This is a genomic window from Microbulbifer salipaludis, from assembly GCF_017303155.1.
Taxonomy (GTDB): domain Bacteria; phylum Pseudomonadota; class Gammaproteobacteria; order Pseudomonadales; family Cellvibrionaceae; genus Microbulbifer; species Microbulbifer salipaludis.
Map to the genome: position 1 here is coordinate 1,153,427 of NZ_JAEKJR010000002.1, position 115,343 is coordinate 1,268,769.

Annotated in this window: 94 protein-coding genes (1 of these 94 cut by a window edge); 65 read left to right on the forward strand and 29 right to left on the reverse strand. The window is 60.5% G+C overall.

Going from position 1 to position 115,343, the window contains the following annotated elements:
- Positions 1-454, reverse strand: the start of a protein-coding gene (locus JF535_RS10550) for a 2-dehydro-3-deoxygalactonokinase (protein ID WP_207001886.1). Its footprint begins 539 nt before the window's first position; only the first 454 of its 993 coding nucleotides appear in the window; its start codon is at positions 452-454; its stop codon lies off the left edge, out of view.
- Complete coding sequence (locus JF535_RS10555) at positions 454-2,184, reverse strand: IlvD/Edd family dehydratase (RefSeq protein ID WP_207001887.1); 1,731 nt, start codon at positions 2,182-2,184, stop codon at positions 454-456. The genes JF535_RS10550 and JF535_RS10555 overlap by 1 nt, the downstream gene beginning before the upstream one ends.
- Before the next feature lie 158 nt (positions 2,185-2,342).
- Between JF535_RS10555 and JF535_RS10560 the strand changes: the two genes are divergently transcribed.
- The gene (locus JF535_RS10560) at positions 2,343-3,050 is read left to right on the forward strand and encodes a FadR/GntR family transcriptional regulator (protein WP_207001888.1); all 708 of its coding nucleotides are present in this window, start codon (positions 2,343-2,345) and stop codon (positions 3,048-3,050) included.
- A 10-nt stretch (positions 3,051-3,060) separates the two neighbouring features.
- On the opposite strand, the gene gcvA is transcribed toward JF535_RS10560, so the two are convergent.
- Positions 3,061-3,966, reverse strand: coding sequence for a transcriptional regulator GcvA (gene gcvA, locus JF535_RS10565; RefSeq protein ID WP_207001889.1), 906 nt, complete (start codon positions 3,964-3,966; stop codon positions 3,061-3,063).
- Between the two features lie 133 nt (positions 3,967-4,099).
- Between gcvA and JF535_RS10570 the strand changes: the two genes are divergently transcribed.
- Positions 4,100-6,193 carry a tetratricopeptide repeat-containing sulfotransferase family protein gene (locus JF535_RS10570; protein WP_207001890.1) on the forward strand — a complete coding sequence of 698 codons (2,094 nt, stop codon included), beginning with the start codon at positions 4,100-4,102 and terminating at the stop codon, positions 6,191-6,193.
- On the opposite strand, the gene JF535_RS10575 is transcribed toward JF535_RS10570, so the two are convergent.
- From JF535_RS10575 to JF535_RS10585, 3 genes are all read right to left on the reverse strand, one after another.
- Positions 6,187-7,107 carry a hypothetical protein gene (locus JF535_RS10575; protein ID WP_340674163.1) on the reverse strand — a complete coding sequence of 307 codons (921 nt, stop codon included), beginning with the start codon at positions 7,105-7,107 and terminating at the stop codon, positions 6,187-6,189. The genes JF535_RS10570 and JF535_RS10575 overlap by 7 nt on opposite strands.
- Before the next feature lies 1 nt (position 7,108).
- A complete protein-coding gene (locus JF535_RS10580; RefSeq protein WP_207001892.1) occupies positions 7,109-10,279 on the reverse strand; it encodes a glycoside hydrolase family 2 TIM barrel-domain containing protein in 3,171 nt (1,056 codons plus the stop codon).
- 132 nt (positions 10,280-10,411) lie between these two features.
- On the reverse strand, positions 10,412-12,808 hold the full coding sequence (locus tag JF535_RS10585; protein ID WP_207001894.1) for a TonB-dependent receptor: 2,397 nt from the start codon (positions 12,806-12,808) through the stop codon (positions 10,412-10,414).
- A gap of 206 nt (positions 12,809-13,014) precedes the next feature.
- Here JF535_RS10585 and JF535_RS10590 point away from each other — a divergent pair, with 206 nt between their 5' ends.
- From JF535_RS10590 to JF535_RS10640, 11 genes are all read left to right on the forward strand, one after another.
- Positions 13,015-13,602, forward strand: a complete 588-nt coding sequence (locus JF535_RS10590) for an aspartyl/asparaginyl beta-hydroxylase domain-containing protein (RefSeq protein ID WP_207001896.1) — start codon at positions 13,015-13,017, stop codon at positions 13,600-13,602.
- 207 nt (positions 13,603-13,809) lie between these two features.
- Entirely contained in the window at positions 13,810-15,360 is a 1,551-nt protein-coding gene (locus tag JF535_RS10595; RefSeq protein ID WP_207001898.1) for an SGNH/GDSL hydrolase family protein, read from the forward strand.
- Between the two features lie 82 nt (positions 15,361-15,442).
- Positions 15,443-16,249 carry an SDR family NAD(P)-dependent oxidoreductase gene (locus tag JF535_RS10600; protein ID WP_207001900.1) on the forward strand — a complete coding sequence of 269 codons (807 nt, stop codon included), beginning with the start codon at positions 15,443-15,445 and terminating at the stop codon, positions 16,247-16,249.
- Positions 16,246-17,154 (forward strand): SMP-30/gluconolactonase/LRE family protein, encoded by a 909-nt coding sequence (locus JF535_RS10605; RefSeq protein WP_207001902.1) that lies wholly within the window; start codon positions 16,246-16,248, stop codon positions 17,152-17,154. The genes JF535_RS10600 and JF535_RS10605 overlap by 4 nt, the downstream gene beginning before the upstream one ends.
- 159 nt (positions 17,155-17,313) lie before the next feature.
- On the forward strand, positions 17,314-19,332 hold the full coding sequence (locus JF535_RS10610; RefSeq protein WP_242523790.1) for a tetratricopeptide repeat-containing sulfotransferase family protein: 2,019 nt from the start codon (positions 17,314-17,316) through the stop codon (positions 19,330-19,332).
- Between the two features lie 157 nt (positions 19,333-19,489).
- Entirely contained in the window at positions 19,490-21,910 is a 2,421-nt protein-coding gene (locus JF535_RS10615) for a TonB-dependent receptor (RefSeq protein ID WP_207001904.1), read from the forward strand.
- A 27-nt stretch (positions 21,911-21,937) separates the two neighbouring features.
- Positions 21,938-22,783, forward strand: a complete 846-nt coding sequence (locus JF535_RS10620; protein WP_207001906.1) for an SDR family oxidoreductase — start codon at positions 21,938-21,940, stop codon at positions 22,781-22,783.
- Positions 22,764-23,750 carry an NADPH:quinone reductase gene (locus JF535_RS10625; RefSeq protein WP_207001909.1) on the forward strand — a complete coding sequence of 329 codons (987 nt, stop codon included), beginning with the start codon at positions 22,764-22,766 and terminating at the stop codon, positions 23,748-23,750. The genes JF535_RS10620 and JF535_RS10625 overlap by 20 nt, the downstream gene beginning before the upstream one ends.
- Positions 23,747-25,399: a carboxylesterase/lipase family protein gene (locus JF535_RS10630; RefSeq protein ID WP_207001911.1), complete on the forward strand. Its 1,653-nt coding sequence runs from the start codon at positions 23,747-23,749 to the stop codon at positions 25,397-25,399. The genes JF535_RS10625 and JF535_RS10630 overlap by 4 nt, the downstream gene beginning before the upstream one ends.
- A 28-nt stretch (positions 25,400-25,427) precedes the next feature.
- Positions 25,428-27,008 carry a BCCT family transporter gene (locus JF535_RS10635; RefSeq protein ID WP_242523791.1) on the forward strand — a complete coding sequence of 527 codons (1,581 nt, stop codon included), beginning with the start codon at positions 25,428-25,430 and terminating at the stop codon, positions 27,006-27,008.
- A 146-nt stretch (positions 27,009-27,154) separates the two neighbouring features.
- Positions 27,155-28,162, forward strand: coding sequence for a nuclear transport factor 2 family protein (locus tag JF535_RS10640; protein WP_207001915.1), 1,008 nt, complete (start codon positions 27,155-27,157; stop codon positions 28,160-28,162).
- Between the two features lie 74 nt (positions 28,163-28,236).
- Here JF535_RS10640 and JF535_RS10645 read toward each other — a convergent pair whose 3' ends face one another.
- The gene (locus JF535_RS10645) at positions 28,237-29,250 is read right to left on the reverse strand and encodes an ester cyclase (RefSeq protein ID WP_207001917.1); all 1,014 of its coding nucleotides are present in this window, start codon (positions 29,248-29,250) and stop codon (positions 28,237-28,239) included.
- 112 nt (positions 29,251-29,362) lie between these two features.
- On the opposite strand from JF535_RS10645, the gene JF535_RS10650 reads away from it, so the two are divergent.
- Positions 29,363-30,286 carry an alpha/beta hydrolase family protein gene (locus tag JF535_RS10650; RefSeq protein WP_207001919.1) on the forward strand — a complete coding sequence of 308 codons (924 nt, stop codon included), beginning with the start codon at positions 29,363-29,365 and terminating at the stop codon, positions 30,284-30,286.
- Between the two features lie 50 nt (positions 30,287-30,336).
- Here JF535_RS10650 and JF535_RS10655 read toward each other — a convergent pair whose 3' ends face one another.
- Positions 30,337-31,095: an SDR family NAD(P)-dependent oxidoreductase gene (locus JF535_RS10655; protein WP_207001922.1), complete on the reverse strand. Its 759-nt coding sequence runs from the start codon at positions 31,093-31,095 to the stop codon at positions 30,337-30,339.
- The gene (locus JF535_RS10660; protein ID WP_207001924.1) at positions 31,092-32,594 is read right to left on the reverse strand and encodes an alpha/beta hydrolase family protein; all 1,503 of its coding nucleotides are present in this window, start codon (positions 32,592-32,594) and stop codon (positions 31,092-31,094) included. The genes JF535_RS10655 and JF535_RS10660 overlap by 4 nt, the downstream gene beginning before the upstream one ends.
- A gap of 285 nt (positions 32,595-32,879) precedes the next feature.
- Between JF535_RS10660 and hisD the strand changes: the two genes are divergently transcribed.
- Genes hisD through JF535_RS10680 form a run of 4 tightly spaced genes read left to right on the forward strand, consistent with a single transcriptional unit; the run spans position 32,880 to position 36,736 of the window.
- Entirely contained in the window at positions 32,880-34,169 is a 1,290-nt protein-coding gene (gene hisD / locus JF535_RS10665) for a histidinol dehydrogenase (protein WP_242523792.1), read from the forward strand.
- A 40-nt stretch (positions 34,170-34,209) separates the two neighbouring features.
- On the forward strand, positions 34,210-35,193 hold the full coding sequence (locus tag JF535_RS10670; protein WP_207001926.1) for a substrate-binding domain-containing protein: 984 nt from the start codon (positions 34,210-34,212) through the stop codon (positions 35,191-35,193).
- 26 nt (positions 35,194-35,219) lie between these two features.
- On the forward strand, positions 35,220-35,978 hold the full coding sequence (locus JF535_RS10675; protein WP_207001928.1) for an alpha/beta fold hydrolase: 759 nt from the start codon (positions 35,220-35,222) through the stop codon (positions 35,976-35,978).
- Complete coding sequence (locus JF535_RS10680) at positions 35,975-36,736, forward strand: aldolase/citrate lyase family protein (RefSeq protein ID WP_207001930.1); 762 nt, start codon at positions 35,975-35,977, stop codon at positions 36,734-36,736. Before JF535_RS10675 ends, JF535_RS10680 begins: the two co-directional genes overlap by 4 nt.
- Here the strand turns inward: JF535_RS10680 and JF535_RS10685 are convergent.
- A complete protein-coding gene (locus JF535_RS10685; protein ID WP_207001932.1) occupies positions 36,726-37,616 on the reverse strand; it encodes an amidohydrolase family protein in 891 nt (296 codons plus the stop codon). The genes JF535_RS10680 and JF535_RS10685 overlap by 11 nt on opposite strands.
- A gap of 154 nt (positions 37,617-37,770) precedes the next feature.
- On the opposite strand from JF535_RS10685, the gene JF535_RS10690 reads away from it, so the two are divergent.
- From JF535_RS10690 to JF535_RS10715, 6 genes are all read left to right on the forward strand, one after another.
- Positions 37,771-38,820: a cupin domain-containing protein gene (locus tag JF535_RS10690; RefSeq protein WP_207001934.1), complete on the forward strand. Its 1,050-nt coding sequence runs from the start codon at positions 37,771-37,773 to the stop codon at positions 38,818-38,820.
- Positions 38,821-38,847: 27 nt separating this feature from the next.
- A complete protein-coding gene (locus tag JF535_RS10695; RefSeq protein WP_242523794.1) occupies positions 38,848-39,843 on the forward strand; it encodes an ester cyclase in 996 nt (331 codons plus the stop codon).
- Positions 39,836-41,446 carry a sodium:solute symporter family protein gene (locus JF535_RS10700; RefSeq protein WP_207001936.1) on the forward strand — a complete coding sequence of 537 codons (1,611 nt, stop codon included), beginning with the start codon at positions 39,836-39,838 and terminating at the stop codon, positions 41,444-41,446. The genes JF535_RS10695 and JF535_RS10700 overlap by 8 nt, the downstream gene beginning before the upstream one ends.
- 59 nt (positions 41,447-41,505) lie before the next feature.
- Positions 41,506-42,564, forward strand: a complete 1,059-nt coding sequence (locus JF535_RS10705; protein ID WP_207001938.1) for an ester cyclase — start codon at positions 41,506-41,508, stop codon at positions 42,562-42,564.
- A gap of 266 nt (positions 42,565-42,830) precedes the next feature.
- Entirely contained in the window at positions 42,831-45,317 is a 2,487-nt protein-coding gene (locus JF535_RS10710) for a TonB-dependent receptor (protein WP_207001940.1), read from the forward strand.
- Positions 45,318-45,434: 117 nt separating this feature from the next.
- Positions 45,435-47,300: a tetratricopeptide repeat-containing sulfotransferase family protein gene (locus tag JF535_RS10715; protein WP_207001942.1), complete on the forward strand. Its 1,866-nt coding sequence runs from the start codon at positions 45,435-45,437 to the stop codon at positions 47,298-47,300.
- 29 nt (positions 47,301-47,329) lie between these two features.
- Here the strand turns inward: JF535_RS10715 and JF535_RS10720 are convergent, their stop codons facing one another.
- On the reverse strand, positions 47,330-49,288 hold the full coding sequence (locus JF535_RS10720; RefSeq protein WP_207001945.1) for a tetratricopeptide repeat-containing sulfotransferase family protein: 1,959 nt from the start codon (positions 49,286-49,288) through the stop codon (positions 47,330-47,332).
- A 289-nt stretch (positions 49,289-49,577) separates the two neighbouring features.
- Between JF535_RS10720 and JF535_RS10725 the strand changes: the two genes are divergently transcribed.
- Together JF535_RS10725 and JF535_RS10730 are read left to right on the forward strand one after the other, a co-directional pair.
- Entirely contained in the window at positions 49,578-51,872 is a 2,295-nt protein-coding gene (locus JF535_RS10725) for a TonB-dependent receptor (protein WP_207001947.1), read from the forward strand.
- Positions 51,873-52,139: 267 nt separating this feature from the next.
- Entirely contained in the window at positions 52,140-52,397 is a 258-nt protein-coding gene (locus tag JF535_RS10730; RefSeq protein WP_207001948.1) for a cupin domain-containing protein, read from the forward strand.
- An 85-nt stretch (positions 52,398-52,482) separates the two neighbouring features.
- Here JF535_RS10730 and JF535_RS10735 read toward each other — a convergent pair whose 3' ends face one another.
- The 4 genes from JF535_RS10735 to JF535_RS10750 are packed head-to-tail and all read right to left on the reverse strand — an operon-like array spanning position 52,483 to position 55,404.
- Positions 52,483-53,130, reverse strand: a complete 648-nt coding sequence (locus JF535_RS10735; RefSeq protein WP_207001950.1) for an SOS response-associated peptidase family protein — start codon at positions 53,128-53,130, stop codon at positions 52,483-52,485.
- A 21-nt stretch (positions 53,131-53,151) separates the two neighbouring features.
- A complete protein-coding gene (locus tag JF535_RS10740; protein ID WP_207001952.1) occupies positions 53,152-53,646 on the reverse strand; it encodes a GNAT family N-acetyltransferase in 495 nt (164 codons plus the stop codon).
- A gap of 54 nt (positions 53,647-53,700) precedes the next feature.
- On the reverse strand, positions 53,701-54,483 hold the full coding sequence (locus JF535_RS10745) for a pseudouridine synthase (RefSeq protein ID WP_207001954.1): 783 nt from the start codon (positions 54,481-54,483) through the stop codon (positions 53,701-53,703).
- A 51-nt stretch (positions 54,484-54,534) separates the two neighbouring features.
- Positions 54,535-55,404 (reverse strand): LysR family transcriptional regulator, encoded by an 870-nt coding sequence (locus tag JF535_RS10750; protein ID WP_207001956.1) that lies wholly within the window; start codon positions 55,402-55,404, stop codon positions 54,535-54,537.
- Between the two features lie 93 nt (positions 55,405-55,497).
- Between JF535_RS10750 and glyA the strand changes: the two genes are divergently transcribed.
- From glyA to gcvP, 5 genes are read left to right on the forward strand one after another with little or no spacing between them, the layout of a single operon-like run.
- Positions 55,498-56,793, forward strand: coding sequence for a serine hydroxymethyltransferase (gene glyA, locus JF535_RS10755; protein ID WP_207001957.1), 1,296 nt, complete (start codon positions 55,498-55,500; stop codon positions 56,791-56,793).
- A gap of 2 nt (positions 56,794-56,795) precedes the next feature.
- Positions 56,796-58,196 (forward strand): L-serine ammonia-lyase, encoded by a 1,401-nt coding sequence (locus tag JF535_RS10760; protein ID WP_207001959.1) that lies wholly within the window; start codon positions 56,796-56,798, stop codon positions 58,194-58,196.
- 13 nt (positions 58,197-58,209) lie between these two features.
- On the forward strand, positions 58,210-59,325 hold the full coding sequence (gene gcvT / locus JF535_RS10765; protein ID WP_207001961.1) for a glycine cleavage system aminomethyltransferase GcvT: 1,116 nt from the start codon (positions 58,210-58,212) through the stop codon (positions 59,323-59,325).
- A gap of 30 nt (positions 59,326-59,355) precedes the next feature.
- Positions 59,356-59,730 (forward strand): glycine cleavage system protein GcvH, encoded by a 375-nt coding sequence (gcvH, locus tag JF535_RS10770; protein ID WP_066964953.1) that lies wholly within the window; start codon positions 59,356-59,358, stop codon positions 59,728-59,730.
- Positions 59,731-59,754: 24 nt separating this feature from the next.
- Positions 59,755-62,649, forward strand: a complete 2,895-nt coding sequence (gcvP, locus tag JF535_RS10775) for an aminomethyl-transferring glycine dehydrogenase (protein WP_207001964.1) — start codon at positions 59,755-59,757, stop codon at positions 62,647-62,649.
- Positions 62,650-62,705: 56 nt separating this feature from the next.
- Here the strand turns inward: gcvP and ppnN are convergent, their stop codons facing one another.
- Both ppnN and JF535_RS10785 read right to left on the reverse strand, forming a co-directional pair.
- Positions 62,706-64,079: a nucleotide 5'-monophosphate nucleosidase PpnN gene (gene ppnN, locus JF535_RS10780; RefSeq protein ID WP_207001966.1), complete on the reverse strand. Its 1,374-nt coding sequence runs from the start codon at positions 64,077-64,079 to the stop codon at positions 62,706-62,708.
- Positions 64,080-64,270: 191 nt separating this feature from the next.
- Complete coding sequence (locus JF535_RS10785) at positions 64,271-64,684, reverse strand: YchJ family protein (RefSeq protein WP_207001968.1); 414 nt, start codon at positions 64,682-64,684, stop codon at positions 64,271-64,273.
- Between the two features lie 160 nt (positions 64,685-64,844).
- Between JF535_RS10785 and JF535_RS10790 the strand changes: the two genes are divergently transcribed.
- From JF535_RS10790 to JF535_RS10805, 4 genes are all read left to right on the forward strand, one after another.
- Positions 64,845-65,156: a hypothetical protein gene (locus JF535_RS10790; RefSeq protein ID WP_153039213.1), complete on the forward strand. Its 312-nt coding sequence runs from the start codon at positions 64,845-64,847 to the stop codon at positions 65,154-65,156.
- Between the two features lie 280 nt (positions 65,157-65,436).
- Positions 65,437-66,879, forward strand: coding sequence for an amidohydrolase family protein (locus JF535_RS10795; RefSeq protein WP_340674164.1), 1,443 nt, complete (start codon positions 65,437-65,439; stop codon positions 66,877-66,879).
- Positions 66,879-68,165 (forward strand): amidohydrolase family protein, encoded by a 1,287-nt coding sequence (locus JF535_RS10800; RefSeq protein ID WP_207001970.1) that lies wholly within the window; start codon positions 66,879-66,881, stop codon positions 68,163-68,165. The genes JF535_RS10795 and JF535_RS10800 overlap by 1 nt, the downstream gene beginning before the upstream one ends.
- Positions 68,166-68,196: 31 nt before the next feature.
- Positions 68,197-68,589, forward strand: a complete 393-nt coding sequence (locus tag JF535_RS10805) for an MAPEG family protein (RefSeq protein ID WP_242523795.1) — start codon at positions 68,197-68,199, stop codon at positions 68,587-68,589.
- Between the two features lie 137 nt (positions 68,590-68,726).
- Here JF535_RS10805 and JF535_RS10810 read toward each other — a convergent pair whose 3' ends face one another.
- Together JF535_RS10810 and JF535_RS10815 are read right to left on the reverse strand one after the other, a co-directional pair.
- A complete protein-coding gene (locus tag JF535_RS10810; protein WP_207001972.1) occupies positions 68,727-69,023 on the reverse strand; it encodes a YebG family protein in 297 nt (98 codons plus the stop codon).
- A 137-nt stretch (positions 69,024-69,160) separates the two neighbouring features.
- Complete coding sequence (locus JF535_RS10815) at positions 69,161-69,835, reverse strand: DUF924 family protein (protein WP_207001974.1); 675 nt, start codon at positions 69,833-69,835, stop codon at positions 69,161-69,163.
- A gap of 344 nt (positions 69,836-70,179) precedes the next feature.
- Between JF535_RS10815 and JF535_RS10820 the strand changes: the two genes are divergently transcribed.
- The 3 genes from JF535_RS10820 to JF535_RS10830 are packed head-to-tail and all read left to right on the forward strand — an operon-like array spanning position 70,180 to position 71,977.
- On the forward strand, positions 70,180-71,004 hold the full coding sequence (locus tag JF535_RS10820) for a DUF6249 domain-containing protein (RefSeq protein WP_340674165.1): 825 nt from the start codon (positions 70,180-70,182) through the stop codon (positions 71,002-71,004).
- A 12-nt stretch (positions 71,005-71,016) separates the two neighbouring features.
- Complete coding sequence (locus JF535_RS10825) at positions 71,017-71,571, forward strand: sigma-70 family RNA polymerase sigma factor (protein WP_207001976.1); 555 nt, start codon at positions 71,017-71,019, stop codon at positions 71,569-71,571.
- 40 nt (positions 71,572-71,611) lie between these two features.
- Positions 71,612-71,977: a hypothetical protein gene (locus JF535_RS10830; protein ID WP_207001978.1), complete on the forward strand. Its 366-nt coding sequence runs from the start codon at positions 71,612-71,614 to the stop codon at positions 71,975-71,977.
- A 119-nt stretch (positions 71,978-72,096) separates the two neighbouring features.
- On the opposite strand, the gene JF535_RS10835 is transcribed toward JF535_RS10830, so the two are convergent.
- Positions 72,097-72,594 carry an LEA/WHy family protein gene (locus tag JF535_RS10835; protein ID WP_207001979.1) on the reverse strand — a complete coding sequence of 166 codons (498 nt, stop codon included), beginning with the start codon at positions 72,592-72,594 and terminating at the stop codon, positions 72,097-72,099.
- A gap of 276 nt (positions 72,595-72,870) precedes the next feature.
- Here JF535_RS10835 and JF535_RS16955 point away from each other — a divergent pair, with 276 nt between their 5' ends.
- Together JF535_RS16955 and JF535_RS10845 are read left to right on the forward strand one after the other, a co-directional pair.
- Positions 72,871-73,794, forward strand: a complete 924-nt coding sequence (locus JF535_RS16955; RefSeq protein WP_207001980.1) for a 2OG-Fe(II) oxygenase — start codon at positions 72,871-72,873, stop codon at positions 73,792-73,794.
- On the forward strand, positions 73,787-74,785 hold the full coding sequence (locus JF535_RS10845) for a mechanosensitive ion channel family protein (RefSeq protein WP_207001982.1): 999 nt from the start codon (positions 73,787-73,789) through the stop codon (positions 74,783-74,785). The genes JF535_RS16955 and JF535_RS10845 overlap by 8 nt, the downstream gene beginning before the upstream one ends.
- Positions 74,786-74,808: 23 nt before the next feature.
- Here the strand turns inward: JF535_RS10845 and maiA are convergent, their stop codons facing one another.
- Positions 74,809-75,444: a maleylacetoacetate isomerase gene (maiA, locus tag JF535_RS10850; protein WP_207001984.1), complete on the reverse strand. Its 636-nt coding sequence runs from the start codon at positions 75,442-75,444 to the stop codon at positions 74,809-74,811.
- A gap of 339 nt (positions 75,445-75,783) precedes the next feature.
- On the opposite strand from maiA, the gene JF535_RS10855 reads away from it, so the two are divergent.
- The 5 genes from JF535_RS10855 (at position 75,784) to JF535_RS10875 (ending at position 82,397) form a co-directional block, all read left to right on the forward strand.
- Entirely contained in the window at positions 75,784-76,305 is a 522-nt protein-coding gene (locus JF535_RS10855) for a MarR family winged helix-turn-helix transcriptional regulator (protein ID WP_207001986.1), read from the forward strand.
- Between the two features lie 98 nt (positions 76,306-76,403).
- Positions 76,404-77,603, forward strand: coding sequence for an amino acid aminotransferase (locus JF535_RS10860; RefSeq protein ID WP_207001988.1), 1,200 nt, complete (start codon positions 76,404-76,406; stop codon positions 77,601-77,603).
- A gap of 117 nt (positions 77,604-77,720) precedes the next feature.
- Positions 77,721-79,154 carry a class II 3-deoxy-7-phosphoheptulonate synthase gene (locus tag JF535_RS10865; protein WP_242523796.1) on the forward strand — a complete coding sequence of 478 codons (1,434 nt, stop codon included), beginning with the start codon at positions 77,721-77,723 and terminating at the stop codon, positions 79,152-79,154.
- 46 nt (positions 79,155-79,200) lie between these two features.
- A complete protein-coding gene (locus tag JF535_RS10870; RefSeq protein ID WP_207001990.1) occupies positions 79,201-79,881 on the forward strand; it encodes a glutathione S-transferase family protein in 681 nt (226 codons plus the stop codon).
- 299 nt (positions 79,882-80,180) lie between these two features.
- Positions 80,181-82,397, forward strand: a complete 2,217-nt coding sequence (locus JF535_RS10875) for a M3 family metallopeptidase (protein WP_207001992.1) — start codon at positions 80,181-80,183, stop codon at positions 82,395-82,397.
- Positions 82,398-82,516: 119 nt separating this feature from the next.
- Here JF535_RS10875 and JF535_RS10880 read toward each other — a convergent pair whose 3' ends face one another.
- Complete coding sequence (locus tag JF535_RS10880) at positions 82,517-84,169, reverse strand: amidohydrolase (protein WP_207001994.1); 1,653 nt, start codon at positions 84,167-84,169, stop codon at positions 82,517-82,519.
- A 165-nt stretch (positions 84,170-84,334) separates the two neighbouring features.
- On the opposite strand from JF535_RS10880, the gene JF535_RS10885 reads away from it, so the two are divergent.
- Positions 84,335-84,541 (forward strand): DUF2905 domain-containing protein, encoded by a 207-nt coding sequence (locus JF535_RS10885; protein WP_207001996.1) that lies wholly within the window; start codon positions 84,335-84,337, stop codon positions 84,539-84,541.
- A gap of 6 nt (positions 84,542-84,547) precedes the next feature.
- On the opposite strand, the gene JF535_RS10890 is transcribed toward JF535_RS10885, so the two are convergent.
- Entirely contained in the window at positions 84,548-85,030 is a 483-nt protein-coding gene (locus JF535_RS10890) for an Lrp/AsnC family transcriptional regulator (protein ID WP_066964901.1), read from the reverse strand.
- Between the two features lie 416 nt (positions 85,031-85,446).
- Here JF535_RS10890 and JF535_RS10895 point away from each other — a divergent pair, with 416 nt between their 5' ends.
- On the forward strand, positions 85,447-88,971 hold the full coding sequence (locus tag JF535_RS10895) for an indolepyruvate ferredoxin oxidoreductase family protein (RefSeq protein WP_207001998.1): 3,525 nt from the start codon (positions 85,447-85,449) through the stop codon (positions 88,969-88,971).
- Between the two features lie 134 nt (positions 88,972-89,105).
- Here JF535_RS10895 and JF535_RS10900 read toward each other — a convergent pair whose 3' ends face one another.
- Both JF535_RS10900 and JF535_RS10905 read right to left on the reverse strand, forming a co-directional pair.
- On the reverse strand, positions 89,106-89,837 hold the full coding sequence (locus tag JF535_RS10900) for a ChrR family anti-sigma-E factor (RefSeq protein WP_207002000.1): 732 nt from the start codon (positions 89,835-89,837) through the stop codon (positions 89,106-89,108).
- Between the two features lie 6 nt (positions 89,838-89,843).
- Positions 89,844-90,464, reverse strand: a complete 621-nt coding sequence (locus JF535_RS10905; protein WP_207002002.1) for a sigma-70 family RNA polymerase sigma factor — start codon at positions 90,462-90,464, stop codon at positions 89,844-89,846.
- A gap of 247 nt (positions 90,465-90,711) precedes the next feature.
- On the opposite strand from JF535_RS10905, the gene JF535_RS10910 reads away from it, so the two are divergent.
- The 8 genes from JF535_RS10910 to JF535_RS10945 all read left to right on the forward strand — a co-directional run bounded on the left by JF535_RS10910 (position 90,712) and on the right by JF535_RS10945 (position 97,436).
- Positions 90,712-91,164 (forward strand): nuclear transport factor 2 family protein, encoded by a 453-nt coding sequence (locus JF535_RS10910; RefSeq protein WP_207002004.1) that lies wholly within the window; start codon positions 90,712-90,714, stop codon positions 91,162-91,164.
- A 53-nt stretch (positions 91,165-91,217) separates the two neighbouring features.
- Positions 91,218-92,009 (forward strand): SDR family NAD(P)-dependent oxidoreductase, encoded by a 792-nt coding sequence (locus JF535_RS10915; RefSeq protein WP_207002006.1) that lies wholly within the window; start codon positions 91,218-91,220, stop codon positions 92,007-92,009.
- Positions 92,006-93,286 (forward strand): NAD(P)/FAD-dependent oxidoreductase, encoded by a 1,281-nt coding sequence (locus tag JF535_RS10920; RefSeq protein ID WP_207002007.1) that lies wholly within the window; start codon positions 92,006-92,008, stop codon positions 93,284-93,286. The genes JF535_RS10915 and JF535_RS10920 overlap by 4 nt, the downstream gene beginning before the upstream one ends.
- Positions 93,286-94,044 carry a DUF1365 domain-containing protein gene (locus JF535_RS10925; RefSeq protein ID WP_207003741.1) on the forward strand — a complete coding sequence of 253 codons (759 nt, stop codon included), beginning with the start codon at positions 93,286-93,288 and terminating at the stop codon, positions 94,042-94,044. Before JF535_RS10920 ends, JF535_RS10925 begins: the two co-directional genes overlap by 1 nt.
- A 59-nt stretch (positions 94,045-94,103) precedes the next feature.
- Complete coding sequence (locus JF535_RS10930; RefSeq protein WP_207002009.1) at positions 94,104-95,507, forward strand: SAM-dependent methyltransferase; 1,404 nt, start codon at positions 94,104-94,106, stop codon at positions 95,505-95,507.
- 13 nt (positions 95,508-95,520) lie between these two features.
- Positions 95,521-96,120: a DUF2878 family protein gene (locus JF535_RS10935; RefSeq protein ID WP_207002011.1), complete on the forward strand. Its 600-nt coding sequence runs from the start codon at positions 95,521-95,523 to the stop codon at positions 96,118-96,120.
- 15 nt (positions 96,121-96,135) lie between these two features.
- Positions 96,136-96,897 (forward strand): hypothetical protein, encoded by a 762-nt coding sequence (locus tag JF535_RS10940; RefSeq protein WP_207002013.1) that lies wholly within the window; start codon positions 96,136-96,138, stop codon positions 96,895-96,897.
- A 143-nt stretch (positions 96,898-97,040) separates the two neighbouring features.
- The gene (locus JF535_RS10945; protein WP_207002015.1) at positions 97,041-97,436 is read left to right on the forward strand and encodes a glycine zipper family protein; all 396 of its coding nucleotides are present in this window, start codon (positions 97,041-97,043) and stop codon (positions 97,434-97,436) included.
- 142 nt (positions 97,437-97,578) lie between these two features.
- Here the strand turns inward: JF535_RS10945 and putA are convergent, their stop codons facing one another.
- A complete protein-coding gene (putA, locus tag JF535_RS10950; protein WP_207002017.1) occupies positions 97,579-100,740 on the reverse strand; it encodes a bifunctional proline dehydrogenase/L-glutamate gamma-semialdehyde dehydrogenase PutA in 3,162 nt (1,053 codons plus the stop codon).
- Positions 100,741-100,879: 139 nt separating this feature from the next.
- Here putA and JF535_RS10955 point away from each other — a divergent pair, with 139 nt between their 5' ends.
- The 5 genes from JF535_RS10955 (at position 100,880) to JF535_RS10975 (ending at position 104,841) form a co-directional block, all read left to right on the forward strand.
- Entirely contained in the window at positions 100,880-101,383 is a 504-nt protein-coding gene (locus tag JF535_RS10955; protein WP_066964850.1) for an Lrp/AsnC ligand binding domain-containing protein, read from the forward strand.
- A 48-nt stretch (positions 101,384-101,431) separates the two neighbouring features.
- A complete protein-coding gene (locus JF535_RS10960) occupies positions 101,432-102,373 on the forward strand; it encodes a DMT family transporter (RefSeq protein ID WP_340674166.1) in 942 nt (313 codons plus the stop codon).
- Between the two features lie 99 nt (positions 102,374-102,472).
- Positions 102,473-103,630 (forward strand): acyl-CoA dehydrogenase family protein, encoded by a 1,158-nt coding sequence (locus JF535_RS10965; protein WP_207002019.1) that lies wholly within the window; start codon positions 102,473-102,475, stop codon positions 103,628-103,630.
- 118 nt (positions 103,631-103,748) lie between these two features.
- Positions 103,749-104,495 (forward strand): AzlC family ABC transporter permease, encoded by a 747-nt coding sequence (locus JF535_RS10970; RefSeq protein WP_242523797.1) that lies wholly within the window; start codon positions 103,749-103,751, stop codon positions 104,493-104,495.
- Positions 104,488-104,841, forward strand: a complete 354-nt coding sequence (locus JF535_RS10975) for an AzlD domain-containing protein (RefSeq protein ID WP_207002023.1) — start codon at positions 104,488-104,490, stop codon at positions 104,839-104,841. The genes JF535_RS10970 and JF535_RS10975 overlap by 8 nt, the downstream gene beginning before the upstream one ends.
- On the opposite strand, the gene greB is transcribed toward JF535_RS10975, so the two are convergent.
- Complete coding sequence (gene greB, locus JF535_RS10980) at positions 104,833-105,345, reverse strand: transcription elongation factor GreB (RefSeq protein ID WP_207002025.1); 513 nt, start codon at positions 105,343-105,345, stop codon at positions 104,833-104,835. The genes JF535_RS10975 and greB overlap by 9 nt on opposite strands.
- Positions 105,345-107,324, reverse strand: coding sequence for a S9 family peptidase (locus JF535_RS10985; RefSeq protein ID WP_242523798.1), 1,980 nt, complete (start codon positions 107,322-107,324; stop codon positions 105,345-105,347). The genes greB and JF535_RS10985 overlap by 1 nt, the downstream gene beginning before the upstream one ends.
- Before the next feature lie 255 nt (positions 107,325-107,579).
- On the opposite strand from JF535_RS10985, the gene JF535_RS10990 reads away from it, so the two are divergent.
- On the forward strand, positions 107,580-109,076 hold the full coding sequence (locus JF535_RS10990) for an alanine/glycine:cation symporter family protein (RefSeq protein ID WP_207002028.1): 1,497 nt from the start codon (positions 107,580-107,582) through the stop codon (positions 109,074-109,076).
- A gap of 227 nt (positions 109,077-109,303) precedes the next feature.
- Positions 109,304-111,898, forward strand: coding sequence for a hypothetical protein (locus tag JF535_RS10995; protein ID WP_207002029.1), 2,595 nt, complete (start codon positions 109,304-109,306; stop codon positions 111,896-111,898).
- 93 nt (positions 111,899-111,991) lie between these two features.
- Here JF535_RS10995 and yciH read toward each other — a convergent pair whose 3' ends face one another.
- Complete coding sequence (gene yciH, locus JF535_RS11000) at positions 111,992-112,315, reverse strand: stress response translation initiation inhibitor YciH (protein ID WP_207002031.1); 324 nt, start codon at positions 112,313-112,315, stop codon at positions 111,992-111,994.
- Positions 112,316-112,504: 189 nt separating this feature from the next.
- On the opposite strand from yciH, the gene JF535_RS11005 reads away from it, so the two are divergent.
- From JF535_RS11005 to JF535_RS11015, 3 genes are all read left to right on the forward strand, one after another.
- Positions 112,505-113,338 carry an ion transporter gene (locus JF535_RS11005; RefSeq protein ID WP_207002033.1) on the forward strand — a complete coding sequence of 278 codons (834 nt, stop codon included), beginning with the start codon at positions 112,505-112,507 and terminating at the stop codon, positions 113,336-113,338.
- Between the two features lie 117 nt (positions 113,339-113,455).
- Complete coding sequence (locus JF535_RS11010) at positions 113,456-114,601, forward strand: serine hydrolase domain-containing protein (RefSeq protein ID WP_207002035.1); 1,146 nt, start codon at positions 113,456-113,458, stop codon at positions 114,599-114,601.
- Positions 114,602-114,616: 15 nt separating this feature from the next.
- Positions 114,617-114,847, forward strand: coding sequence for a SlyX family protein (locus JF535_RS11015; protein WP_207002037.1), 231 nt, complete (start codon positions 114,617-114,619; stop codon positions 114,845-114,847).
- The last annotated feature ends 496 nt before the right edge of the window (positions 114,848-115,343 follow it).

Sequence of the window (115,343 nt, forward strand, 5' to 3'; positions counted from 1 at the left end):
TACTAGCCAGCCAGCCGACTACCTGGGTTTCCTCGCCCCGCATAAAATCGGGGCCGCCGGCGCTATTCTGGCAGCGCAGGCCCGGCACAATCGTGGCCTGGAGCCCATCGCTATCGATGGTGTGTAATGCGCGGGCCAGCGCATCCGGCGTCGCCGGACAGGCAAGATACGGCACTTCCACCCAGCCGATGCCAGAACCCACCATACCGGAGAGGATCAGCGGCAACGCCGCCACGCTACCGAATTGCGCCTTGATCACCGTATGCAGGTAGGGTGCGAACTGTTCTTTCGCCAGCGTTGATGCGCCGCTCTCGGACTGAAAGCTTGCGAGTATTTCGCTGCTGGCCGACACCGCCATCATGCGAAAGCTGCTGGTGCCCCAATCCACTGCCAGTGCAATCGCCTGACAGGGTGTGGCTGTAGAATTTGTATCGATCACCGAAAGTGCCCCCATCAATGGGACTCCCGGCTGACTTCGTCGCCGGAGCCGCCTGTCAGGAAGTTAAGGTCCGCGCCGCGATCAGCCTGCAACACCGTGTCGACGTACAGTTTGGCGTATCCGCGCTGGTAGGGTGACTCCGCGCGCTGCTGTTGCCAGCGGGCCAAGCGTTGCTGCAGCTCCTGGTCGCTGATGAGCAGCTCCAGGCTGCGCGCCTCGCCATCGAACGCAATCTCATCGCCATTTTGCACAACGGCCAGCGGGCCGCCGGCGTCGGCCTCGGGGGCAACATGCAGGATGACACTGCCGAACGCGGTGCCGCTCATGCGGGCATCGCTGATGCGCAGCATGTCGCGCACGCCCCGTTCCAGTAGCTTGCGCGGAAGCGCCATGTTACCCACCTCCGGCATGCCGGGGTAGCCCTTGGGGCCGCAGCCTTTCAACACCAGGATGCTGTGTTCATCGACCTCCAGGGCCGGATCGTCGATACGCGCGTGGTAGTCCTCGATCGATTCGAATACCACCGCGCGCCCGCGGTGCTTGAGCAGTTCTGGCGAGGCGGCGTTTGGCTTGATGATGGCACCTTGTGGGCAAAGGTTGCCACGCAGGACCCAGATGCCGGAGTTATCCTGTACCGGGTTATCCGGATTGCGAATGACGTCATCGTTGTAGCACTCGGCAGTCTCCAGACGCGTGCCGAGCGTGTCGCCGGTCACAGTCATCGCCTCCAGGTGCAGGTGGCTGGCCATTTTTTTCATTACCGCCGGCAGGCCACCCGCGTAGTGGTAGTCCTCCATCAGAAATTTACCGGAGGGCATCAAGTTGACCAGCAGGGGGATGTCGCGGCTGAAGGTATCGAAATCGTCCAGCGAAAGCGGAACCTCCAGGCGGCCGGCAAGTGCGAGTAGGTGCATGACCGTGTTGGTTGATCCCCCCAGCGCCGCATTGACCTTGATGGCATTGATCAGTGCGTCGCGGTTCACAATATCCTTGATACGGATATTATCCTCGACAAGCCGCACGATCTCGCGGCCAGTCATATGTGCCATAGCCTGGCGCCGTGCGTCCACGGCGGGAATCGAGCCGTTATAGGGGAGGCAGAGACCGAGTGCTTCCACCAGGTTGGAAACGGTAGAAGCCGTGCCCATGGTCATGCAAACACCGCGTGATCGAGACATGCCGCTCTCCGCGGCAATGAAGTCGTCCATGGGCATGCGGCCAGCGCGAACGTCTTCGGAAAATTTCCACACGTCGGTGCCGGAGCCGATGTCGCGGCCACGGAATTTGCCGTTGAGCATCGGGCCTGAGGACACCACGATGGTGGGCAGGTTGACGCTCGCAGCGCCCATCAGCTGGCCGGGTGTGGTTTTGTCGCAGCCGCCTAGCAGGACTACGCCGTCAATCGGGTTGCCGCGGATCGACTCCTCCACGTCCATCGACAGCAGGTTGCGAAACAGCATCGCCGTTGGGCGCATCTGGGTTTCGCCGAGGCTGGTGACGGGGAACTCCAGTGGCAGGCCTCCGGCTTCCCAGATGCCGCGCTTGACGTATTCGGCGAGCTCGCGCAGGCCAGAATTACAGGGTGTGATTTCGGACCAGGTATTACATATCCCGATCACCGGGCGGCCGTCGAAACAGTGGTCCGGGTAACCCTGGGCTTTCATCCACGAGCGGTGGATGAAGCCATCTTTATCCAGTTTCCCGTAGCTCAACTGGCTGCGGCGCTTATTCTTGTTGCTCGCCATATGCATCGCCTGCAAAAATTTATTTATATGATAAATAGGAATAATCTGCATGGCAAGCGATGGGGAGGGCGGCGGAACTGCCGGATGGGTGCGCAGCCCATTGGCGTGAGGCAAGGGGGCCGTTAGAATCACATTATTCTGATAAATATGGCGAAACTATGATCAAGGCAGCAGGGCGTAACCTGACCCACCAACTGGCCCACGACCTGGGTAATGCCATTTTGCAGGGCAAGTTTGCGAGTGATGCTTTTCCCTCGGAGGCTGAGCTGTCCGAGCGATTTGGCGTCAGCCGCAGCGCCACTCGTGAAGCGGTAAAGATGCTGACGGCCAAAGGCATCCTGTCCTCGCGCCCGCGCCAGGGGATCCGCATCATGCCGGAGAGTCACTGGAACCTGTTTGATACCGACGTGCTGGACTGGATCTTGCGCAGTAAGCCGGGCCTGGATGTGTTGCGGGATTTTGTGCAGATGCGCGCGGCGATTGAACCCGAGGCGGCGGCGCTCGCGGCGCTGCGCTCAGATTCCGGGGGTATTGCTGAAATCGAAGCCGCTCTTGAGCGCATGCAGGCGGCAGAGCTTGGGCAGGATGATGTGCTCGACTCCGATATCGCGTTTCACGGTGCGATTCTCAAGGCCAGCGGCAACCGGTTTTTTATCCAGTTGCAGCCATTCAGTGCAACGGCCCTGCGGGTCAGTATTCGCCATACCAACCGCTTTAAGGGGGTCAATGCGGCTGACACTGCATCACACGCCCGGGTGTTGAGCGCGATCAAACGCGGCAAGGATCAGCAGGCGCGCAAACTGATGCGCGGATTGATCGATGAGGCGCTGCAGCTGATTGAAGGCGAAATGCACGCAGCGTCTTAGTAGTGGCCTGTCAGTCGGCGATATCCCGATCCCTGTCGATAGCCGACTGCAGCCAGTCGCGGAATTTCTGGATCTTGGGTTGCTGTGCCTTGTCCTTGCGTGTGACGAAATACCAGTGGTTGGGGTTATCTACCCGATGTGCCGGGAAGGGTTCTACCAGAAGTCCGGCGGACAGCTCCCGCGAGACAAAAGGTTGCATCGCAAGGGCCACGCCTACGCCCTGCAGGGCCGCACTGAGCGCGTGGTCGTAACTGTCGAATTGCAGTCCAGCGGCTGGCTGCACGCCTTGCACACCGTTGCCTTCGAGCCACGTACTCCAGTCGGCTTCTGAGGGGTAGACCTGCAGAATCGGCGCCTGTGTGAGATCTTCCGGCTTTTCCAGTTGGTGCTGCGCCAGGATGCGCGGGCTGCACACAGGAAATAGCTGATTGGAAAACAGGTGCAGGTGGTCCAGATTGTTGCCGCCGGATCGGCCCACGCGAATACAGGCGTCCACCTCCTCGTGATCGAAGTCCACGTCGCTCTGCGACATGGTGAGCCGTACACTGACATCCGGATGGGTACGTTGGAAGTCGGACAGGCGCGGGATCATCCAGCGGATCGCGAAGGTACTGTAGAGTTGCAGTGTCAGTACTTTGGGTCGCTTGGGCGCAAGCAGGGATTCGGTGCCCTCGGAAATTTTTTCGAAGGCTTCGCGCAAAACCGGGTAGTACTGTCGTCCGCTTTTTGTCAGCGACACGGATCGCGCTTTGCGGACAAACAGCTCCAGGTCGAGGTAACGCTCGAGTAGCTTGACCTGATGGCTGATTGCCGAGTGGGAAACGCAAAGCTCATCGGCGGCATCGCGGAAGGAGCAGTGTCGCGCGGCCGCCTCGAAGCTGCGCAGCGCATTCAAGGGTGGAATTTTTTTGGCCATATCATCGCTATGGTTGAATTTTTATCATTTATTTGGGGCCGATTCGAGTTTGCCAGCAGGCCTTTGGGCGTGTCAATATTTTTGCTGAACCCTTACAAATTAAGGCTCGGCAGCGACCAGCTGCCGATGGCTGATGAGCGATGACAGGCGCTTGCTGGATATCCCCGCATCCAGCGAACACAAACGAGAGTTGAAGGATATGGACCAGCTGCTGACAGCGGAAAGGCCGCGCGATAGTTTTGCCAAGGCCACCCACGCACTGAAGGCCAACCGTCCAAAAGAGGCCGAGACGATTTGTCGCAGCCTGCTCCAGCGCCATCCTGGCCACTTGCCCCATTTGCAACTGCTCGCGCACAGCCTGTCGCGACAGCAGCGCTTCGACGAAGCAGAATCCATACTGGCCAAAGCGCTTGAGCTGGACCCTAATCTGCCATCCCTTCACGACGAACTCGGCAGTCTGCAGGCACAGCGCCAGCGCTATGTCGACGCGGTGGCGGCTTTTGACCGCGCGATTGAGCTCGACCCGAACAATCCGCGTACCCATCAAAAACGGGCCAAGGCGCTGCACCTGCTGGGGCGCGACGATGAAGCGGAGGAGGCCTTTGACCAGTTCCTGCGCGGTGATCCCTTGGCTGCCCAAATTGCCGAGGGCGCGCGATTGTGGCGGGAAGGGAAACTTGATGACGCGGAGCCGTTGTTGCGCAAAGCTTTGCGCCAGGCACCGGACAATGTTGATGCAATGCGTTTTCTGGCACTGGTGCTACAGGACAGTGGCAAAAATCTGCTGGATGCCGAGGCGCTGTTGCGCAACGCCATTCAGAGGGCCCCCGACTTCCTGCCGGCACTGCAAAACCTCGGTGCCCTGCTGCTGGAGCGACAGCACTGGGAGGCCGCCGGCGAGATTTTTGCGCGCATTCTTGAGCTCGACGAGCGCAATGCCCTGGCATGGGCCTCACTTGGTCATGCCTGTACCCGGCGCGGCGAAGCGGAGGAGGGGCTGGCGCACTACACCAGGGCGATCGAGTGCAATCCGCAAAGCGCCGGTGCGCATATGTCCCGTGGACACCTGCTAAAAACCCTTGGCCGGCAGGAAGAGGCGCTGGCGGCTTACCGGGAGTCCATCAGGCTTAATCCATCGCTGGGTGAAGTCTACTGGAGCATGGCAAACCTGAAAGTCTTCCAGTTTAGTGATGAAGAAGTGGCTGCGATGCTCGAGCAGCTCGATAGCGACGACCTGGGGGAGGTGGCGCGTGTGCACTTTCACTTCGCCCTCGGCAAGGCGTTTGAGGATGTGCGCGATTACGATCGCGCGTGGCAACACTACCATGCGGGAAACCAGCTCCAGCGCCAGCAGGTTGAGTATGATCCGGTCGAGTACCAGGTGATGCTGGATGATATCCGCGAGCAATTTTCCCCGGAGTTTGTCCAGCGTCATCGCGGTGGCGGATCGACACACGAGGACCCTATTTTTATTGTGGGCCTGCCGCGCACCGGGTCGACGCTGATCGAGCAAATCCTGGCAAGCCATTCACAGGTTGAGGGCACCGAAGAGTTGCCGAATATTGCGACGTTAGCCGCATCTACGGCGAAGTATCGCCGCGACAACGCGGTTTTCCCTCGCACCCTGGCGGATTTTGACGAGCGTGATTTTGAGCACTACGCACGCAAATACCTCGCCGAGGTCAAGCACCTGAGGGTAATGGGGCGGCCATATTTTATCGACAAGATGCCCAATAATTTTGCCTATGTGGGCTGGATAAAATTATTGTTCCCGCGTGCGAAAATCATCAATACGCGGCGTTTTCCTCTCGACAGCTGCCTCGGTGCTTACAAGCAGTTGTTTGCCAAGGGGCAGAATTTTACTTACGACATGCTGGAGTTGTCGGACTATTACCGCGACTACGTGCGCATGATGGCGCATTGGCACGACCTGTTTCCCGGCGAAATTCTCGATGTGCATTACGAGGATCATATGGAAGATTTCGAGGGGCAGGTCCGGCGCATCCTCGATTACTGCGGCCTGCCATTCGAGCCGCAGTGCTTGCGTTTTTATGAGAACCAGCGTGCGGTAAAGACCGCGAGCTCTGAACAAGTCCGCCAGCCGATTTACCGCAGTGCACTGGGGCTATGGAAACGCTACGAGGCGCATCTCGGCATGTGGCAGGAAGAGCTCGCAGAGGTGATCGAACAGCTTCCGGAGCGGGTCCGGAAGCTGGCCGGTCAGTAGGGCCATACCTCCAGCCCATGGATCGCGTTGCGCACATCGCTCGATAGCCGCACGCTGAGGGCGGTCTCCCCGGACTTCAGGTCGTGCACCGCGATACTGGAGGGCGAGGAGCCGCCGGCTACCAGGGAGTCGCTGATGACGCAGAGCCCGCGGGCGAACCCGGCTCGGGCGATGCGACTTTCATCCAGTCCGACCCCGGTCAATTCTGTTTCGCCGTATTGCGGCACCCCGAAAGCCCTGTCACGGTCCTGGTCGCGGCTGGCAAAGCGCAGTACATCCGCGCGCGTATCATTGAACAGTACCCCGTCCTGAAATGGCCTGGCATTGTGGGTGCCGCCCGGCAAGGTCGCACTCATGTTTACGCCGCGGCCATTGAAGTGCAGCATACCGTCGGTGTTGAGCCCCGAGAAATACATACCGTCGCCGTTGCAATGAATACTGTTGAGGTGCAGCTTGTTCAGCATCAGTGGGCCCTGGTCTCCCTTCGGGTCAAAGGTCGCCGCACGGTAGCGCAGGCCGTCCGTGTCCACGGCCAGCGCCCAGTCAAAGGTTTCCGTATTCAGGTTGAATCCGAGGATGCTGTCGAAGCCGGTTGAGGTCAGGAAAAGTTGGTCCTGCCACAGGCATATTTCGTGGCAGTGCTTGAGGTAAGGGTTGCGCCATGAACCGATGGGGCGGAAGTCCGGCGTGTAGGCATACAGCTCGTCACTCGCGGCGATAAATATTCGCTCTCCCGCGCACGCGATACCGCGCAGTCCGCGGTCCCAGCCGCGCCCGCGCCAGTCGATATCCACCGTGTTCCAGTCCAGCATTTGCCGGGCCTGCTGGGTTGCCAGATCAACCAGGTAGACGCCGCCGTGGCTGTCGCCTTGCTGGCTTCCCCGTACGACTGAGGTCGCAATCAATGTGGTCACGTTATTCTCCTGATACTGCCAGTGGATAACCATCCGCCTGCTGGGCCTGAATAATAAAGCCGAAACGGTAAGCATCGCCGGCCAGTGAGTAGCGGCGCAAGGGTTGAGCGCCCCAGGAATTGTCCCCGCCGACACCCATTTGCGCGTAGTCGATGTGCAGCGATACCAGGTCTCGCGGCGCAATGGCGTTGACGTGGACATTGCCGGTGCGCGGGTTTACCGCATCCGGCACATTGCCGTAGGCAAAATCCTGCCATAGATAGTGGTGCGCAGAGAAGCCCAGCAGCGGTAGACCCTGTATGTGCAGGCCCTCGCCCTGGGAATTTTGCAATGACAACCACCGGGTATCGGTCTTGTAGCCGTTTTCCTGGGGGCGGCCGTAGGGCACGTATTGCGCGGCCACGCTACTGTGATAGATACCCACATCTGCTGCCAGCTGCCGGTCAGCGTAGTTCTCCATTGGCCCGCGTCCAAACCAGCGCAGTGCGTCATAGTCCGCTGGCAGGGTGGTGTGCATGCCGACACGCGGCCAGGGTGGGGTATCCGGCGCGCGTTGTACCTGATTGTTCACTTCCAGGCGGCCGTCACCGTGCAGGCGATACTGCGCGATCCAGTCTCCCAGGTGGCGGCCCTCGGTGCCGAGCATACGGTAGTGGGCGCGAATGCCAGACGCAGCCTCCGGCATGCGCTCCAGTGCATATAACTGCAGTGCGGGTGCGCGCCAGGCTGCTGCACGTGCAGGCATGTCGCTACCGCGATCGTTGTCAGTGGGTGCGCGCCAGAACTCGGGCTTGAGCGGGCTCAGCAGCAGCGCGTCGCCCTCGGTGCCGAACTGCTCGAGCAAGCCGGTGGAGCGGTTGAACACCGCCTCGACCCCGCCGGCGCGGAGCGTAAGGGCCTGCGGCGACTCCATCACGGTGACGGCGCCAACGGCCAGGGGCGCAGTCGCAGCGACAGTGGGGCTGCCCGGCAGCGGGAACTGGCTGCGAGCGACCTCGTGGCCCGCGGGCAACAGCGGCGAGGAGTCCCGCTGCACAGCCCAGAGGTCGAGGTGGTACTCGTAGCCGGGCTCGCGCCGCGGCAGTGGCAACTCCAGCACCTGGTTACCGCGCGCAGGGATTGGGGTGGCTTCGGTAAGCGTGCCGCCGGCAACCGGTTCACCATTGCGTCGCAATGACCAGTGCAGGTCGAGGCCGCTGGTATCGCTAAAGTCAAAGTCATTGTGCAGCCGCAGCAGGCCGCGGTTCAGGTCCACTGGCTGCCAGCGCAGCGGCTGATAGGCCCGTTTGACCTCCCAGTAGGCGGGTTGTGGGCTGCGGTCGGAAAACAGCAGTCCATTCATGTTGAAGTTGCCATCGCTCGGCACGTCATCGGGACCGTAATCGCCGCCGTAGGTCCAATAATTTCGGCCGCGCGCATCGCGTTCGAGCAGGCCCTGGTCGACCCAGTCCCAGATGAAGCCGCCAGAGAGAATGTCGTGCTCGCGGATTACGGTCCAGTACTCACGCAGGTTGCCGACGCTGTTGCCCATAGCGTGGGCATACTCGATCAGCAGGAATGGGCGATCGCCGTGTTCCTGGGCATATTTCTCCAGGTCCCAGTAGCGCCAGTACATACTCGAGTGGAAATCCGAGTGGCGCTCGCCCACGTCAGCCAGTTCACCCTCGGTCTCGTATTGCACCGGGCGGCTCGGGTCGGTCTTCTTGAGCCAGTGATAACCGGCACCGATGTTATCGCCGTCGCCCGCTTCGTTGCCGAGGGACCAGATCACCACGGATGCAAAATTCTTGTCGCGCTCGAACATGCGCTGCACGCGGTCGAGGTGGTGCGCGCGCCATTCGGGCTTGTCCGCCAGGGTCTTGTCGGGCGCATAGCCGAATCCATGAGTTTCCACGTTGGCTTCATCGACCACGTAGAGGCCGTACTCATCCGTCAATTCGTAGAAGCGCTCGGGAAACGGGTAGTGCGAAGTGCGCACCGCATTCATGTTGGCGGCCTTCATCATGCGGATGTCCGCGAGCAGGGTTTCCTCATCGACCACGTGGCCGGTGTCGTGGTGATGTTCGTGCAGGTTGACCCCTTTGAGCTTGACCGCCTTCCCGTTGATGCGGAAGACGCCGTTACGTATTTCGAGTTCGCGAAATCCCACCCGGTGCCGAAAAGCTTCGAGCACCGCGCCTTGCGCGTCGCGCAGCGACACAACGAGGGAATAGAGGTTGGGTGTCTCGGCGCTCCACGGGCGTATCCCGGGAACCTCTTCCGCCGGGAAATGGATGTCCCGCTCGCCGGGAGCGATGGTAACGCGGAGGGCGCTGAGCTCCCGGTTGCCGTCGAGCAGCTGTACTTCCAGAGCGGACGGTTGTTCCTCCGAACCCGTGCCGGCGAGCTGCACCTGCAGCGACAGCAGCCCGGTCTGGAAATCGTTGGTGAGCCCGGCGTTCACGGTAAAGTCGCGGATGTGTGTTTGCGGCCGCGCGCTCAGGTAGACGCCGCGGGTAATGCCCGACAGCGACCAAAAGTCCTGGTCCTCCAGATAGGAGCCGTTGCTCCAGCGGAACACTTGTATCGCGACGCTATTGGTACCGGATTGGAGTAGTGAAGTGATGTCAATTTCCGATGGCGTTTTGGACCCTTCGCTGTAGGCGGCGTACTGGCCATTCACCCACACATAGTAGGCGGAGGATGCCGCGCCGACGTGTAGGAAAACCTTTTGTCCGGCCCATTCTGCAGGCAGCTCGAAGCTGCGCAGGTAGCTGCCCACGGGGTTGTCGTGCTCGGGCGGGTTGGGCGGGTCCACGGTAAACGGGTATGGGATGTTGACGTAGATCGGGTAGCCGTAACCGTGGCGCTCCCAGTTGGCCGGAACCGGGATCTGTTCCCACTTTGCGGTGTCGAACCCGGGGGCGGCAAAGCCCTGCGGGCGCTCCGCGGGTGTGGCGCTATAGTGGAATTTCCACAGCCCGTTCAGCGATAGCTGCCGCGGGTTATCTCCTCCTGTCAGCGCTTGTGCCGCATCGGGGTAGGCGGTGAAGTGCGCGCGCGGCGGCATGACACCCTCGCGGATCACTGTGGGGTCTTTCCAGTGTGCGCCCGGTAGGTCTTGTACCGCGGCCTCCCGGTCTGCGCAGGCGACCAGTAGCAGGGGCAGCAGGATCTGGTGCAGACGGGGCATGGGGGGCTCCTTATGTTTCGGTTGGCAGGCGAAAAAAGGCCGGCACTAGTGTGCCGGCCAAGGGTGACGCGGTGAGAGCCATGCCCGCTGGGGCTGGGAGTGTCCGCGCGGTGAAAGGATGCTTTTTTTGGCCTAGCGGAAGTTGAAGTCTTTCTTGAAAGACAGCACCACTTCCCGCGGCCGGTTGTAGCTCGGCATATTCACGTAGCGTCCGACATCGGACCAGGTGCCGTTGCTGCCGAAACGCCAGTCGTAGCCGCTGTCGATCCAGCCCGCATTGCGGTCATCCCAGAGGTTGTACACGCTGAGTGTCGCCGTCCAGCTGTTTTCCTGCCACAGGCCAGCGGTGAGTGAGGCTTCCTTGCGGTCTTTAATAAGTGGGCGGCCCCACTGGGCGTTCCACCAGTCGTGGTTCATGGCTTCGGTCCAGCTGTGGTCGTAGCGGATCCAGCCGCCGATATCGCCAAACAGTTCCGGCACACTGTATTCCGCTCCCAGCCACCACTTGCTCGGCGGTGCCAGCGCCAGGCCTTGCCCCTTGGAGGCAATTAGCCAGTCTTGCGATGGATCAATTTCCGGGGCGGCATCGCTCAGGTAGAAGTCGTCGAGAATTTTCGAGCTGCTGCGGGCATAAGAACCCTCGAGCTTGAAGTTTTCGGTCATCTGGTAGGTCATGGTGGCTTCGATACCCGTTGCCTCGGCATCGCCGGCATTGACATGGCCGCTGACTTCCCAGAAGTAGGGGTCGCCAATATTGCGCTGCATATCCTCCCATTTCATCAGGTAGGCGGACAGGTTGAGCTGCAGGGAATTGTCCAGCCACTGGCTCTTCAGGCCGATCTCGTGGTTGAGCAGTTTGTCCGCACCGTATTCTTCTGGCAGCACACTTTCCCGACGGATCTGGGAGTTGGCACCGCCGAGCCGGAAGCCTTCACTGTAGGTCGCATAGACCATGCGATCATCGTCGATGTGGTAGTTGAGGCTGAGCTTGTACACCGTATCGCTGTCGACGCCCTGGAAGATGTCCAGCGGCAGGTAGTAACCGCGTGGCCAGAACTTCTGCTCGCTGCGGTCGCGGTCGTACTCGAACCAGCGCGCACCCACACCGGCCACCAGCTTTTCGGTAAGGTCGTAGCTCATTTCACCAAACACGGCCGTTTGCGTGGTCTTGGCGTTGTAGACTTCACCGTAGTAGTCATTGGTTTCCGGTACGTCGTACCAGTAATTGACGTACTGCCAGGAAGGGGTTTCGGTGTAGTTTTCAACCCGCCAGTACCAGTCCCAGAAGTCATCGGTCTCTTCATAAAACGCACCGGCCATCCACTGCAGGCGGCTGTCGCCCATGGAGGCGAGGCGGATTTCCTGGGATACGCGCTTGCCAGTCTGGTCGTTCACGCGCTGTTCGTCTTGGAAGGCGGTGTCGTACCAGGTGCTGTAGTAACCGAATTCCCCATCCTGTACCCGCTTGGCGCGGATCTGCGCATCGAGGCTGTTGTCGAACTCGTAGTACACCTCGCGGTCGAGGAAAGAGCTGGTCATGGTCAGCTCGGCGAAGCCCAGGTCACCTTTAAAGGTGAGGCCTGCAGCCCACCAGTCATCGGTGCGCTCGTCCTTGAAAAAGCGCACGATTTCCAAATCGCCTTCTGCGGGGTCTGACTTCCAGTCGCCAGTGGAGCGCTGGGACTGCTGCATGACCATCAATTCCGCATCCCAGTCCTCATTGATGGTCCACAGAGCACTGATGCGGGCGCCGCTCTGGTACCAGTCATTGAAGTCCTCTTCGACAACATCGCTGTTGAGCTCATCGGTGAAGACATTTTTGCCCTCAACGTTATCGATATAACCGGCGGACTTGGTGTCATAGGCGACGAGTCGCACGCTCAGTGTATCGGTCACCAGCGGCAGGTTGAGCCAGGCTTCCGCGGTGTGGCCGGTCTCGCCTTCCTTGACGCTGGTGGCGTCGACCTTCACGGAGCCATAGGTACCGCTGTGGTCGGGCTTGTTGGTAATGATGCGCAGGGCGCCGGATTGCGAGCTGGAACCGAACAGGGTGCCCTGAGGACCCGGCAATGCCTCGACACGCTGGATGTCGACCATGCGCGGATCCACCTGCTGGGTGGGCGACGTCATGGGAATTTCATCGAGGTAAACAGCGGCGGAAGAGTCGGTGCGCCACTCGCCGGTGCCGGTACTGATGCCGCGGAACACGACCTCATTGCGCCCCGGCGTTTCGGCCACGGCAGACATGCTGGGGATTGCCTTGAGGTAATCCTGCATATTTTTAAAGCCGAGCTTCTCGATCTGCTCGGTGGTGAATGCCTGGATGCTCTGCGGCAGGTCCTGCATGTCCATTTCGCGCTTGGTGGCAGTAACGGTAATTTCCTCTACCGCTACGTAATTGCTCTCTTGTTCATCGCTCGCGACCTCGTCTTCGGCGAACGCTGCCATTGAGGTCAGCGATGAGGCCATGGCGAGGCTGATTGCCGCGGCCAGGGGCCTGCGTGCGGGGGGAATTGCCCGGAGTTTCATGTCTGTTCTCCTCGGGTGCGTTTATTGTAGTGCTCTCCCCCACGATCAAAGCTGCGGTCGCTAGGGGCTGCGGATTTATCATATAATTGAGCTCCGGGAATTACCCGTGACAAAAATTTCAGCGGTGGTGAGGAAATTTCACCTATCTGGTGTGTCAACTCTGGAATAGTGGAAGCCTCGACCGGTACTTAGCAGGCCTGTGTAACATGGAATTTGATGCCCCCTTCAAAATGCTCGAGCTGCGCGACTGCAGTGAGCTACACGCTTGTATCGCTGCCGCACCGCAGTCCGAATGGGAGACTAACCGCCTGCGCCAGCAAACCTTCGATGTGCACTACCAGACCCAATCTCTGGTGATGCTGTTTATTAGTTGTAACCCTTGGCCGCAGGCAGAAATCTACCGCGAGGATGGCTGGGGCAGGCTCGCAAGTGCCGCCTTGCCGCTGATGCGTGAGGTTATCGAGCAGCACTATGAGCCGGGCGGAATCGTGCTGCGCGCCATGGCGGCGAAGTTGGTGCCTGGGGGGATCATCAAGCCCCATGTAGATGCGCACCCGTCATTTCGCCACGCACACCGCATTCATATCCCGATCACCTCCAATGCCAAGGTGCGCTTCAATATTGGTGGGCGCCCGTATCGCTTTGAGGTGGGCAAGGTCTATGAACTGAACAACCAGTTACAGCACAGTGTTATGAATCGCGGTAGTGAGGACCGGATCACCTTTATCTTTGATTACCTGCCGCCCACTAAACGCGGACAAATTGCCGCATCTGGCGTGACAAGTCTCTGGTAAGCGCATTCTCGAGATGCGGTGTGGTGTGGTGTTGCGGTGAGTGGTGGATTTTTCTCAACCGCAGGAGAATTTTCCTCAGTTGAACAAATGGGGAGAGGGTGAGGATACTCGGCGTCGCCAGGGTGAGCGGTGCCAGCCGGGTGTCGAGACGTTGCTCGCTGTGTTGAGTATTTCCTGGCCACAACAATAATCAATCAGGAATAAGCGATGAAAAAACGAATCTCCACAGGGGGCCTGTTGGTTGCCCTGTTACTTATTGTCACGGCAATACCCGCATCTGCACTCACCGTTTCCCCGGATGATAGCGGCATTCGCTATACCGGCCGCTGGAACTTCGATAACCCGCAGGAGCCCTGGATTGGCTGGCAGGGGTCAACCATAGAAATTCAGTTTCAGGGCTCCAGTATCAGCGCGGACCTGAACCCCGGCGACAGCCACGAGTACTTTCGCGTGATTTTAAACGGTGTCCCGTCTGAGCAGCTGATCCGCCTGGAGCCGGGGCGTACCACGGTGACGCTGGCATCTGGCCTGGCGACAAACCAGTCGCACCATCTGGTGTTGATGAAGGAAACCTTTTATGGCACCAACAGTGTCTTCTACGGTTTCGATATCGCCAATGGCGTAGTGCAGACGTTGCCGCCACGCCCGGCTCTGCGCATTGCCTATTTCGGCGATTCGAACATGGACGGCACTTCTCTCTATAGTGAAAAAGACCAGCAGGGCAATGATCCGCTATCGAGTGAGTCGGGCACCTACTACGCCTATCCTGCCACCGTCGCGCGTATGCTCGGGGCGGAAATGCATCTGCAAGCTGCGGGCGGAGCGACCCTCTCTGGGCCCGGTGACAATACGGTTGCCAAGTTTATTTACTCACCGGACTGGTACAACCAGGATCAGAATTACCGCAGCGGCTTCAACCCGCACGTCATTGTGGTCAATGCCGGCGCTAACGATATCAGCGGTATCAAGGGCAAGCAGCAAAAGAGCAAAGTGAAGGACCGCTTCAGGCTGGTAGTCAGCGAGCTGCGCAATGTGTACGGCGAAACGCCGCATATTGTGTTGTATAACGCCTATGGCTGGGACCTGGACGAGCCGGCCAACTACACCCATGAACTCATCAGCGAAATCGGTGGAAAAATTTCCGTGATGCTTTACCCGTGGATGTGGGAGCAGTGGCACGGTTCCATGGTCGAGCACGCGGGGCAGGCGCGACTGCTGGCGGAGCATATCACCAACCTGGGGCTGGGTTTCTCCATCGTGCAGCCGGCGGAAATCTTTGATGGTTTCGGGCGGAATTTTGATGTGGCCAACGGCAGCTTCGAATACGCGGCCCGGACCGGCTTCGAAGCCTTTGGCTGGCGCTATGTGGACGATGGTGTCGAGCGCGTATACGACCCGGCGGGTGCTGCCGATGGCAATTACTATATCCGCCTGGCGGTGGGTGATCGGGTGCATCAGGGCGGCGATGCCACCGGCGATTTCCAGCCCGGTGCGACCAGCGGCGGCCAGACCTATGTGGTGCGCGCCATGGTCCGCGGCACTGGCACGGAGCCCACCGCGCAGATTATTGCTGACTTTGAGGAGCAGGCGCTTTACGGGCGCAGCAATGCGCAGACCCGCAGTTTTGCCGTGGACGGTGTATGGCGCGAGTACACGGCTACCTTCACTGCACCCGATGGCACCTGGAAAACTTACATCAACCTGAAGTCCGCCGGTGGTACGGTGGAGTTTGATGATGTTCGCATGAGCGCCCAGTAAGTGGCGATGGCTGCCCAACTTTATTTATATGATAAATATGGTAAATTGGGCGGCCAATAATTGAGTGACTTGAGGGGGCGCTATGAGTGTCGACTGTGATCGGGTATTCGCATCGGGCAAGCTTGCCGAAATTACCCGGTACCCGGATTTACAAGACCAGCATGTATTCATTACCGGCGGTGGTTCCGGTATTGGTGCTTACTTTACTGCGGCATTTGCCCTGCAAGGCGCGCGGGTTTCATTTTTGTCGACCCGCCCCGAGCCCGCGCAGGTACTGTGCGACGATGTCGAGGGTAATGGGGGAATTCGCCCGCGTTTTTATCGCTGTGATATCCGCGATCTGAGTGCGCTGCGTGCGGTAATTGCGCAAGCCATCGAGGATTCGGGCCCGGTTCATGTACTGGTTAACAATGCGGCGCGCGATACCCGGCACGACCTCGACAGCCTCACGCCGGATGCTTTCGATGACGCCATCAATACCAACCTTCGTCCGCAGTTTTTTGCCATGCAGGCGGTGGCACCGGGCATGGCCGCGGCGGGCGGTGGTGCGATGATCAATGTGGGTTCCAATTCCGCGAACCTGGCATTGGCGGGTTACCCGGCCTATGTGGCTTCCAAGGCGGCGATTGTCGGCATGACCCGCAGCCTTGCTCGCGAGCTCGGGCCGAAAAACATTCGCGTCAACGCGCTGGTGCCGGGTTGGGTGATGACCGAGCGCCAGCAACGCCTGTGGGTGACGGAGGAGGCGCTGCGAGAATGTATCGACAGGCAGAATCTCAAGTTCGCCATTCAGGGCGAGGATGTGGCTGAGTCGGTGCTATTCCTCGCTTCTCGCGCTGCCCGTGCGATCAGCGGCCAGTCGCTGATTGTCGATGGTGGGCGGGTGTGAGCGCGCTGCGTGTATCCCTGCGCGATACTCTGCCGGTCGCAAACCAGCTCGGTGAGTGCGTGCTGTGGGATGACCGTGCCGGGCTGGTGCGTTGGACCGATATCCTCGGCCAGCGGCTCTATTGCTATGACCCGGTCTCCGGGACCCTGTCCCATAACCGCCTGCCGCGTCGCCTGGCTTCCTTTGCGCTGACCTCCCGCGCGGATCTGTTGGTGGCGGCGTTTGACGATCGGCTCAGCCTTTACGACACCGCCAGCGGCCAGGAGGAAACACTGTTCCTTCTGCCGGATACCCGCGAACTGCGCTTCAATGATGGGCGCGTAGATCGCAGCGGCCAGTTCTGGGTCGGCTCGATGATCGAGAATGCCGGCAACCGCAGCGACGACCCTGAGCGCCAGGGCCGCCTGTATCGGCTCGACCGCGCAGGCGGGGTCAGCGCCATGCGCAGTGGCATTAGTATCAGTAACAGCCTGTGCTGGTCGCCGGACGGGCGCACCGCTTATTTTGCCGATTCCCCCGAGGAAACGATCCGGGCGTTTGATGTCGATCCGCGCAGCGGGACTTGGGCCGAGCCGCGGGTGTTCGCGCGGACACCTGCAGGGGTGCACCCGGACGGTGCCACCGTGGACGCTGAAGGTTGCGTGTGGAGTGCCCAGTGGGGCAGCGGCAAGGTGGTGCGTTACAGCCCGCAGGGGGAGTGCATCGCGCAGATCGACTTGCCCGCTCGCCAGCTCACCTGTGTCGCGTTTGGCGGGGCGGACCTGAGCACGCTGTATGTCACCTCTGCCCGCTGTGACCTGACGCCGGCGCAGTGCGAGGACCAGCCCGTTGCCGGCCACCTGTTCGTGCTCGACACCAACATTCGCGGCCTGCCGGAGAGTCGCTATATCCTCGGGCGCGGCTAGCGGGTTTGGCGCGCCGGCACGTTGACAGATGACAGCGTACTCCGACACACTGAATTCGAAACCAAAAAACCAATAATAAGTTCGCCGCGTGTGGGCGTTGGCTCCGGGTCCGCCGCCGACACCGACGCAGTTGAACCGCGTTGTACGGGAGTCCCGCCGATGTCCGCAACTGAAACCGGCAGTCTGGTCGATGCCATCAAGCAAGCCTATATGTTGCTGAACCAGCAGCGCCCCGATCTGGCCCGCGCGCAGGCGCGTGAAATTCTCGATAGTGTCCCCGGCGAGGTCAACGCGCAGCTGGTGCTGGCCATATGCCAGCGCCTGCGGGGCGATATTACTGGCGCCCGCAGTGGGTTGCAGGAAATTCTTGCGCGCGCAGCGGACTTCGCCTCCGCCTGGCACGAGCTTGGTGTGTGTGAGGCGCGCCGGGGGGATCACCCCGCGGCCATCGCAGCGCTGGAGCGAGCCGTATCCCTGCAGCCGGCTCTGGCCGAGAGCTGGCTGGCTCTGGCCGAATACTACACGGCGCGCGAGCAGCACGAGCGCGCGGCCCATGCGCGCACCCAGCACCTGCGTTACGCGATTGCCGGCGGCGATCCTGTCGGTGCTGGCGGTGGCCTCGCCAGTGCCTTTGCGCTGTTCGAGCAGGGTCGTATCGCCCAGGCCGAGGCGGCCTGCCGCGGCTACGTTTACCAGCACCCCACCGACGTCAACGCTATCCGCCTGCTGGCGGAAATCGGCGCGAAGGTCGGCGCGCTCGGTGATGTAGAAAACCTGCTGGCGCGCTGCCTGGCGCTGGCGCCGGACTTCCACTTTGCGCGCTTGCAGTACGCCGGTGTTCTCAATCGCCGTGAAAAGAGCGAGGCGGCGCTGATTGAGATCGAAAAGCTTGAGAGCATCCCGCGGCCGATTCCGGCGGTGCAGGTGTTGAAGGCGGCGGTGCTGGCCAAGCTCGGCCGCTATTCCGAGGCGATCGCCGTGTATGACAGCATGCTGGCAGAGCAACCGCGGCAGCCGGTATTGCTGGTGAGTCGTGGCCACGCGCAGAAGACCGTCGGTGAGCAGGCTGCGGCGATTGAATCCTATCGCGCCGCCATCGCCTGTGAGCCCCACAACGGCGAGGCATGGTGGAGCCTCGCCAATCTCAAGACCTACCGTTTCGATGTCGACGAGCTGGCGCAGATGCGCGCGCAGCTCGCGCGCGAAGACCTGGACGAGGAGCCGCGCGTACAGCTGTTGTTTGCCCTTGCCAAGGGTGAGGAAGACGCTGGAGATTACGCGGCGTCTTTTGTCCACTATGAGCAGGGCAATGCCCGCAAGGCGCTAGCGGAGGGCTACAGTGCCGATGAGACCACGCGCGACACCGATCGGTTGATCGATACCTGTACCGCGGAGCTGTTCGCGGCTCAGGGAATGGGCGGCTGCGAAGATCCGGCCCCGATTTTTATCGTCGGCCTGCCGCGCGCCGGCTCGACCCTGCTGGAGCAGATCCTCGCCTCCCACTCGCAGGTGGACGGCACCAAGGAACTGCCGGATATCCTCGCGCTGGTGCGCCGCTTGTCCGGCCAGCGCAAGCGCGAGGATGTCTCCCGCTACCCGGCGGTGCTCGCGCGCCTCAGTGCCGAGGAGCGCGCGGCGCTTGGCGCGGAGTACCTGGCTCGCACCCAAGTGCAGCGCGGCAGTGCACCGTATTTTATCGACAAGATGCCCAACAACTTTGCCCATGTCGCGCTGATCAAGCTGATTCTGCCCAATGCCAAGATCATCGACGCGCGTCGCCACCCCATGGCCTGCTGTTTCAGCGGCTTCAAGCAGCTGTTCGCCGTGGGGCAGTCGTTTACGTATGGGCTCGACAATATCGGCCGCTATTACCGCGACTACTTGCGCCTGATGGACCACTGGCATGCGGTGCTGCCCGGTGCGGTGCTGACCGTGCAGTACGAGGAGGTGGTGGCTGACTTGGAGCCGCAGGTACGACGCATCCTCGATTTTTGCGGTCTGCCGTTCGAGCCCGCTTGCCTGGAGTTTCACAAGACCCGGCGCTCGGTGCGTACCGCCAGCTCCGAGCAGGTGCGCCAGCCCATCAATCGTGACGGCCTGGCGGCGTGGGAGCCCTTTTCCCCCTACCTCGGCGACTTGCGTTCAGCACTGGGTGATGCGCTGGAGCGCTTTGCCTGAGAAGCGTCGCCCTCGGCGGTCTTTTAAGGTGAAAAAAACTCACCGGTTAGCGAAGAAGACTCGCTTGTCAGCGCCCGCAATTCCAACGACTCTTACCCCTTGAGTGGTAGTTTTTCTCAATCCCAGAAGTATAAAAACATTAATAGGGGAATCAGCGATGACTCGATCCAAAAACTGTCGGGCCGGTGAGCTCGGCCTGCGCCACAATCCGCTCGCCGGGCATATCCGCCGGCACATTCGCCAGTGCCGGGCGCCAGTGCTGGCCCTGGGCTCGGTGATAGGGCTCAGTGGCATGGTGGCACTGCCCGTTGTGGCTCAGGAGGGCGCCAAGCGCGCTCTGGAAGAAGTGACCGTAACCGCGCGCAAGCGTGACGAGAGCCTGCAGGATGTGCCGGTCAGCATCCAGGCGCTGGGCGAGCAGCGGCTGGAGCAACAGGGCGTTTCCGGTTTTGACGATTACGCGCTGCTGCTGCCGAGCCTTTCCTACCAGAGCGCCGGTCCCGGCCTGTCGCAGGTGTATATGCGCGGCGCCGCCGACGGCGGCGACGGTAATGCCTCTGGCTCGCAGCCGAGCGTGGCGATTTATCTCGACGAGCAGCCGGTTACCGCGATCGGCCGCAACCTCGACCTGCACATCTATGACATTGCCCGTGTCGAGGCACTGGCCGGCCCACAGGGCACTCTCTACGGCGCCAGTGCCCAGTCCGGCACCTTGCGTATCATCACCAACAAACCCGACACCCAGGCGTTCTCCGCCGCGGTGGATGTCGAGGCGTCCACCACCCGCGACGGCGATCCCAGTCATGTGCTGGAGGGTTATATCAACGTGCCGCTCAGTGACCGCGCGGCGGTACGTCTGGTGGCATGGGACAAGGGCGAGGGTGGTTATATCGACAATATCCCTGGTACTCGCACCTATGGCCTCGCCAGCGAGAGTAGCTATTCGCCGGTCACCCAGGTGACCGAGGACAATGCAGACCTGGTGGAGGAAAACTTCAACGAGCTGGACAATCGCGGCGCGCGTGCGGCCCTCAAAGTGGACCTGAACGACCGCTGGACCGCGACTGCCAGTGTGCTGACCCAGCGCCAGGAGACCAGCGGTACCTGGTTCCACGATCCGGAAAATCCCAATGGTGAGGTGGGGGACCTGGAAGTGCAGCGCTATTTCCCTGATCGCAGCGACGATCAGTTCACCCAGTACGGTGTGAACGTGGAGGGTGATCTTGGCGCGGCCAGCCTGGTGTATTCCGGCTCAATGCTCGACCGCGATGTGGAATACGCATCGGACTACACCGCCTATGCGGACTATGCCAACTACGCCAATGCCTACTGGGTGCCGGCCTATGCGTGTTACTACACCGGTGGTCAGGCAGTGGAGCAGCCGTGCTCCAGCCTGGCGATCTACTACAACGATGACAACCGCTACCAGCGCCAGACCCACGAAGTCCGTCTGCAATCGCAACTGGACGGCCCGCTGCAGTATGTTGTGGGTGCCTTCATCGAGAGCGCCTCGCACGACTACCGGCAGGAGTGGGAAATGGACGGCATGGCACAGGGCGCCGGCTTCCAGACCATGGATGAGCCGAACCTGTTCTACCTCACCGACCAGAAGCGTGAGGACCGTCAGCGCGCTGTTTTCGGTGAGCTTAGCTATGACCTCAGCGAGGATCTGACCGTCGCGTTGGGCGCACGTTTCTTCCGTGCCGAAAGTGAGCTGTCAGGCATCTCAGGATACGGTACGCAGTCACCGTGGACGCCCGATGCCGTGGTTGACAGCCGCGTGGAGGATAGCGACAAGACCCTCAAGGCCAACGTTACTTACCAAGTCTCGGAAGACATCATGTTCTACGCGACCTACTCACAGGGCTATCGCCTTGGCGGCGTCAACCGGGCCAATAACGACCTGGTGCCGGTGCAGTACCGCCCGGACTTCCTCGACAACTACGAGTTTGGCTGGAAGACCGAACTGCTTGACGGGGCATTGCGTCTCAACGGTGCCATCTACCGTATGGACTGGGAGGACACCCAGTTCACCCGCTATGACTCCTCATATGGACTGCCGGTGGGGGTGACCCTGAATGTGGGCCAGTCGGAGATCCTTGGTATTGAATCCGATATTACCTACGCACTCACCGACAACTGGCTGCTGAGCGGCGGCTTCGCCTTCAACAATGCGGAGGTGAGTGAGGACTTTGTGGTGGGCAGCAACTTCGCCCCCGATGGCACCTCTCTGCCGAACGTGCCGGAGTTGAAGTACAACCTCACCTCGCGCCACAACTTTACCGTGGCTGGCCGCGACGCTTTTGCGCAGCTGACCTATGCCCATGTGGGTGAGTCCTATAACGACCTGTACGTATTCAAGGGCGACAGTCCCGTGGACCGCCGCTCGGTGCAGGACAGTTATGACAACGTCAACCTGCGCGCCGGTGTGGACGAGGCGCAGTGGGGGCTCGATGTGTTCGTCAACAATCTGACCGACGAGCGCCCACAGCTCACGCGTTTCACCGCAGGCTATGACTCCAGCATCACGACCGCGCGCCCGCGTACACTGGGCGTCTCTTTCCGTCGTCGTTTCTGAGTTCGATTCAGAATCAGGGAGAAAACTATGAACCTGGCCAATGGGGTGCCCGAAGGGCAGTTGACTGGCAAAACTGCGCTGGTGACCGCCGGTGCCAGTGGCATCGGCCGCTGTATTGCGGAGACTCTGCTCGCCGCCGGTGTACGGGTGTTTGTGTGCGATGTGGACCGTGCGGCGGTTGTCCGTTTTCTTGGCGACAACCCCGCGGCCTCAGGGGCGGTAGTGGATGTGGCCGACGCGGTAGCGGTGGAGGGCATGTTCCGACAGATCGAGCGGGAGTTCGGCTGCCTCGATATCCTCGTCAACAACGCCGGCATTGCCGGCCCCACCGCGCTGGTGGAGGATATTGAAACGGAGGCCTGGGACCGCACCGTGGCGGTGGACCTGAACGGACAGTTTTACTGCACCAAGTATGCAGTGCCCATGATGAAGCGCGCCGGCAGCGGCGCCATCGTCAATATCTCGTCCAACGCCGCCATGTTCGGCTTTCCGTACCGCTCGCCTTATACCGCGTCCAAATGGGCCCTGATCGGGCTGACCAAGACCTGGGCGATGGAACTCGGTCCGCACAATATCCGCGTTAATGCGCTGTGTCCCGGCAGTGTAAAGGGGCCACGTATCGACGGTGTGATCGAGCGCGAGGCCGCCTCGCGCGGTGTGCCGGCGGCGGCGGTGCGTGATGTTTACGAACGCCAAAGCTCCATGCGCCTGTTCGTCTCCGCCGACGATATTGCGCAGATGGTGCTGTTCCTGGCGTCACCAGCTGGCGCCGCCATTTCCGGCCAGTCGATTGCGATCGACGGCCACACTGAATCCCTTTCCTGTGACATACATGTAAACCAAGAGGAAGCCAATGAAAGCTGTATGGTTTGAACAATTCGGGGCTGCCCGTGACACCCTGGTGCTCGGCGACCAGCCAGTGCCGGAGCCCAAACAAGGTGAGGTTCTGGTGCGCTTAAAGGTGACCGGGGTCAATCCGTCAGATGTGAAAAAACGCGCGGGGTCCTTCCCCAACCTGCTCGACGATGGCCTGGTGATTCCGCATTCCGATGGTGCCGGCATTATTGAGGCGGTGGGCCCCGGCGGGGATGCCAGTCGCATTGGCGAACGGGTGTGGGTGTACCAGGCGCAGTATGGGCGGCGCCTCGGCACTGCGGCCGAATATGTGGCGCTGGATGAGAAGCTGGCGGTGCCGCTGCCGGACAAAACCTCGTTCGAGATCGGCGCCTGCCTTGGCATCCCCGTTATGACCGCGCACCGTTGCGTGTTTGCTGATGGCGACGTCGAGGGTACGACCATCCTGGTCACCGGCGGTGCGGGTCGCGTGGGCTACTACGCAATCCAGTGGGCCAAGCAGGCCGGTGCGAAAGTCATCACCACCGCCAGCAACAGCGGCGACCGCGATACCTGCCTGGCACTTGGTGCCGATGCCGTGGTTAACCACCGTGAAGAGAACTGGGCGGCCGCCGTGCTCGATGCCAATGAGGGCAAGCCGGTGGACCGTGTGGTGGAAGTGGAGTTTGGCAAGAACCTGCCGCAGGTGCTCGACTGCCTGCGTATCGGTGGCACCATCGCCACCTATTCCTCCAGCCAGGATATGTCCCCGCAGCTGCCGTTCTACCGCATGATGTTCATGGATATCACCCTGCGCATGATTATTGTGTACGCCATGCCGGAGCAGGCCAAGCAGGATGCGATCCGCGACATTACTGCCGCGCTTGAACTGGGCAAGCTCCAGCATCGTGTGGCCGATGTACTGCCGTTCGAGAAAATGGCCGAAGCCCACGAGATTATCGAGGGTGGAACCGTGCGCGGCTGCGTCGTGGTCGCGGTGGAATGATCCCCGTCGCGGAAAAATTTTTCCGCGCGGCGGTACCGGTACTGGCACTGGCACTGGCGACGGTGCTGGTGCTGGTGCTGTTGCATTCCGGGCCCGGAGCCCGCGCCGAGCAGGTTTTGGTCGATTCGGGGCCTGTGGCAGTGGCTGGCGAAGCGCACTGGAGCGGTCTCTGGCAGTCCAGCCATGCGGGGCAGAGGATCGCCAGCTACCGCGGCATCCGCTACGCCGAACCACCCACCGGCGCCCGCCGCTGGCGCGCGCCCCACTTGCTAGACCCCGTCCCTGGCAATACCGATGCTTCCAGCTTTGGTGCCGCTTGCATGCAGACCAGTTACAACACCGACTGGTATGAGGATGTGGTGCGCAGCTTCGGTGGTGACCCGGCACTGGCACCACGCCCGGAAACAGTCAGTGAAGACTGCCTGTTTCTCAATATCTGGGCGCCCGATGGCGCGCGAGCACTACCAGTGATGGTGTTTGTCCACGGCGGCAACAACCTCGGTGGCTGGTCTCACGAGCCGAATTATCACGGCACCGAGCTGGCAGCGCGGGAAGTGGTGGTGGTTTCGATCAATTACCGCCTGGGGGTGTTCGGTTTCTTTGCGCATTCGCAGCTGCGTGGAGAAGATCCCGACGGCGGGCCGGGCAATTACGGCCTGCTCGACCAGATCGCAGCACTGCAGTGGGTGCGGCAAAACATTGCTGGATTCGGTGGTGACCCCGCCCGGGTCACCGTGTTTGGCGAGTCCGCCGGCGGGGCGGCCATCGGTTACCTGATGGCCTCGCCACGGGCGCGCGGTCTGTTTCGCTATGCGATCCGACAGAGCGGCGCCTTCGATTTCTACGATGGTGGTGACCTCGCTGCTGAAGAAACCTACGGTGCGCAGTTCCAGCGCGACCTGGGCGCAGCGGGTATCGCGCAGATGCGCGCCCTGCCAGCCGCGCAAATACTGGCCCAGGCACAGCAGACCTATCTCGGTGACCACGCGGCGGAAGACCAGCGTAATTTTTATCCGGTGCGCGACGGGCGCGTGCTGCCGCACCTGCCGCGAGATGCCTACCGCCGGCCGCTGAACGGCCAGGCATTGCTCATCGGCTTCAATCGCGATGAGAGTCTGATGTATGTGGGGCCGTCTGTCCGCGCCGACGACCTTACCAACTGGTGGCAGCAGTACTTCACCGGCGCGATGCCGCAGATTGGTGCGCTGTCTCCAGCGCGCCCGGCGCGCAACCGCATGGCGGAACTGCAGGATGCGACCTGGCAGGACTGCAGCAGCGCGGCGGTGGGTGAACTCGCCGCCCGCCACAGTGACATGCCTGTGTACCTGTACCGCTTTGACCAGCTACGTGGCACCATGCAGGATAACCCCATCGGTGTTTATCACGGCGCAGAGCTGCCCTATGTGTTTGCTAGCCATGATGCCTGGCTGCCCACGAGCACAGCGGACCGCCGCACCACGGAAGTGATGCTGGGGTACTGGACGAATTTCGCAAAAACCGGCAATCCCAATGGCGACGGCCTGCCTCACTGGCCGCGCTTCCACGGGGATGGCCCGGCGATGCTGCTCAGTGCTGAACCGGGTGCTGGCTCCTGGGACCCGGACGGGCTGTGCGCCCAGCGTACCGTCGCGTCTGCCCTGAATAGATAACAATAATCATTAGACAGAAGTAATGGCGATGAAAAAGCACAGTGTTGACAAGCCCACCTTTGCACTCGCGGTCGGGGTCATTTTCCTGGTGTGTATGCCGCTGGTGCTGGCACCGGAAACTGGCGGTGCGACGCTAAAGGCTCTACATCAGTGGATTACCCAGCAGTTGGGGCAGGTTTATATACTGGCGGCCAATGCGGTGCTTATTTTTCTGGGTTGGCTGGCGTTCGGGCGCTTTGGCCAGGTGAAGCTCGGCGATGCCGAGGACAAGCCTGATTACAGTACCTTTACCTGGGTGGGTATGCTGTTTTGCGCGGGCGTCGGCGCGGGGTTGATGTATTGGGCTGCCATCGAATGGGCCTTTTATTACGAGCAGCCACCGATGGGCGCAGAACCCGGCTCCGCCGCCGCGCTGCGTTGGGCCTCCTCCTACGGCATCTTCCACTGGGGACCGAGTGCCTGGGCCTTCTACTGCCTGCCGGCGGTGGCCATTGCCTATCCCTACTACGTGAAAAAAGTGCCGCTGTTGCGCTTTAGCACTGGTATGCACCATTTTCTCGGCAAGAACACCAGTGGTGTTACAGCGCGCGGCATCGACCTGATGTTTATGCTGGCGTTGCTGGGTGGTGCTGGCTCTTCGCTGGGCTTTTCCACGCCGATGATCTCCGCCGGCATTGCGCGCCTCACCGGACTCGAGCAGGGCTTTGGCCTTGACGCCGCGGTGGTGGTGCTGAGTATCGCGATCTTCGCCGGCAGTGTGTTCTTCGGGCTGGAGCGCGGCTTCCGCAAACTCAGTGGCTTCAGCGTGCGCCTCGCCATCGGCCTGTTGCTGTTTATCCTGCTGGCTGGGCCCACGGCATTTATCCTCAAGACCGGTATCAACGCACTGGGTAATGTGCTGCAGAATTTTGTCAGCATGAGCACCTGGACGGAGCCCTTTGCCGACGGCGGCTTCGTCGAGGACTGGACCATGTTCTACTGGGCTTGGTGGATCGCCTATGCGCCATTTGTTGGCCTGTTCGTGACTCGTATTTCCCGCGGCCGCACCCTGCGCCAGGTGATCGTCGGTATGCTGGTGTTCGGCAGCCTGGGCTGTTCGCTGTTTTACATCGTGCTCGGCAACCTGTCGCTGTACCACTTTCTCGAGGGCAATGTGGATGTGGTGGCCATCCTGGGGCAGGGTGGCGGCAAGGACGTTATTGTCGCGGTGCTCGACCAGCTGCCGCTGGCGGCACTGGTGATCGCGGCATTCTCGCTGGTGAGCATCCTGTTCTCGGCCACCACCTATGACTCCGCTGCGCTGGCACTGGCCGGTAGCGCCACCCGCGAACTGCCCATTGGCGAGAACCCCGCGCGCTGGCACCGGATCAGCTGGGCGATGATGCTCGGCGTGCTGCCGATCACTCTGCTGTTTGTCGGTGGCCTTACCAGCTTGCAGACGGTGCTGTTGGTCGTGTCGCTGCCGATCCTGGCAATCTGCGTGCTGATGGCGGTGTCGCTGGTGTGCAGCCTACAGGCCGGCGAGACTGCCGCCGCGCACGCAGCCGAACAGCCTGCGGATGGCGCTGCCGGGAGGATGAACGCTGCGGTAGAAGGCGGCGCGCGCTAATGGGCGGCCCGCATCATTGAGTTGCCAGCCTTGCTAGTCTGTTAGGACTTGAATCGAGACTTTTGACCGGGTGTGATTGCGTATTGACTTCGAATGCAAAAGTCGATTTGATACACCTTTCATCTGCGATGTAGAGGCATTTAATCATGCATGGTTTTCAAGCCGAAAAGAGCCTGGTGCTGGAATATTTTGCTGCAATGGAGGCGGCCGGTGCTGAGGAAGCTGGGGCGGTACTCGGCAAGTACATGTCTGAGGACTACCTGTTTCGCGGTGTCTACCCATTCAATGAGCTGCAGGGGGCGAACACCGTTGCAAGCGATGTGTGGGGGCCACTAAAGACATCGCTCGCGCGGATGCAACGCCGGCAGGATGTCTTTATGGCGGGTGAGAGCGAAATTGCCGGTGACCACTGGGTGATGAGCATGGGTCACTTTATGGGGCTGTTTGATGCGGACTGGCTGGGTATTCGTGCGACACGCAAGATCGGAATGCTGCGCTATGCAGAGTTCCACTGTGTGAGTGAGGACAAGATCACCCAAACGGGCCTGTGGCTGGATATTATTGGCTTCATGCAGCAGGCGGGAGTTAACCCCTTGCCACCATCGACCGGACAGTATTTTGTCTACCCCGGGCCGCGTTATCACGATGGCATCCTGCTCGATCAGCAGGCGCCGGAAGAGGCGGCGAAAACACTCGAAGTTCTCAACCTGATGATTGAAGACCTGAGTGGCTTGAATGCCTCGGGTAACGACCGTTGCCCGCCAGAGTTGCTGGCCAAGCGCTGGACGGAGGATATGGCTTGGTATGGGCCAGCGGGTATTGGTGCCAGCTACACCATTCGCCGGTATCAGGAGCAACACCAGTATCCATTCCGCGAGGGCCTGAAAGACAAGGTGTTTAACGGGCACGTGTGCCGTTTTGCCGAGGGCAATTTTGCCTGCTTCTTTGGGTGGCCGAACCTGTCCAATACGCCCACGGGCGGTTTCCTTGGTTTGCCTGGTGGTGAACTGCGCGGTGACATGCGCGTGGTCGATGTCTATCGCCGCGAAGGCGACAAGCTGGCAGAGAACTGGGTGCTGATCGATATTCCCTACTGGTTGAAGCAGCAGGGTCTGGACATCCTCGAGCGCACCCGCGCTATCTGCAATCCCTGATCCACCCCTGATTAATCCCGCAGGCAAACCCAAAAGCCCCGGCAGGTCCGAGGCTTTTGGGTTTCGCTTTTGTTTCAGCGCCGGGCCTTGTTGAACTCGCGCAGGCGCGCAAACACGTCTACACCGAGCTGGTGGTAAACGTCGAGCAGGTCTACCAACACCCAGTTCTCGCGAATTAAGCCGTCCTCGCAGCGCCAGAAATCGAGGCTGCGCATAGTGATGTTCTGGCCCGCCGGCGCGATGCCGAGCCAGCCGCCGCCGCTCACACTCATGTGCATGCCCGGCCAGGCGGTGAAGCCCACGTAGTCGCCGTCGGCAAAGATATGCCCGGCGCCGGCATCGCCGACACGGTCGGGCAGGCCGTTGAGGAACGGAATCTGGTGCCAGTTGCGGAACCCGGCAATGCCGCGCCCGGTGCCGATACCGGAGGGGCCGTACCAGCTGCAGCGCGGGTGCCAGTAGCGTTCCAGCTGCATCGCCTCGGCACCGCCGGTGGCGTAATTGCCCAGCGAGTCGCACATGTCGTGCACCAGCTGCTGGCTGCGTGCGGCGCGCTCGCGGTCACTGGAGTCGATGGTGAGGCCGTCCTGCGTGGCCGGCCCCGGCACATGCCATTCGCGTCCGAGGCTCGGCACCATCGGCCAGGCACCCGCCTGCATCATGACCTCGGGAATGTCCCACAGTGCCTGCATCTCCACCACCTTGCCGCCCTCGAAGCGATAGAACTCGTGAAAGCGCATAGACACCTGGTGGCCGGTGGCGGGGATGTCCAGCCACGGCTTCTCGAAGGATCCGGTGTAGTAACCGCAGCAGCCCACCCAGTCGGCCCCTTGCGGTGTGCTGCCGGCCATGACAATGGTATCGCGGCGCTCCAGATCGGGGATTGAATCCGCCAGCGGCGCCAGGGCCTGCTCGTACAGGGCCGCGGGGCCGTCCAGGGTTTCGAAGGGGTAGGCCAGCTGAACCAGCGCGTCGGCGCGGAACAGCGCTCCGAGCTGACGCTGCACCTCGGCGGGCTCGTAGTCGTACAGGGCGGCGCGCAGGGGGGCGAGGGCGCGCTTGTGTTGCTCGTGCCGGTTGGCAGACATGGTAAGCCTCCAATTGCATTCGAAGTCAAAAGTGCTAGGATCTTACCTCGATAGTAGCGTCGCAGGGAAGCCTGCGGCGTTTCGGCGTTTATCCCGGTGACAGGTACTGCCAATGAATACATGGAACTGCGCGCAACGCCTGCTGTGTCGCGTTTTGCTGACCCTGATGGCCGCTGTCGGTGTGCTGGCCCAAGCTCAGACACAGGCCCAGACGCAGCCCCAGACGCAGCCCCAGACGCAGCCCCAGACGCAGCCCCAGACGCAGGCCAGGTTTGTACTGGGGCCGGTGAGTCGCGACGGGCAGGGGTTGGGGCACCAGCTGGCGAGCTACCCGGTGGATGGCCTGCAGCAGTTTGCATTGCTGCTGTGGCCGGCGGGTAACCGGCCGGCCGCAGGATGGCCGGTGGTGCTATTTGCCCATGGTTTTCATCCCGAGCCGCGCAATTACGGCCGGCTGGCCTCTGGCGAGACCTCGCGTCCCGGGGATTACTACCGCGGCCTGGTCACTGCCTACGCGCGCGCCGGTTTCCTGGTGGTGGCGCCGGACTACCGCGGCCACAACGATTCGGAGGGCGCAGAATACACGCGCCGCCCGCTCGCAGCGCGCTGGTATGCGCGGGATTACGCTGCGGCCCTCGACGGGGTCGAGGGGCTCGAGGGCATTGACCGCGCGCGGGTGTTTGCGGTGGGGCATTCCATGGGCGGCAGCGTGATCGCCCACGCGGCCAGCGCACTGGCCGGGCGGGTACGGGCCGTTTCCCTGTGGTCCACCGCCGCCGTGAGCCGCGCGCTCACGGCCGGGGATGGTGGCCCCGGCGGATTTGCGGCGCTGGATGCGCCGCTGTTACTGCATCACGGCGTTGCCGACCCGGTGACGCCGTTCGCGAACGCCCAGGATCTTGTGCTGGCGCGCCACGAACAGGGCACGCCCTACGCCCTGTATCGCTACGATACGGATGCACACCTGCTGGAAGGGGAGGATTTGCGCAAGGCGCTTGAACTTGATTTCGAGGCTTTTTCTACCTCGGGGCACTAGCCCAAAGTTTGCCCGGCAGTCGCCGGGCTTTTTTATGTCTGCGGTTTGGCCTACTGCGCGGTCCAGCCGCCGTCCACCTTGAGGCTGTCGCCGGTGGTGAGGCTGGCGAGATCGGAGGCCAGGTAGGTCACCGCGTTGGCCACTTCCTGGGTGTTGCCCACGCGCGCCATGGGAATCTTGCTGATGACTTCCTCGTAGAACGCCTTGTTTTCAAACATGGGCGCGGTCAGCGGCGTGCTGATAAAAGTCGGGGCCACAGAATTGACGCGCACACCCTGCGGCGCCAGCTCCACAGCCATGGCCTTGGTCAGCCCTTCGATGGCGTGCTTGGTCATGCAGTAGACGGTGCGGTTGGCGGCGCCGATGTGGCCCATCTGCGAGGTGATGTTGACGATCGAACCGCTGCCCTTGCGCAGCATGACCTCGGCGGCCGCCTGCGCCGACAGAAACGCAGCGCGCACGTTCAGGTTGAGCATCAGGTCAAGGGTGTCCTCGCTCACCTCGGTGATGGGCATTGGCTTGTTGGTGCCCACATTGTTGACCAGTACATCCAGCTGCGGCAGCGCGCGAATCCGCGCGGTGAAGTCGCCGGCGGTGACATCGGTCGCCCAGGTCTCGATCTCGCCGCCGGTCTCGGCGGCCTCTGCCGCGAGTGCGCCGAGGTCATCGGGGTTGCGAGCAACCGCAATGACGTGGGCCCCGCAGGCCGCCAGTGACAGGGCGCAGGCCTTGCCGATGCCCTTGCTCGCACCGGTGACGAGGGCCACCTTGCCGGAGAGGTCAAAAGCGGGACGGTTTGGATTACTCATTGGTGGGCCTCTTGTTTGGTCTGGGTTTGTTCGCTCTCGGGTTGTCGAGTCTGTGCGGGATTTGCCTGCGCCGGTGCGCAGCGGAATCCCGCCATGTCCGCACCGGTGAACAGGCGGGTGTCCCGCGCCAGCGCGCAGGGCACCCCGGGCACGGTGCCGGCCGGTGAGAACCAGGCGTGGCGGCTCACCTTCAGGGAGTGGGTGGTGCCCGGGTATTCGAAGGCGTGGGCTTCGCCGCCGCCGTTGGCAATGGCGCTCTGCAGGGTGCGGTTCCACACGGGCAGCGAATAGTAATCGCGGTCGGAGAAATGCAGGGCCAGCGGCGTGCGAATATGTTTGGCCTGTGGGTAGGCGCTCACCGCCCGGAGTCCGGCCCGCACCCGCGGGTCGTGCTGCACGCTGAGGCGCCCGTCTTCGTCGCGGGTGATGCTGAACGTCGCATCGTCGATACTGAGGCTGTAGCGGTTGATGGTGTCGTACATCTGCCGGTACTTGTCGGCGAGCGCTTCCTCGACCGTTGCCACTGGCCAGCTGTCGCGCTGCCAGGTCCACTGCGCGGGGTGTGGCGTGCTGATCCAGTCTGGTGGAAAGCCAAACACAAAGTCCGCATTGGTGCGGCCGTCCGCGCCGGTGGCGGTGCCGTTCCAGCTGCCGTCCCCGGCGAGAAAGGCCTGCGCGCTGGCCCCCATGGGGCCAAAGGTATTGGCCTGGGTGAACTTGTCCGGGATGTTGCCGGACCAGATGGAGGCGGCGTGGAAGCGGCCGGTGTTGGGGTTGTCGCCAGTGATCGCGAGCGCGGTGAGTGCCGCGTCACCGCCCTGGGAGTGGCCGAGCAGGTTGACCCGCTCGAGGTCCAGTTGCGGCGCCGCGAGGTCGTGCCGGGCCCAGTCCAGTGCGGCGTAACCGGGCAGTGCCGCCAGCAGGTTAACCAGGTCGATGGCGTAGAAGGTCGGCGACAGGTAGCTGCCGTTGTCCCACACCTGCATGAATTCGTGGCCTTCGGCGGGGGTTCCGCCCACCGTGCCGTGGCCGCGGAAGCCGGGGCTCAATACCGCGAAGCCGGCGCGGGTCAGCTCGGCGACGATCTCGCCGTAGAAGGAGTCGCTGTTCAGGCCGAACTGGTAATCGGGTGCGGCCTCGATGCCGACCCAGCCGTGGCTGAAGAGAATTACCGGGAAGCCGTCGTGCGGCGGCGTTCCTCGCGGAATATCGATGCGCGTGTATACCCTGAGCCCGTCGGAGTCGTAGCGGGCCAGCAGGGTATCGGCGTGGGGCAGGGGCGCCGGGCTCGGTCGCTCCAGCAGTGCCAATTCGCTCTGGTACTGGCGCGCGCGCAGGTGGTCGATGCCGAGGGCTGCGAGGTCGTCGATACACACTGCCGGGTTGTTGTGCGGGCACTGATCGTTGGCGCCGTCACTAATAGGGTCGCCGGTAGGGTCGCTGGTGCCGCCGCAACCGACGGCCAGCATAACGATGGCGCTCAGGAAGGCGTGTTTCATGGTCTGGCCCGTTATTCTCGTTGCTGTTTGATCGTCGGGCTGGCTATCAGGCTCGCGGCGCCCGTGGTCGCTGCCGGGGCAGCATATCGCAACGCCCGGCGAGCAGGCGACTGTGGCGGATAATGATTTCGAAGTCAATTGGTGCTTGGGGCCGCCTGATTAGTCACTGACGGCAAGGGGGAATCGAGTCGCGATTCTTTTTGCATTGAATATTGCATTCGAAGTCATTGCGGGTTTACCATCCGGTTTTTCCACATAAAAAGCACAATTTCCGAGAGGCGAGTTATGGCGAAGTACCTGAAACACGGCATGGATGCGGAAACCGTACAGACGAACGACACCAAGGTGCGTGAGATCGTCGAAGGCATCCTGGGTGATATCGAAAAACGCGGTGACGCTGCGGTGCGTGACTTTTCTGGTCAATTCGATAAGTGGGTGCCGGAAAGTTTCCGTCTGAGCGAAGCGCAGATCAAGGCGTGTTACGAGCGCCTGGACGAGTCCGCCATCGAGGACATCCGTTTCGCCCAGGAGCAGGTGCGCAACTTTGCCCAGATCCAGCGCGATTCCATGCTGGACGTGGAGCAGGAGACCCTGCCGGGTGTGTTCCTCGGTCACAAGCACATTCCGATGAACAGCGTTGGCTGCTACGTGCCCGGTGGCAAGTACCCGCTGGTGGCTTCCGCGCACATGAGCGTTGCCACCGCCAAGGTTGCCGGCGTGAAGCGCGTGATCGCCGCGGCGCCGCCATTCAACGGCGAGCCGAACCCGGCCATCGTAGTGGCTATGGACATGGCCGGTGCGGATGAAATTTACTGCTTCGGTGGTGTGCAGGCGATCGGCGCCATGGCGATCGGCACCGAGACCATTGCTCCGGTAGACATGCTGGTTGGCCCGGGCAACGCCTTCGTTGCGGAAGCCAAGCGCCAGCTGTTCGGCCGCGTGGGCATCGACCTGTTTGCCGGCCCTACCGAGACTCTGGTCATCGCCGACGAGACCGTCGACGGTGAGCTGTGTGCTACCGACCTGCTGGGCCAGGCCGAGCACGGCGTCAACTCCCCGGCGGTTCTGCTGACCAACTCCGAGAAGCTGGCCCAGGACACCCTGGTAGAAATCGAGAAGCAGCTGCAGACTTTGCCCACCGCGGAAGTAGCTGGCAAGGCGTGGGAAGACTACGGCCAGATCATCCTGTGTGATTCCTACGAGGAGATGGTGCAGGTGGCTGACGATATCGCCTCCGAGCACGTGCAGGTAATGACCCGCGACCCGAACTACTTCCTCGAGAACATGACCAACTACGGGGCGCTTTTCCTCGGTGCGGAGACCAACGTCTCCTACGGTGACAAGGTGATCGGCACCAACCACACTTTGCCAACGAAGAAAGCCGCGCGATATACTGGCGGCCTCTGGGTTGGCAAATTCATCAAGACCTGTACCTACCAGCGCGTAACCCCTGAAGCTTCAGCCATGGTCGGTGAATACTGCTCCCGCCTGTGTGCCCTTGAAGGGTTTGCTGGTCACAAGGCGCAGGCAGACATTCGTGTTCGCCGTTATGGAAAAAAAGAAATCGCCGAATAAAGCCGCTTCCTCACCGGAAGCAGGAGTGCCGCGTGGGCGCGTGACATCCTATGATGTGGCGGCCCACGCGGGTGTTTCCCAATCGGCGGTTTCCCGCTGTTTCAAGTCCGGTGCCAGCGTATCGAAAAAGATGCGCGACCGGGTGATGAAGGCAGTGGAGGAGCTCGGCTACCGCCCCAACGCTATTGCGCGCGGCCTGATTACACGGCGCTCCAATATGGTGGGGGTGGTGGTTTCCAACCTGAATTTCTACCCGGAAGTCCTGTCCGAACTCAACAAGCGCTTTATTGCCCGCGGCGTGCATGTGCTGCTGTTCTCTCTCGACCAGGAGAGCGATGTGGGCAGTATCCTCGAGCAGATGTGGCAATACCCCCTCGACGGCGTGATCGCTGCGGCACACCTGGCGCCGGAGCAGATCGCCATGTTCGATGAGCGCGGTGTACCACTGATTTTTTACAATCGCTCCTATCAGGATATTCCGGTCAGTTCGGTCTGCTGTGACCAGTCTGAAGGAGAGCGCATGCTGGTGAGCCAGTTGGCCGCCAACAGCGCACACCAGCTGTTTGGCATTGTTGCCGGTCCGAGGGATTCTGTGGTGAGCATGCAGCGAACCGAGGGCGCCAAGCAGCGGCTGGCGGAACTTGGGATTACCGAAGTGCAGGTGGTGCCCGGTGACTACACCTACGAGTCCGGCCGGCGCGCGATATCGCACCTGGTCGAAGCGTGCGGGCGGGTGCCGGATGCCGTTATCTGCGCAAACGACATGATGGCCATGGGCTGCATGGACGAGTTGCGCTTCAAGCACGACCTGGACGTGCCCGGGGATGTTTCGGTGGTCGGCTTCGATGGCGTCAAGGCGGCGAGCTGGGCGAGCTTCAACCTCACCACTGTGGCGCAGCCGGTGGAGAGTATGGCCGAAGCGGCGGTGACCATGCTGCTGGAGCGGGTGGACAACTCGGAGATGCCACCGGAGAAGCGTACCTTTTCTGGTGTGTTGCGCGCGGGCGGGTCCATTCGGCGCTGACCGGGGCCAATTGGGGTAAAAAATTTATGAACGATTGCATTCGAAGTACGCTTGCGGGAAGCGGCGGATTGCCGGTGGTGCTGCTGCCGGGCACCCTCTGTGACGGGCGCATGTGGCGGCACCAGCGCGCGGCACTGGGTGCGCAGGCGCCGGTGCTGGTGGGCAGCATGACCGGGGCGGATTCCATTCAGGGTCTGGCCAGTGGCCTGCTGGCGGCGCTGCCGCCACGCTTCGCGCTGGCCGGCTTTTCCATGGGCGGCATCGTGGCGCTGGAGATGCTGCGCCAGGCCCCCGAGCGTATTGCCGGTCTCGCGCTGCTGGATACCAATTATGGGGAAGACCTGCCCGAGCGCGCCGCGGCCCGCGAGGGGCAGGTGGCCGACGCACTGGCCGGCGGGCTCACCGGGCTGGTGCGCGGGCAGTTGCTGCCGAATTACTTTGCCGCGGCCAACCGCGACAATCCCGCGCTCGCGCAGGAAGTGGTCGATATGGCGGAGGCGGTGGGTGAGCTGGCGTTTGTGCATCAGGCGCGTGCGCTTGGCACGCGCACAGAGAGCCTGGGTCTGCTGGGCGAATTTGCCGCGCCGGCGCTGGTGCTGTGCGGTAAGGAGGATCTCATCTGCCCGGTGGCGATGCACGAGGCGATGGCCGCGGCACTGCCCCAGGCGGAGCTGGTGGTGGTCCCGGATGCCGGCCACATGGCGCCCATCGAGCAGCCGCAGGCGGTCTCTGATGCCCTGGGCCGCTGGCTGGAACACGTTTTACAAAAAGAGGTGACGCCGTGAGCGCGCAACAGACTTTCAAGGAGCAGCTGGCCGGTAAGGCGCTGGTTGTCGGCACTTTTCAGAAAACTCCGTCCTCCATGGTGAGCGAGGTGCTCGGCCTGACCGACCTGGACGTGGTGTGCCTGGATGCAGAGCACTCGCCCTTTGATCGCATGGCCATTGACCAGTGTGTGTTCGCGCTGCGCGCCGCCGGCAAACCGTCGCTGGTGCGGGTGCCGTCGGCACAGCCCGAGCACCTGCTGAACGCGCTCGATTGCGGCGCGACCGGCGTGGTGGTGCCCCATGTGACCTCCGCCGACATGGCGCGTGAGGTGGCGGCGGCGAGCCACTTCGGTGCCGGCGGCCGCGGCTACGCTGGCTCTACCCGGGCAGCGGGCTACACCACCAAGCCGATGCCGGCGCACAAGCGCGACAGCGCCGCGCAGACCGTGGTGTTTGCGCAGATCGAGGATATCGAGGCGGTGGAGTGCATCGATGAGATCGCCGCCGTGGACGGCATCGATTGCCTGTTCGTGGGTCGTATCGATCTGACGGTGGCCTACGGTGCGGCGTCGCCGAAAGAGGGAGTAGTGGTCGACGCGGTGGAGCGCATCTGCGCCGCCGGCGCCAGGTACGGTCGCCCGGTGGGGATGTTTGTCGGCGACCTGTCGGAAATTCCCCACTGGCGCGAGCGCGGTGCCAGCGTGTTCCTGCTGTCGTCCGACCACAACTTCATGCTGTCCGGTGCGGCGGCGCTGCGGGAAAAGGTCACCCCGTAATTCGGTAAAAGCGCGCGGCGTTGTCGAACAGCATCTGCCGGCGCGCCGTGTCTCCAGTGCCTTCCAGTAGGCTGAAATACGCCTGCCACAGTTCGCTGTAACCGCGGTACAGTTTGTCCACCGGGAAATTGGAACCGAACATTACCCGTGCCTCGCCAAAGCAGTCGATGACGTGATCGGTGATCGGGCGCAAGCCGTCCACCGTCCATTCCGGGTTGAACATGCCCAGCCCCGAAATCTTGCAGTGCACATTGGGCAGTTGCGCCAGCGCACGCAGGCCCATCTTCCACGCCTCCCAGCCACTGCCGCTTTGCTCCCAGGGGGAACCCGCGTGGCACAGGGCCACCGGCAGTTGCGGCAGGCGGCGCAGTACTCGCAGCAGTGCCGGCATTTGCTGGGGCACCATCTGCAGGTCAAAGCTGAGTCCCATTTCTGCCAGCGCCCCCAGGTTCTGTTGCCAGTGTGGGCTGCCCAATAACTGCCCGCTGCCGTTGCGGGCATCCTCGGAGGCGTGGCGCCCGACAATCTGGCGGATGCCGCGCACCCCGGCGAATTGCCGCTGCGCCTCGAGCTGCGCGGGGGCATCAATCGCATCCAGGTCACAGAAGGCGACCAGCGCCGCGGGCCCCTGTGGCAGGCTGTCGAGCCAGCGGGTTTCCGCTAGGCCGTCGGCCGCGCCCACCTGCACGTGCACCGAGTGGGCAGGGCGGAACTGTGTCGATTCGCCGAGAAAATCCGCCATCAGGTAGTTTTTCTGGATGGGTGCAGGGTCGCCAAAGAAGCGCCGTTCGCCGCGGGCCATCAGCCAGGGATAGTGCACCGCCTGCAGGTCCCAGAGGTGGTGGTGGGCGTCGATGAACTTCAGCGTGTCAGCAGTCACAGGACCTCCATTGCAATTCCAGAGGGGGCAGCTTAGCCGATCGCAAAAACATCTTGTATCAATTTTGCATTCGAAGTACATTTTCCCCTGACGCAATCATAACTGCGCGGGGACAGGGTTCGCCGCCAGAAAAATAAGATGGAGTGAGCAGACGATGAGCAACGTTTGGACAGTGGAGAAAATGGCCGCGGAGCGGTTGGTGCGGTACCGAGACCTGAAGCCCTGCCGCAATGCGTTCGTGGATACCTACACTCCGGGCAGCAACCAGAAAGAGAATTTCACCATCATCGGCCCCGGCGTGGCCGAGCATCCCGACCAGCATGTGCATATTGCCGAGCCGCACGGCTTCAACATCGGTGGTGCGCGCCAGCCGAACGGTTGTCTGAATTCGCAGCACAGCCACGAAACCGAAGAAGTGTTCATCGTGCACAGCGGTCGCTGGGCATTCCGCTGGGGCGACTGCAGCCAGGACGGTGAGGCGGTGCTCGAAGCCGGCGACTGCATCAGTATCCCGCCGCGCGTGTTCCGCGGTTTTGAAAACGTCGGTGATGGCACCGGTTACCTGTTCGCAGTACTGGGTCGCGACGACCCGGGCCATGTGACCTGGGCGCCGGACGTATTCGAGAAGGCGAAAGACTACGGTCTGGTCCTGCTGGAGAACGGCAGCCTGGTGGATACCACCAAGGGTGAGACAGTCCCTGCCGGTGTGCAGCCGATGAAGCCCACCGACCAGGAAATCATCGACGCACACCGCCGCATGACGCTGGTGGAGATGGCCAGTTGCGTGGTGCCTTACGCGGAGCAGACCCGCTTTGCCGGCTCGGACCTGGCTGCGCAGGGCGAGGGCGTGAGTGAGAGCCCGCTGATTGGTATGTCCAACCCGGACGAGGGCATTGCCGCGTCCAAGTTGACCTGGCGCCACGGCTTTGCCCTGCGCCGTTTTGATTTTGCCCATGGCGGCAGTACACCGACCTACAGCCGCGCGGAAGCAGAGGTGATCTACCTGTTCCGCGGTTCCCTGACCTTTGCCTGGGACGGCGGCGAGCTGGTGCTGGAAGAGGGCGACGTACTGACCGTGCCCAAGGGGCTGGCGCGCTCTCTGGCGAGCCCGGAGGGTGAATCGGTGGTGTATATCGTGCGCGGTGCGGATTACCCCGAAGCCGCCACGCTCGTGCCGGTTGAAGCCGAGGCCTCCGTGGCCTGATCTTATTTCCACCGCGATGTACAGACTATGCACACAATAATAATGCAGATGTACGGGGCCGCCGCAGCGGCCCCTTCCAGTAGTGGTGCCGTCGCCAGTGCGATCGCACCGCTGCTGACCGAAGATGTGACCTTTTGCGCCGCTCACCCGATTAACGACCTGCAGGGCTCAGCGCAGGTGGCTGAACAGTTCTTTGCGCCGCTGCTGGCGGCTATGCCGGATCTCGAGCGCAAGGAATACATTGCGGTTCCCGGTGAGTTCCAGGGCAAGCAGTGGGTCAACGGTACCGGCTACCTGATGGGTACTTTTGCCGGGGACCTGTTCGGCATCCCGGCGAGCAACGCGCCGGCCTACCTGCGCTATACCGAAATGGTGCGCTTCGAGGGCGAGCGGATCGCCGAGTACTATGTGATCCTCGATTTCCTCGACCTGATGACTCAGGTGGGGGTAAACCCGCTGCGCCCGGGCCTCGGTTTTCCCGGCCTGGTGCCGCCGCCGTCGGATACCAGCCTGGGGCTGGTGCCGGGCACGGCGGCAGAGGGGCGGGCCAGTATCGAGCTGATCGAGGCGATGCTCGACTGCCTCGGTGGCTACGACGGCAAGTCCCTGCACAGCATGGCGCTGGCGGAGTACTGGACGCCGGACTTCATGTGGTACGGGCCGGCCGGTATCGGCACCACGCGCGGTATCGATGGCTTCCGCCGCCAGCACCAGGGCCCGTTCCTGCGGGCTTTCCCGGATCGCGTGGTCGACCGCAAGCAGAACCTGGTGGGTTGTGGCAATTACGCGTCCACCGGCGGCTGGCCGCACATGACCGCGACCCACAGTGGCGAGGGCTGGCTCGGCCTGGCACCCAGTGGGCGCACCATCAAACTGCGCGTGATGGACATCTGGCGCCGCGAGGGAGGCCTGCTCAGGGAAAACTGGGTGGGGATCGATATCATTCACATGCTCAAGCAGCTGGGACTGGATGTGTTTGAGCAGATGCGCCAGCTGCAGGAGCGGGGTCAGCGCTATGTCTGAATTTGGTTTGCTCAACTGGGTGGTACTCAGCGCCTACCTTGCAGTCAGCATCGGTATCGGTGCGGCCATGGGGCGCAAGGTGCACTCGTCACAGGATTTTTTCCTCGGTGACCGCAGTATCCCCTGGTGGGCCATTGGTATTTCCGTGGTCAGCACCTACGTCAGTGCGCTGACGTTCCTCGGTGGGCCGGCCTGGGCCTACACCGACGGCCTGTCGGTGATGGCGATTCACCTGAACTATCCGCTGGTTATCTTTCTGGTGGTCAGTTTCTTCCTGCCGTTTTTCTACAACAGCGGCGTGGCCTCCATTTACGAATATCAGGAAAAGCGCTTCGGCGCGACGTCCCGCTGCGTGATGGCGGGTGTGTTCCTGATTTCGCAGACCCTGACCACGGCGGCGGTGCTTTATGCCACTTCGCTGGTGCTGGAATTCATTACCGGGGTGCCGGTGCAAACCTGCATCGCCATTGTCACGGTTGCGGCACTGCTGTACACGATGATGGGCGGTCTTGCGGCCGTGATCTGGACGGATGTGGTGCAGGCGGGAATCCTGTTTGCGGGTGCGTTTATTATCGTGTTTCAGCTGCTTGACCAGTTGCCTGTGCCCTTGGCGACGGCGCTGTCCGAACTGAAAGGGCAGGGCATGACCAATGCCATCGTCACCGATCTGGATTTTTCCAATGTCACCACGGTTTGGTCCGGTGTCATCGCCATGACGTTGTTCCATGTCACCATTTACGGTGCCAACCAGATGATGGTGCAGCGTTCGCTTGCGGCAAAGAACATCGGTGACGCCAAGAAATCCATGATGATGATGGGTTACGGCGCGTTCTTTATTTACTTCCTGTTTATTGCGCTCGGTGTGCTGTTCTATTTTTTCTATCAGGGCAAAGAGTTCGAGAACGGCAACACCATTATCCTGCAGTTTGCGGCGGAGTACGGGTTCCCCGGTCTGATGGGCCTGATTGCGGCGGCGGTGCTGGCAGCCAGTATGTCGAGCCTGGACTCGGCACTGAATTCCATGTCGACTGTGTCCACCCTGGATTTCTACAAGCGCTTCTACCGCAGGGATGCCGATGACCGGCACTACCTGGTGGTGTCGCGCCTGTTCACCATTTTCTGGGCGGCGCTGATCATCATCCCCGCACTGATGTTCGCCTCCAGCACCGGCAGCATCCTCGAGATCCTGAGCAAGCTGGGTTCCTACTTTGTAGGTGCCAAACTTAGCATGTTCGCGCTGGGGTTCTTCTCCAAGAACACCACCGAGCGCGGCCTGTTGGTCGGCGTGGCCGTGGGCTTTGCGGTGCTGATCTGGGTAGCCAATTACACCGATGTGGCCTGGCCCTGGTATGCGGCCATCGGCGGGGTGGTAAATATGGTGGTGTCCTATGTGGCCAGCCGCATCCTCGATGGCACCCAGGCGGAATACTCCGAGTACACCATTGCCGGGCAGAAGAAACTGTTTGCTGAAACCGGGCGTGCAGAACGGGAGGGCAACTGGTTTGTCGTTCCCGGACGGGTCGACCGCCAGGCGTATGGCCTGCTGGTCTTCTTTGTCTTGTCCATTGCCTTCCTGGTGGTTTTTAACCTGAGTATTTCCTGAATTTGATTGTGCGGGCGCACCCGATGGTGCGCCCATTTTTTGTAGAGTTTGTACAAGCCATGAAAGACTATTTTGACAACGCACCCGCGAAGGGCCCCGAAGGTAACATGCGCGGTTTCGATGCGGAGTTTACCGATATCGTCGACTATATCCTTCGCATTACCTACCGCATTTGGGAGGGCAAGCAGGTCGGCCTGTGCCACGACTATTACTCCGAGGACTGCCCGGTGTACACCCTCGGCGGGTATGTGGAGGGGGCCGAGGTGGTGATGCAGAACACCCTCAAGACCCTGTCGGGCTACCCGGACCGCACCCTGCACGCAGACAACATTATCTGGGGCGGCGATGACGTGACGGGCTACCACTCCTCGCACCTGATCTGCACCAACATGACCAATCTGGGGCCAAATGAATTCGGCCCGGCGACCGGCAAGCGCGTGCAGATCCAGGTGATCGCCCACTGTGTGTGCAAGGACAACAAGATTGTCGAAGAGTGGCTGGTGCGCGACAACTATTCACTGGCCGAGCAGCTCGGCTACGAGCCCCTTGAGGTGGCTACCCAGCTGGCGCAGAAGCCACTGGACCCGGCCAGCACATTCGCCAAGTGGCTCACCAGCGAGCACCAGCGTGTTTCCGCCAGCGGCCGCGAGCGCACAGCCTATCCGTCCGTGACCGAGGACCGCGCCGGCTTTATCGCGACCGCACTGCACAATATCTGGAACGCACGCATGCTGGGTGACTGCAATCTGGTGTACGCCGAAAACGCACGCCTGCACGCCTCGGCTCGCGACGACCTGGAAGGGGTAACCAGCATTTCCCGCTTTTACATGGAAATCCTCGGTGCGATGCCGGATGCGAAGATTTCGGCGGACTACAGCTGTGTGAATTCCATGAACGATGCCGACCCGCACGTCGCCGTGCGCTGGGTCATCGCCGGCCACCACACCGGCAACGGCCGCTGGGGCGAGGCTACTGGCGCGCCGCTTCTGATCCTGGGCGAGAGCCACTACCGCTTCGAGGGCGGCAAGGTGGTCGAGGAGTGGTTGGTATTCGACGAACTGGCGGTGCTGACTCAGGTGCAGCGCGCGCGCCTGGCGCAGGTGCAAGGCCAGGAGTAATTCGCAGGCACCCTGGGTGGATGGTGTGCCCGCGTGCTGCAAGGCAGGGAGCCTGCGGCAAAGGTCGACCGGTAGCGGGTCAGGAAGAGACCGGACCGGAAGGTCGCGTTTGTAAAAAGATTTGACTGCTTTTTGCATCCGAAGTACAAGGTGCATAGGGATCTGGTGGTGATATATTGCACAGCCGCTGAATTCCACGCGACACAGGATGGGTTGCGCTTTGCACGCTGGAGTAGACCGTGTTTTAGGTAATAGAGAGCAAAGCTATGTACAACGATAACAACCGCGCTTTTCATCGCAATTTACTGGCCGCATCCATTGTGGCAGCCGCGGCTGGCAGCCCGGTAGCCTTCGCGCAGGACCAGGAGCAGAGTCGTACCGTCGAAGAAGTGATGGTCACCGCCACCAAGCGCGAAACCAGCTTGCAGGAAACACCGGTGGCAGTGACCGCGGTATCCGGCGAGATGCTCACGGAGCTGGGCATCCAGAGCAGTGTTGATCTGGTCAAGGTGGCACCGGGCCTGAAAGTGTCCTGGCAGGGCCCCTGGCCCAGCTTCAAAATGCGCGGCGGCGGCGTGGCCGGCCTGAACGGCGCGGCAGTCCCTCTCTACACCAACGGCCTCGCCGGCGGCACCAGCTGGGCCGGCTGGCTCGATGTAGAGCGCGTTGAAGTGATGCGCGGCCCGCAGGGCACTTTGTATGGTGCCAACACCCTGGGTGGCCTGGTGAACATCATCCACAAGAAACCGGATACCGAGGCCTTCGATTATGGCGTATCGGTAACCGCCGGTGACTACGGCCTGTTCAAGCAGGAAGGTTTTGTTAACCTGCCGTTGTCGGACAAACTGGCCGTGCGCCTGACCGCCAGTAATACCGATCAGGACCCGCTGATTGAGAACAAGGGCAACCCCGAGGGCGGCCTGCGTGACGAAAACAACCACTACGTGCGCGCCCAGGTATTCTTCGCGCCCACCGACACAGTGGATATGAACCTGTCCTACAGCAAATGGGACAACGACTCCATGGGTAACGCCAACTACGGCTACCACTATGTGGGCATCCCCATCAATTCTGACACCGGCCGCGCGTCCCCCTTCGGCGATGTGCTGGACCCGCGCAAGGGCACCATTGCGGGCAACACGGCTGCCGGTGGCCGCACTTATCACAACGGTAACCCGGGTACCAACCCCACCGGTTACTACGAAGTGACGGGTGACTTTGAGAACACCTGGCAGAACGAAACCGAAGCCCTGGAATTTGAACTGAACTGGGACATCGGTTTTGCCGACCTGACCCTGCGCGCGCGCCACAGTGAATCCGAGAACCTGAATGTCTGGGATGTGGACCAGAGCGACGCCATTGATCCCGCCCTGTGGGACCCGCGCACCTACGCCGACTCCGGTTGGGTCAGCGGCCGCCGCTGGACTGGTGTGATCGACGGCAACACCAGCGTAAGCGAAGGCGACCAGGTAGACGTGGTACTGAACTCCAAGTCCGACGGTGCTTTCCGCTGGGGCCTGGGTTTCTACTGGTCTGACGCCTCCGACCCGGACAAAAACAACGGCACCTACGTCTGGGCTTACAATGACGCCAACGACATGAGTGCCAACTACGTGCCGTCCTGGACCTACTGGGACTTCTACGGCAGCAAGTCGCGGGCGATCTACGCGAATGCGGAATACGATATTTCCGACGACCTGACTGTGTCTGCCGGCATCCGTCGCCAGGAAGACTCCGGCTTTGGTTACCGCAACTACAGCGCTGACCCCAACTGGTGCTGGTGTTACTCCGCACCGGCCTCCTACGTGAAGCCCGTTTCCGGCTACACCGATGCCAGCTACTACACCGAAACCGCGGAGTGGTCGCGCAACGAGTACAACGATGTCGGTCATACCGACTACAAGCTGGCGTTCAACTACGTCCTGAACGATGCCATCAACCTGTACGGCAGCTTCTCCACCGGTTACATCCCCGGCGGCGCCTCTGGCACCCAGATTCTGGATCCCAACGAGCTGGACGCCTTCGAATTCGGTATGAAGTCCGACCTGAGCGACAGCCTGCGTCTGAACGCGGCGCTGTACCACAGCGAGTACACCGGGCTCTCCTACACCGTGTACGAGCAGACGGCGAACACCATCCTGGCTCGCCAGGAGTCCGGCGGCAGCCTGAGCTCCCAGGGCCTGGAAGTGGAACTGTTGTGGATGCCCACCGATGCCCTGACCGTCAATGCGGGCCTGGTGCTGGATGACACTACCCTGGACGAGTACGCGCTGACCGAGTCGCGCTTCTTTGAGGGGCCGTATAACGAGGAGGGTGGCTACTACCCGGTACGCGTTGGCCGCAGTGGCTGGTTCGCCGACGGTGACACCGATCGCCCGGTCGCGCCGCCGACCTACATCCTCGATGGTAAAGAGGCCGCGTTTTCACCGAGCTACATCGTGAACCTCGACGTGTCTTATATGCTGGACCTGGGCAACCTGGGTATGCTCATCCCGGGTGTCACTTTCTATCACCAGGCGGACTACAAGACCATGAACGAGGAATTCCCGTTCAGCCGCCAGGATGGTTATACCACCATGGACCTGCGCGCCACCTGGGAGACGCCGGTTGAAAACCTGTCTGTGAAGGCCTATGTCAACAACGCTACCGACGAGTTGTACAAGGTTTCGCAGAACGTGTTCAGTAACGGTCGCATCATGGCGGACTATGGTCGTCAGCGCACCGCTGGGATCCGTGTAGGCTACAACTTCTAAAGGGGCTTTCCCTTTCGGCCAGGGATGGCTGTTACGCTGAAAAGCCACGCCTCTGCGCGTGGCTTTTTTCTTGGCCTGTTTCCCGATTCACTTATTGGCACGCGACGCTCGATCACTATGCAATTTCAAGATTTACTGCAATCCGGACTTTCACTCTACCGCCAGGGCCAGCTGGCCGAGGCCGAGCAAAAGTTCCGCGCGGTACTGGCGCAGGATGCCAGTAATGTGGCTGCGCTCAATTTACTCGGCATGCTGTGCGTGAACAGCGAGCGAGCGGAAGAGGCGGTGACGCTGATTTCCAGCGCGCTGGAAGTCCGGCCGCAGGACCACCAGGCGCTGAGTAACCTCGGCCTCGCCTACCGCAAAATCGGGCAGCTCGAGCAGGCGGAGAAAAGTCTGCGCAGCGCGCTGAATCTGAACGCCGAAAATCCGCCCGCCTGGAATAATTTGGGCAGCGTGTTCAAGGACACCGGTCGGTTTCAGGAGGCGGTGAAATGCTTCGATGAGGCGCTGAAAAGGAATCCAAATTTTGCGCTGTGCTGGAGCAACCTGGCGCATGCGTTTGTGGAGCTGGACGAGTTGGGCAATGCCAAAAGGGCGGTGGAGCGCGCCCTGCAACTGGATCCGTCCCTGGCCGAGGCGCACTACAACCGCGGCGAAATCTGCCGCCGCACATCGCACTACGCTGAGGCCGTCAGGGCCTATGAAACCGCCCTGCAGCACAACCCGGATTTTTACGAGGCCCTGCTCGGCCTCGCCACCGCGCAGCGGGAGGCGGAGGACACGCAGGCGGCGCTGGACACCCTGCGGCAGCTGTTGCGCCGCAAGCCCGACCACGCCCAGGCGCACTGCAGTCTGGGCATTATTTATGAGCAGACCGGCGACAAGCCCCGCGCCGTGGAATGCTTTAAGGAGGCGATCCGGCTGGCGCCCGACGTGATCACGCCGCATTACCAGCTGGCACAAATCAAGGGGCGCACCAGTACGCCGGAGGAGCTGGCGCACATGGAAAAGCTGTGCGCGCGGCCGGGTATTGAAAACGACGAAGCCGATGCCGCCTACCTGTATTTCGGGCTGGGAGAGGCCTACGACAAAAATGGTGAAAGTGAGAAAGCGTTCGCCGCGTGGAGCAAAGCTAACGCCTTCCGCGCCAAGCGTTTTCCCTACGACGAGCAAAAACGCGCGGCCGATAAAGATGCGCTCCTCACCAATGCCACGCAGTTCAAGACGCGTGCGGAGGCCTTTGCCGTCCCGATTGCTGCGCCGCGAATGTTGTTTGTTATCGGCATGCCGCGCTCGGGGACCTCTCTGACTGATCAGGTACTGGCTTCGCACTCTGCCATTGGCAGCCTGGGTGAGGTGAGTTTCGCCTATGACATGACCAACCGCGTGCAGGCGCTCACCGGTACTGCCTATCCCGCTGGCATGTCTGGTTTGACCGAACAACAGCTGGCGCAGCTCGCGGGCGAGTACCGGCAGCGGATCCCACAGAAGCTGGCGGGTTCGGCGATCGTGCTGGACAAGACGCCGATGAACTATCAGTGCCTGGGCCTGTTGGCTGAAGTCTTTCCTGACGCTCGGTTTATTCACTGCCAGCGCAACCCCATCGATAACTGCTTCTCGATCTTCAAGTTGCCATTCGCCCACAATCAGGAGTACTCCCACAGCCTGGCCGCACTGGCGCACCACTACGGGCTGTACGAAGACATGATGGATTGTTGGAAAACCCTGTATCCCGGCCGGATCCTGGACGTGCGCTATGAGGACACTGTGGCCGATCTGGAAGCCCAGGCGCGGGGCATGGCGGCGTTTATCGGCGTTGACTTCGAGGAAGCCATGCTGGCGTTCTACGAAGCCAGGCGGCAGGTGCGCACGCCCAGTGCCAGCCAGGTGCGCCAGCCGATCTACCGGAGTGCGGTTGGGGCCTGGCGCCCCTACGAGCAGCACCTGCAGCCATTGATCGAGGCGCTTGCAGAAAAGTAGCGTCGGACAGCTTGTGCCGGGCGTAGATTCTAATCGGGCGTGACATCTAACCGGGGCGCGACTTTTGCAAGCCGCGCCTGATACACGGCCTCACTGGCCTCGAGCGCCTGCAGCAGCGGCGCCAGTGGCTCCCGGTACTTTCTCCAGCGGCCGCAGGCACTCGTACTCATTGGCGCGCGCACCTGTGCGGCGCTGGGTGTACGCACCGCGCGCTCTGTTAGGTGCGGGCTCAGGCAGGTGCGATCGAAGGACAGGTCGAGTCCCGCGAGCAGCGCGCGAATAGTGGGCTCGGGATGGGTCACCAGTGCCTCGTAGGTGAGTCGCTGGCAGCGCCCGGGCAGGGCAGTAAGCCAGTGCGCCTGCAGCCTGTCGAATTCCCGCACCCGGTGGGCCAGATGGTCAAGGCGGTGAGCGTAGTCGTGCCGCGCCGATAGCGGGTGCTGCAGGATCGATACGCAGGTATCGAGCGGTGCGCGTTCACACAGCACAAAGCGCGCCTCCGGCAGTAGCACCGCCAGCATGCCCACCAGGGCGTGGTTGGCGGGGCTGGTTTCCACGATGACCTTTTCGCTCGTCCTTTCTCTGTCGGCTGCGGTCGTATCGCCGTTCAGAGCGGCCTCCGCGCGACTGCGCAACTGTTCCCGCAACTGCCGCCGCAGTGCCGGTAAAAGCCCGTCGGGGAGTGCGCCCCAGTCCACCGGGTACTCGCCACCACAAGACTCGCGCAGCGTCGCTTCGATGGAAGTGGCAATGCCGGTCTCGCCCAGTGCACAGGTGGCCGGGTGACTGGCCAGCACCTGCTCTGCCAGGCTGGTGCCTGAGCGCGGCATCCCGACAATAAACACGACTGTGGGTAGCGTCGTTTCCGATGCGGCGGGCGCGCCCCCGGTTCGCACTAGCTCAGCCGGGTGACTGGCGACCAGTTGCGCGCCCTGGGCGCTGTCGCGAGCCGGGTCGTAAACGCTGGTCCGTGCGGCGATACGCCGCCCGGCCAGCACCGTTTCCATCGCTTCTCGCGGTTCACCCAGCTGGTCCTGCACCCGCCCCAGGGCCAGGTGCAGGCGGTAGCGCGCCAGCTCCGCCAGCCCATCGTCTGCCAATGCGTCCCGCAGCGACTGTGCATCTGCCGCGGCCAGGTCAGCGCTCTTCAGGAACGCCAGGTGAAACAGCGCGTCTGGCTGGTGCGGATGGCGGTGCAGGGTCTCGCGCAGTTCCCGCTCGGCTTCATCCAGCAGGCCGAGATATTCCAGTTGTACCGCCAAATTGGTGCGCGCGGCCGCGTGGCTCGGGTCGATCTCCAGCGCACGCCGGTAGGCCGCTGCCGCTTCCGCGGTGCGGTTCTGGCGCACCAGCGCCACACCCAAGCAGTGGTGCAGTTCCGCGCTGCGGGGAAAGACGTGCAGGGCAGACCGCAATAGCTGCTCGGCTTTCTGCGGCTGGCCCATGCCCAACAGAGCTTCGGCGAGACCGCGAGCGACACCGGGCGAACGGTTGCCGGCGGCTGCGGCAGCATCGAAATGGGTGCGGGCGCGGGCGGGTATCTTCTCCAGTTCCAGCCAGCCCAGGTTCTCGTGCAGCCCGGGGTGGCGGGGGGCGATGCTGAGGCCGCGCTCCAGCAACGGGCGCGCCTCATCGGTGCGGCCCAGCAGGCGCAGGCAGTTGCCGGCGGCATTGAGAAAGTCGGGGTTGCGGGCATCGTGGTGCAGGCACCGCTCGAATTCCAGTAGGGCCGCACCGGACTGGCCCTGCTGGGCCAGCGCCGCGCCCAGGTTGAAGCGCACGGCCGCATCTTGCGGGGTGAGTGCGGTGGCGCGGCGCAGGAGGGCTTCCGCACGCGGCCACTCGCGGCGGCGCAGCAGAAGCTCCCCGGCGAGGGCATAGGTCGCCGCCGGCGGGGCGGGCTGCTGCAGCGCCTGCAGGCAGCTGGCGAGGGCGCCGTCGTTGTCGCCGCGTCGGTAGAGTTCGAGGGCTCGGGGCAGATGCTTCATCCCATCGATTACGCCTTCTTGTGGTTCCGAAGTCAACAAATGGCTAGAAAGCTGCGCAAGAAGAGCTGTTCCCATCCAGTTAGCATGCTGCCATTTTCAATGGCTTTAGCGGGGGTTTCTGCATAAAAATTTCAGTTTTTGCCCGTTATATGGCGTTTAACTCTGCAGGTGGTGAGATTGATATCGATCAATCGATGTTTGACAGCGTTTTGAATTCGAAGTACAAAAGGCTCGGCTGCCGAGGTTTGTGCAGACATAAAAATAAAAGACCACAACTCAGGAGAGTGACATGCAAATGACGAGGAAGGCGCTGTATCTGGGCATCAGCCTGGCGATTTCCGGGGGGGCAATGGCCCAGCAGGACGCCCAGTCCGAGGACAAGGCCAAGGCCGGCGGCGCCATCGAGGAGCTGACCGTCACCGCCACCAAGCGCGAAGCCAGCGTGCAGGATGTTTCCGTATCCGTGACCGCGCTCGGCGAGGAGGCCCTGAAGATGGGCGGTATTGAGGATGTATCCCGCCTCGAGAACCTGGTTCCCGGCATGCAGTTCGGTCAGTCCGGTAGCGAAGTGCGCCTGGCCATTCGCGGTACTCGCACCAACAATGTTGGCTCCGAGGCCGAACAGGTGGTGGGTATCTTCGAGGACGGCGTCTACGTTCCCACCACCACCCAGGCCACCGGCGCCTATGTCGATGTGGAGCGCGTTGAAGTTTTGCGCGGCCCACAGGGCACCCTGTACGGCCGCAACACATTCGGCGGCACCATCAATATTCATACCCGCGCCCCGGACTTCGACTCCGTCAATGGCTATGTGTCCGCGCTGGGGGGCTCCTATGACCGCCACAAGTTTGAGGGCGCGATGAATGTCCCCATCACCGATACCCTGGCGGTGCGCTTCGCCATGATGGATGAAGCGCATGACGGTTACATTGAGAATACCGTCGTTAACGGCTCTGCCGACGACATGAACGACAAAGACATCAGCTACTTCCGCGGCAGCCTGCGCTGGCAGCCGATGGACGAGCTGGATATCACCCTGCGTGCCGGCACCTCTGACCAGGGCGGCAATGGCTCCGCTATCTGGGGCTACCAGCAGATCGGTGCCTACCGCGACGGCGTCTATGTGGACGGTCACCAGTTCGCACCGGACGACGCTTCCGACAATTTTGACCAGGGCCCGTGGAAGGTTGCTCGCAATATGGCGTCCAGCGTAGACCTGCAATCCGACTTCGCCACGTTGGCGGTGAAGGCCGATCTGGGCTTTGCATCGCTGCAGTACACCGGCAACTACACCCAGTTTGACGGTGAGCAAACTTACGACCCGGATTACACCGATGGCGGTGACGGAGACACCAGTGGTTTCGTCGGCTGGGTTTCCGATCAGAACACCCGCTCCCACGAACTGCAGCTGAGCTCCAACGGCGACGGTGCGCTGGAGTGGATGTTGGGCGCTTACTGGTTCGAGCAGGCCAGTGGCTGGAACTGGCTGGAGCGCTCCAGTGGCACGCCTGAAATTCCGCACTGGGATAACCAGGGCGATTACACCAGTGATTCCGTGGGCTATTTCGGCCACGCTACGCTCCACGCCACCGAAGACCTGCGTTTCGTCGCTGGTCTGCGCTATGCCGAGGATTCCAAGCAGCAGCGCGACCCGCTCGACTGGAGCACCTGGCGTATCGAGGGTGATGATGTGGTGGTGGATGCACTGGAAGGACAGGGCGTACCCGGTGAGTGGGACGACATCCTGTGGAAGGGTGCGGTCGAGTTCGACCTGAACGACGACCAGATGGTTTACGGCCAGGTTTCTACCGGTTACCGCGCTGGTGGTATCAATTTCGTGCGGGAAGGGGTTCCTCTGACCTATGACCCGGAGACCGTCAAGGCCTGGGAAATTGGCTACAAGAGTGCCTGGTTCGACAATGCGCTGGTGTTTAATGCGGCGGCCTACCTGAACCAGTATCGCAATATGCAAGCCCAGTCGTTCGTGGTGCTGAATGGCACAGCCAGCGAATTCACCGAAAACGGCGGTTCACTGGATTCCACCGGCCTGGAGCTTGAGGCCACCTGGATTCCGGCAGAGAACTGGCGCATCTCCGCTTCCGCGGCTTTCATGAACGCGGAGTTTGATCGCTACGAGGTTTCCAAGGTTCAGGGGCTGGGCAGCCTGGATGGTCGCCAGGACTTGACTGACCCGGATGCACCGCTGCTCGATCTGAAGGGTTACAGCCCCGCACTGTCACCGGATATGACCCTCGGCCTGCAGGTCAGCTACGACTTCCTGCTGAACGATGGCAGCCGTATCCGTCCGTACCTGCAGACCTATTACTCCGCTGACTACTATGCCTACGACATCAACGTCGAGGGAGCAAAGCAGGACGCCTACACCAAGACCGACCTGCGCCTGATCTGGGAGTCCCCGTCTGCATCTACCGAGGTACAGGCCTTTGTGATGAACCTGGAAGACGAGGCAGTGCTGAACCGCGTGGTGGTCTTCAACCCGAGTGCCGACCCGAGCATCGCTTCCCTGCAGGCCAACTTTGGCAACCCGCGCACCTGGGGCATGAACGTCAGCTACCACTTCTGAGTTTCTCTCTTGTTTGTACCGTGAACAATTTGCCCGGCTAGTGCCGGGCTTTTTTGTTTAAGTTCCAAGGGGGCTTTGGAGACAAAGGTTCTTTCTTTGAATGATTTTCAGGGACTTTGCGGTACGTGCAAAGCCTGCATTCATTTCATGAAAAGTATTTTTAGCTGAAAGCTGGGGCAGTTTGAAAACCTTCCCAAGTCTCCCGGCCATGTCTCAAACAAACACCCAGTGTCAGAATCAGAGGTCTCCTGCTTGCTATGCAGATAAATGCTACTGGAATTGGCACAACAGGGGCTCGCGCTTGAGCATCTGGCAAACGATGACGGCTATTTTTCACAGGGGTACACCACTCACGAAGGCGATTGGTACGATCAGGACGAAAGCGGGTGGGTTGTGTTGCTCCAGGAGGCCGGGCGGTCGCTGAAAGCCGGGGACTTCGTCAACATTCCCGCGCATCAGCGCCATCGGGTTATCTGGACGAGCCCCGATGAGGCGACAATCTGGCTGGCCGTGTTTTATGGATAGCTATCGTGAGTTCTCTTTAATTATCGTTCGGTAATGACACTCCTGCCCGGTTCCCTGCAGCTGAATTTTTCATCAGCCCATCTTTTTACACTTCCTGCCGCGCTCCCACGTATTCCGTAACGGTGGCTCTGGTTACCGGTTGGACAATGAGCGGCGCTCCAGTGATGGTTTTATCCGCGCGCAAGTAGGGCTCAAACGGCAGGGTATCTTCGCTCGGGCCAAGCCAGCGCGTAATAAAGTCGTGGTTATCCGGCGCGATCATGGGAAAGCTCTTTTCATGGTATTGCGCTGTATCCGGGTGCGCATCCAGAGTAATGATGCTGCAGCTCAAGGTCTCTCCCCAGCTTTTATACAGCCCGCAGAAGAAGAACGGCTGGTGATCGCCGAAGCTGAATTCCACGGGGTTTTTACCATGTTGGCTTTCCACCCAGGCGGTGGCGGGGATCAGGCAGCGGGATTTCCGGTATTCCGGGCGCTGGCCCAGTTTTTTCCAGTTGCTGTTGATGGACCAGTATTTTTGGTGAGGCTTCCAGCGATCGCCTTCGCGCTGCAGGTAAAGGTGCCAGATCGCATTTTCAATCGTCGCGTGGCCGTGGCGGGCGGTGACGATACTGACGTTGGTGGTGGGGCGTCGTCGCCGGCCAAATAGCAGGCGTTGTGGATGGTGAATGCCGTGGTCTTCGATGAACCGCTCGAGGCCTGCATCGTCGTCTACATCAAAGAGGCTGCACATACCCTTACCTTGTTTTTGCGCTCAGTCCGACGGGGTATACAGCATTTCGATATGCGGAATACCGTCTTCGTCGTAGATTTCTGAGGTTTGGGTGAAGCCGAGTGCTGAATAGAAACGCTTTAAATAGAGCTGCGCCGATATGCGTATTGGCGCCCCCGGGCATTCCCGCTGGGTGTGCTCAATCCCCAGCCGCATCAATTCCCGACCGATTCCTGTGCCGCGCACGCTCTGGCAGGTCAGCACCCGTCCGATGGAGGGTTCAGCATATTTTGCTCCCGGCGCTACAACGCGCAGGTAGGCGACCAGGGTTGGATTGTCGGATGCGCCGCTCCAGCCGGTGAGGTGCCAGGCGTTCTGGTCTTTGCCGTCTGCGTCCTGGTAGACACATGCCTGTTCCACCGCAAACACTTCCTGCCGTGCGCGCAGGATATCGTATAGCTCGCGGGTTGTAAGCTCGTCGAATGAGGACCAGCGGTAGTAGTGCTCGGGCGTAGGCTGGGGCTGAGTCTTTGGCATGGCAGTCTGGTCGAGTCTGATTGCTGTGGTGGCGCGGTGCTGAAAACGTACCCGCTAATTGCGTGGTTGCTGGGTATGTTCGGCCAGCGCGACCGCCGGTGAGGTCGGGCTATCCGGCAAGCGCCAGCCAAACTGTTTCAGCAGCGACCTAAAGCATCCCTTGGGCGGTGCCACGAAAGTCATTTCCTCACCGGTTTCCGGGTGTCGTAAGCACAGCCGGTAGGCATGCAGCAATAGTCTTGCACAGTGCAGTTGTTCTGCGAAGAAGTGATTGTGGGTGGACTTGCCGTATTTGGGGCAGCCAATCAGCGGGTGCGACAGGTGTTTGAAGTGGCGGCGGATCTGGTGTCGGCGGCCGGTTTTCAGTTCGACTTCCACCAGTGAGTAGCGGCTGCTGGGGTAGCGGTCCACCGGGTAGGGCAGCTCGACGGTGGCGATGCGCCGGTAGAGGGTGATGGCGCTCTGCTTGGGCAGGTCGCTTTTGGGCCGTTTGCGCTGGTGCTTGAAGTCGGCGACGGGGGGCAGCGGGTGGTCGATGATGCCCTGCTCGGGGCAGTAGCCCCGGCACACCGCCAGGTACTGCTTTACGGCGCTGTCACTGTCGAGCTGTGCCTGCAATTTGGCCGCGGCCGCGCCGCTCTTGCCGAAAACGATCACGCCGGAGGTGGGTTTGTCGAGCCGGTGCACCGGGTACAGGTGCGCGCCGACAAGATCGCGCAGGTACTGCAGGAGAATGCGGTCTTCGTACTTGTCGATATCGGAGCGGTGCACCAGCCAGCCTTCGGGCTTGTAGGCGGCGATCAGGTGGTCATCTTCGAAGAGCAGCTCGGGTGTCATCGGAGTGGGGTGCCGGTAAAAAGGTTTGGGGACGTCGCAGCAGCGACTGTTCTAGCTCAGGCTGAGGCCACTCTGCAAGTGTTCGGCAAGACGCAAAGCGGCTTCGCTCGGGCGGCGGTGCTTGAAATGCAGGCCGATGCCGATTTCCCCCAGCTTGGGCAGGCTGCGGGAAGGGCGCAGTACGCGCAGGGATTCCGGCACGGTGCTGCGGGTGAGGGCGGTGATGCCGAGCCCGGCTTCCAGGGCCGACTGGATGCCGTTCAGGTCGGGAATGGTAAACACATTGCGCGAGGCGATACCCGCCGATTGCAGCACCGCTTCGGCGCGCTTGCGGTACATACAGCCATCCGGTGCCAGCACCAGTGGCAGCGGCTTCAGCAGGTGCGCGGAATGCTTGTGGCTGGCCACCCACACCAGGTCATCGCGAATCACCAGCTGGCCTTCCGCGCTGTCGGGTTTTTCCTGCAGTGCCAGTATCAGGTCAAAGCGGTCCCGCTGGCCCTTGGCCAGCAGGTTGCGGCTGAGGTCACTGGTGACTTCCAGGGACACCTCCGGGTAGCTCTGGGAAAACTGGCCGATGATGCGCGGTAGCAGTACCGAGGCGAATTCACTGGGAATACCCAGGTGCAGCTTGCCGGTTACCGAGGCGCCGCTGAACTCGAACACCAGCTCGTCGTTGAGGACGAGGATTTTCTTTGCCTGGTCGTACACCCGCAGGCCGCTCTCCGTCAGGTTGAGGGTGCGGCCGGACCGCAACAGCAGCTGCCTGCCCAACCGTTCTTCCAATTCCTTGATCTGCCGACTGATCGCAGGCTGCGTGCGCGCGAGCAGTTCCCCGGCCTGACTGAATCCCCCGTTGTCGACCACGGTGACCAGCGTGCGCAGCCATTCGGTGGGGAGGTTCTTGTGAGAAAGCTGCATAAGAAAATCTTATAGGAGGATCAGAAGTATAAATTTAACAGATTCTATCCCCGGGGCTAGCATCCCTCAATAGATAAGAATCAGGAGCAGTCCATGGACCCGATAGAGACCTACCTCAAGCACGTCGATGGTGACGTGTATGCCGCAATCCAGGCCGAGCGCGCGCGTCAGGAAGCACACATTGAGCTGATTGCGTCAGAGAACTACACCAGTCAGGCGGTTATGGCCGCCCAAGGCTCGGTACTCACCAACAAGTATGCCGAGGGCTATCCGGCCAAGCGCTACTACGGCGGTTGTGAGCATGTGGATGTGGTGGAGCAGTTGGCGATTGACCGCGCCCGGGAGCTGTTTGGTGCCGAGTACGCCAACGTGCAGCCGCACTCCGGTTCCCAGGCCAATGCGGCGGTGTACATGGCCCTGCTGCAGCCGGGGGATACTTTTCTCGGCCTGTCCCTGGATCACGGTGGGCACCTGACCCACGGCGCCAAGCCGAATTTCTCCGGCCGCCTGTATAACGCGGTGCAGTACGGCCTCAACCCCGAGACCGGCGAAGTGGACTACGACGAAGTCGAGCGACTGGCGCTGGCGCACAAGCCGAAAATGATCGTGGCCGGCTTCTCGGCCTATTCCCAAATCATGGACTGGACCCGCTTCCGTGCCATTGCCGACAAGGTGGGTGCTTATCTGTTTGTGGATATGGCGCATGTGGCTGGCCTGGTGGCGGCGGGCCTGTATCCCAACCCGGTGCCGGTGGCGGATGTGGTGACCACCACAACCCACAAAACTCTGCGCGGGCCCCGCGGCGGCCTGATTCTGTCCCGCGACCCGGAGGGGCTGGGCAAAAAATTCAATTCCCTGATTTTCCCCGGTATTCAGGGCGGCCCGCTGATGCACGTGATTGCCGCCAAAGCGGTGGCGTTCAAGGAAGCGCTGGCACCGGAGTTCGTGACCTACCAGCAGCGTGTGATCGATAACGCCAAGGCGATGGCGGCGGTATTTATGGGGCGCGGTTTCGACATCGTCTCCGGCGGTACCGAAAACCATCTGTTGCTGATCGACTTGAGCAAGCGCGGCGTAACCGGCAAGGCCGCAGACGCGGCGCTGGGCGCGGCGCATATCACCGTCAACAAGAACACGGTACCCAATGATCCGCAGTCGCCGTTCGTGACCAGCGGTGTGCGCATCGGCACGCCGGCGATTACCGCACGCGGCATGGGTACCGCGGAGGCGGAGCAGCTGGCGGACTGGATGTGCGACATCCTGGAACAGCTTGCGCCGTCAGAAGCGGAAGCACTGGCGGAAGTGCAGGCGCGCGTGCGCGCGAATGTGTCGGCACTGTGTGCACGCTTTCCGGTGTATCCCACGGCCCAGTCTCACGGAGCCGCGTGATCATGTCGCTGAGTGTTTTTGACCTGTTCAAGATCGGCATCGGCCCTTCCAGTTCCCACACCGTGGGTCCGATGAAGGCGGCGGGCCTGTTCCTGCAGTTATTGCGGGACCAGGGCTGCTTTGCGGAGGTGTCGCGCGTGACCGCACATATGTTCGGCTCGCTCGGCGCCACCGGTGTCGGCCATGGCACCACTAAGGCGGTCATGCTGGGGCTGGAAGGTGAGCAACCGGAATGGGTGGATACCAGTACTGTGGATGAACGTGTGGCCGCGATCGAGCAGTGCTGCAGCCTGAACCTGGCCGGGGAGCGGGTGATTCCGTTTGATCCGCAGCAGGACCTGCTGCTGATCGGTGAGGAAGAATTGCCGCTGCACGCCAACGGTATGCGCTTTAGCGCGCTGGATGCGCGCGGGCGGGTGCTGGCGGAAGAGGTGTACTACTCCATTGGCGGTGGCTTTGTGGTGACCGAAGCGGAGGCGCAGGCAGAAAATGCCCTGGAGCAGGCGCTGGTGGTGCCTTACGAGTTCGACACTGCGGAAGCGCTGCTCGCGATCTGCAAACGCGAAAATCTCAAGATCAGCGATGTAATGCTGGCCAATGAGGCGGCCTGGCGCAGCGAAGCGGAGACCCGCGCCGGCCTGCTGAAAATCTGGCAGGTAATGCAGGACTGCGTGACCAACGGCATGCACAACGAGGGCATCCTGCCCGGCGGGCTCAAGGTGAAGCGCCGCGCGGCCAATCTCTACCAGCAACTGCGCAGCCGCCCGGAAGCCTGCCTGTCTGACCCTTTGTCGGCGCTGGACTGGGTGAGCCTGTATGCGCTGGCGGTGAATGAAGAAAACGCAGCCGGCGGGCGCATCGTGACCGCGCCCACCAACGGTGCTGCCGGCATTATCCCGGCGGTGCTGCATTACTTTATGCGCTTTTCCCGCAACCCCACGGAAGAAGACGTGATCCGTTTTCTGCTCACCGCTGCCGCCGTGGGCATTCTGTTCAAGAAAAACGCCTCCATCAGCGGTGCGGAAGTGGGCTGTCAGGGGGAGGTGGGCTCCGCCTGTTCCATGGCCGCGGCCGGGCTGGCGGAAGTGCTGGACGGGACCCCACAGCAGGTGGAAAACGCGGCGGAAATTGCCATGGAGCACAACTTGGGTCTTACCTGCGATCCGGTCGGCGGCCTGGTACAGGTGCCCTGTATCGAACGCAACGCCATGGCTTCCGTGAAAGCGATCAGTGCGGCGCGCATGGCTCTGCGCGGTGATGGCGAACACTTTATCTCCCTCGACAAAGTCATTCGCACCATGCGCGACACCGGTCGCGACATGCAGGACAAATACAAAGAAACCGCGCGCGGTGGCCTGGCGGTAAACGCCATCGATTTACCCGTCAGCGTGATCGAATGTTAAGGAAAAGAACACCATGAATAACGAAGTACGCAAGACACCACTGTACGCGCTGCACGAGGAACTCGGCGGCAAGATGGTGCCGTTTGCCGGTTACGCCATGCCTATCCAGTATCGCGCTGGCATCGTTCAGGAGCATCTGCACACCCGCGAAGCAGTGGGCATGTTTGATGTTTCCCACATGGGGCAGCTGGTGGTGCGCGGCAGCGATGCGGCGAGCGCGCTGGAAAAGCTGTTGCCCATCGACGTACAGGGGCTGGCGATCAACCAGCAGTGCTACGCGGTGATGACGTCGGAAACCGGCGGCATTCTCGATGACCTGATTATTACCCGCTGGGCGGAGAACGAATTTTTCTTGGTGGTGAATGCGGCAACCGCCGCGGCGGATATCGCGCATTTGCAGCAGCACCTGCGCGGTTGTGATATCCGCGTGCTCGGCCAGCAGGCTTTGCTGGCGGTTCAGGGCCCCATGGCCGGTGAACTGATTGGCGAGCTGGCACCGGCAACCCGCGCGCTGACGTTTATGCACGGTGCGCGTGTCGAGCTGTTTGGCGAAGACTGCTATGTAACCCGTTCCGGTTACACCGGTGAAGACGGCTTTGAAATTTCCGTGGCGGCCAGTGCGGTGGAGAGGGTGGCCCGTAACCTGCTCAACGATGGCCGCGTGCAGATGATCGGCCTCGGTGCCCGCGACACCCTGCGCCTGGAAGCCGGGTTGTGTCTGTATGGTAACGATATGGATCGCGACACAACCCCGGTGGAAGCCAGCCTGCTGTGGAGCATTGCCAAGTCGCGCCGCGCCGACGGTGCCAAGGCGGGCGGTTTCCTCGGTGCCGATGTGGTACTGGGGCAGATCGCCGAGGGTGTAGCGCGCAAGCGCGTGGGTTTCTCGGTGCAGGGCAAGATTCCGGTGCGCGCCGGTGCCGACCTGATCGATGAGGCCGGCAATGTTGTGGGCAAGGTTACCAGCGGCGGCTACGGCCCCACCCTGGGCGCCGCGGTTGGCATGGCCTATGTGGATCGTGGCTATGAAAAAATCGGCACCAGCCTGCAGGCCCTGGTGCGGGGCAGGAGCATCCCCATCGTCGTAGCCAAGACCCCCTTTGTCCCCCAGCGTTATTACCGCGGTTAAGTCGCCCAACTGAATTTTAGGAAAAAGAACATGAGCAATGTGAAATATACCGAAAGCCACGAATGGTTCTCTGTGGAAGGCGACGAAGTGACCGTCGGCATTACCGATTTCGCCCAGTCGCAGCTGGGGGATGTGGTGTTTGTGGAGCTGCCGGAAGAGGGCGCTGAGCTGGCCGCCGGTGACGAAGTGGCGGTGATCGAGTCAGTAAAAGCGGCGGGTGATATCTCCCTGCCGTTCGCCGCCACGGTGGTCGCGGTCAACGGTGCACTGCCGGATGAGCCGGAACTGGTCAACAGCGACCCCATGGGCGAGGGCTGGTTTATGCGTGTACGCCCGCAAAACCCGGCGGAGCTGGAGGCGCTGCTGAGTGCGGATGCCTACGCCGCACTGGTCGACGGCGAATAATTTTCAGGAGCGGAGACGATTCAAATGCTGCAAGCAAAGCAAACCCTGCGCGACCTGGAGCGTCGCGACGAATTTACCCATCGCCATATCGGCCCCTCGCAGGACGATCTCGCGCGGATGCTGGAAGCGCTTGGGCATTCCAGTATCGACGCGTTCATCGACGATGTGATTCCCGGTGGCATTCGCATGCCGGCGGCATTGGCGCTGCCCGAGGGCGTGCCCGAGCACGAGGCGTTGGCGGAGTTGCGTGCGCTGGCAGAGAACAACCAATCGTTCCGCTCCTTTATCGGCCAGGGTTATTACGGCACCCGCACTCCTAATGTAGTGCTGCGCAATATCCTCGAAAACCCGGCCTGGTACACCGCCTATACCCCGTACCAGCCGGAGATTTCCCAGGGCCGGCTGGAGGCGCTGTTTAACTTTCAGACCATGGTCAGTGACCTGACCAGTATGGACCTGGCCAATGCGTCGATGCTGGATGAAGCCACCGCGGCCGCGGAGGCGATGACCCTGTGTCAGCGCATGTCCAAGTCCAAAGCGCGCGCCTTTTTTGTCGATCGCGATTGCCTGCCACAGACCATTGAGGTACTGCAGACCCGCGCGGAGCCGCTGGGTATTGAGGTGATTGTCGGCGACCCCGCCAACGACCTGGATGCGGCTGCCGTGTTTGGTGTGCTGTTGCAGTACCCCGGTGCCAGCGGTGCCGTGCGGGACTACCGCGCAGTGATCGATGCGGTACACGCACAGCGCGGCCTGGCGGTGATGGCTGCGGATATCCTGAGCCTGGTCATGCTGACCTCGCCGGGGGAGCTGGGGGCGGATGTGGCGGTCGGCTCCACCCAGCGTTTCGGTGTGCCTATGGGCTTTGGTGGCCCGCACGCGGCCTATATGGCAACCCGTGCGTCCTTCAAGCGCTCACTGCCGGGGCGTCTGGTCGGCCAGTCGATCGATGCCAATGGCAAACCCGCGTTCCGGCTGGCCCTGCAGACCCGCGAGCAGCATATCCGTCGGGAAAAGGCCACTTCCAATATCTGTACCGCGCAGGTGCTGTTGGCGGTCATGGCGTCCATGTATGCGGTGTATCACGGTCCCCAGGGGCTGCGCACCATCGCCGCGCGGGTGCATTACCTCACCAGCGTGCTGGCCCTTGGCTTGCAGGAGCTGGGCTGCGAGGTGGAGAACGAGACCTGGTTTGACACCCTGAGCATGCGCGTAACCGGCGGTGCCGCCAGGGTGCACGATGCGGCGAAGCACAAGGGGATAAACCTGCGGGTGATCGACGGCGAACGGGTGGGGATTTCCCTCGACGAAACCGCGACCCGCGACGATGTGGAAGCACTGTGGTCGCTGTTTGAGGCAGAAAGCCGCTTGAGCTTCGCAAGCATTGAAACCCGTGAAGCGCCGGTATTGCCGGGCAACCTGCTGCGCAGCGATGCGCTGCTCAGTCACGAGGTGTTCAATCGCTACCATTCCGAGACCGAAATGCTGCGCTACCTGCGCACCCTGGCGGACCGGGACATCGCTCTCGATCGCTCGATGATTCCACTGGGCTCCTGCACCATGAAGCTCAACGCCACCGCGGAAATGCTGCCGGTGACCTGGCCGGAATTTGCCAACGTGCACCCGCTGGCACCGGCAGAGCAGGTGAATGGCTACAGCGGAATGATCGACAGCCTGGAAGCCATGCTGTGCGAAATCACCGGCTACGATGCCATTTCCCTGCAGCCCAATGCGGGTTCTCAGGGCGAGTACGCCGGGCTGCTGGCAATCCGCGCCTATCACGCCAGCCGCGGTGACGCGGAGCGCGATATCTGCCTGATTCCCAGCTCCGCCCACGGCACCAACCCCGCCTCTGCGCAGATGTGCGGTATGCGTGTGGTGGTGGTGAAGTGCGATGAGCACGGGAATGTCAGCCTGGAAGACCTGCGCGCGAAAGCCAGCGAGCACGCCGAGCGGCTGGCCGCGATCATGGTGACTTATCCTTCTACCCACGGGGTATTCGAGGAAGGCATTCGCGAGATTGCCGAGATCGTGCACCATCACGGTGGCCAGGTGTATATCGACGGCGCCAACCTCAATGCCATGGTGGGCCTGTGTCAGCCGGGCAAATTTGGCGGGGACGTCTCCCACCTGAACCTGCACAAAACCTTCTGTATTCCCCACGGCGGCGGGGGCCCCGGTGTGGGGCCAGTGGCGGTGGGTGCGCATCTGGCGGAATTCCTGCCCGGTGCGGTGTCGGCCGGCAGTAGAGGCATTGCCCAGGCCAATCGCCATGGTGCGCCGGTATCGGCGGCCACGGCCGGCAGCGCCAGTATTCTGCCGATTACCTGGATGTATATCCGCATGATGGGCCGCGATGGATTGCGCAAGGCTACCGAGCTGGCCATCGTCAACGCGAACTACATTGCCGCACGCCTACAGGACAGCTATCCGATTCTGTATCGCGGTAGCAACGGCCGGGTAGCCCACGAGTGCATTGTGGACCTGCGGCCGCTGAAGGAAACCAGCGGTATTTCTGTCGACGACGTGGCCAAGCGCCTGATCGACTACGGTTTCCACGCGCCCACCATGTCTTTCCCGGTGGCCGGCACCTTGATGATCGAGCCCACGGAAAGTGAATCGATCGAGGAGCTGGACCGTTTCTGCGATGCGATGATCCAGATTCGCGAGGAGATTGCCCGGGTAGAGCGGGGAGAGTGGCCGCTGGACAGTAATCCGCTGGTCAATGCGCCGCACACGGCGGAAGTACTGGCGATGGAGCCGTGGAATCACGCCTACAGCCGGGCCGAGGCGGTGTTCCCGCTGGACAGCCTGCGCCAGAGAAAGTACTGGCCGCCGGTAGGCCGGGTGGACAATGTGTACGGGGATAAAAACCTGATTTGTGCCTGCCCGCCGATGACGGATTACGCAGAAGACTGAACCAAAAAGCGCAGCCTTGAACTGCGCTTTTTTTCGTCTGAGGTTTTGCGAAAAGCCTACTCGCCGCTGATGCGATAGCAGGGGGTGTAGGTCTTGCCTGGTAGCTTCATCCGCTGCTGTTTGACGAAGGATTCCAGCAGGCTGTCCATGCTCTGCATCAGTGCCGGATCGCCGCATAATTCGTAAGGCCCGTTTTTCTCCACGTTGCGAATGCCTTCATCCTTCACATTGCCGGAAACAATGCCGGAAAACGCCCGGCGCAGGTTGGCCGCTAGGAGGTAGGGTTCCTGATTCTGGTGCAGCGCGAGCCCGCGCATATTTTCATGGGTGGGCGCAAAGGGCCGCTGGAACTCGGTGGAGACTCTCAACTGCCAGTTGTAGTAATAGGCATCGCCGGTTTCCTTACGGTACTGGCGCACCTGCTGGATACCGGCAGCCATTTGCCGGGCCACTTCCTGCTGGTCATCGATGATGATCTGGTAGCGCGAGCGGGCGGCTTCGCCCAGGGTGGAACCGATGAACTGGTCAATGCGGATGAAATAGTCGGCGGCGCTGGCCGGGCCGGTAAAGATCACCGGGAAGGGCTGCTCGCGATTTTCTTCGTGGAGCAGGATGCCCAGCAGATACAGAATCTCTTCCGCCGTGCCGGCGCCCCCCGGGAACACGATAATTCCGTGGCCGGTGCGCACGAAGGCTTCGAGTCGCTTTTCGATATCCGGCATGATCACCAGTTCGTTGACGATCGGGTTGGGGGCTTCCGCGGCAATGATGCCCGGCTCGGTGATGCCGAGATATTGCCCGTGGCGGTAGCGTTGCTTGGCGTGGCCGATGGTGGCGCCCTTCATCGGCCCCTTCATGGCACCGGGGCCGCAGCCGGTACAGATGTCCAGGTGGCGCAGCGCCAGCTCGTAACCCACGCGCTTGGTGTAGTCGTACTCTTCCTGGGAAATCGAGTGGCCGCCCCAGCACACCACCAGCCTGGGGGTGCGGTCGCCATCAAAAGTGCCGGCATTGCGCAGGATATGGAATACCGCATCGGTTACCCCCTGGGCCGATACCAGGTCGTAGCGCGGGTTTCCGGTAATTTCGCTGTTCACGTAAATGATGTCACGCAGCACCGCAAACAGGTGCTCGGCGATGCCCTGGATCATCTTGCCGTCGACAAACGCCGAGGCCGGGGCATTTTTCACTTCAAGTTTGACGCTGCGCTCGGTGGGCACCACGGCGATATCGAAATCCCGGTATTTCTCCAGCAGTTCTTTACCGTCGTCCATGTAGTTTCCGCAGTTGAGAACTGCCAGGGCGCAGTTGCGGAACATTTGATAGTGGGGGCCATGGCTGTGGCGGGCCAGCTTGTTAATTTCGTATTTGGACAGAATGTCAAACTGTCCGGTAGGGGATACCTGTGCATCAACGAGATCGGTAGACATACAACCCTCAAGCAATACTGCCGGCACTCACCTTGCGATTCGAATCTGCCATTCGAATCTGCAATGCACCGTGCAGTTGTTATCGATAAATCAAAATTATTGATTGCTCTGGTCTTACATTATGGCACTGGCGGAATTACGCACGACGATGTGGCTAATAATGGCACGAAAATCCTTATCTATCGGAAGCTTCAGCTTGCGCCGATTGATGGCCACTTGTCCAGTGGTTCCACATAGACCCAGCGTTTTTTGTGCAGCTTGAACAGGGAGATTTCGTGCAGCGCACGCTCGGTGTCGCCATCGGTAAACCAGGCTCGAAACTCGACAATGGACTTCTTCAGCCCCTGTTTGCTTTTTACCACTTCGAGCCGTTGCCACCGGGTGGTCAAATCGTCGCTGTTGAGCTCGGGGCAGGTGTCCGGGTGCCAGGTTTTTGTCAGGTAGGGCAGGTTGCCGGTCACAAACGCACTGTAACGGCTGCGCATCAGTGCCTCGGCAGTATTGGGGTAGGCTTGGCCGCTCAGGTAAATCCCGCAACACTGCGCGAGTGGCTTGCCGGAGCAACAGTGGCAGGGCGGGGACGCAGACGTGGCGGGCGTTGACATGATGGATACAGGCTCCGGTGTTTGGTGATCTCTGGCATGTGCCGGATATGATATCAGGCAGGCGCAAAACTGACCGGTCGGGTCTTGAGAGGAAATAGGCGCAGTACCTGCTAGGCTCAAAGTAGTAACGGGCGCCGTTTTGGCGAAAGGCAGGTATGAGATGATGCGCTGGGTTGTGTCTACAGGCGTTTTATTGGCCGTGATGGCGTTGGTGACCAGCGCACAAACGGAAGACCCCGGCCAGCCGCAGCTGGGCGGAGGGCAGAGCCCCAACCTGAGCTTTTGCCAGGAGCGCTTCTACGATGAGGATGACGGGTTGATCCGCTGCAACTGGGCGGTGAACTTTAACTTCGCCTGCTTTGTTTCCTACCCCAGTAACAAGATTATCCAGGCGGGCTCAAAGCTCTCTGAACCGGAAGTGGTGGGCGAGTGTGATAATGGCGAGCGGATTATCAAGCTGCTGCATTATTAACCGCCGCACTGGGGCTGCGCCCGGGCGTTACTTCAATTCCCGGTGTAACCCTCTACGTCAATTCTCTTCATCAACTCCCTGGATTAATTTCCTGTTTGTCCCCCTGCAGAAACCTCCTGCACCTATCTCCACAGAAACTTCCTGCGTTGACTGTCTCGATTGGCCAAAGCATCTGGTCGGCCGCGTCATGTGCGGTGCTGGCGGATTCCTGAATTGCTGCTAGCATGGGCGCTGATTTTCAATCTGATTTTCTATAACAACAGCAGTGGTAGGAGGGGCAATGCGGCCAACTCTGGGTTCGAATAATGTGCGGCAACGTCTGTTTGCCGTGGCCGGCAGTACGGTACTGGCCATGGCGCTCAGTGCGTGCGGCGGGGATAAACAGGACAAGTCAGACGGGGCCGATTTCGCGCGCCAGGGCGCATTCCCGTCGACCTATAAAGCCGACGAGGCCGCGCCGGTTCTGATTCGCGGAGCGACCGTGTTAACGGGCACCGGTGAGCAACTGAACAATACGGATGTATTGCTGAAAGACGGCAAGATCGCAGCGGTCGGTGAAGACCTGAAAGCCCCCAAGAAGGGCATGGTGGTGGAAGGGGCCGGCAAATGGGTGACCCCGGGCATTATCGATGTCCACTCCCACCTTGGCGACTACCCCGCACCGGCGATTGAATCCTCTCAGGACGGCAACGAAATGACCTCGCCGAACACCGCCGAGGTGTGGGCCGAGCACTCCGTGTGGACACAGGATCCGCAGTTTGCGCTGGCCCTGGCGGGCGGCGTGACCACGCTGCAGATTCTGCCTGGCTCGGCCAACCTGTTCGGCGGCCGCGGCGTCACCCTGAAAAACGTACCCGGCCGCAGTGTGCAGGACATGAAATTCCCCGGCGCGCCTTATGGCCTGAAAATGGCCTGTGGCGAGAACCCCAAGCGGGTCTATGGCGGCAAGGGCAGTGCGCCCTCAACGCGCATGGGCAACGTGGCCGGTTATCGCCAGGCCTGGATTGAAGCCTCCGCGTATCGCGACAAGTGGGATAACTACGAGAAAAATGGCGGGGAGGAGCCGGACCGCAACCTGCAGATGGAGACCCTGGCAGGGGTGCTGAACGGCGATATCCTGGTACACAACCACTGCTACCGCGGTGAAGAAATGGCCATCATGATGGATGTGGCGGAGGAGTTCGGGTTTCAGATTTCCACCTTCCACCACGCGGTAGAGGCGTACAAGGTTGCTGACTTGCTGGCAGAGAACAACGTCTGTGCAGCCATGTGGGCGGACTGGTGGGGCTTCAAGCACGAAGCGTTTGATATGACCGAAGCCAATATTGCCATTGTTGACCAGGCCAAGGCCTGCGCATTGATCCATTCGGATTCTGCGGTGGGTATCCAGCACCTCAACGAGGAAACTGCCAAGGCGATGGTGGCAGGCCAGCGCGCCGGTTTCCATATCGAACCGCGCCACGCCGCAGTCTGGATGACCCTGAACCCGGCCAAGTCCCTCGGTATTGATGACGTCACCGGCAGCCTGGAAAAAGGCAAGATGGCAGATGTGGTGGTGTGGTCTGGCAACCCGTTCAGCGTGTACAGCAAAGCCGAAAAAGTCTTTATTGATGGCAATTTGATGTACGACCGCGATAACCCCGAGCGACAGCCGCACAGTGACTTTGAGTTGGGGATTCTGGATGCCGAGGGTGAGCGTCTGCCGGAAGGAGGAGAGCGCTAATGAAAATGAAACAGTTGCTGAAGATGGGTGTGCTGGCCTCTGTATTTTTCACGGCGCCAGTGGCGTTGGCGGAAACACTGCTGATCAAGGGCGCAAAGGTCATCACTTTGAGCGATCAGGGCACCCTGCAAATCGGGGATGTACTGGTCAAAGACGGCCGCATCGCGCAGATCGCGGATGATCTTGGCACTATGACGGCGGACCTGGTGATCGACGGCCGCGGCAAAGTGGTCACTCCGGGCCTTATCGCACCGAATAGTGAACTGGGGCTTACGGAAATCGGGGCGGCGGCGTCGACCAATGACGGCGCGATTGAAGACAGCTCTATCGGTGCCGGTTTCAATCCGGTAGTCGCCTTCAACCCGCACTCCACGTTAATTCCGTTCAACCGCGCCGGTGGCGTTACGCGCGCCGTGGTGGTGCCCAATAGCCAGCAGAAGATTTTTGCCGGGCAGGGTTTTGGCATAAAGCTCACCGGGGATTTCGACAGCGTGACGGATCGGGCACTGCTGCAAAAAATCTATTTTGGTGAATACGGCGCTTCTCTGGCCGGCGGCAGCCGGGCACGTGCCTACGCGCAGATTCAGGCCGCGCTGGGGCAGGCGAAGGAATACGCGGACAACCGTGATGCCGTTCGCCGCGGTGAGTGGCGAGATCTCGATTTCTCCATTGCCGACCTGGAGTCCCTGCAGCCGCTGCTCAGCGGCGAGCAATCTCTGCTGGTCAATGCCGACCGGGCCAGCGATATCCTGCAATTGCTGGCGCTGGCGAAGCAGTTCGATCTGAAGCTGATTATTGAGGGCGCTTCGGAAGGCTGGATGGTCGCGGAGCAGCTGGCCGCCGCGCGGGTTCCGGTGGTTATCGACGCAATGAGCAATACGCCCACCGCGTTTGAGAAGCTCGGCGCGCGCCTGGATAACGCCGCACTGTTGCACAAGGCGGGCGTGACCGTGGTGATCGGCGGCCCCGGCTATGCCGGTACCCACAACAGCTACCTCTCGCGCCAGGGCGCCGGCAATGCCGTGGCGTACGGGCTGCCTTTTGAAGAGGGCGTGCGCACCATCACGGCAAATGTTGCCCAGGTGTTTGGCCTTGAAGGTGGTGTGCTGGTGCCGGGTGGCGCGGCGGAGTTGGTGCTGTGGAGCGGTGATCCGCTGGAAGTGACCAGTTTTGCAGAGCTTGTTGTGATCGACGGGAAGCCACAATCCCTGGAGAACCGTTCAACGCGCTTGCGCGATCGTTACCTGCACCCTGGTGCTGGTACCGGTCATGGCTACAAGAAGTAATCAAAACTAACGGATGGGAGTAACCCCTGAGATGATGAGTTTACAAGTGACTGCGCTCTATGCGGGCCTGTGCGCGCTGCTGGTGATCGCCCTGGCATTCAAGGTAGTGGCCTTTCGCCGCGGCAAGAAAGTAGGGCTGGGTACCGCTGGAGATAAACAAGGGCAGGTCGCTGTGCGCACCCATGCCAATGCGATTGAATACATTCCGCTGGCACTGATTCTGATGCTGATTGCGGAAATCAACGGCCTGTCACACCTGTGGCTGCACTGCCTGGGTGGGGCCCTGGTGCTGGGGCGTCTCCTGCATGCGATCGGTTTGGTTGCGGGGCAGGGCGGTTATCATCCCGGTCGTTTTCTTGGCACCTTGCTGACCTGGGTGGTGATCATCATTCTGGCGGTAATCAATATCGCCGCTGCGTTCTAACCACTCCGCCATAAAAAAAGCCCGGCAAGCCGGGCAGAGTACAGGGGTGGAAAAGAGTACAGGGGTGGAAACCTGGGGCTCGTTCCGCGCAGCCGGGTGGGGAATCCAGCTGCGCGGGCGGCCATAGCTTGTTTACATTACTGGTTGGCTGCCAGCGGGGTAACGTTTTCGCTGTCTGCTTGCTCGTCCGATTGCTCTTCTTCCAGCAACGCTTCCGGTTTGCCTTTGCAGGCCTTCGCCAGTACGTCCCGGCGCTTGGCCAGCATCAGGCCGATTTCTTCACAGGCTTCTTCGGAAACGCCTTCAACATTGCGCTCGATCAGCGCGGTAATGTTGGCGGCCAGTTCCAGCATCTTGTCGTGTTCTTCGGCGTCTTTCTTGTTGTCGAACATGGCTCCGTCTCTATCACATTTCCAAACCGCTACTACCGCCATAAGGGCCTCCTGTTGTCTTTTACAGTGATTCCGGACTGATGCCGGGCAATAACCGTGTGTTGTTTAACTTGGATGAATATACAGTATCTGTATGGGTATCCAGTGTCAACCGCTCAATGCGGTCATCCACTGATGTGTTAAAACCCGCCACCATTATCCAGCCATTCCTGTTCTTGTGCAGAGTTTTTCCGGCCGAGCGCCGCATTTCGATGGGGATAGCGCCCAAATTGGTCAATTACCCGCCGGTGTGCCACGGCAAAACGGTAGTAATCTTCGGCCGCATTTGCCGCTTCCGGGCTTACTCCGGGTCCGTTTACGGGGAAGTCGTGCCGCAACTGGTCGAAGTAGGCCACCGACTGGGCCTGCACCTCGTCCAGCTCGGAATGCTCCAGGGGCATCCCCACAAAGGCGCGTTGGTGCAGCCCTAATTGGCGCTGCTGGTTGCTGCGAATCATGTTCTGGCAGATCTCCAGCGCCAAAGGGTCGCCGGCAAACGCCCTGGCGGAGCCGCGAAACACATTGCGGGTGAACTGGTCGCACAGGAGGATCAGTGCCAGCCGGCCGTCGATGGATTCGGTCCAGTGCCCGAGTTCGCCCGCCAGCGCGGCATCAATGGCACGGTCAAACCGGTTGAGGATTTCGGCGTCGAATTCGTCACTACGTTGGAACCAGTGCGCGCGCTGGTGTGCTGCTGGGTCGCGCTGCAGGTCGTCACTGCCAAACCAGAACGCAAGGACCGAGGTGGGTGTGGCAGTGGTACTGGGGAGAGGCGTAGTGGCTGGGGTGGTAGTGGCTGGGGTGTGTGAAGTCATAGGTATCCCGTTTGCGTGATAAAGTGGCTGCGTGGGGTTACAAGACCGTTTCCCTGATTATTTTTGCATCTGCTTTGCATCCAAAGCGGATCGCCGCTGCGTCCATCAGGAGAAGGGTAAAGCCCGGCCGTGTGACAGCAGTGCGGCAGGCCTGTCTGGTAGAAGGTACTGCAGATGGCCGCCCGGATACAGGGTGGCCAAATTATGTACAAGTTGCTGTCGCACAGACCCTGGGCCCGCGGTGGGCCTTTTCAGCCGGTCAGATTAGTAAGAGCGAGATAACATCAATGAGAGCGAATGAATTAACTACGCGTAACCGACAGCCTCGCTGGGCGTGCGCCTTTGTGGCGGCCCTGGCAATGGGTGTCTCCGGCAGCTTGCTGGCACAGGACGATGAGACGGTAGCCCCGCAGCCGCCGCAACCCCCGGCAGCGGTGGTCGCACCGGAGGCGCCGGCGAAGTCGGCAGAAAACAAGGTGTCGAAACAGGTGCGGATCTTGCGCCAGGAAGACGGCAGCCTGCGGATTCACGCCCGCGATGAAAATGGCGAGAGCGCTGACGTGCAGATCGACCTCGGCGAGGAGTTTGGTGGCGCGGTCACCCGCCGTATCTACGAGAAGCTCGAAGAGAAAGGGATTCTCGATGAGAAGGGGCTGGTGGTCGAGGAGGCGCTTGATTCGGTGCCGCGCAATATCAGTATCGGCATCAATGCCGATATGGAGCGCGCCGAGCGCATCCGCGCCGAAGTGGAGCGCGCCCGGGCCGAGCACGGTGAATATCGGGAGCATTATGCAGAGCGTCGTCGTGGCCCGGATATGGAGTGGTTGATCGGTGTAGTCGCGATCCTCGCGGTCTTTGGCACCCCGATCATGATTGTGTGGTTGGTGACCCGCAACAGCTATCGCAAGAAGCAGCTGCTGATGGACAACATCAATCGCATGGTCGCTGAAGGGCGTGATATTCCGCCGGAGCTGCTGGACGCAATGGAAGGCGAGCGCGCTGGTAGTACGAAAGACCGCGGTTTCACGCTGATGGCGGTAGGTGCGGCCATCTTCATCTGGTTGACGGCCGCTTCGGGTATTGGGGCTGGCAGCCTGGGTCTGATACCACTGTTTATCGGGGTAGCCCGGTATTGGAACTGGAAACTCGATCACCAGCAGGCCGGTTAAGGATTACCACCCATGGACCTCAATGATGAGGATCTGATCAAGCGTGTCGTCGAAGACGGGGACCAGCGGGCTTACGCCCAGCTGGTTCGTCGCTATCAGTCACAGCTGCGATTCTCGCTCCGCCAGCTGTGCAATGGCGATCAGGGTCTTGCCGACGACATGGCGCAGGAGGCCTTTATCAAAGCCTACAAGGCGCTGCCGGCATTTCGTGGGGATGCGCGCTTCAGCACGTGGCTGTACCGCATCGCCTACAATCTGGTCATGAGCCACAAGCGAAAGAATACACCCGAGGTGGATCAGGAGGCGGTTGACCGCGCCCAGGCCCAGGAAAGTGTCGAAGAAGCACAGCAACTGGGCATGGCCAGAGACCTGAATTCGGCGATGGGGGAATTGAGTGACGCCCAGAGACAGGCGGTGCATCTATGTATGCAGCGCGGCTTTTCCCACGAGGAAGCGGCCACAATTATGAAATTGCCGCTGGGCACGGTAAAATCCCACGTTAATCGCGCAAGGGCCAAGTTGCAGTCGTTACTGCAGGCCTGGCGGGAGGAGGTAGCCAGTGGCTGATTCAAGAAATTCCACAAGTGATACAGCAGGTATTCCAGGTATGGTAATCAAAGGCGGTGTTGTGCACTCTGAATCCGGTGTTATCGGCGGTGACTCGCCAGATTTCGACACCTGGCTTTCTCAGCAACTGCAGTTCAACGAGCCTCACCTGGACGATGATGGCTTTTGTGAGCGGGTAATGGCGGATCTGCCACCCGCGCCTGCGAAGCGGTCCGAGCGTCGCGCCACGCGCTACCAGTATGCGGCGGTGATCGCGGCATCCGCCATCGTTTGCTGGCAGTTCCCGTTGCAGGAGGCGCTGGCAGCCATGGCCGAACAGAGCATTAGCCTGTATAGCCTGGTGGGGCTGGGTATTCTCAGCTCCGTAGTGGCCATGACCGGCGGTATTGTTGCCGCGCGTCGATAGTCTCGCCGCCTTTTGAGCCTTTCCTGACCCGGCTGGGTTGGCATTTCGCCGACCCAGCCCGCGTCCCTTCCCTGACCGTCTTCTTTCCCAGCCCGCCGTGCCGCTCTCTTGGCGCGGTATCAGCGCTGGTATTGCCCCAGTCTAATCTCTCCCCGCTTGGATACCCGAATCGCGGGTAGCAGCGACGCCTTCAACCCCAGTTTGGCCTCCAGTTCATAGGGCACGGTATTGCCCTGCATCCGGATCAGCTCCGCCGCCGCCATGAATGACCCCATCAGGTTTGCAGACGCATCCACGGTGATGGCCTGCTGTCCGTACGCCGGCACTACCGGCAGGGTATTGGAGGTGCCGGTCACGACCTTGTGCCCGGCCAGCTTGAGCGTGTAGTAGAGGCCAGACAGGGCCAGGTCTGTGTTGTTGGGGTTGAATACACGCAGGTGGATACGAAAGCGCAGGTTGCCGCTGCGATCACCGGGCAGGGGTTCCAGTGCGGTAAGTTGCACATCTGGCTTTTCAAAGTCCGGCGACAGAGTGGCGCAGCCAGTCAATGTCAGGAGGGGGGCCAGGAAAGAGATCAGGAGCGCGCAGAGCGCGTAGCGGCGGAGTGAGCGGATCAAGCGGGTCACCTTGTTCAGCGGTAATCGAGAGCCGTTTTGGCGTGTCGTTAAATGGCAAGTCTAGCGGAATCGTATTCTGGTGCTACCGGTTCGTGGCGATATGGTTTTTCGGGCCCAGGTAGTGGGGTAGACCCCGGTAGCGGCGGTGGGTTCAACCCAGGGATGGGGTGCTCAGCGGTAGCGCCCGGGTAGGGCGATGGGGCAGAGGGGGCGGACTATACTCAGTGCGCGAGTTGGCCCCGCGGCATGGGCCGGGCGAGAGCAAAGGAGTGTCTTGTGGAATTTACAGAACTTCAGCCGGACTTGAAGCAGTGGATGCAGGAGGCTGTGGAGCGCGGCCAGTGTCAGGCGAATGTGATGGATGCGCTGCTGAAGGCCGGGTATCAACCTTCCATCGAGCGTGCCGTTGAGCAATGTATTGCGGCCTATTCCACCGGCGATAGTGTGGCGGCGCGATCGGGTGTCCAGCCCAATACGGGCCTCGCCGCAGATACCTCAGCTCAGGCAGCGGCAGAGGAGGAGTACGACGGCAGTCGCTTTCGCTTGTTCTACCCGGAAAAGAACCTGTATGACCTCGGGGACCAGCAGGTGGAAGTCCTGCTGGCGATGCAGCGACCGAATGTGGTGCTGTTTGGCAATTTACTGTCTGAGAGTGAGTGCGACGCGCTGGTTGAACTGGCACGCCCGAGGCTCAAGCGCTCGCGGGTGGTGAACGCAGAAAGTGGCACCTTTGATCTTGGCGATGTGAGAACCAGCTCTGGTACCTACTTCGAGTCGCATGCAACCCCCTTGATCGCCAGTATCGAGGCCCGCATCGAGCGTTTACTGGGCGTGCCGGAGAGTCGCGGCGAGCCAATACAGGTGCTGCACTACCAGGAGGGCGCGGAGTATCAGCCCCATTTCGATTTCTTTAATCCCGAGAAGCCCGGCAATCAGAAAGTGCTTGCGCGCGGCGGCCAGCGTGTGGGTACGCTGGTGATGTACCTGAACAACGTGGAGGCCGGTGGTTCTACGGTGTTCCCCAAAGTATCCCTGGATGTAATGCCTAAAAAAGGCTGCGGCCTGTTCTTTTCGTTTGCCAATGGTGAAGGTGAACTTGACCGCCTGACATTGCATGGCGGTAGCCCGGTGGTTGCGGGGGAGAAATGGATCGCCACCCGGTGGCTGCGCCTCCACGATTACCGGGTAAGCGATGCCTAGCTGGCAGCTGCAAACGAATCCGCCTGGCCAGAATAATCAGGATGGCGCGGATAAGGCCAAGGAGCTTGCCGATGCCCTGGAGCTGGCCAAGGTAGAACCTTCCTCTCTGTCCAACGTGGTCGATACGGTGATGGCCTCCCTTGATGGCATCTGGGAAGGCTTCCTTGCCCACATCCCTTTTTTCATCGCCAGTGTTTTGATGCTGGTGCTGACATGGATTATCGCCACCATCGTGGGAAAGGCCGCCCGTCGTTTCGCGCGGAAAACCACCCGCAAACCGTCGCTTCAGGATTTGCTGGTTCGTCTGACACGCATCTTTATCTGGGTGCTGGGCATGCTGATTACCGCCATGGTTTTGTTTCCCGGTCTTACGCCGGCCAAGGCCCTCGGTGGGCTCGGGTTGCTGTCGGTGGCGGTGGGGTTTGCCTTCAAGGATATTTTCGAGAACTTCTTCGCCGGGATTCTGATTCTGTGGCGGTTTCCCTTTGAGGCCGGTGATGTTATCAAGTGTGAGGGTGTAGAGGGCAGGGTAGAAGCGGTAGAGGTGCGCAACACCGCTATTCGCCGAACCACCGGAGAGCTGGTGATCGTGCCCAATCTTTTTTTGTTTAAAAACCCCTGTGAGATTCTCACCGACCGGAATAAGCGGCGTATTACCATCATTGCCGGTATCGCCTACGGTGAGGATGTCACCGCTGCGGTGGATGTGATCAAGGCCGCCGTGGGCGAGTGTGAGACCGTCAAAGAGGATGAGCCGATACAGATATTCCCCCAGGGGTTCGGCGACAGCAGTATTGATATCGAGGTCACCTGGTGGGCCGGGTCTACCCCCTTCGAAGAGCGTCACTCACGAGGGGAAGTGGTAACGGCCGTGAAGCGCGCCCTGGATGAGGCGGGTATTGAGATTCCATTCCCCTACCGGACACTGACCTTCAAGGAGCCCCTGCCGCTGTCGGGCGAGGTGCCAGGGGTGCCCGAGCGCGAGCGGTAGAGGCGGATGCTGCGGTGGCGCTGTTAGACCGTACTGTCCGGCTGATTTTCCGGACGTGCCTGCTCAAATGCCGGTAGCGTGGCGCAGGCATCGGCAATTTTTGCAATGCGCGGGTATTTGTCCAGCGTCACCCCAAACCGCTCGGCGTTGTAAATCTGCGGAATCAGGCAGCATTCGAACAGGCCCGGTGCATCGCCGTTGGCAAAGGTGCCTCCCTGCCCATTCAGCTGTGTTTCCAGTGCCGTGAAGCCACCATCGATCCAGTGGCGAATCCACATTACCTTCTGTTCATCGCTGGCCCCCAGTTCGGACTGGAGGTATTTCAGTACGCGCAGGTTTTGTATGGGTTGGATATCGCAGGCCACGTTATAAGCCAGCGCCCGTACCCGGGCGCGCGCCAGTGGATCACTGGGCAGCAGGGCGGGCTGGGGGTGTTGCTCGTCGAGCCACTCCATAATTGCCAGGGACTGGGTCAGCACGTGTTCGCCGTCGACTAGTGCGGGTACCAGCCCCTGTGGGTTCAGTGTGCGGTGTTGGGGTTCTTTTTGCTCTCCCTTGAGCAGGTTTACCGGATGGTAATCGTATTCCAGCCCCTTCAGGTTGAGCGCAATGCGCACGCGATAGCTGGCGGAAGAGCGAAAATAACCATGGAGTTCCATATTTGTTGCATCCTGTGCGGTTCGGGGCGCAAATTGTTTGCGTCAGTGGTCGCGCGGCCTGACAAAATCGACGTCAGGCACCGTATAATGTGCTGCCAATTTTTGGGGTGAGTGACCAGCTTGCTCAGGCTGGTTCGATGCGTGGTCACTGGAGTTTTTCATACCGACCTTCATTTCTGGAGGCTGCGACCCGGCCATCGTGCTGGCAAAAAATCCTGCGGCAGTGGTTACATTTGAAACCAATTTTAGTTACATTTAAAAACTGGTACAACCCATTCCCAGCCCAGTGCAGCGAGTGCAAAGAAGGCAGGCGAATGAAAAGCAGGCAACAAAACCGCGATGACAATTGATAACACCACTAGCGACAAGACTGAGCTTTCCGACCCTATGGATGCGGTGCGCCCGGATGATCTGCGTCTGGAGAAGTTCCTGCCTTATCGCCTTTCTGTCTTGTCCAACCGGGTAAGCAACGCGATTGCGGATGCCTATAGCGCGCGTTTCGACCTCACCATTCCCGCCTGGCGTGTGATGGCTATTCTTGGCCGTTTTCCGAACTTGTCCGCAGCGGACTTAGTCGAGCAAACGGCGATGGACAAGGTGGCGATCAGCCGCGCGGTGTCGATCCTGATCCGGAACGACTACATCACCCGCAGCGAAGACCTCGCCGATCGCCGTCGCCAGGTGCTCAATCTTTCGGACCTGGGCCGGGATGTGTACGAACGTATTGTGCCGCTGGCACAGCAGTATGAGAACGACCTGATGGGCTCGCTGTCGGCCGACGAGCGCAACCAGCTCGACAGTATTATTGAAAAGCTGATGGCGCGCGCGCAGGACTGGGCCAATCGCGGCCTGATCGACTGATTTCCGGTTCATCTGCCATTCTTATCCCATCTTTCTGACTTGACCATTCACTGCTCGATGCGCTGTGAGCGCATCGGCGCGAATTACCAGGAGTTTCCATGTTTGACCACCTGAAGAGCCTGCCCGCCGACCCCATTCTGGGGCTTCTCGCCACCTACCGTGCGGACGATAACCCCAACAAAATCGACCTGGGGGTGGGTGTTTATAAAGATGAGGCGGGGCATACCCCGGTTCTGCAGGCCGTCAAGGAAGCGGAAACCCGCCTGTTGCGCAGCGAAGAAACCAAGGCGTATGTTGGCCCGGCTGGAACCCCCGGGTTCAACAATGCGATGCAGGAACTGGTACTGGGTGCCGGCCACCCTGCGCTGGTTGGCAACCGCGTGCGCTCCGCGCAGACGCCGGGGGGCTGTGGCGCCCTGCGTGTTCTGGCTGAATTTTCCGATCGTGCCAAAACGGGCGCCACCATCTGGGTGAGCGACCCCACCTGGGCCAATCACGTGCCCCTGCTGGGCAACGCCGGCCTGGAAATCAAAAGCTATCCCTATTACGACCGCGCCACCAGCAGCCTGCAGTTCGACGCGATGGTGGAAACCCTGAAGCAGGTCGGCGAAGGTGATCTGGTGCTGTTCCACGCCTGCTGTCACAACCCCTGTGGGGCCGACCTGACTCGCGAACAGTGGCAGGTGCTGGCGGAAATGGCGCAGAAGCAGGGTTTCACCCCCTTCATTGATATGGCCTACCAGGGCTTCGGTGACAGCCTGGAAGCCGATGCTTACGGCTTGCGCCTGATGGCAGAATCGGTGCCAGAGATGCTGGTCGCTGCATCCTGCTCGAAAAACTTCGGTCTCTACCGCGAGCGCGTCGGGCTGGCCATGGTCATTTATAGCGACGCAGCCGCTGCCGATCGCGGCCAGAGCCAGCTGCTGAATGTGGTGCGCGGCAACTATTCCATGCCACCCAATCACGGTGGCGCCATTGTTGAGTCCATCCTCACCGACGCGGGCCTGCGTGCCAACTGGGAAGCGGAACTCACCGAGATGCGCGAGCGCATCAATAGCCTGCGCAGTGGTGTCGTGGAAAGTTTGCGGGATGCCGGCGCCGCGGGCGACTTCAGTTTTATCGAAAAGCAGAAAGGTATGTTCTCGTTCCTGGGAATTACCCCGGAACAGGTGCATAAACTGCAGCAGGATTATTCCATTTATATGGTAGATTCCAGCCGTATCAGTATTGCTGGCCTGAGCCAGAGCAATATGGCGTATTTCTGCAAGTCGGTTGCGGAAGTTCTGGACGCCGGATAACGGCGCTCTGCATTCCCGATGCTGAACGGCGGTCCTGGGGCCGCTGGTGAAATTGCCCCCAGACACTGTGCCGCCACAATGGCGGCACAGACTGTTGAATCTGATTTCGAGCCGCATATGGAAGTTGAGGTAAAAGTCCCCGTGTCCCATTCCACCAAGCCGTCCCAAGAGCCTGAACCCCTGGTAAAACCCTGGGACCCATCCAGCTGGCGAAAACTGCAGGCGCACCAGCAGCCCCGTTATCCGTCCCTCGACGACGTGGAATCCGTTGAGCAGCAGCTTGCCGATTACCCGCCGCTGGTGTTTGCAGAGGAGGCGAGGGAGCTGCGCCGCCAGCTGGCGGAAGTGGCGCAGGGCAAGGCATTTTTATTGCAGGGTGGCGACTGTGCGGAATCCTTCGCCGACTTCAATGCCAACCGTATTCGCGACACCTTCAAAGTGTTGCTGCAGATGGCGGTGGTGCTCACGTTTGCCGGCAATCTGCCAGTGGTGAAGGTGGCGCGTATGGCCGGGCAATACGCCAAGCCGCGCTCGGCCGACATGGAGACCGTGGATGGCCTGGAGCTGCCGAGCTATCGGGGCGATATCATCAATGGTATCGACTTCTCTGCGGAAGCCCGTGTGCCTGACCCCAAACGCATGCTCACGGCCTACAACCAGTCCGCGGCCACCCTCAACCTGCTGCGTGCCTTTGCCCAGGGTGGGTTGGCCGACCTGCATCAGGTGCATGCCTGGAACCTGAGTTACCTGGAAAACAACCCGCAGCGAGACCGCTATGCCCAGCTGGCAGAGCGTCTGCAGGATGCGTTGGAATTTATGGCGGTGTGTGGCGTCAACTCCGCCAATACACCGGCCATTCGCGAGACAACACTGTTTACTTCCCACGAAGCGTTGCTGTTGAACTACGAGCAGGCGCTGACCCGCACCGATAGCCTGACGGGCAAATGGTACGACTGCTCCGCTCATATGTTGTGGATCGGTGAGCGCACTCGCCAGCTGGATGCCGCGCATATCGAATTCCTTGCCGGAGTCTGGAATCCCATCGGAGTCAAAGTGGGGCCGGGTATGGCGACCGATGAGTTGATCCGGCTGATCGATCGTTTGAACCCGAACAATGAGCCCGGCCGTTTGACCCTGATTACCCGGATGGGTGCCGATACGCTGGGCGATAAACTGCCCGCACTGGTGCGTGCGGTGGAAAGGGAAGGGCGCTCTATCGTGTGGAGCACCGACCCCATGCACGGCAACACCGAGAAAGCATCCAGCGGCTTCAAGACCCGCAATTTCGACAATATTTTGCGGGAAATCCGGGATTTCTTTGCGGTGCACCGTGCCGAGGGCACACACCCTGGTGGTATTCACCTGGAAATGACCGGGCAGCACGTCACCGAGTGTACCGGCGGTGCCTGGAAAATTTCCGACGAAGATCTCGCCAGTTGCTACCGCACCCAGTGCGACCCGCGACTCAACGCAGACCAGGTGCTGGAGCTCGCCTTCTGTATTTCTGAAATGCTGCGTGACGGCCGAAATGGAGCCGGCGGCAAGGCGTAAACCGCCTAACGCCAAGCACGCCTTCAATTAGGATAGGGAGAGCAGGATGTATCAACTGTTTATCGGCAACAAAAACTATTCGTCCTGGTCGCTGCGCCCCTGGCTGCTGGCCACTGAGCTGGAAATTCCTTTCGAGGAGCAGCTGGTGCCCTTCGACGAGGGTGGCAGCTGGAATAAATTCCGCAAGTTTTCCCCCACTGGTCTGGTGCCGTGCCTGGTCGACGGCGATACCACCGTGTGGGAATCCCTTGCCATCACCGAATACCTGTACGAATCGCATCCCCGTGTCTGGCCGGCGGACAAGCAGGCGAGGGCCTGGGCCCGCTGCGCCGCCTCGGAAATGCACGCAGGTTTTTTTGCCCTGCGTAACCAGTGCAGCATGAACTGTGGTGTAACGGTATCGCTCCACCGCATCGACGAGGCCCTGCAAAAAGACCTGAAGCGTATCGACGAGCTGTGGCAGCAGGGGCTTTCCCGATTCGGCGGGCCATTCCTGGCGGGGCAGGAATTCACAGCCGTAGATGCGTTCTTCGCACCGGTCGTGCTGCGCCTGAAAGGCTACCAGCTTTCCCTCGGCCAACAAGCGATGGGCTACTGCGAGCGCATTCTGGCGCTGCCCGGTATGCAAAGCTGGGTCGAGGCCGGAATCAATGAGCCCTGGCGAGAAGTGACTCACGATGAGGAGCTGCTGGCGGTGGGCGATATCGTGGAAGACCGGCGCGTTTGATCTCACCGGTGCAATGAATCCTTTGTCGCGCTGGTGGCGGTGCGACAACGCCACCAGCGCTATGTGTCCAGCAGTCTAAAACTACCCACTTAATAAGCCGTTATCAAATGGCGCTAAAAAGCTGCCCCCACAAAATGCTCTGCAAAGTTAATCAGTGCAGGGGGAATATGCTGCAAGGCCTGCGGTTGACCGATAAAGCTGCGGCCTTACTCCCGCATCGTAGCGATCTCGCTTGTCGCTGGGGTACACTCCGGGCAGCTAAAAATTTAATAATTTCATGTCACGAGAGGATCTACTTCATGCGTCAAACATTGATCGCAATGTCCATCGCCGCAGCACTGGCTACCGTGGGCGGTTGCAGTAAAGAAGCGGAAAACGTACAGGCGGCGAAGCCGGCAGAGCAAGTGGTGGCTTCTGCTGAAGTTGTCGCGGATGTCGTAAAAAATAATGCGCTGCTGGCCGAGTGGAAGGGCCCTTACGGTGGTGTGCCTGCATTCGACAAGATGAAGGTGGAAGATCTGAAGCCGGCGCTGGAGTACGGCATGGCGCAGAACCTGGCAGAAATCGACGAGATTGCCAACAACCCGGCGCCGCCGACCTTTTCCAACACCATTGAAGAGATGGAGCGCAGCGGCAAGGCACTGAGCCAGGTGTTCACCTACTGGGGTATCTGGAGTGGCAACATGTCGACCCCGGAATTCCGTGCCGTGCAGGCGGAAATGGCACCGAAGCTGGCAGCGTTCAGCTCCAAGATCATTCAGAACGACAAACTGTTCCAGCGTGTGAAGGCCGTTTTTGAGGCTCGCAACAGCTCTGACCTGACCGCGGAGCAGAAGCGTGTGGTTGAGCTGGTGTACGATGAGTTCGCCACGAATGGTGCAACGCTTTCCGGTGAAGACAAGAAACGCTATGCCGAAATCAATAACCGTTTGGCTGAGCTGCACACCAAGTTTGCCAACAACGTGCTGGCCGACGAAGAAGGCTACGATATTTTCCTGACTGAAGACCAGCTGGCGGGTCTGCCGGAGTCCTTCGTCAAAGCCGCTGCCTCTATGGCGGAAGAAAAAGGCCAGAAGGGCAAGTACGCAATCAAGAACACCCGCTCTTCCATGGATCCGTTCCTGACGTACTCCGAAGACCGCGCGCTGCGCGAGAAGGTGTGGACCAACTACTACAGCCGTGGCGACAACGGTGGTGAGCACGACAACAACGCGATCATTGCCGAAATTCTGCAGTTGCGTGATGAGCGTGTTGCACTGCTTGGCTTCGATAATTACGCCCAGTGGCGCCTGCAGAACCGCATGGCGAAAAATCCGGAAAATGCCATTGCGCTGATGGAAGCGGTATGGCCGGCGGCGGTTGCTCGTGTGCACGAGGAAGTCGCTGATATGCAGGCAGTGGCCGATGCCGAGAATGCGGGCATCAAAATTGAGCCGTGGGACTACCGTTTCTACGCCGAGAAAGTGCGCAAGGCGAAGTACGACCTCAATTCCGATGAAGTAAAACAGTACCTGCAACTCGACAAGCTGCGTGAAGGCATGTTCTACGTTGCCGGTGAGCTGTTTAACTTCAACTTCAGCCCGGTGGAAGAGGGCAGCGTGCCGGTTTTCCACGAAGACGTGAACGTCTGGGAAGTGACGGACAAGACCAGCGGTGAGCACATCGGCCTGTGGTACCTGGACCCGTTCGCCCGCTCCGGCAAGCGCTCCGGTGCCTGGGCAAGCATGTACCGCGATCACACCACCTTCGATGGTAAGGAAACCGTACTGGCTTCCAATAACTCCAACTTCATCAAGGGTGCACCTGGTGAGCCGGTACTGGTGAGCTGGGACGATGCGGAAACCTTCTTCCACGAGTTCGGTCACGCGCTGCACTTCCTGGCGTCCAACGTGAGCTACCCGACCCTCAACGGCGGTGTGCGCGATTACACCGAGTTCCAGTCCCAGTTGCTGGAGCGCTGGTTGAGCACCGATCCGATCATCGACAACTATCTGGTGCACGCCAAGACCGGCGAGCCGATTCCTGCGGAGCTGGTAGCGAAGATCAAGAAAGCAGCCAACTTCAACCAGGGCTTTGCCACCACCGAGTATCTGGCGTCCGCGCTGGTGGATATGAAACTGCACACTACCGATCCGAAGGGTATCGACCCGGATAAGTTCGAGCGTGAAACCCTGAATGCACTGGGTATGCCGTCCGAGCTGGTGATGCGTCATCGTACGCCGCACTTCGGACACATTTTCTCCGGTGAAGGTTACTCCGCAGGTTACTACGGTTACATGTGGGCCGACGTTCTGACTTCCGATGCGTCTGAAGCTTTCGCGGAAGCGGAAGGTGGTTTCTACGATAAGGAAGTGGCCGCTAAGCTGGTTAAGTACCTGTTCGCACCGCGCAACGCCATTGACCCGGCAGAAGCCTACCGTCTGTTCCGTGGTCGCGATGCGGGTATCGAGCCGCTGATGCGTGACCGTGGTTTCCCGGTGCCGGGAGAAGAGGGTACTGCCTCCGCGGGTGAGTAAACGGTAGCCCGGTACCGAAAGTGCCCAGGGCTCCACAAAAAAAGCCGCGTCCCGAATGGGGCGCGGCTTTTTTTATGGGTATGGGATGGTTGCGTGATAGGTGTTGCACACCTTATCGATTATTCGCTACGCGCAAATACCCGTTCACCCTCTACCCAGGTTTCCAGCACATTGGCTTGCCAGATTTCCTGTGGATCTATGGTGAAGATGTTGCGATCGAGTAGGATGAAGTCGGCAAACTTGCCGGGCTCCAGGCTGCCGATGAATTTCTCTTGGTGGCTGGCGTAGGCCGCATCCAGGGTAAAAGCGCGCAACGCTTCTTCCAGTGTCATGGCTTCTTCCGCCAGCCAGCCCTTTTCCGGGGCCCCCTGGCGATCGCGCCGGGTGACCGCGGCGTGCAGGCCGAAGAGCGGGTTAACCGGCTCTACCGGGAAGTCAGAACCCGCGGCGAGTTTGGTGCCCTGGTTGAGAAATTTTCGCCAGGCATAGGCACCTTCGAGGCGTCGTTCACCGAGGCGGTCGCCGGCCATATTCTTGTCGCTGGTTGCATGCACCGGTTGCATCGAGGCGATCAGGTTTAGCGAGGGAAAGCGCTCGATGTCGTCGAGCGTCAGTACTTGCGCATGCTCGATACGGTGGCGGAATGGTTTCTGATCCTGCTGTTTGTCGAGGGACTGTAGGATCTCCAGAACAATGTGATTGGCGCGGTCGCCAATCGCGTGCACGTTTACCTGAAAGTCGTTGTCCGTCGCCAGCTGCATCTGTTGGCTTAACTCACTTTGTGAGTAAATCAGCAAACCCTTTTCCTTTGGGCGATCATGGTAGGGCTCCAGCAGTGCGGCCCCGCGGCTGCCGAGCGCGCCATCGGCATACACCTTGATGCTGCGTACGTAGAGTTTTTCATTCGGGGCACCTACATGACCGGCACCGAGCAGTGCGGGTAACTTCGGGTCGTCGGAGGAAATCATCGGATACACGCGCAACGGTATAGCGCCTTCGGCGGCAAGCGCGCGGTAGGCCTTCAGGGTCTGTTCGCTCACGCCGGCGTCGTGCACCCCGGTGAGCCCAAGGGACAGCGCCAGTTCGAACGCCGTGGAGAGCGCCGCCTTTTCCTCCTGCAGGGTGGGTTGCGGGACGACACCCTGGATAAGCCCCATGGCGTTATCAATCAGTACACCAGTGGGTTTACCGTGCTCGTCGCGAATGATCTCGCCACCGTCGGGGGCCGGCGTATCCGCGGTGATGCCGGCCAGTTTCATGGCGGCGCTATTGGCCCAGCCTGCGTGCCCGTCCACGCGCTGCAGCCAGATTGGCTGGTCGATATCCAGGGCGTCCAGCTGCGCGCTCGTCGGGAATTGTTTGCCCTGCCAGAGTACCTGGTTCCAGCCGCGCCCGATGAGCCATTCGTCGGCTTGCTGTTTGCGCGAAAACTGCTTGATGGCATGGAGCGTTTGCGGCAAGTCGAGATCCCGCAGGTCCAGCTGTTGCTGCAGCCTGCCCAGCCCAAGCACATGGCCGTGGGCGTCAATCAGGCCAGGAAGCAGTAGCTTGCCGTCGGCGTCGATGGTTGCCGCCTCAGGGTATTGCTTGCGCAGTTGGGCAAAATCGCCGGTGGCCAGGACCTTGCCCTCATCGAAGACCAGCGTATTGAACTGCTCCAGGCGGTGTTCGCTGGCCTGGTAGCCGTCGAAGTTGTGCATCAGGGTTGTGGCCCCAAGTTGCCATGAGGCAAGCAGGGTGCCCAAACCAGCGAGCGTGGGTAAGAGGCGCATAATTATTAGCCTTGTATCAGCGTCTATCAAAGGGTCGCTTCGATGGTAACAGTGGAGCCAGCGGCTGCCAATTTAGCCGTTGCCTAGCGGAACGCGGGATGCGGGTTACACTGCAAGACCTACAGAAATGTTCTGGCGCTGACAGGTGCCGGGAGGAGGGTGGCGATGGGGCGTTGGTTGATCGTGGCTGGCTGTGTGCTGATCGTGGTGGGGTTGGCGCTGAACTATGCACCGTGGCTGGTGAACTGGTTTGGGCGGCTGCCCGGCGATATTCGGATTGAGACCGAGCGCAGCCGCGTCTATTTCCCCATTGTTTCCATGATCATTGTCAGCGTGGTGCTGAGCCTTATCCTGAGCTGGTTTCGTCGCTAGCGCGTATCATTTTTCCAGCAGTTGATCGAGGGGCAGTTCCGTGCGGTAACGCACCTGCTTCAGGGAGAAGCTGCTTTTGATATGGTCGATACCGGGCAGCTCGGTGAGCTTTTTATCCAGAAACTCTTGATAGGCATGCAGGTTGGGCACCACCACCCGCAACAGGTAGTCGAAGTCCCCGGTCATCAGGTAGCACTCCATCACTTCCGGCCACTGGCCGATGGTGGACTCAAAGTGCTGCAGCTCTTTCTTCACCTGGTGGTTGAGGGTCACCTGGATAAACACGCTCACGGGCAGGCCGACTTTGTCCGGCTCCAGCAGGGTGACCGCGCGCTTGATAAACCCCTGTTCGTGCAGGTTTTTGACGCGACGGGAGCAGGGCGACGGCGACAGGTGGACTTTTTCTGCCAGCTCGATGTTGGGAATGGTCGCGTCTTCCTGAAGAATTTCCAGAATGTGCTTGTCGATGGCGTCCAGTAGATAGGCCATAGGGTTACCCGGTGTTCCTGATTTTCTTGTTCACAATGGCGAGCCGTGCAGGCAGCGTGCTGCTGGTCAGGTGCATGGGGCTGCCGATTACCGAAGCTAGGAGGATAACGGATGTGACCAGTTAATAGCACTGGTTCACAAGACTTTTCGCAGCCATTTCTGCCGTATGGTTATCCCGCCACGATTTGATAAATATTCTCAACTAATCGCTTTCAGTTTCTAATTATTGCAGAAACCCGCCTTGATGTGGTGGATTCTTTCTGTGTTTCGCCAATTTCATGGTGAATTTGGTATGACCTGCTTGGTGCGCCGGTGATAGTTTACCGGCAACAACAAAATAACACCGGAGGCGGTTGCCGGGGCTGTGGTCCACCGCAGCCAACTGTGCTCCGCACTGAGCGAGAAGGTCCTTATTTATGGCGATGGTCGAATCGGATCAGGAACTGGGTTTTGACCGGGAGTACTCCCTCAAGGCCGCATTCACCCGGGATACCGGACGGGTTTTCCTCACCGGCATTGATGCACTGGTGCGTCTTCCGCTGATGCAAAAACAGCTGGATGAACAGGCTGGGTTGAACACTGCGGGCTTCATTTCCGGTTACCGGGGCTCTCCTCTGGGGGGCTATGACCAGACCTTGTGGCGGCACAAGAAGCTGCTGGCGGAACGGGACATCCATTTCGAGCCGGGCATCAACGAAGACCTGGGAGCGACTAACATCTGGGGCACCCAGCTGCTGGATCACTACCGCCAGCAGGCCACACGGGATGGGGTCTTTTCCATCTGGTACGGCAAGGGGCATGGTGTAGACCGCAGTGCCGATGTATTCCGCCAGGCCAATATCCAGGGCACCTCGAAGCTCGGTGGCGTGCTGGCCCTGTGCGGCGACGACCACACCGCTGAATCCTCCATGTTTTCCCATAACACCGATCAGATTTTCGAATCGGTGATGATGCCGCTGCTGTTCCCGGCCACCATTGACGAATACCTGACGCTCGGCCTCGCCGGTATTGCGCTGTCGCGCTTCTCCGGGCTGTGGGTCGGGTTCAAGACCATCACCGAAACCGTCGAATCCGGTGCGTCCATTGTGGTGCCGCCACCGCCGAATTTTGTTTTACCGGAGTCTTTCCCTGTTCCGGCCCATGGCCTCAATTACGACCCGCATCTCAACTGGCCGGCAGAGCGTATGGAATACGAGCGCCGCATGTTGGAGGAGCGCCTGCCGGCGGCAAAAGCCTTTGCTTACGCGAACGGGCTCGACAAAACCATTGTGGATGCGCCACACAAGCGGTTTGGCATTGTCACCGTGGGCAAGGCACACGGGGACCTGCTGGAGGCACTGAAGCTTCTGGACTTGAGTGAGCAGGATCTGCTTGATGCCGGTATCTCCATCCATAAGGTCGCCATGAGCTGGCCGCTGGAACCCCGCGGTATGGGCGAGTTCGCCCGCGGTATGGAGCGTATCCTGGTGGTGGAAGAGAAGCGTCCGCTGGTAGAAGACCAGATGAAAAACCTGTTCTACAGTTGGGCCGACAGCGACCGCCCGAAAGTAGTAGGCAAGAAAGACCTGGAAGGCAATGACCTGCTGCCGGCAATCTGGGGCTTTGGCCCCGACCAGGTGGCGAAGGCCATCGCGCGCTGGCTGGCGGACACCGAGCTCGCGGCAAAGCTTGTACCCCTGGCGGAAAAACTCGGCAGTGATGTGCTGTCAAAAGCTACTGGTCTGCTTGCCCGGGAGCCGATTTTCTGCGCCGGCTGCCCGCATAACAGCTCCACCAAGTTGCCAGAAGGCAGTACCGGCAGTGCCGGCATCGGCTGTCATATCATGGCGCTGGGTAAAGGGCTGCGCACCGATACCTACTCGCATATGGGCGGCGAGGGTGCGCACTGGGTGGGGTTGCACCGGTTTTCCAGTGACAAGCATATTTTCCAGAACATGGGAGATGGCACCTACAACCACTCCGGCCTGCTGGCGATTCGCCAGGCAGTGGCAAGCAGCATCAATATCACCTACAAGATCCTGCTGAATGACGCGGTTGCCATGACCGGCGGCCAGCCGGCAGACGGTGAAGTGACGGTGCCCACCCTGTCTCGGCAACTGCTGGCCGAGGGTGTAGGGCAGGTGTGCCTGGTCAGCGAAAACCCGGACCACTGGCAAGACAATCGCACTCTGCTGCCTGCGGAACTGCAGATTTTCCACCGCGATGCCCTGGACGAAGTGCAGCGCAAATTGCGCGATACCGCCGGTGTTACCGCCATTATTTATGAGCAGGTGTGCGCGGCAGAAAAGCGCCGCCGTCGCAAGAAAGGGCAGATGGTTGACCCCGCCCGTCGCCTGCTGATCAATCATCGCGTGTGCGAGGGTTGTGGCGATTGCAGCGTGCAGTCCAGCTGTATCGCCGTGGAGCCGCTGGAGACCGAATTCGGCCGCAAACGGCAGGTGAATCAGTCCAGCTGTAACAAAGACATGCGCTGCGCCGATGGCTTTTGCCCGAGCTTTGTCAGTGTCGAAGGCGGTGAGCTGAAAAAGCCCGCATTGAAATCGCTTGCGGAATCCATTGATGAAGCGAGCCACGGCCTGGCGGATGCGCCCAAGCCACAACTGGATCAGCCGTTGAGTATTCTGGTCGCCGGTATTGGTGGCAGTGGTGTGCTGACCGTTGCGGCGTTGCTGGGCATGGCCGCACACCTGGAAGAGAAGGGTAGTACCACGCTGTATTTTACTGGCCTCTCGCAAAAGAACGGTGCCGTGGTGGCGCATGTGAAAGTGGGCAATGCACCACAGGACATTACCACCGCGCGCATTCGCGACGGGGCCGCCGACCTGTTGCTCGGGTGCGATATGGTGACGGCCGCAGCGCAGCGCGCCAAGTTTGCCAGTGGCAAAATGAAGGCACTGGTCAACACCGCAGAAGTGCCTGTTGCAGCCTTTGTGCGCAATAACGAGCTGGCCTTTCCCGCGGAGGAAACTACGCAGAGTATCGAGAGCGTGGCCGCAGAGTATTTTGCCTTGGATGCGAACCGCTATGCGGAAGCCTTGTTCGGCGATACAGTGGCCGCCAATCTGATGATGCTGGGGTATGCCTGTCAGCAGGGGCTGCTGCCGGTGTCCCAGGGCGCGATTGAGCGTGCGGTGGAGCTCAACGGTGTCGCGGTGGAAAACAACCTGCGCGCCTTCCGGGCTGGCCGCTTGTTAGTGGAGAACCCGCAGGCGATCAACCAGCTGCTGAGCCCGTCCCAGGTGGTGAAGTTGGTGGAGCCGCAAGAGAGCACCGAGCAGTTGGTGGCACGGCTGGCGAAGGAGCTGAGCGAATACCAGAGCCCGGCGTATGCGCGCCTTTTTACCCGCGCGATCGAAAAACTGACCCGTGCAGAGCGCAGGCTGCCACACGCGGGGGATTCCCTTACGCGCACCGCTGCTCACAGCCTGTTCAAGGCGATGGCCTACAAGGACGAGTATGAGGTGGCGCGCCTGTACAGTGGTGCGGCGTTCCAGCGCCAGCTGCGTGAAACCTTCACGGGGGATTACAAGCTCCAGTTTTTAATGGCGCCGCCACTGTTGGCGCGGCCTGATGCCGGCGGCCGTGTGCGAAAGATCGCGCTGGGTCCCTGGCTGGCAAAAGTATTGCCGCTACTCGCGAAGGGCAAGGTGCTGCGTGGTACGCCACTGGATCTGTTTGGCTACACGGCGGAGCGGCGGCAGGAGCGACAGTGGGCGCGTGAAGTGCGCGCATCGGTACTGGATGTAGCCGCGGCCCTTGGTGCTGGTAACCTGGAGCAGGCGAAAGAGATGCTCGCACTGCCACAGCAGGTGCGCGGCTATGGTCATGTGCGTGCGGCAAAGTATGCAGCGATCCTGCCGCGCTGGAAGGCACTGCGGGCACGTTTCCAGGATGGAGGCAGTGGCCGCACTGTGGCGGCGGATGGCGTTGTGACTGGATAGCGCATTATGGCTGGATAGCAGGTACTGGCTACTGGATAGCGATAGCCAAGTGTGGCGCAAAAAAAATCCCGGATGATCTCCGGGATTTTTTTTTTGACTGCTGCAGCAATTCTGGATAGGAGTGCCGGTATGGTTTAACTGGGTCTTACCGAGAGAAAGGGGTTGATCACCTTTCCCCAAAACCCAGTCAGGGCAACGGGCGCTTCCACTACAGACAGGCACAGGCACTCTTGATCCTGAGTGGCCGTTGGGCGATGAACCTCGCCGGGCTCGCGTACCAGAAAATCGCCAGTGGAGTAAACGCCGTCGGCATCCGAGAAGCTGCCGTACAGCACCATAGTGATTTCCTTGCCGCGGTGATCGTGTTCGGCCACCTTGCTGCCCGGTGCAATACGGTGAAACGCCACCTCGTGCCGGTTTTGCCCGGTGGTCAGGCGAGCCTCCTTGAGTCCCCTGGAGAGTCGACGCCACGACAGCACCGGATTGGTGGTGAGGAGCTTCTCAACAACCGGTGGTACAGCGGCAAAAATCGGGTCGCGTTTGGCCTTACGGCTGCGCGTGCCGGCGGCGTTTGCCGGGCGCTTCTCGTTCTGTTGCTCTTCAGGCTTGGGCTCTGCAGAGCTGGTGCCAGTTTCCTCGTCAATGCGCGCCATCAGTCGCGCAAAGCTGTCCTCTGGTGCTGGCGCAGCCGTGACCGGCTCGCTGGCTGCCAGCAGGGTGCCACCGATGCCGTTGAGGAGTTTCATTTGTGCCGCGCACTTGGGGCAAAGCTGAACATGGGCGGAAACTACCAGGCTGTGGGCCCAGCTCAGGCTGCCACTGGCGTATTCCAGCATCATGTTGCTGTCGGGATGGTGATGAATCATGGCTCCCTACCTGACAATGGTGTTTTGGAGTTTCTTCAGTGCCAGTCGTACCCGGGACTTAACTGTGCCCAGGGGAAGACCAAGCTCTTCTGAAATTTCGCTGTGTGATTTACCTTCCATGTACGCTTTTTCGATTACATGGCTCTGTTCCGGCGGCAGCTCCTGCATGCCGTTGGCGACCGCGCGCTGGCTTCGGGACTGCTGGAGGTATACCAGCGGCTGATCGTCCTGGCTGTCGTCCCAGATGTCTTCGACATTGAGGCTGTCATCCGTGTCTGGTTGCCGCCCTCGGCGACGCATCGCATCAATGCGGCAGTTGCGCATGATGGTGAATATCCAGGTGCTGGCAGCGGCCTTGTCCGGATTGAAGCTCGGGGCCTTGCGCCAGACGCGAAACATAACCTCCTGCACCAGTTCGTCGGCGGCCTCTGGCGCCGAGCTCTGGCCACCGCGACTGAACTGGAATCCCTTGATAAGAGGGGCGAAGTGGGCAAAAAGGCGCTCGAATGCCCGGCGGTCGCGGTGCTCGCCCACTTTCACCAGGAGACTGCTCCACTCGTCGTCTCTTGTCTGCTCTGAAGCCTGCACGATTTTTGACTCGCTGTTTCTGCGTTCCGTTGTCAACATTGTACCCTCATCACTGTACCGGTACTGGCCTCTTGCGCGAATGGATTTGATCTCTGTCGGTGCTACTTACGCTGGGAATCTCCGGCTGGATCAATACAGGCCCTGTTTTTGTCGAATTAGGCTTGTCGGCTTAATTGTCGGCGGGGGAATGTAATCTGAATGACGTACGATGGCGTATTCGAGACCGTCCATTCATTAACTATCGTTCGAGGCGCTTTCTCGAGCCCGGAATCAAAATGGCGGCACTATGGCAGCATTGGTAAAACGTATAAAACTCCTGTATTCCGACTTTTTGGCGGCAGATACCGACTCAATCGCTGAAGTTTATGCAGAAAACGTGGTTTTCTCGGATCCGGTGCACCGTATTGAGGGGCTTGCCAATATGCAGGCGTATTTCGCCGGCGTGGCCCAGAACCTGCGGGAGTGTCGCTTCGAGTTTGACCAGACGCTGGTGGATGGAAACACCGTCAATCTTTGGTGGACCATGCACTACCGGCACCCTCGTCTTAGCGGCGGAGCACTGCTGCAGCTGCGGGGCGCTTCACTGCTGAGCCTCGATCTGGAGACGGACCGGGTGCTTACCCATGAAGATATCTACGACCTTGGCGCCATGGTGTACGAGCAGGTGCCTGTGCTGGGCGCGGTGTTGCGCTACGTAAAGCGCGGGATTGCGGAGAGTGGTGCACAAGGTGGCCGGTAATGTCGAACGTGCTGTAAAGCCGGCTTGGGCGTACAGGGAAATGGGAGGTGGCTATGTCTAATGCAATGGAACCGTCCGCGAAAAAGACTATCTGGGTTACCGGCGCAAGCTCGGGCATTGGTGAGGCGCTGGTGCGCGCCCTGGTGGCGGAGGGGCACTTCGTCATCGTCAGCGGCCGCAACCGCGATGCGCTGCTCAAGGTGCAACAGTTGGACCCGAAGCTGATTCGGGTGTTGAGCTGTGATGTGGGCGATGATGCCTCCATGGCAGAGGCGGGAGTGGCCTTGCGTGAAATCACCGACCAGCTGGATACGGTGATTGCCGGGGCTGGCACCTGCGAGTACGACGATGGACTGACACTGGATATCGACAGCTACCGCCGGGTATTTGATGCCAATTTTTTTGGTGTGGTGAACACCCTGCGCGAGGCGCTGCCACTACTGAGCAATGCACGCTCGCCCATTTTTGCGGCGGTGGGCAGTCTTTCGTCGGTGGTGGGCTTCCCGCGCGCCGAGGCCTACGGTGCATCGAAGGCGGCGCTGCAGTACTTCATGGATGCACTGAGAGCAGATACATCCCAGGTGCCATTGCGCACGGTGCTGATCCGACCTGGTTTTATTGACACGCCGCTGACACAAGAGAATGATTTTGACATGCCATTTTTGATGTCGCCGGACGAGGCAGCGCAGCGTATTCTGGCTGGGCTCAACGGCAACAAGGCGGTCATTGATTTTCCCCGGCGCCTGAGCTGGCCGCTGCGCATGCTGGGGCTGTTGCGGCCCATCTGGTTTGGTGTGTGTGCACCGCGTATGACAAGAATTAAAAAGTTGAGGAGAGGTGCATGAACGTCGCCATCATCGGTAGCGGTATTTCCGGATTGACCGCAGCTTACCTGCTGAATCAGCAACACGAGGTCGCTTTGTTTGAGGCAGACCAGCGCCTCGGGGGCCACACGGCCACCATGGATGTTATGGAGGGCGGCCGGTTGCTGTCCATCGATACCGGGTTTATCGTGTTCAATGACTGGACGTACCCCAAGTTCATTAAATTGATGGACGAGCTCGGGGTGCAGTCTCAACCCACGGATATGGGGTTCAGCGTGTCTCGCTCCAAATGCGCCGACACTGGCGCGCGCGAGTTTGAGTATGCAGGCAATAATTTTAATTCGCTGTTTGCCCAGCGACGTAACTTGCTCGACGGTGGTCACTGGCGGATGCTGAAGGACATCGTGCGCTTCAATCGGGATGCCGTCACAGACTGGCAGCGGGGAGACCTGGGGTCTTCCATGACACTGGGGACCTACCTGGAGAACAATGGTTACTCTGCGGAGTTTTCATCCCGCTACCTGATTCCCATGGGCTCTGCCATCTGGTCCGCGAGCATGTCCAGAATGCTGGACTTTTCCGTAGATTTCTTTATTCGCTTTTTCTACAACCACGGCTTGCTCAATATCTTCAACCGCCCCCAGTGGCGAGTGATTCAGGGTGGCTCGCGCCGCTATATTGAGCCGCTCACCCGTAGCTATGCCGACAAAATCCATCTCTCCTGTCCGGTGCAGAAGGTGGTGCGCCATGCACAGGGTGTAACGCTGGAATACCGTGATCGGAGCGGGCAGGTGCAGCAGCGTGAATTTGATCAGGTGGTATTTGCTTGCCATTCCGACCAGGCACTGGCAATCCTGGGTGACGCCAGTGCGCAGGAGCGTGAAATTCTCGGTCAAATACCCTACGAAAAAAATTCTGTGGTTCTGCATACGGATACCAGCCTGTTGCCCCGCCGGCAGAGCGCCTGGGCCAGCTGGAACTATCGTCTTCAGGGCGAGCACGATCGCCTGCCGGTACTGACCTACAACATGAATATCCTGCAGCGGCTGGATGCGGAGGAAACCTACTGCGTGACCCTGAATGCCGATGATGCGATTGATGAGCAGAAGGTAATCGGGCGGTACGAGTATGCGCATCCGCAGTTCTCGGTCAATGGTAATCAGGCGCAATCCCGCTGGGGTGAAATCAACGGCGGCAACAAGACCTGGTTTTGTGGCGCATATTGGGCCAATGGTTTCCATGAAGATGGCGTGGTCAGTGCGGTGCGCGTAGCCAAGGGGCTGGGGGTCGATTTTTGATGCGCAGCGGCCTCTATACCGGTTGGATTCAGCACCGCAGATTAAAACCTCGCGAGCACAGCTTTCGCTATCGCGGTTTTATGGTGTACGCCTTCCTGGATGAGCTGCCACGTATTCTCTCGCAATCCTGGCTTTGGTCGGCGCGGCGCGGAGCACCCGCACGCTTCTGCCGCGAAGATTTTTACGGTGATCCAAGCATCCCTCTGGACAAAGCAGTGCGTGACCGGGTGTGCGAGGAGGTGGGAGTGCGCCCCGGTGGCCCTATTGCGCTACTCGCGAACTGGCGCTATTTCGGTTACAACATGAACCCGATCAGTGTGTATTACTGTTTTGATCACGCCGGTGAGCATATCGAGTATCTTCTGGTGGATGTGCACAACACGCCGTGGAACGAACGGCATGGCTATGTGTTGGATATGGCGTCACAAGGGCGCGTGCAGCGTGCCGAGTTCTCCAAAACGCTGCATGTTTCGCCGTTTATGCCACTTGAGCAGAGTTATCTGTGGCGCAGCACTTTACCGGGGAAAGCACTTACGGTGAGTATTCGTTCGGTGCAGGACGGCGAGCGGGTGTTTGACGCCTGTATGCACCTGCAGCGGGAGGAAATCACTGCGGCCACGCTCCGCAGTAAGTTGATCCAGTTTCCCATGCATACCGTAAAAATCATCATGTCGATATACTGGCAGGCGCTGAAGTTGTTTATCAAGCGCATACCTGTTCATACGCATCCGGAAAAGCGCCAGCTTCCCGGCGAGTGATCAGCGTTGCCAATACCCTTAAAGAGTAAGAACAATTATTGAGTTGGAGAGCAGTTGATATGAAGCCAGGATACAAGTCGGTCGCAATTGCTGGAGCGGAAACGCACACTGCAGAACGCAGTTCTGGTCGGGCACCCGAGGCGCACACCACCCGGGATGCAGCGCGCAGTGTGGCGCACACATCGAAGGGGCGCGATCGCACTGACTCCTGGTTTGAACGCCTCGCCAGAAAGCTGGTGCTGCAAAAACTGCAGGGCGTCAGCGTTGGCACTCTTTACGTTCACGAGCATTTCGAGGCGGGCGCTACCCAGTCTGAACTGTCCAGCGATCCTGTTGTGCATATGTTCGGCGGCGCTGGCACTGAAGCGTCTCTGGAAGCGCATATTCATGTCGTAGACCCTTCAATTTATACGCAAGTGTTGTTGAACGGCTCGATCGGTTCCGGTGAAGCGTATATGGATGGTGCCTGGTATTCGCCGGACCTGGTCGCAGTGATCCGCTTGATGGTCGCCAATATGCATCTGCTGAACAGCATCGATTCCCGCTGGAATATTTTCAACAAACTTGCCCTCAAGGCCCTGCACTGGATGAATGGCAACTCGTTGCATGGCTCACGCCGCAATATTTCGGCGCACTATGATCTGGGTAATGACTTCTTCGGCCTGTTCCTCGACCCCACCATGCTGTACTCGTCTGCGGTCTTTCCCAGTAAGGAGGCCAGCCTTGCCGACGCATCGGAGTTCAAGCTGGCGAGAATTTGCCGCAAGCTGCAGCTCAAGGAGTCCGATCATCTCCTGGAAATTGGTACCGGGTGGGGCGGCATGGCCGTCTATGCGGCGAAGAAGTTTGGCTGCCGGGTGACCACCACCACTATTTCGAAAGAGCAGTACGAATATGCCAAGGCCTGGGTGGCGCGCGAGGGGCTGGAGGACAAAGTTACCCTGTTGCTGAAGGATTACCGTGAGCTTGATGGTCAGTACGACAAGATTGTTTCCATCGAGATGATCGAAGCGGTAGGGCACAAGTATTATCGCGAGTTTTTTTCACGCTGCAGTGCGCTCCTGAAGCCACATGGGTTAATGGTGATGCAGGCCATTACTATCCAAGACCAGCGTTTCGAACAGTACAAGAACAGTGTTGATTTTATTCAGCGCTACATATTCCCGGGCGGTTGCCTGCCGTCCAATCAGGTGGTGGCAGATAACATCGCTTCCCATACCGATATGCAAATTGTCGGGCTGGATGACATTACTTTCGATTATGCAATGACACTGCGTGCCTGGCGTCAGGCCTTCTTTGAGCGCATCGACGATGTACGCCAGCAGGGTTTTGATGATCGCTTTATCAATATGTGGGATTTCTATTTCTGTTACTGCGAGGGTGGCTTCCTCGAGCGGGTGATCAGCACGGCGCAGTTCACCTTCGCCAAACCCCGTTGTACTACCTTGCCGCCCGTGCACTGATCCCGTGGATACGGTGGCCAATTCCCAATCCCGTTCACTCAGTATCGGCAAGCTGTTCGTCAGTGGTCTCGTGTTTGAAGGGGTGTGGCTGGTTTGCGTATTGTCGCCAGGCGTGACCGTGCTGGCGGCGGTCACTCTGGCAAACCTGTTTCTCCATCTGTGGCTGTTCGATCTGCAGGCAGCCCCGGGTCAACGGAAAAGCTCCGTTGTTCGCACGCTCCTCTGGGTGGCGCTTGTGGCGTTATCGGGCGGTGCGATGGATGCGCTGCTGTTTCACTTTGGGCAGTTTGCCACGTCCGCGGAGTTCCGGTTATTGCCGCTGTGGCTGGCATTTCTGTGGGTGAATTTTTCTCTGGCACTTCGGTTCGCGTTTCGCTTTTTACAGCGCAACCTGTGGGTGGCGGCCCTGTTTGGCGCTACCGGCGGGCCCCTGAGTTACTGGGTGGGCGCAAAGATTAACGGTGATGTCATTTTGGCGCAGCCAGTGGTGGCCACCGTGCTGCTGCTCGCGCTTTTGTGGGCGGTTTATTTACCGGTGCTGATGGCCTGTGCGCGCTCGTCAGTGTTTTCCGGAAGCCTGGTTTTCCGGAAAGCCGGTTTTCCGCAGAGGTAATTCAAGGAGGTAGGCATGGCGAGCTGGTTGGCAGTAGCGGCACTCTCGGTGGCAGGTTGCACCGCACCGGATGATGTTCAGCAGGCGGCCATGGTGGTCGGGCAGGCGAGGGCAGTGGAAGGTGTCGGAGTGGAAGCGCCCGAGGTACGCTATTGCGAGTACTTTATGCCACAATCGTCCGGTAGCCTGCGTGTGGTCTACTATCGCCCTGAGGGGCCCGCGGGGAGCAAAATCGCCGAAAAGTGGATTACCGAGGGGGAGGGCGCTTCCGGCATATTACAGCGTGCGCGCCCCCAGGTTTCTCAGGAAGACTTCCGTATGGGTGAAGTGCGGCAGGCCAGTCTACTTCCCGAGGGCTGGAAGCTGCGCTACAAACCCCGCACCGGAGCAAAGTTTCGCGATGCCACCTTTGCCGAGGGGAGGGTGGATGTCGTAGACGCTGGGTTCGACGCGTACGTTCGCCAGCACTGGCAGGCGCTGACTCGTGGCGAGAAGCTCGAGTTTGAGTTCGCATCGCCGGTGCATGGGCGCACCGTCGGTTTGCGGGCCGCAGCGGTTCCCTGCCAACGGCAAGAGGCGGACTTGTGCATCCGCGTCGATCTTGCGCAAGCCTTCCTGCGCTGGATCGCCGGCGGAGATATCTATCTGGAATACGTAATCCAGCGCACCGAAGGTAAAACGGAACCTCGCCTGTTGCGCTTTGTCGGGGTGACCAACCTGCTGGATGACGGTGGTGATTCCCAGCGGCTGGTGCTGGATTACTTTTACCGTGAGTGATCCGGCTGATGCCGGCCAACCGCCTTTCGCCTAACGATCTGATCTAACCCGCCTCCCGCTTATCCCAAAATCACTTGGCGCGCTTATCTACTGTCGTCTAAACCTAATGTAGATGCAGACGACAAGTGAGGTGATATGCGCCAATGAAGTACAAATTCATAGCCGCTGTGGGCTTGGCCACAGCAACTCTGTGCGGGTGCGCCTATCAGCAAGAACAGGTGTATGGCGCGGGCAATATCGTGATTGACACCTACGGCGTCAACATGCGCCAGTATCAACTGGACCTGGCGGACTGCAAGACTATGTCGATGGCGGCGCGCAATGATGCCGGTCGCCGCGGTGTCACCCGCGCCGCCGGTGGCGCATTACTCGGCGGTGCGCTGGGCGCCATCATCGGCGATACCAGCAGCGCGGCCGCGGCCGGGGCGGGTGCCGGTGCGTTGCTCGGCGGTGTCAGCGGCGTCGGCAGTGCACACACAGAGCAGAATTACATCACGCGCAATTGCCTGCGCGGGCGTGGCTATCGCGTCCTGAACTAATCATTTTTCGGCAAACCACAGGATGTTGCGCCGGGCTTTATGCCCGGCTTTTTTGCGTCCGCAGAGGGGAGTCTCGGGCAGTACCATCACGCACAAAAAAGCCCGGAAGTCCGGGCTTTTTTGTGCGTTTACTGAGGGGTGATTACTGCCCCAAAGTGAACAGCTGGGTGTTGCCGCCCGTTGCCACGGTGTTGACCGTTTTGGTCTTCTCGTTGGCGAAACGGAACAGGTAGTGAGGGCCGCCGGCCTTGGGGCCGGTGCCAGACAGGCCCATGCCGCCAAACGGGTTGACCCCAACCACGGCGCCTACCATGTCCCGGTTGACGTAGCAGTTGCCCGCATCCACTCGCTTGAAGATGGCGCCGGCGCGGCCTTCGATACGCGAATGCAGACCGAAGGTCAGGCCGTAGCCGGTGGCGTTGATGCGGCGGATCACATCTTCCAGCTCTTCAGCCTTGAAGCGCACCACGTGCAGGAACGGGCCGAAGACTTCGCGCTTGAGCAGATCGAAGTTTTCGATTTCCACCACTTGCGGGCCGAAGAAGGTGCCGCGCTGCGGGCGCTTGGCTTCGTCAAAGGCAAACAGGGGCTTGGCTTCCTGCTGCATGCGCGCGCGGTGCGTTTCCAGCAGGCCGAGGGCTTTTTCATCGATGACTGGGCCGATATCGGTGTCGAGTTTCGATGGGTCGCCCAGGGTCAGCTCGTCGCAGGCGCCTTTCAGCATGCTCAGCAGGTTGTCTGCAATCACATCCTGAACACACAGGATGCGCAGCGCGGAGCAGCGCTGGCCGGCACTGAGGAACGCGGACTGGATCACGTCGTCCACTACCTGCTCTGGCAATGCGGTGGAGTCCACGATCATCACGTTCTGGCCACCGGTCTCGGCAATCAGCGGCACGATGGGGCCGTCTTTGGCCGCCAGCTGCATGTTGATGTGCTTGGCGGTTTCGGTGGAACCGGTAAAGGCCACGCCGGCAACCCGCGGGTCATCCAGCAGGGGTTTGCCCACCGCCGCACCGGTGCCGGTAATCAGGTGCAAGATTTTTTCCGGTACACCGGCTTCATGCATCAGCTGCACGGCGCGGTGTGCAATGCACGGTGTCTGCTCGGCGGGTTTGGCGAGAACGCCATTACCCGCTGCCAGGGCAGCAACCACCTGGCCGGTGAAAATTGCCAGCGGGAAGTTCCACGGGCTGATACACACGAATACACCGCGCCCGCACAGGCTCAGTTCGTTGCTCTCGCCGGTGGGGCCGGGCAGTAGTGTGGGTTCACTGAAATGCTTGCGCGCGCCGTTGGCGTAGTAGCGACAGAAGTCGACGGCTTCGCGGACTTCGGAGATGCCGTCGTTCAGTGTACGGCCGGCTTCGCGGCAGATGATTGCCACCAGCTCGTTCAGGTGCTGCTCGTACAGGTCGGCCACTTTATCCAGAATGTCGGCACGCGCGTTGCCGCCCAGGCGGTTCCACGCGCGCTGGCTGTCGGCGGCGGCGGTAAACGCCTGGTCGATCTGGGCAGCGTCGGTATCCGCGGTGTGGCCCACGGGTTCGCCGCTGGCCGGGTTGACTACGGTCTGCTCGCCCTTGCTGGCGACGCCGTTGACGATCGGGCCACCGGCCCAGGAGGCTCCGGTGGTGGCCGCAACTGCCTGTTGCATCGGCTCGACCGCAATGGGGTCGGTCAGCTCGATGCCGTGGGAGTTCTTGCGCGGCAGTGCTTCGTGGCCGATGTAAATATCGGCGGGCACCGGAATTTCCGGGTGGCGGTAGGGGTTGCAGGATTCGCTTTGCTTGAGGGTGTCCTGCACCAGCTCGCTTACCGGGGTCTTCTCGTCCATAAAACGGTTGACGAACGAACTGTTCGCGCCGTTTTCCAGCAGTCGACGAACCAGGTAGGGGAGCAGGTCCTTGTGTGCACCGACCGGCGCGTAAACCCGCACCGGCACACGCTTGCCATGCACGGCTTCAATCTGGTCGTACAGCAGGTGACCCATGCCGTGCAGGCGCTGGAACTCGTAGTTGTCGGCGTTACCCGCCAGTTCCAGGATCAGGCCCACGGTGTAGGCGTTGTGGGTGGCGAACTGCGGATAGATCGCATCGCGGGCGTCCAGCAGTTTCCTTGCGCACACCTGGTAAGACAGGTCGGTGTGGCACTTGCGGGTGTACACCGGGTAGTCGGTCAGTCCCATCTGCTGGGCGTGCTTGATCTCGGTATCCCAGTAGGCACCTTTTACCAGACGCACCATCAGTTTGCGGCCGGTGTCGCGGCCGAGGGCAATCAGCCAGTCCGCCACGTGCGGGGAGCGCTTCTGGTAAGCCTGCAGCACAAAGCCGAGGCCCTGCCAGTCTTTCAGTTCCGGGGCGCGGGCGAGAGCCTCAAAAATATCCAGCGAGATATCGAGGCGGTCGGCTTCCTCGGCGTCGATGTTCAGGCCCATGTCGAACTTGGCTGCGGCGAGGCACAGTTCCTTCACTCGCGGCAGCAGCTCATTCATTACCCGTTCGCGCTGCAGTTCGCTGTAGCGGGGGTGCAGGGCCGACAGCTTGATGGAAATACCATTGGCTTCCACCACGTTACGCAGGTCCGGGTCTTTCTTCAGGTTGTCCGCGCCGATGGCTTCGATGGCCATCATGTAGGCGTTGAAATAGCGCTCCGCGTCGGCCATGGTGCGGGCGCCTTCGCCCAGCATGTCGAAGGAGAAGCGGGTGCCGGGCTTGTTTTCAGCAGGGCCGCGCTTCAGGGCTTCCTTGATGGTGCGGCCCAGTACGTACTGCCCGCCCATGATTTTCATGGCCTGCATCATGGAGGTGCGGACCATGGGCTCGCCCATGCGGCTGACCAGGCGCTTCATCCAGTTGGAGGGCTGCTCGGTAATGTCCGGGTCCAGCTCCACGATGTTGCCGGTGAGCATCAGGCCCCAGGTGGAGGCATTGACGAATAGGGAGTCGGACTGGCCGCGGTGACTGGACCAGTTGCCGGAGTGGACTTTTTCTGCGATCAGCTTGTCGGCGGTGTCGGCGTCCGGCACCCGCAACAGGGATTCCGCCAGGCACATCAGCGCCACGCCTTCCTTATTCGACAGGCCGAACTGCTGCAGGAACGCGTCTAAGGTGCCGCGCTTGCTGCGCTGCTCGCGGGATTTGACCACCAGCTGGCTGGCGGTCGCGAGGATCTTTTCCCGCAGGGCTTCCCCGGGGCGGGGCGCGGCGAGGAGCTCACTGACGCACTGGTTTTCGTCGGCGTGCAGGTATTCTCGAGCCTTCTGGCGGGCGTTGTGCAGGTCTCCGGAGAAGTGTGTAGTCATGTGGACTCCCATACTAGAATTGGGTGCAGGATAAAAAACCGGATTATGTGGTAAATGTTCCAGAATTAATCGCCATAATGGGGATCGATGTGGTTAAATATAGGGCTTATCCGCTTAATCACCAGTAGGGTATTTTGTTATGTCTCGGAAGTTGGAAGATCTGGACCGTATTGATCGCCAGATTCTGCGCATTCTGCAGCGCGCTGGCCGCCTGCCTAACGTTGAGTTGGCCCGTAGGGTCAACCTGAGTCCAACGCCCTGTCTCGAGCGCGTGAAGCGCCTTGAGCGCGAAGGGTTTATCCAGGAGTACGTGGCACTGCTGGATCCCCTCAAGGTCGATGCAGGCCTTGTGGTGTATATCCAGGTATCCCTGTCGGATACCGCTACAGGGACCTTGGAAGCGTTCAACAAACATGTTTCCGGTCTCGAAGAGGTTCAGGAATGCCATATGGTGGCCGGTGGTTTCGATTACCTGGTAAAAATCCGTATTAAGGATATGCTCGGATACCGCCGATTCCTCGGCGAGAAACTGGCATCGGTACCGGGCGTTCGCGAAACCCACACCTATGTCGTGATGCAGGAAGTAAAAACCGATACTTCGGTTGCCGTGCCGGACCCCGAGCCCAAGTCGGGCAAGCGATAATCGCAGGACGGAGTGCTGTACCTGAATGCCGTTATTGGAACGAGTTGAGTGAGCCCCGGGGTATCGCATAGCGCCGCCAGTGCCGCCAATCGCCGGGCCACCATGTTGGCCCTGGCTGCGGTGCTGTGCTGGTCCACCGTGGCGAGTGCGTTCAAGCTGTCGCTGCAATACCTGACGCCCCTGCAGCTGGTCAGTATTGCCTCGGTAGTGTCGGCGTTATTTATGCTGGGTGCCATCATCTGGCAGCGGCGCGCCGGTGAAATCCGTGCGAGCTGGCAGCGCAATTACCGCTGGTATATAGCGCTGGGTTTCTGCAATCCCTTTCTTTATTACCTCACGCTGTTTCACGCCTACAAGCTGCTGCCTGCGCAGCAGGCGCAGCCGTTGAATTACACCTGGGGTGTACTTCTGGCGCTGCTCTCGGTGCCGCTACTCAAGCAAAAGTTGCGGCGGCAGGATTTGCTGGCGGGGGCGGTCTGTTACAGCGGGGTGCTGGTGATTGCCACCGGTGGCAATCTGCTCGGGCTGGAGTTCGATGAGCCCCTGGGCGTGGCGCTGGCCTTGCTCAGCACCTTGATCTGGTCCTGCTACTGGCTGCTGAACACCCGTATTGGTGGCAACGCAGCGGTCAACTTGTTCCTGACCTGTTGCTGTGGACTGCCGTGGCTGGCCGGTGCCACTATCTGGCAGGGCTGGGGTGAACCCTGGCAGTGGCCGCCACTGGCGGGCTGGCTGGGGGCCCTGTATGTGGGGCTGTTCGAGATGGGGATTGCCTTCCTGCTGTGGCAGGCGGCGATGATGACCTGCGACAATACGGCCCGCATCAGTAACTTTATCTACCTGTCACCGCCGCTTTCCCTGTTGCTGATCGCGCTGCTGGTGGGCGAGAGAATCCAGCTCGCCACCATTGCCGGTCTCGCACTGATTTTGCTGGGCGTGGCGATACAGCAGGGTGCGCTGAAGCGGCTGTTGCTGCGAAGCGGCGGTTAACCCTTATCCCTTTGTGCAAAAAGAAAATAACCCACAAGGTAAATAACAAGCGACGACCCACAAGGTCACCGCAACTATTGAGAGCGAGGTGAGAAGACCATGAATTTTGAGCTGAGTGACGAGCAACAGATGATTCAGGAGGCCGCGCGCCAGTTTGCACAAAGCGAACTGAAGCCTATTGCTGCCGAGCTGGACAAGACCGGCAATCGCTCGCTGTTTTTGCAAAAGCTCAAGGAGCTGGCAGAACTTGGTTTCATGGGGATCAATATCGATCCGGAATACGGCGGTACTGGTGCCGGCACCATTGCGTTCAGTCTTGCCATCGCAGAAATTGCCCGCGGTTGCGGCTCAACCGCGACCACGACTTCGGTAACCAATATGGTGGCGGAAGTGATTCAGGCGATGGGCACCGACGCGCAGAAGAATTATTTCCTGCCCAAAATCTGCAGCGGTGAGTATGCCGCCGGCTCTTTTTGCCTGACCGAACCCAGTTCCGGCTCCGACGCCGCGGCCATGCGTACCCGGGCAACCCGCGATGGCGATACCTATGTGTTGAACGGCAGCAAGCTGTTTATCAGCAGTGCGGAATTTGCCGGCGTGTTTGTGGTGTGGGCGGTGACCGATGCCTCTGCGGCGAAAGGGAAGGGGATTTCCTGCTTTCTGGTCGAGGCCGGCACGCCCGGCCTGGTGATCGGCAAAGCCGAAGAAAAAATGGGCCAGAAGGCGTCCGTCACCAACGAGGTGGCGTTTGAGGATTGTCGTGTGCCAGCGGCCAATATGCTGGGCGAGGAAAATCGCGGTTTCCGTATTGCCGCCGGTGAGCTGGCCGGTGGGCGAATTGGTATCGGTTCGCTCGCGCTGGGGATCGGTCTGGAAGCATTGGATTGCGCGCGGAACTACCTGCAGGAGCGCCAGCAGTTCGGCAAGCCGCTGGCACAGTTCCAGGGGCTGCAGTGGCAGCTCGCGGACAAGTACACCGAGATGGAAGCGGCGCGCTTGTTGCTGCTGCAGGCGGCCTGGCAAAAAGATGCCGGCCAGCCGTTTGGCCCGGCGGCGTCCATGGCCAAGCTGTACGCCTCCGAAAAAGCCAACGAAGCCTGCTACGTGGCACTGCAGATGCACGGCGGTGTGGGTTATACCCGCGAGTTTCCGCTGGAGCGCATGGCGAGGGATGTACGCATCACTACCATCTATGAGGGCACCAGCGAAATCCAGCGACTGATTATCGCGCGGCACCTGTTAGAGGGCGTGCGTTAATTCGCGAGCTAACCGCTTAAACTTACTGAAAAAGCCCCGGCAGCCGGTGATGTCTGCCGGGGCTTTGTGTTTTTCAACCTATCCGGCGCGTGGCGCTGGCAAGCGAAAGGATCGGCGTTTGACCTTGCAGGCTGCCCCTCGTGGACTCCGCTCGTGGCAACTGGGTGCCCGTGAGGCCATCCCCTTGCTCGGGGGCTATATACCCGTTGCGATTTCTTTTGGCCTGATCGCCGTACAAGCCGGCTTCACGGGCTGGGAAGCGGTGCTCATCTCCACCCTTGTGTACGCCGGTGCCTCGCAGTTTCTGTTTGTGGCGATGGTGGCGGCCGGCGCACCGCTGTGGTTTGTGGTGGTCATGACGTTGCTGATCAACGCCCGCCACGTGGTGTATGGGCCAAATATTGCCCCCTGGCTGAGCAGTAGCCGCTGGTGGCCCTGGTTGATGCACGGGCTGACCGATCAGATTTTTGCCCTGTCCCATGTGCGGTTGCCACAACTTCCGGCACCGGATCGTATGGGTTGGTTTGTCGGAGCATCCCTGGTGGCCTGGTTCAGCTGGATTGGCGGCACCGCGCTGGGTGCCGTGGCCGGCAAGGAACTTACACAGCGCTGGCCGTTGCTGGCCGAGGTGATGCCGTTTGCCCTTCCTGCACTGTTTCTGGTGCTGTTGGCCCCCAAGTTTGCCTCCAGGCTGTGGGCCATCACATTGGGTGCCACCGTCGTGGTCGCGCTCCTGTTTGCCTTTTACGGTATGAAAAATGCCGCCATTCCCATTGCGGCTGTGGCCGGTGCGCTGGTGTATTACGGCTTGAGCATCTTGTCCCGTGACCGGGTGCGCCGGGGAGGGGAGACGAAGGATGGATAGCAAACTCTGGCTGGCGCTGCTGGTGACCGCGGTTGGCACGCTGATGATGCGCGCACTCCCGCTGCTGTGGATGCGGCGCCATCTGGTGCGCAAACAGGCCGCCAACCCGCTCGATGCGATGCCGCCCTGGCTCACGGTACTGGGGCCATTGATGATTGCGGCTATGTTTGGTGTGTCGCTGGTGCCTGCATCCAGTACGCCGGCCGCATGGTTGGCTACGGCAATGGGCGTACTGGTGACCTACGTGGTGTGGAAGCGCACCCAGTCCCTGGGTTGGCCGGTATTCGCCGGCGTGGCCGTGTATGGCGCCGTGATAGTACTGGGCACGGCCACTGCGTCAGGGTGAGGTAGGGGCAGGGTACTCGATGGCCACAATGTAGTAGGTCACCCACTGCTCCATCTGCTGAATTTCAACTTCATCGTCCAGCCGCTTGCCAATCAATGCGCGGGCAACGGGCGAGTCCATGGAGATCAGGCCTTCCTTCACGTTGAACTCGTCGGGGCCGACAATGCGGTACTTCACGATCTTTTCCGCATCGTCTTCCAGGGTCACCCAGGCACCGAAAAATACCTTTTCGCGATCGTCGGGAATGCGATCGACCACGGTGATTTCCTCCAGCCGCTTGGTGAGAAAACGCACCCGGCTGTCAATTTCCCGCAGTCTTTTTTTGCCATAGATGTAGTCCGCGTTTTCGCTGCGGTCCCCGAGCTTGGCAGCGTCGCTCACCGCTTGGGTCACACGGGGGCGCTCTTCTTCCCACAGGAACTTCACTTCCGCGCGCATGCGCGCCGCACCTTCCGGGGTGATGTAGCGCGAGCCTCGGGGGCGCGGCGGTCGCCAGCGGCCCATTATGGCTTGCCCTCAAGGTTATGGATTTTGATGCCGGGGCCGGCTTCGGGCAGGGGGAAGTTGAACACGCGGCTGTAAAATTCCAGCTCTCCCTCCAAAGCCATTTTGATGCTGTCCGCGCTGCGGAATCCGTGGCCTTCCTCGGCGAAGGTGATGTAGGCCACTGGCAGACCGCGTTCTTGTAACGCATTGACCATGGCCTCTGCCTGGTTGGGCGGAACCACTTTGTCTTCCATTCCCTGGAAAAAGATTACCGGGCAGTTGAGCTGCTCAATATGGTTGATCGGCGAGCGCTCCCGATAAACGGGCTCCGCCTGCGGCCATGGGCCGACGAGTTTATCGAGATAGCGCGATTCAAACTTGTGGGTGTCCCGCGCCAGGGTGGTGAGGTCACCAATGCCGTAATGGCTGGCACCTGCCGAGAAGGTACTGTGAAAGGTGAGTGCGGCGAGCACGGTGTAACCTCCGGCGCTGCCCCCCTTGATCAGCAAGCGGGCAGGATCGGCCAGCCCTTGCGCAACGAGATACTCCGCACCGGCGCAGACATCCTCGACATCGATTACCCCCCAGTTGTCCTTCAGCCGGTCCCGGTAGGCACGGCCGTAGCCGGTACTGCCGGAATAGTTGACATCCAGGATGGCGAAACCGCGGCTGGTCCAGTACTGGACCTTGAGGTTGAGGCCAGCAGACGTGGCACCGGTTGGGCCGCCGTGGCCGAACACGATGAGCGGTGGCTTTTCACCTTCCGGCGCTTTGAATCCCGGGTTGTGCGGCGGGTAATAAAAGCCGTGTACCTCGCGTTCGCCCACTTGGAAGGAAACAGGCTGGGCGGCGGAAAACCAGTGGGGATCGACCGGCGTGGCACTGCTGCTGGCGAGCACGGAAAAGGTGTTGTCTTCTCCATCAAACAGCGAAACGCACGGGAAGTCCGTCGCCCCGCTGGCAATAAACAGCGCCCGCTTGCCGTCGCAACGGATGCTTTCAAAATCGCAGCCGGGGTGCGCAAGCGTCTCTGCGCTACCCGTGTTCAGGTCGATCAGCGCCAGGTGCCAGATACCCGCTTGGGAGAAGGTACAGAATATTTTGTCATCACTGAGGAATCCGTAGGTGGACATGCCGAACACCCACTGGGGCGTGGCAAATTCTGCATCGGCCTGCCACAACGGTGCTTCACTCCCGGCGTGATACAGGTTCCACCAGTTATTGCGATCAGAGACATAAAACAGCTGCCCTGCGGGGGACCACTGGGGTTGGAAGATGGATTCGTCATTGCCTCCGGCAGTCCGGCGAGTGGTTTTGATGCTGCCGTGTTCATCCAGGTCTGCGAGCATCAATTCGGTGGCATCCCAGGGCATATTCGGGTGCTGCCATTGCAGAAAGCTGAGTTGCGATCCATCGGGGCTGAGTGCCGGGTTGGAATAGAAGTCGGCACCTTCCACCAGGGTGGTGATGCGGGCGTCCTGCTGTGCGGGCGTGAGGTCGATGGCGATCAGGCGCGCGACAGCTTCGCGGTCAGCATCGCTTTCGTCTTCTTGCACGCAGATCAGTCGGTTACGCAGAGGGTCAACCTGCAGGTCCGCGTAATGGTAGGCGCCTTCCGGGGTGATGGGCTCGGGAGCGCCACCGTCCAGGGGCATACGGTAAATGCGCTGATCGGCGGCGAGGACGAAAAATACCTCCCCACCCGCGACCGTGTATACGCCTCCGCCATATTCGTGGGCTTTGGAGCGGACACTGAGGGGGGCTGGCAGCAGGTCGCGCTTTACCGGCGTGGCGCCCTGCAGTGCACACTCCACCAGTACCGAGCGGCCTTTTTCTGCCGGGCGGGATTCCAGCCAGTAGGCATTGCCGTTGAACAGGCGTGCTTCACTCAGGCGCACGTTTCCGGCGGTGAGCAACTCTGCATTGATCGCCGATGGCCAGCTTCCGTAGGGTGCCTGCTGCTGCGTGTCGCTGCGCGATTGGTGTTCGGTGGACAAACTGTGTGCTCCTATCGTCCGAGTATACCGAGGGCCCGAAAAAATCTTGTGACGAGGCATTGTACGCCGGTGAAACAGTGCGGCAAGTGCCGCAGCCGGCGACAGAAATGCTCCTGCTTGCGGGCGTGCCCGCAACAATGTTGTTAGTGCCTGCTAGTCTTTATGGTAGCTGCGTCATTCGGCGCCAGTCGTGATGCTCATCGGTTATTCACTACGCGCACAAGCCCGTAAGCCGGGCACAGCGGGGAGAGCGATATGCAGGGATTCCTGGACGGTCTGGCCACACTGATTGGTTGGGGGAATGACCTCACCTGGGGTGGGGTTGCCGGTATCTGGTGGTTGGGAATTCTGGTGGCGGGACTGCTGCCGGCGGGGCTGTTCTTCACGGTGCGCACGCGCTTTATACAGTTTCGTGCCTTCGGTCATATGGTGCGGGTGATGGCGCGCAGCTTCCACAAGGAACACGATGATTCGGTCTCCTCGTTTCAGGCGTTTGCCACGAGTGCCGCGGCTCGCGTGGGTACCGGGAATATTGCCGGCGTTGCGGTGGCGATTACCGCCGGCGGCCCCGGCGCGATTTTCTGGATGTGGGTGGTGGCCATGGTCGGTATGGCAACCAGCTTTATTGAAAACACGCTGGCACAGGTGTTCAAGGAGCAGGGTGAGACCGCGGGTACCTTTCGCGGCGGCCCGGCGTACTACATCGACAAGGGCTTGGGGCATCGCTGGAAATGGCTATCGGTGCTGTTTTCCATCTTCCTGATTATTTGCTTTGGCTTCTTCTTCAATGCGGTGCAGGCCAATGCCATGTCCGAGGCCATTCATGCGGCCTGGGGCATAAACCCGCTCATCGTGGGTGTGGTCATTGCGGTGCTCGCTTCACTGATCGTGTTTGGCGGCATCAAGTCCATTGGGCAATTTGCCGGGATCGTGGTGCCGATCATGGCACTGTGTTACATCGCCATCGCGATTGTCGTGATTCTCGTAAACTACGCGCGGATTCCGGAAGTCTTTGCCACCATCCTCGGCAACGCATTCGGCCTGCACGAAGCCGGGGCCGGGGCCTTTGGCGCTGTGGTGGCCAACGGGATCAAGCGCGGCCTGTTTTCCAACGAGGCTGGCATGGGTTCTTCCCCCAACGTCGGTGCGGCGGCGGATGTGAAGCATCCGGTGGTGCAGGGTTATGTGCAGATGGCTTCGGTATTTCTCGACACCATGATGATCTGCAGCGCAACGGCCTCGATTATTTTGCTGAGTAATGTTGAGCTGGGTGGCATGGTCGAGGGGGTCACGCTGACCCAGTCTGCACTGGCCAGCGAGGTGGGGGCCTGGGGTAACAGCTTTATTGCCATTGCACTGATCTTCTTTGCCTTTACCTCCATCATCGCCAATTACTACTACGCGGAAACCAATATCTTCTATCTCTGGCATACCCGTGTGTCGATCGCCTGCTATCGATTCCTGTACATCGTCTTCATTCTGTTTGGGGCCTGGGTGGCGTCTACCGGTAGCGAGGACAACTTCAAGTTGTTGTGGAACATGGCAGATATGTCCATGGGCTTTATGGCCACCGCGAACCTGCTGGCGATTCTGTTGCTGTCCGGGGTGGCAATCAAAGTGTTTGCGGACTATGAGGCACAGCGGGATGCCGGTATCGAGGAGCCGGTGTTTGATGCCAGCAAGTACCATATCCCGGGTATCGAGCGGGATGTCTGGGGCGGGGGACCGCATGTGCCCGGGGAGCATCGCTGAGCCCGGGCGTGTGAGCGCGCACGCGGCGCGGGAATGAGACGTTGTTCCCGCAGCCGCTGTGAAGCCCGTAGACAAACCCGCACGGCGTTCCTGTCTCGCGGATTCCCTGAGAACCAGTGCGCAATCACACGCTCTGGAATCTTTTACTCTCCAAGCCTCGGCGTTTTATGCCGGGGCAGGCCGGTGGGTCTGTAGTGGGGGGTAATGGGGAGCTTCAGGGGCGAATCATGTCGGCTCAGCAAAAATATCAGATTGTATCCGCGGGCAAAGTTTTACGTGCCAGGAATCCGGCCGAGGTGCTGGCGCAAATGTCGAGTGCGTTTTCCATCTCCGCGCAGCAGGCGCGCAAGCTCTTCGTGAAGGGGTGGGTGATCAAGGATGGCCTGTCTTCGGGCCAGGTTGTGCACTACCGCACCCAGCTGCACCAGATCGGTCTGAAAATCGAAGTGCACCCTGCGGGCAAGTTCGACAACCGCGCGATTCTGGCGCGTATGCAGTTTGCCAGAAAGCGCAAGGCTCGCCAGGCGACGGAAGTTACTGCGGAGCCGTCAGCGGAGCGTCCTCAGGCGGCACCTTCAGAAAAGGCCGAACCCGCCCCCTCCAGCACACACACCACTCGCTCCGGTTTACCCAACAAGCATGTGCAAGATACGGCCGGGGGAGGTGGTGAGGCGTCTTCTGCGCGGGCGCAACTGGAGGCGCTGTTCTCCCCGGATGCTGCGCATCGACCGGTGTCCACCGCGCGCAACCTGGGGCTTTTGGTGCCGCTCGTCAGTGCGGCGCTGGTGCCGGCACTGTTTTGTGGTGCGCTGCTGTTACTGCTGGCCGGTTTTGCTTCTGCGCTCTGGTCGATTGGCGCCGCGATTCTGGCGGGTACTTTCGGTCCCGGTGTGGTGCTCGGGGCGCTGCTAAAGCTGATCCTGGTTACGTTGATCGGTGCATTGCTGGTCTACCCCTATTTTTCCAATACCTTCTCGGTATCGCCCGGCGAGGGCAACGGGCTTCGCCTGCGCAAGCAGGAAGCGCCCGGTCTGTTTCTTTTGCTGGAGGTGCTGGAAGCAAAAACCGGGCTCAGTATCGCCGGTGCGGTGGCTGGTCCCAAGACCCTGGCACCTGGCCGCCAGGCATTCGGAACCCCGGTCCAGTTGACTCCGGGCGCTGAAGTGACGGTGATCACGTCGGCCACGGGGCAGCGCACATTATCACTGGGGCTGGGTGCTATTGCCTGCCTGCAGGGGGGCGATTTACTGGCGCTGGTCGCACGTGCCATGTCCTACCACCAGGGGCCGCTGGTACGCGCTGCGGTGTATTGCTCTATCGGCAGCGGGCAAAAACTGCAGTCCCTGCAGGATGCTCTGGAGGGGCAAAACACGCTGTTGAATACCGCCGGCGAGCCTGCCGCGCCTCTAAAGCCAGTGCACAAGCTGCTGGCCGCCTGTGGATTGGCCGCCGTGCCGCTGATCGAGCGCGTGCAGAGCCTGCACCGTGTAGCCAGTGGCGCCCTGGCGCGCCGGCTGGAGGCCCGCGCGGATGCCGTGGCTGCACAGATCACCGGCAGCGACGCCTTTGCCAGCTTCGCCGAGCGCTGGAATCAGCTGGTACACGCCGATCTGGTGAGTGGTGAAATCAATCGCGAAGCCATGTTGACGGGCCGGCGTCTGCTCGACGTGCCGCATGCGGTGCAGTGGCTGTTCCGCAGCCTGGATGAGGACACCCGCAACAGCATTGAAATGGCGATGGGGGAGGATACCGACTACTGGAGCCTCAACGAGCCTGCCGGACATACACGCATCGCCGCGGTCGAGGAGTGGCAGATTTCGTCAGTGCTGCAGCGATCGGACTTTTCACTGCAGAAGCTGTTTGTTGCGTTCGATGCGCTGTGTGTCCAGAGTAGTCGCCTGGGAATGGATGAGCGCTGTCGTGCGGTGGAAAACAGCCAGCTGCTGACAGCCAGCAAGGAGGTAGAGGCCGCCCAGCAGGTTCTGTCTGAGTACTTCAATCGCGCGATTCCCGCAGACTTTTTGCCCTTGCACGGGCCGAGCATTGCCGAACTATCGGAGATGGCACTGCAGGAGACCATTGACTGGCTGCGCAGCCGGCTGATTGACTTGCAGGAGCTGGAGCAGCGCCTTGCCCAACTGCAATTGCGTGGAGCGCGCATTCAACTGGGCGCTGCACTGGTGCGCGCCAATGTGCGCGTGGATCCGCGCAGCTATGACCTTTGCGGCAGTACGCCTTCGGCAGCCGAAGAATCACGCAAGGATAACCGGGCGCGGATCGAGGAGTGTCGTCAGCAGAGGACCCAGATTCACAGCCTGTTTTTCCAGCGCATCCAGCGTGCCATGGCGGCTATGCCGGCGGCGGATCGCAGTGTTGTGGGCGAGGCGCTGCAACAACTGAAGCAATTTGAAACGCTGCGCGAGCCCCTGGCGAGCCTGAGTAGCTCCGGGGACCTGTTGGGCGAGCTGATTGAGCAAATCCCAACCACAGAATTTCCGGAAGCGCTGGTGCAGAAGTACACCCAGCTGGCGGTGCAACAGATTCGCCAGGTGCATCAGCGGCTGGCAGAGCAGTCTGGGCTCGTGCCGCAGGCTCTGCTGGACAAACTGGAGGCCTACGGGGCGGGAGAGACCGGGATACCGGTATCGCAGCGCGGCAATGACCTTGCCGGGGCAGTTCAGGGCATGGAGCTGCGCTGCAAAAGCGCTGCGGCGGTTGTCGTTGAGGCGTATCACACCGTGCTGGCGAACGTGTTGGGTTTGTGCCTGAAGGAAGAGGGCCGGCAGAAAGTGAAGCCGCTGCGTCTTGTCGGTGCGCTCTGAACTCGCTGCCGGGTGAGCGGGGCGCGCGAAGGTGATCGCTTCAAGGTGATCGCCTGTTGATGCCTGCCGGCCGCGATTTTTAACCGGCCGGGTTCAGCCTCCAGCCAGTTTTACCTTGTACTGCTTGGCTTCCAGAAGCGCCTTGATTTCCTCTCTTTTATCGCCCTGAATTTCAATCACCCCATCTTTCAGGGCGCCGCCACATCCGCAGCGCTTTTTCAATTCCGCGAGTAGAAGCTTCAACTCGCTCTCCGTGCCGTCGATCCCGCGGACACAGGTTACGCCCTTGCCCTTGCGCCCCTTGGTTTCCCGCTGGATACGGACAATACCGTCACCCTGATGGCGTTTTTCCGCCGCGGGGGTTTCCTTGATGCGACCGCGGTCGGTGGAATATACGAGTCTGTTCTTGTCGCTCATACAGATACTTGCGTGTATTGGTAATGGGTGAAGTGTGTGTGCCGCGCAAGGATAGCGGAAGCCAATGGTGAAGATAAAGGGCGATACCCGTGGTTTTGCAGGGGTCACTCCGGAGTTGAAGGTTATCCGGTATTGTCGGCTAGAATAGCGTGATTGACTGACGACACCCTCAAACAAGGATAGGACGGAATGCCCCTCACCGGTGCCCGCAAGTGGCTGAACGAAGTAATCTTTGGCACAGACACCCCTGCGGGAAAATATTTTGATGTAGTCCTGATCTCGACCATCCTGCTCAGCGTGGGGCTGGTTTTGCTGGCGTCGGTCGAGAGCTGGTGGGTGCGCTATGGAGATATCTTCTTCGCACTGGAGTGGTTTTTTACCGCTTTGTTTACGGTGGAGTATCTGGCACGTATTTACTGCGCGCGCGACCGCCGCTCATACGTATTCAGCTTTTACGGAGTGGTGGACTTCCTGGCAATTCTGCCCAGCTACCTGGCCCTGATCTTTACCGGTGCCACCTACCTGATGGTGATCCGCCTGCTGCGGGTATTGCGGATATTCCGGGTGCTCAAACTGGTGCGCTACCTGAGCGATGCCAACCTGCTGGTTCGCTCCCTGTGGCAGGCGCGGCGGCGTATTCTGGTGTTCTATTCCAGCGTGCTGGTGATTTGCATCATTTTCGGCAGCATCATGTTTATCGTGGAAGGGCCCAAGCACGGGTTTACCAGCATTCCTACCAGTATCTACTGGACAATCGTCACCATCACCACCGTGGGCTTCGGCGATATCACACCGCATACGCCCCTGGGCCAGGCGATTGCCTCAATGACCATGTTGATCGGTTACTCGATCATCGCGGTGCCCACCGGGATTGTGACCGCCGAGCTGGCCCACGAGCTCGGCCGCGAAAAGCAGTTGGCACGTTGCCACAACTGCGGGCGGGCCGGGCATGATGCCAATGCCGAGTACTGCAAGCACTGTGGTTACAAGCTGGAAGACTTCGAACCCGTCACCGAAGAGTGACCCCGTCAGCCTTAACAGCACGGTAGCCAATCGGCTATCCTTGCGCCCCGTTTCAACCCTCCGCCCTCCGCGGAGGGGCTCTCCGACTAAAGCCACAACTACCGGTAGCCAACCTCGATGGATATTCAGGGATATTGCGCCCCGGGCTTTGAAGCCCTTTACGATGCCTTTGCCACCAATTTTCGCGACCACGGGGATGTCGGGGCGTCGTTCAGTGCGGTGCATCAGGGGGAAGAGGTGGCCTCGCTGTGGGCGGGGCATGCAGACCGTCACGGCACGCGCGCCTTCGAGGAAGACACGCTTGCCAATGTGTTCTCCTGTTCCAAGGGGATTCTCGCGGTGCTGGCGCTGCAGCAGGTAGCGGCCGGCAACCTGGACCTGGACCTGCCGGTGGCGCATTACTGGCCGGAGTTTGCCGAGGCCGGTAAATCGACAATCACCGGGCGGCAATTGCTGTGTCATCGCTCCGGTGTCATTGCCTTCCGCGAACGGGTGCCAGATGACCTGATCTATGATTGGCCAAGAGCGCTGGCGCAGGTTGCGGCTACTGCCCCCTGGTGGCCGCCGGGCTCCCAGCAAGGGTACGCACCGTTTCTTTACGGTTGGACCCTGGGTGGGCTGATTGAAAAAGCCAGCGGACAGCCTTTGATGTCGCTCTATCGCAGTGGCATCGCTGATCCTCTCGAACTGGATGGCGGCTTTGGCGCGGTGGGGCACCGCTCTACGGCGATCGCCGATGTCGGGCCGCTAAAGAAGCCGCTGCCAGAATTGCGCGACAACGCTATTGGTCGCTCAATCAAAGAAGACCGGCAGGGGCCGGTGGCCACCGCGTTTACCAACCCGGTTTCCCTGATGATGGGCACCAATGGTGATCCGTGGCGCAATGCGGTGATCCCTGCGGCCAATGGTCACTTCAGTGCGCGGGATCTGGCGGCGGTTTACGGCGACCTCGCCAGCGACGCACCGCGCCTGCTGCCCGCCGCACTGTTGCACGAAGCAACCACAGAGCAAAGCCGTGGCCAGGACGCCATACTGCAGGCGGAAGTGGCCTTCGGTTGCGGGTTTTTGAAGTCTTCGTCGGCACAGGATCTGCACTTCGGCAGCACCGCGGGCTTTGGTCATCCGGGTGCGGGTGGCAGCGTCGGCTTCGCCGATCCGGAGGCAGAAGTGGGGTTTGGCTACGTCACCTCCCGCATGGGGCAGAGCCTGTTTATGGATCAGCGCGCGGTGGGCTTGAAGAATTGCCTGTACCGTCTGTTGTAAGTGGTGGAGACAAATATGAGTACAGATAATCAGCAGCCGCTCGCAGAGCGTATCGATGAGCTGGAAACCCGGCTGGCGTTTCAGGAAGATACGCTGGCGCAGTTGAACGATGTGATTACCGTCCAGGACGCGCAAATTCGCGCCCTGGTGGCCAGGGTCAAGGAGATGACAGAAAAGTATCAGGACCTGTCTTTTGAGGTGCAAAAAGGAATGAAGCCTGACGAGGAAAAACCGCCACATTATTGATTGTCATCGAGCGGCTCCGGGTTCCGTTATGGGCCTGATCCGCGCTGCGCGTTTTTCTACCTCAATTTCTGGAAATTTCTGAATTTTCGGTTTCTCACCCCCGGCAACCTCTTGACAAGTTTTTTTCCACATGCGAGTGGCCGGGCTGTGGGTATCGCGATGCCAACTACTACCTGGTACTGCAAACACCGAAACCTCCGTAAGTTTTTGATTTTATTGGGTAAAAATATATGGGCCAAAAAGTGCCCAAATCGCTGAGGGCCAGGGGTTGTGCGGCTTGAGGTGGCCTTTAACAGTTTCATGCACAAAGTTATCCACAGAACTTGTGGAAGAGTGAATTACACGCAGGCACACGAGTGAAAGCTTGAAAGGCGGGGATCGCCGGTTGATGGCACGCTGGTGCATGGTCGAGGGTTGATGGTTTAAGTGCGCAGGGCGTGCTGTCAGCATGTCGGCCTGAATACGGTTTGCCGTTTGAGAGTTTTTTTCCCGGTGT

Excerpts from the sequence above, each read along its gene's own strand:
- JF535_RS10555 (WP_207001887.1), bottom strand. The coding sequence starts at position 2,184 with ATGGCGAGCAACAAGAATAAGCGCCGCAGCCAGTTGAGCTACGGGAAA.
- JF535_RS10560 (WP_207001888.1), top strand. The coding sequence starts at position 2,343 with ATGATCAAGGCAGCAGGGCGTAACCTGACCCACCAACTGGCCCACGAC.
- gcvA (WP_207001889.1), bottom strand. The coding sequence starts at position 3,966 with ATGGCCAAAAAAATTCCACCCTTGAATGCGCTGCGCAGCTTCGAGGCG.
- JF535_RS10570 (WP_207001890.1), top strand. The coding sequence starts at position 4,100 with ATGAGCGATGACAGGCGCTTGCTGGATATCCCCGCATCCAGCGAACAC.
- JF535_RS10580 (WP_207001892.1), bottom strand. The coding sequence starts at position 10,279 with ATGCCCCGTCTGCACCAGATCCTGCTGCCCCTGCTACTGGTCGCCTGC.
- JF535_RS10585 (WP_207001894.1), bottom strand. The coding sequence starts at position 12,808 with ATGAAACTCCGGGCAATTCCCCCCGCACGCAGGCCCCTGGCCGCGGCA.
- JF535_RS10590 (WP_207001896.1), top strand. The coding sequence starts at position 13,015 with ATGGAATTTGATGCCCCCTTCAAAATGCTCGAGCTGCGCGACTGCAGT.
- JF535_RS10595 (WP_207001898.1), top strand. The coding sequence starts at position 13,810 with ATGAAAAAACGAATCTCCACAGGGGGCCTGTTGGTTGCCCTGTTACTT.
- JF535_RS10600 (WP_207001900.1), top strand. The coding sequence starts at position 15,443 with ATGAGTGTCGACTGTGATCGGGTATTCGCATCGGGCAAGCTTGCCGAA.
- JF535_RS10610 (WP_242523790.1), top strand. The coding sequence starts at position 17,314 with ATGTCCGCAACTGAAACCGGCAGTCTGGTCGATGCCATCAAGCAAGCC.
- JF535_RS10615 (WP_207001904.1), top strand. The coding sequence starts at position 19,490 with ATGACTCGATCCAAAAACTGTCGGGCCGGTGAGCTCGGCCTGCGCCAC.
- JF535_RS10620 (WP_207001906.1), top strand. The coding sequence starts at position 21,938 with ATGAACCTGGCCAATGGGGTGCCCGAAGGGCAGTTGACTGGCAAAACT.
- JF535_RS10625 (WP_207001909.1), top strand. The coding sequence starts at position 22,764 with ATGAAAGCTGTATGGTTTGAACAATTCGGGGCTGCCCGTGACACCCTG.
- JF535_RS10630 (WP_207001911.1), top strand. The coding sequence starts at position 23,747 with ATGATCCCCGTCGCGGAAAAATTTTTCCGCGCGGCGGTACCGGTACTG.
- JF535_RS10635 (WP_242523791.1), top strand. The coding sequence starts at position 25,428 with ATGAAAAAGCACAGTGTTGACAAGCCCACCTTTGCACTCGCGGTCGGG.
- JF535_RS10640 (WP_207001915.1), top strand. The coding sequence starts at position 27,155 with ATGCATGGTTTTCAAGCCGAAAAGAGCCTGGTGCTGGAATATTTTGCT.
- JF535_RS10645 (WP_207001917.1), bottom strand. The coding sequence starts at position 29,250 with ATGTCTGCCAACCGGCACGAGCAACACAAGCGCGCCCTCGCCCCCCTG.
- JF535_RS10650 (WP_207001919.1), top strand. The coding sequence starts at position 29,363 with ATGAATACATGGAACTGCGCGCAACGCCTGCTGTGTCGCGTTTTGCTG.
- JF535_RS10655 (WP_207001922.1), bottom strand. The coding sequence starts at position 31,095 with ATGAGTAATCCAAACCGTCCCGCTTTTGACCTCTCCGGCAAGGTGGCC.
- JF535_RS10660 (WP_207001924.1), bottom strand. The coding sequence starts at position 32,594 with ATGAAACACGCCTTCCTGAGCGCCATCGTTATGCTGGCCGTCGGTTGC.
- hisD (WP_242523792.1), top strand. The coding sequence starts at position 32,880 with ATGGCGAAGTACCTGAAACACGGCATGGATGCGGAAACCGTACAGACG.
- JF535_RS10675 (WP_207001928.1), top strand. The coding sequence starts at position 35,220 with ATGAACGATTGCATTCGAAGTACGCTTGCGGGAAGCGGCGGATTGCCG.
- JF535_RS10690 (WP_207001934.1), top strand. The coding sequence starts at position 37,771 with ATGAGCAACGTTTGGACAGTGGAGAAAATGGCCGCGGAGCGGTTGGTG.
- JF535_RS10695 (WP_242523794.1), top strand. The coding sequence starts at position 38,848 with ATGCACACAATAATAATGCAGATGTACGGGGCCGCCGCAGCGGCCCCT.
- JF535_RS10700 (WP_207001936.1), top strand. The coding sequence starts at position 39,836 with ATGTCTGAATTTGGTTTGCTCAACTGGGTGGTACTCAGCGCCTACCTT.
- JF535_RS10705 (WP_207001938.1), top strand. The coding sequence starts at position 41,506 with ATGAAAGACTATTTTGACAACGCACCCGCGAAGGGCCCCGAAGGTAAC.
- JF535_RS10710 (WP_207001940.1), top strand. The coding sequence starts at position 42,831 with ATGTACAACGATAACAACCGCGCTTTTCATCGCAATTTACTGGCCGCA.
- JF535_RS10715 (WP_207001942.1), top strand. The coding sequence starts at position 45,435 with ATGCAATTTCAAGATTTACTGCAATCCGGACTTTCACTCTACCGCCAG.
- JF535_RS10720 (WP_207001945.1), bottom strand. The coding sequence starts at position 49,288 with ATGAAGCATCTGCCCCGAGCCCTCGAACTCTACCGACGCGGCGACAAC.
- JF535_RS10725 (WP_207001947.1), top strand. The coding sequence starts at position 49,578 with ATGCAAATGACGAGGAAGGCGCTGTATCTGGGCATCAGCCTGGCGATT.
- JF535_RS10730 (WP_207001948.1), top strand. The coding sequence starts at position 52,140 with ATGCTACTGGAATTGGCACAACAGGGGCTCGCGCTTGAGCATCTGGCA.
- JF535_RS10735 (WP_207001950.1), bottom strand. The coding sequence starts at position 53,130 with ATGTGCAGCCTCTTTGATGTAGACGACGATGCAGGCCTCGAGCGGTTC.
- JF535_RS10740 (WP_207001952.1), bottom strand. The coding sequence starts at position 53,646 with ATGCCAAAGACTCAGCCCCAGCCTACGCCCGAGCACTACTACCGCTGG.
- JF535_RS10745 (WP_207001954.1), bottom strand. The coding sequence starts at position 54,483 with ATGACACCCGAGCTGCTCTTCGAAGATGACCACCTGATCGCCGCCTAC.
- JF535_RS10750 (WP_207001956.1), bottom strand. The coding sequence starts at position 55,404 with ATGCAGCTTTCTCACAAGAACCTCCCCACCGAATGGCTGCGCACGCTG.
- glyA (WP_207001957.1), top strand. The coding sequence starts at position 55,498 with ATGGACCCGATAGAGACCTACCTCAAGCACGTCGATGGTGACGTGTAT.
- JF535_RS10760 (WP_207001959.1), top strand. The coding sequence starts at position 56,796 with ATGTCGCTGAGTGTTTTTGACCTGTTCAAGATCGGCATCGGCCCTTCC.
- gcvT (WP_207001961.1), top strand. The coding sequence starts at position 58,210 with ATGAATAACGAAGTACGCAAGACACCACTGTACGCGCTGCACGAGGAA.
- gcvH (WP_066964953.1), top strand. The coding sequence starts at position 59,356 with ATGAGCAATGTGAAATATACCGAAAGCCACGAATGGTTCTCTGTGGAA.
- gcvP (WP_207001964.1), top strand. The coding sequence starts at position 59,755 with ATGCTGCAAGCAAAGCAAACCCTGCGCGACCTGGAGCGTCGCGACGAA.
- ppnN (WP_207001966.1), bottom strand. The coding sequence starts at position 64,079 with ATGTCTACCGATCTCGTTGATGCACAGGTATCCCCTACCGGACAGTTT.
- JF535_RS10785 (WP_207001968.1), bottom strand. The coding sequence starts at position 64,684 with ATGTCAACGCCCGCCACGTCTGCGTCCCCGCCCTGCCACTGTTGCTCC.
- JF535_RS10790 (WP_153039213.1), top strand. The coding sequence starts at position 64,845 with ATGATGCGCTGGGTTGTGTCTACAGGCGTTTTATTGGCCGTGATGGCG.
- JF535_RS10795 (WP_340674164.1), top strand. The coding sequence starts at position 65,437 with ATGCGGCCAACTCTGGGTTCGAATAATGTGCGGCAACGTCTGTTTGCC.
- JF535_RS10800 (WP_207001970.1), top strand. The coding sequence starts at position 66,879 with ATGAAAATGAAACAGTTGCTGAAGATGGGTGTGCTGGCCTCTGTATTT.
- JF535_RS10805 (WP_242523795.1), top strand. The coding sequence starts at position 68,197 with ATGATGAGTTTACAAGTGACTGCGCTCTATGCGGGCCTGTGCGCGCTG.
- JF535_RS10810 (WP_207001972.1), bottom strand. The coding sequence starts at position 69,023 with ATGGCGGTAGTAGCGGTTTGGAAATGTGATAGAGACGGAGCCATGTTC.
- JF535_RS10815 (WP_207001974.1), bottom strand. The coding sequence starts at position 69,835 with ATGACTTCACACACCCCAGCCACTACCACCCCAGCCACTACGCCTCTC.
- JF535_RS10825 (WP_207001976.1), top strand. The coding sequence starts at position 71,017 with ATGGACCTCAATGATGAGGATCTGATCAAGCGTGTCGTCGAAGACGGG.
- JF535_RS10830 (WP_207001978.1), top strand. The coding sequence starts at position 71,612 with ATGGTAATCAAAGGCGGTGTTGTGCACTCTGAATCCGGTGTTATCGGC.
- JF535_RS10845 (WP_207001982.1), top strand. The coding sequence starts at position 73,787 with ATGCCTAGCTGGCAGCTGCAAACGAATCCGCCTGGCCAGAATAATCAG.
- maiA (WP_207001984.1), bottom strand. The coding sequence starts at position 75,444 with ATGGAACTCCATGGTTATTTTCGCTCTTCCGCCAGCTATCGCGTGCGC.
- JF535_RS10855 (WP_207001986.1), top strand. The coding sequence starts at position 75,784 with ATGACAATTGATAACACCACTAGCGACAAGACTGAGCTTTCCGACCCT.
- JF535_RS10860 (WP_207001988.1), top strand. The coding sequence starts at position 76,404 with ATGTTTGACCACCTGAAGAGCCTGCCCGCCGACCCCATTCTGGGGCTT.
- JF535_RS10865 (WP_242523796.1), top strand. The coding sequence starts at position 77,721 with ATGGAAGTTGAGGTAAAAGTCCCCGTGTCCCATTCCACCAAGCCGTCC.
- JF535_RS10870 (WP_207001990.1), top strand. The coding sequence starts at position 79,201 with ATGTATCAACTGTTTATCGGCAACAAAAACTATTCGTCCTGGTCGCTG.
- JF535_RS10875 (WP_207001992.1), top strand. The coding sequence starts at position 80,181 with ATGCGTCAAACATTGATCGCAATGTCCATCGCCGCAGCACTGGCTACC.
- JF535_RS10880 (WP_207001994.1), bottom strand. The coding sequence starts at position 84,169 with ATGCGCCTCTTACCCACGCTCGCTGGTTTGGGCACCCTGCTTGCCTCA.
- JF535_RS10885 (WP_207001996.1), top strand. The coding sequence starts at position 84,335 with ATGGGGCGTTGGTTGATCGTGGCTGGCTGTGTGCTGATCGTGGTGGGG.
- JF535_RS10890 (WP_066964901.1), bottom strand. The coding sequence starts at position 85,030 with ATGGCCTATCTACTGGACGCCATCGACAAGCACATTCTGGAAATTCTT.
- JF535_RS10895 (WP_207001998.1), top strand. The coding sequence starts at position 85,447 with ATGGCGATGGTCGAATCGGATCAGGAACTGGGTTTTGACCGGGAGTAC.
- JF535_RS10900 (WP_207002000.1), bottom strand. The coding sequence starts at position 89,837 with ATGATTCATCACCATCCCGACAGCAACATGATGCTGGAATACGCCAGT.
- JF535_RS10905 (WP_207002002.1), bottom strand. The coding sequence starts at position 90,464 with ATGTTGACAACGGAACGCAGAAACAGCGAGTCAAAAATCGTGCAGGCT.
- JF535_RS10910 (WP_207002004.1), top strand. The coding sequence starts at position 90,712 with ATGGCAGCATTGGTAAAACGTATAAAACTCCTGTATTCCGACTTTTTG.
- JF535_RS10915 (WP_207002006.1), top strand. The coding sequence starts at position 91,218 with ATGTCTAATGCAATGGAACCGTCCGCGAAAAAGACTATCTGGGTTACC.
- JF535_RS10920 (WP_207002007.1), top strand. The coding sequence starts at position 92,006 with ATGAACGTCGCCATCATCGGTAGCGGTATTTCCGGATTGACCGCAGCT.
- JF535_RS10925 (WP_207003741.1), top strand. The coding sequence starts at position 93,286 with ATGCGCAGCGGCCTCTATACCGGTTGGATTCAGCACCGCAGATTAAAA.
- JF535_RS10930 (WP_207002009.1), top strand. The coding sequence starts at position 94,104 with ATGAAGCCAGGATACAAGTCGGTCGCAATTGCTGGAGCGGAAACGCAC.
- JF535_RS10940 (WP_207002013.1), top strand. The coding sequence starts at position 96,136 with ATGGCGAGCTGGTTGGCAGTAGCGGCACTCTCGGTGGCAGGTTGCACC.
- JF535_RS10945 (WP_207002015.1), top strand. The coding sequence starts at position 97,041 with ATGAAGTACAAATTCATAGCCGCTGTGGGCTTGGCCACAGCAACTCTG.
- putA (WP_207002017.1), bottom strand. The coding sequence starts at position 100,740 with ATGACTACACACTTCTCCGGAGACCTGCACAACGCCCGCCAGAAGGCT.
- JF535_RS10955 (WP_066964850.1), top strand. The coding sequence starts at position 100,880 with ATGTCTCGGAAGTTGGAAGATCTGGACCGTATTGATCGCCAGATTCTG.
- JF535_RS10965 (WP_207002019.1), top strand. The coding sequence starts at position 102,473 with ATGAATTTTGAGCTGAGTGACGAGCAACAGATGATTCAGGAGGCCGCG.
- JF535_RS10975 (WP_207002023.1), top strand. The coding sequence starts at position 104,488 with ATGGATAGCAAACTCTGGCTGGCGCTGCTGGTGACCGCGGTTGGCACG.
- greB (WP_207002025.1), bottom strand. The coding sequence starts at position 105,345 with ATGGGCCGCTGGCGACCGCCGCGCCCCCGAGGCTCGCGCTACATCACC.
- JF535_RS10990 (WP_207002028.1), top strand. The coding sequence starts at position 107,580 with ATGCAGGGATTCCTGGACGGTCTGGCCACACTGATTGGTTGGGGGAAT.
- JF535_RS10995 (WP_207002029.1), top strand. The coding sequence starts at position 109,304 with ATGTCGGCTCAGCAAAAATATCAGATTGTATCCGCGGGCAAAGTTTTA.
- yciH (WP_207002031.1), bottom strand. The coding sequence starts at position 112,315 with ATGAGCGACAAGAACAGACTCGTATATTCCACCGACCGCGGTCGCATC.
- JF535_RS11005 (WP_207002033.1), top strand. The coding sequence starts at position 112,505 with ATGCCCCTCACCGGTGCCCGCAAGTGGCTGAACGAAGTAATCTTTGGC.
- JF535_RS11010 (WP_207002035.1), top strand. The coding sequence starts at position 113,456 with ATGGATATTCAGGGATATTGCGCCCCGGGCTTTGAAGCCCTTTACGAT.
- JF535_RS11015 (WP_207002037.1), top strand. The coding sequence starts at position 114,617 with ATGAGTACAGATAATCAGCAGCCGCTCGCAGAGCGTATCGATGAGCTG.